The organism is Nitrospinota bacterium (assembly GCA_016208975.1).
Taxonomy (GTDB): domain Bacteria; phylum Nitrospinota_A; class UBA7883; order UBA7883; family JACRLM01; genus JACQXA01.
On record JACQXA010000004.1, the window covers coordinates 1,814,497 to 1,929,839 of the forward strand.

At 56.9% G+C, this 115,343-nt stretch carries 109 protein-coding genes and 1 tRNA gene (1 of these 110 running past the window's edge); 65 read left to right on the forward strand and 45 right to left on the reverse strand.

The genetic code is table 11. The annotated features are described in order from the left end of the window. Window positions 1-79: 79 nt before the first annotated feature. The 7 genes from purQ to HY751_12465 form a co-directional block, all read right to left on the reverse strand. Window positions 80-769 (reverse strand): phosphoribosylformylglycinamidine synthase subunit PurQ, encoded by a 690-nt coding sequence (gene purQ, locus HY751_12435; protein MBI4667202.1) that lies wholly within the window; start codon window positions 767-769, stop codon window positions 80-82. 10 nt (window positions 770-779) lie between these two features. Further along, complete coding sequence (locus HY751_12440) at window positions 780-1,244, reverse strand: cyclic nucleotide-binding domain-containing protein (protein MBI4667203.1); 465 nt, start codon at window positions 1,242-1,244, stop codon at window positions 780-782. A 10-nt stretch (window positions 1,245-1,254) separates the two neighbouring features. Beyond that, window positions 1,255-1,503 (reverse strand): phosphoribosylformylglycinamidine synthase subunit PurS, encoded by a 249-nt coding sequence (purS, locus tag HY751_12445; GenBank protein MBI4667204.1) that lies wholly within the window; start codon window positions 1,501-1,503, stop codon window positions 1,255-1,257. A gap of 8 nt (window positions 1,504-1,511) precedes the next feature. Further along, a complete protein-coding gene (locus tag HY751_12450; protein MBI4667205.1) occupies window positions 1,512-2,237 on the reverse strand; it encodes a phosphoribosylaminoimidazolesuccinocarboxamide synthase in 726 nt (241 codons plus the stop codon). A gap of 19 nt (window positions 2,238-2,256) precedes the next feature. Beyond that, complete coding sequence (locus HY751_12455; GenBank protein MBI4667206.1) at window positions 2,257-3,552, reverse strand: adenylosuccinate lyase; 1,296 nt, start codon at window positions 3,550-3,552, stop codon at window positions 2,257-2,259. A gap of 91 nt (window positions 3,553-3,643) precedes the next feature. Beyond that, window positions 3,644-4,399 (reverse strand): NAD-dependent deacylase, encoded by a 756-nt coding sequence (locus HY751_12460; GenBank protein MBI4667207.1) that lies wholly within the window; start codon window positions 4,397-4,399, stop codon window positions 3,644-3,646. A gap of 16 nt (window positions 4,400-4,415) precedes the next feature. Beyond that, complete coding sequence (locus HY751_12465) at window positions 4,416-4,874, reverse strand: PTS sugar transporter subunit IIA (protein MBI4667208.1); 459 nt, start codon at window positions 4,872-4,874, stop codon at window positions 4,416-4,418. Window positions 4,875-5,209: 335 nt separating this feature from the next. On the opposite strand from HY751_12465, the gene HY751_12470 reads away from it, so the two are divergent. Together HY751_12470 and HY751_12475 are read left to right on the forward strand one after the other, a co-directional pair. After that, on the forward strand, window positions 5,210-5,398 hold the full coding sequence (locus HY751_12470; GenBank protein ID MBI4667209.1) for a hypothetical protein: 189 nt from the start codon (window positions 5,210-5,212) through the stop codon (window positions 5,396-5,398). Next, window positions 5,391-7,739 carry an endonuclease MutS2 gene (locus HY751_12475; protein ID MBI4667210.1) on the forward strand — a complete coding sequence of 783 codons (2,349 nt, stop codon included), beginning with the start codon at window positions 5,391-5,393 and terminating at the stop codon, window positions 7,737-7,739. The genes HY751_12470 and HY751_12475 overlap by 8 nt, the downstream gene beginning before the upstream one ends. Before the next feature lie 133 nt (window positions 7,740-7,872). On the opposite strand, the gene HY751_12480 is transcribed toward HY751_12475, so the two are convergent. The 3 genes from HY751_12480 to HY751_12490 all read right to left on the reverse strand — a co-directional run bounded on the left by HY751_12480 (window position 7,873) and on the right by HY751_12490 (window position 8,538). Then, the gene (locus HY751_12480) at window positions 7,873-8,169 is read right to left on the reverse strand and encodes a type II toxin-antitoxin system RelE/ParE family toxin (protein ID MBI4667211.1); all 297 of its coding nucleotides are present in this window, start codon (window positions 8,167-8,169) and stop codon (window positions 7,873-7,875) included. A gap of 2 nt (window positions 8,170-8,171) precedes the next feature. After that, the gene (locus HY751_12485; protein MBI4667212.1) at window positions 8,172-8,387 is read right to left on the reverse strand and encodes an addiction module protein; all 216 of its coding nucleotides are present in this window, start codon (window positions 8,385-8,387) and stop codon (window positions 8,172-8,174) included. 57 nt (window positions 8,388-8,444) lie between these two features. Next, a tRNA-Sec gene (locus HY751_12490) sits at window positions 8,445-8,538 on the reverse strand. A gap of 332 nt (window positions 8,539-8,870) precedes the next feature. Here HY751_12490 and HY751_12495 point away from each other — a divergent pair. Then, entirely contained in the window at window positions 8,871-10,052 is a 1,182-nt protein-coding gene (locus HY751_12495; GenBank protein ID MBI4667213.1) for a response regulator, read from the forward strand. Window positions 10,053-10,127: 75 nt separating this feature from the next. Here HY751_12495 and HY751_12500 read toward each other — a convergent pair whose 3' ends face one another. Beyond that, window positions 10,128-10,601, reverse strand: a complete 474-nt coding sequence (locus tag HY751_12500) for a hypothetical protein (GenBank protein ID MBI4667214.1) — start codon at window positions 10,599-10,601, stop codon at window positions 10,128-10,130. Between the two features lie 519 nt (window positions 10,602-11,120). On the opposite strand from HY751_12500, the gene HY751_12505 reads away from it, so the two are divergent. The 5 genes from HY751_12505 to radC all read left to right on the forward strand — a co-directional run bounded on the left by HY751_12505 (window position 11,121) and on the right by radC (window position 16,677). Then, window positions 11,121-11,597 carry a PRC-barrel domain-containing protein gene (locus HY751_12505; GenBank protein MBI4667215.1) on the forward strand — a complete coding sequence of 159 codons (477 nt, stop codon included), beginning with the start codon at window positions 11,121-11,123 and terminating at the stop codon, window positions 11,595-11,597. A 66-nt stretch (window positions 11,598-11,663) separates the two neighbouring features. After that, window positions 11,664-12,707 carry a thioredoxin domain-containing protein gene (locus tag HY751_12510; protein MBI4667216.1) on the forward strand — a complete coding sequence of 348 codons (1,044 nt, stop codon included), beginning with the start codon at window positions 11,664-11,666 and terminating at the stop codon, window positions 12,705-12,707. Window positions 12,708-12,709: 2 nt separating this feature from the next. Further along, entirely contained in the window at window positions 12,710-15,058 is a 2,349-nt protein-coding gene (locus tag HY751_12515) for a UvrD-helicase domain-containing protein (protein ID MBI4667217.1), read from the forward strand. Between the two features lie 76 nt (window positions 15,059-15,134). After that, window positions 15,135-15,926 carry a UbiA family prenyltransferase gene (locus HY751_12520; GenBank protein MBI4667218.1) on the forward strand — a complete coding sequence of 264 codons (792 nt, stop codon included), beginning with the start codon at window positions 15,135-15,137 and terminating at the stop codon, window positions 15,924-15,926. 7 nt (window positions 15,927-15,933) lie between these two features. Next, a complete protein-coding gene (radC, locus tag HY751_12525) occupies window positions 15,934-16,677 on the forward strand; it encodes a DNA repair protein RadC (GenBank protein ID MBI4667219.1) in 744 nt (247 codons plus the stop codon). A gap of 12 nt (window positions 16,678-16,689) precedes the next feature. Here the strand turns inward: radC and HY751_12530 are convergent, their stop codons facing one another. From HY751_12530 to HY751_12545, 4 genes are all read right to left on the reverse strand, one after another. After that, window positions 16,690-18,660, reverse strand: coding sequence for a glycosyltransferase (locus tag HY751_12530; GenBank protein MBI4667220.1), 1,971 nt, complete (start codon window positions 18,658-18,660; stop codon window positions 16,690-16,692). Continuing rightward, window positions 18,657-20,954: a methyltransferase domain-containing protein gene (locus tag HY751_12535; GenBank protein ID MBI4667221.1), complete on the reverse strand. Its 2,298-nt coding sequence runs from the start codon at window positions 20,952-20,954 to the stop codon at window positions 18,657-18,659. The genes HY751_12530 and HY751_12535 overlap by 4 nt, the downstream gene beginning before the upstream one ends. Further along, a complete protein-coding gene (locus HY751_12540) occupies window positions 20,955-22,010 on the reverse strand; it encodes a class I SAM-dependent methyltransferase (GenBank protein ID MBI4667222.1) in 1,056 nt (351 codons plus the stop codon). A 287-nt stretch (window positions 22,011-22,297) separates the two neighbouring features. Then, complete coding sequence (locus HY751_12545) at window positions 22,298-22,684, reverse strand: hypothetical protein (GenBank protein MBI4667223.1); 387 nt, start codon at window positions 22,682-22,684, stop codon at window positions 22,298-22,300. Between the two features lie 390 nt (window positions 22,685-23,074). Here HY751_12545 and HY751_12550 point away from each other — a divergent pair, with 390 nt between their 5' ends. From HY751_12550 to HY751_12580, 7 genes are all read left to right on the forward strand, one after another. Beyond that, a complete protein-coding gene (locus HY751_12550) occupies window positions 23,075-23,455 on the forward strand; it encodes a hypothetical protein (GenBank protein MBI4667224.1) in 381 nt (126 codons plus the stop codon). A 789-nt stretch (window positions 23,456-24,244) separates the two neighbouring features. Then, the gene (locus tag HY751_12555) at window positions 24,245-25,597 is read left to right on the forward strand and encodes an NCS2 family permease (GenBank protein MBI4667225.1); all 1,353 of its coding nucleotides are present in this window, start codon (window positions 24,245-24,247) and stop codon (window positions 25,595-25,597) included. A gap of 3 nt (window positions 25,598-25,600) precedes the next feature. After that, window positions 25,601-26,335 carry an SDR family oxidoreductase gene (locus tag HY751_12560; GenBank protein MBI4667226.1) on the forward strand — a complete coding sequence of 245 codons (735 nt, stop codon included), beginning with the start codon at window positions 25,601-25,603 and terminating at the stop codon, window positions 26,333-26,335. Window positions 26,336-27,423: 1,088 nt separating this feature from the next. Next, entirely contained in the window at window positions 27,424-28,266 is an 843-nt protein-coding gene (locus tag HY751_12565; GenBank protein ID MBI4667227.1) for a sulfide/dihydroorotate dehydrogenase-like FAD/NAD-binding protein, read from the forward strand. A gap of 17 nt (window positions 28,267-28,283) precedes the next feature. Continuing rightward, window positions 28,284-29,786 (forward strand): NADPH-dependent glutamate synthase, encoded by a 1,503-nt coding sequence (gene gltA, locus HY751_12570; GenBank protein ID MBI4667228.1) that lies wholly within the window; start codon window positions 28,284-28,286, stop codon window positions 29,784-29,786. 35 nt (window positions 29,787-29,821) lie between these two features. Beyond that, window positions 29,822-30,412, forward strand: coding sequence for a hypothetical protein (locus tag HY751_12575; protein ID MBI4667229.1), 591 nt, complete (start codon window positions 29,822-29,824; stop codon window positions 30,410-30,412). A 245-nt stretch (window positions 30,413-30,657) separates the two neighbouring features. Then, window positions 30,658-33,363, forward strand: coding sequence for an EAL domain-containing protein (locus tag HY751_12580; GenBank protein ID MBI4667230.1), 2,706 nt, complete (start codon window positions 30,658-30,660; stop codon window positions 33,361-33,363). A 74-nt stretch (window positions 33,364-33,437) separates the two neighbouring features. Here the strand turns inward: HY751_12580 and HY751_12585 are convergent, their stop codons facing one another. The 4 genes from HY751_12585 to ispH all read right to left on the reverse strand — a co-directional run bounded on the left by HY751_12585 (window position 33,438) and on the right by ispH (window position 36,220). After that, the gene (locus tag HY751_12585; GenBank protein ID MBI4667231.1) at window positions 33,438-33,599 is read right to left on the reverse strand and encodes a hypothetical protein; all 162 of its coding nucleotides are present in this window, start codon (window positions 33,597-33,599) and stop codon (window positions 33,438-33,440) included. Window positions 33,600-33,916: 317 nt separating this feature from the next. Then, window positions 33,917-34,078, reverse strand: coding sequence for a SelT/SelW/SelH family protein (locus HY751_12590; protein ID MBI4667232.1), 162 nt, complete (start codon window positions 34,076-34,078; stop codon window positions 33,917-33,919). 80 nt (window positions 34,079-34,158) lie between these two features. Beyond that, the gene (locus tag HY751_12595) at window positions 34,159-34,428 is read right to left on the reverse strand and encodes a TMEM165/GDT1 family protein (GenBank protein ID MBI4667233.1); all 270 of its coding nucleotides are present in this window, start codon (window positions 34,426-34,428) and stop codon (window positions 34,159-34,161) included. Window positions 34,429-34,459: 31 nt separating this feature from the next. Continuing rightward, window positions 34,460-36,220: a 4-hydroxy-3-methylbut-2-enyl diphosphate reductase gene (ispH, locus tag HY751_12600; protein MBI4667234.1), complete on the reverse strand. Its 1,761-nt coding sequence runs from the start codon at window positions 36,218-36,220 to the stop codon at window positions 34,460-34,462. 257 nt (window positions 36,221-36,477) lie between these two features. Here ispH and HY751_12605 point away from each other — a divergent pair, with 257 nt between their 5' ends. Then, window positions 36,478-38,607: a diguanylate cyclase gene (locus tag HY751_12605; GenBank protein ID MBI4667235.1), complete on the forward strand. Its 2,130-nt coding sequence runs from the start codon at window positions 36,478-36,480 to the stop codon at window positions 38,605-38,607. 13 nt (window positions 38,608-38,620) lie between these two features. Continuing rightward, window positions 38,621-39,478 carry a pantoate--beta-alanine ligase gene (locus HY751_12610; protein ID MBI4667236.1) on the forward strand — a complete coding sequence of 286 codons (858 nt, stop codon included), beginning with the start codon at window positions 38,621-38,623 and terminating at the stop codon, window positions 39,476-39,478. A 4-nt stretch (window positions 39,479-39,482) separates the two neighbouring features. Here the strand turns inward: HY751_12610 and HY751_12615 are convergent, their stop codons facing one another. From HY751_12615 to HY751_12625, 3 genes are read right to left on the reverse strand one after another with little or no spacing between them, the layout of a single operon-like run. Continuing rightward, window positions 39,483-40,508: a phosphotransferase gene (locus HY751_12615; GenBank protein ID MBI4667237.1), complete on the reverse strand. Its 1,026-nt coding sequence runs from the start codon at window positions 40,506-40,508 to the stop codon at window positions 39,483-39,485. Next, window positions 40,505-41,779, reverse strand: a complete 1,275-nt coding sequence (locus HY751_12620; protein ID MBI4667238.1) for a 3-deoxy-D-manno-octulosonic acid transferase — start codon at window positions 41,777-41,779, stop codon at window positions 40,505-40,507. Before HY751_12620 ends, HY751_12615 begins: the two co-directional genes overlap by 4 nt. Further along, the gene (locus HY751_12625) at window positions 41,776-42,441 is read right to left on the reverse strand and encodes a lysophospholipid acyltransferase family protein (protein ID MBI4667239.1); all 666 of its coding nucleotides are present in this window, start codon (window positions 42,439-42,441) and stop codon (window positions 41,776-41,778) included. The genes HY751_12620 and HY751_12625 overlap by 4 nt, the downstream gene beginning before the upstream one ends. Window positions 42,442-42,569: 128 nt before the next feature. Here HY751_12625 and HY751_12630 point away from each other — a divergent pair, with 128 nt between their 5' ends. From HY751_12630 to HY751_12640, 3 genes are read left to right on the forward strand one after another with little or no spacing between them, the layout of a single operon-like run. Continuing rightward, window positions 42,570-43,883, forward strand: a complete 1,314-nt coding sequence (locus HY751_12630) for an HPr family phosphocarrier protein (protein MBI4667240.1) — start codon at window positions 42,570-42,572, stop codon at window positions 43,881-43,883. Window positions 43,884-43,898: 15 nt separating this feature from the next. Further along, on the forward strand, window positions 43,899-45,095 hold the full coding sequence (locus HY751_12635; GenBank protein MBI4667241.1) for a M20 family metallopeptidase: 1,197 nt from the start codon (window positions 43,899-43,901) through the stop codon (window positions 45,093-45,095). 4 nt (window positions 45,096-45,099) lie between these two features. After that, the gene (locus HY751_12640) at window positions 45,100-46,245 is read left to right on the forward strand and encodes an anhydro-N-acetylmuramic acid kinase (protein ID MBI4667242.1); all 1,146 of its coding nucleotides are present in this window, start codon (window positions 45,100-45,102) and stop codon (window positions 46,243-46,245) included. Here HY751_12640 and HY751_12645 read toward each other — a convergent pair. Then, window positions 46,235-47,164, reverse strand: a complete 930-nt coding sequence (locus HY751_12645) for a fibronectin type III domain-containing protein (GenBank protein MBI4667243.1) — start codon at window positions 47,162-47,164, stop codon at window positions 46,235-46,237. The genes HY751_12640 and HY751_12645 overlap by 11 nt on opposite strands. Before the next feature lie 232 nt (window positions 47,165-47,396). Next, window positions 47,397-47,831 carry an Hsp20/alpha crystallin family protein gene (locus HY751_12650; protein MBI4667244.1) on the reverse strand — a complete coding sequence of 145 codons (435 nt, stop codon included), beginning with the start codon at window positions 47,829-47,831 and terminating at the stop codon, window positions 47,397-47,399. 224 nt (window positions 47,832-48,055) lie between these two features. Between HY751_12650 and HY751_12655 the strand changes: the two genes are divergently transcribed. From HY751_12655 to HY751_12705, 11 genes are all read left to right on the forward strand, one after another. Beyond that, window positions 48,056-48,973, forward strand: a complete 918-nt coding sequence (locus HY751_12655) for a tetratricopeptide repeat protein (protein ID MBI4667245.1) — start codon at window positions 48,056-48,058, stop codon at window positions 48,971-48,973. Further along, entirely contained in the window at window positions 48,966-49,397 is a 432-nt protein-coding gene (aroQ, locus tag HY751_12660) for a type II 3-dehydroquinate dehydratase (protein MBI4667246.1), read from the forward strand. Before HY751_12655 ends, aroQ begins: the two co-directional genes overlap by 8 nt. A gap of 18 nt (window positions 49,398-49,415) precedes the next feature. Further along, window positions 49,416-50,519: an aminopeptidase P family protein gene (locus HY751_12665; GenBank protein ID MBI4667247.1), complete on the forward strand. Its 1,104-nt coding sequence runs from the start codon at window positions 49,416-49,418 to the stop codon at window positions 50,517-50,519. A gap of 151 nt (window positions 50,520-50,670) precedes the next feature. Continuing rightward, a complete protein-coding gene (locus HY751_12670) occupies window positions 50,671-53,511 on the forward strand; it encodes a chemotaxis protein CheA (GenBank protein MBI4667248.1) in 2,841 nt (946 codons plus the stop codon). A 66-nt stretch (window positions 53,512-53,577) separates the two neighbouring features. Beyond that, window positions 53,578-54,003 carry a response regulator gene (locus tag HY751_12675; GenBank protein MBI4667249.1) on the forward strand — a complete coding sequence of 142 codons (426 nt, stop codon included), beginning with the start codon at window positions 53,578-53,580 and terminating at the stop codon, window positions 54,001-54,003. 82 nt (window positions 54,004-54,085) lie between these two features. Beyond that, entirely contained in the window at window positions 54,086-54,958 is an 873-nt protein-coding gene (locus HY751_12680) for a protein-glutamate O-methyltransferase CheR (GenBank protein MBI4667250.1), read from the forward strand. Between the two features lie 5 nt (window positions 54,959-54,963). Then, window positions 54,964-55,377 (forward strand): response regulator, encoded by a 414-nt coding sequence (locus tag HY751_12685; protein ID MBI4667251.1) that lies wholly within the window; start codon window positions 54,964-54,966, stop codon window positions 55,375-55,377. Beyond that, window positions 55,362-57,377, forward strand: a complete 2,016-nt coding sequence (locus HY751_12690; GenBank protein MBI4667252.1) for a chemotaxis protein CheA — start codon at window positions 55,362-55,364, stop codon at window positions 57,375-57,377. Before HY751_12685 ends, HY751_12690 begins: the two co-directional genes overlap by 16 nt. Window positions 57,378-57,389: 12 nt before the next feature. Continuing rightward, complete coding sequence (locus HY751_12695; protein MBI4667253.1) at window positions 57,390-58,337, forward strand: chemotaxis protein CheW; 948 nt, start codon at window positions 57,390-57,392, stop codon at window positions 58,335-58,337. Window positions 58,338-58,382: 45 nt separating this feature from the next. Next, on the forward strand, window positions 58,383-59,408 hold the full coding sequence (locus HY751_12700) for a chemotaxis response regulator protein-glutamate methylesterase (protein ID MBI4667254.1): 1,026 nt from the start codon (window positions 58,383-58,385) through the stop codon (window positions 59,406-59,408). 7 nt (window positions 59,409-59,415) lie between these two features. Next, window positions 59,416-59,790, forward strand: a complete 375-nt coding sequence (locus tag HY751_12705) for a PilZ domain-containing protein (protein ID MBI4667255.1) — start codon at window positions 59,416-59,418, stop codon at window positions 59,788-59,790. A 70-nt stretch (window positions 59,791-59,860) separates the two neighbouring features. Here HY751_12705 and HY751_12710 read toward each other — a convergent pair whose 3' ends face one another. After that, the gene (locus HY751_12710; protein ID MBI4667256.1) at window positions 59,861-61,861 is read right to left on the reverse strand and encodes an MCP four helix bundle domain-containing protein; all 2,001 of its coding nucleotides are present in this window, start codon (window positions 61,859-61,861) and stop codon (window positions 59,861-59,863) included. Between the two features lie 236 nt (window positions 61,862-62,097). Between HY751_12710 and HY751_12715 the strand changes: the two genes are divergently transcribed. Further along, a complete protein-coding gene (locus tag HY751_12715; GenBank protein MBI4667257.1) occupies window positions 62,098-62,268 on the forward strand; it encodes a flagellar biosynthesis anti-sigma factor FlgM in 171 nt (56 codons plus the stop codon). 84 nt (window positions 62,269-62,352) lie between these two features. On the opposite strand, the gene HY751_12720 is transcribed toward HY751_12715, so the two are convergent. Continuing rightward, window positions 62,353-62,934, reverse strand: coding sequence for a hypothetical protein (locus tag HY751_12720; protein MBI4667258.1), 582 nt, complete (start codon window positions 62,932-62,934; stop codon window positions 62,353-62,355). Continuing rightward, on the reverse strand, window positions 62,934-64,460 hold the full coding sequence (locus tag HY751_12725; protein MBI4667259.1) for a hypothetical protein: 1,527 nt from the start codon (window positions 64,458-64,460) through the stop codon (window positions 62,934-62,936). The genes HY751_12720 and HY751_12725 overlap by 1 nt, the downstream gene beginning before the upstream one ends. A gap of 237 nt (window positions 64,461-64,697) precedes the next feature. Here HY751_12725 and HY751_12730 point away from each other — a divergent pair, with 237 nt between their 5' ends. The 9 genes from HY751_12730 to HY751_12770 all read left to right on the forward strand — a co-directional run bounded on the left by HY751_12730 (window position 64,698) and on the right by HY751_12770 (window position 72,877). Next, window positions 64,698-65,213: a thermonuclease family protein gene (locus tag HY751_12730; GenBank protein MBI4667260.1), complete on the forward strand. Its 516-nt coding sequence runs from the start codon at window positions 64,698-64,700 to the stop codon at window positions 65,211-65,213. Between the two features lie 222 nt (window positions 65,214-65,435). Continuing rightward, window positions 65,436-65,819: a hypothetical protein gene (locus tag HY751_12735; GenBank protein MBI4667261.1), complete on the forward strand. Its 384-nt coding sequence runs from the start codon at window positions 65,436-65,438 to the stop codon at window positions 65,817-65,819. A gap of 154 nt (window positions 65,820-65,973) precedes the next feature. Next, window positions 65,974-67,263 carry a radical SAM protein gene (locus HY751_12740; GenBank protein ID MBI4667262.1) on the forward strand — a complete coding sequence of 430 codons (1,290 nt, stop codon included), beginning with the start codon at window positions 65,974-65,976 and terminating at the stop codon, window positions 67,261-67,263. Between the two features lie 145 nt (window positions 67,264-67,408). Then, on the forward strand, window positions 67,409-68,512 hold the full coding sequence (locus HY751_12745; protein ID MBI4667263.1) for a radical SAM protein: 1,104 nt from the start codon (window positions 67,409-67,411) through the stop codon (window positions 68,510-68,512). Between the two features lie 271 nt (window positions 68,513-68,783). Beyond that, window positions 68,784-69,323 (forward strand): hypothetical protein, encoded by a 540-nt coding sequence (locus HY751_12750; GenBank protein MBI4667264.1) that lies wholly within the window; start codon window positions 68,784-68,786, stop codon window positions 69,321-69,323. 174 nt (window positions 69,324-69,497) lie between these two features. Beyond that, window positions 69,498-70,001, forward strand: coding sequence for a hypothetical protein (locus tag HY751_12755; GenBank protein MBI4667265.1), 504 nt, complete (start codon window positions 69,498-69,500; stop codon window positions 69,999-70,001). Window positions 70,002-70,168: 167 nt separating this feature from the next. Continuing rightward, window positions 70,169-70,558 (forward strand): RidA family protein, encoded by a 390-nt coding sequence (locus HY751_12760; GenBank protein MBI4667266.1) that lies wholly within the window; start codon window positions 70,169-70,171, stop codon window positions 70,556-70,558. Between the two features lie 9 nt (window positions 70,559-70,567). Beyond that, window positions 70,568-72,070, forward strand: coding sequence for an anthranilate synthase component I (trpE, locus tag HY751_12765; protein ID MBI4667267.1), 1,503 nt, complete (start codon window positions 70,568-70,570; stop codon window positions 72,068-72,070). A gap of 6 nt (window positions 72,071-72,076) precedes the next feature. Then, complete coding sequence (locus HY751_12770) at window positions 72,077-72,877, forward strand: symmetrical bis(5'-nucleosyl)-tetraphosphatase (GenBank protein MBI4667268.1); 801 nt, start codon at window positions 72,077-72,079, stop codon at window positions 72,875-72,877. A gap of 50 nt (window positions 72,878-72,927) precedes the next feature. Here the strand turns inward: HY751_12770 and HY751_12775 are convergent, their stop codons facing one another. Next, window positions 72,928-73,761, reverse strand: coding sequence for a response regulator (locus HY751_12775; GenBank protein ID MBI4667269.1), 834 nt, complete (start codon window positions 73,759-73,761; stop codon window positions 72,928-72,930). Between the two features lie 226 nt (window positions 73,762-73,987). On the opposite strand from HY751_12775, the gene HY751_12780 reads away from it, so the two are divergent. Further along, entirely contained in the window at window positions 73,988-74,752 is a 765-nt protein-coding gene (locus tag HY751_12780) for a glycosyltransferase family protein (protein MBI4667270.1), read from the forward strand. 9 nt (window positions 74,753-74,761) lie between these two features. On the opposite strand, the gene HY751_12785 is transcribed toward HY751_12780, so the two are convergent. Further along, window positions 74,762-75,580, reverse strand: coding sequence for a hypothetical protein (locus HY751_12785; GenBank protein ID MBI4667271.1), 819 nt, complete (start codon window positions 75,578-75,580; stop codon window positions 74,762-74,764). After that, a complete protein-coding gene (locus HY751_12790) occupies window positions 75,577-76,254 on the reverse strand; it encodes a hypothetical protein (GenBank protein ID MBI4667272.1) in 678 nt (225 codons plus the stop codon). Before HY751_12790 ends, HY751_12785 begins: the two co-directional genes overlap by 4 nt. 192 nt (window positions 76,255-76,446) lie before the next feature. On the opposite strand from HY751_12790, the gene HY751_12795 reads away from it, so the two are divergent. After that, complete coding sequence (locus tag HY751_12795) at window positions 76,447-77,748, forward strand: bifunctional folylpolyglutamate synthase/dihydrofolate synthase (protein ID MBI4667273.1); 1,302 nt, start codon at window positions 76,447-76,449, stop codon at window positions 77,746-77,748. Window positions 77,749-77,769: 21 nt separating this feature from the next. Here the strand turns inward: HY751_12795 and mtnA are convergent, their stop codons facing one another. From mtnA to HY751_12815, 4 genes are all read right to left on the reverse strand, one after another. Then, window positions 77,770-78,819, reverse strand: a complete 1,050-nt coding sequence (gene mtnA / locus HY751_12800; protein MBI4667274.1) for an S-methyl-5-thioribose-1-phosphate isomerase — start codon at window positions 78,817-78,819, stop codon at window positions 77,770-77,772. Window positions 78,820-78,853: 34 nt separating this feature from the next. Further along, a complete protein-coding gene (locus HY751_12805) occupies window positions 78,854-79,663 on the reverse strand; it encodes a CvpA family protein (protein MBI4667275.1) in 810 nt (269 codons plus the stop codon). Window positions 79,664-79,672: 9 nt separating this feature from the next. Further along, window positions 79,673-80,404, reverse strand: a complete 732-nt coding sequence (locus HY751_12810) for a tetratricopeptide repeat protein (GenBank protein ID MBI4667276.1) — start codon at window positions 80,402-80,404, stop codon at window positions 79,673-79,675. Between the two features lie 115 nt (window positions 80,405-80,519). Beyond that, window positions 80,520-81,026 carry a gamma carbonic anhydrase family protein gene (locus HY751_12815; GenBank protein ID MBI4667277.1) on the reverse strand — a complete coding sequence of 169 codons (507 nt, stop codon included), beginning with the start codon at window positions 81,024-81,026 and terminating at the stop codon, window positions 80,520-80,522. An 80-nt stretch (window positions 81,027-81,106) separates the two neighbouring features. Between HY751_12815 and lpdA the strand changes: the two genes are divergently transcribed. From lpdA to amrB, 7 genes are all read left to right on the forward strand, one after another. After that, window positions 81,107-82,471 carry a dihydrolipoyl dehydrogenase gene (lpdA, locus tag HY751_12820; GenBank protein MBI4667278.1) on the forward strand — a complete coding sequence of 455 codons (1,365 nt, stop codon included), beginning with the start codon at window positions 81,107-81,109 and terminating at the stop codon, window positions 82,469-82,471. A gap of 10 nt (window positions 82,472-82,481) precedes the next feature. Further along, complete coding sequence (locus tag HY751_12825; protein ID MBI4667279.1) at window positions 82,482-83,252, forward strand: ParA family protein; 771 nt, start codon at window positions 82,482-82,484, stop codon at window positions 83,250-83,252. A 27-nt stretch (window positions 83,253-83,279) separates the two neighbouring features. Continuing rightward, on the forward strand, window positions 83,280-83,819 hold the full coding sequence (locus HY751_12830) for a hypothetical protein (GenBank protein ID MBI4667280.1): 540 nt from the start codon (window positions 83,280-83,282) through the stop codon (window positions 83,817-83,819). Between the two features lie 84 nt (window positions 83,820-83,903). Beyond that, window positions 83,904-85,178, forward strand: a complete 1,275-nt coding sequence (locus HY751_12835; protein MBI4667281.1) for a hybrid sensor histidine kinase/response regulator — start codon at window positions 83,904-83,906, stop codon at window positions 85,176-85,178. A gap of 55 nt (window positions 85,179-85,233) precedes the next feature. After that, window positions 85,234-86,544 (forward strand): diguanylate cyclase, encoded by a 1,311-nt coding sequence (locus HY751_12840; protein MBI4667282.1) that lies wholly within the window; start codon window positions 85,234-85,236, stop codon window positions 86,542-86,544. A 110-nt stretch (window positions 86,545-86,654) separates the two neighbouring features. Next, window positions 86,655-88,703 carry a sodium-translocating pyrophosphatase gene (locus HY751_12845; GenBank protein ID MBI4667283.1) on the forward strand — a complete coding sequence of 683 codons (2,049 nt, stop codon included), beginning with the start codon at window positions 86,655-86,657 and terminating at the stop codon, window positions 88,701-88,703. A 164-nt stretch (window positions 88,704-88,867) separates the two neighbouring features. Then, window positions 88,868-89,686, forward strand: coding sequence for an AmmeMemoRadiSam system protein B (gene amrB / locus HY751_12850; GenBank protein MBI4667284.1), 819 nt, complete (start codon window positions 88,868-88,870; stop codon window positions 89,684-89,686). Window positions 89,687-89,701: 15 nt separating this feature from the next. On the opposite strand, the gene HY751_12855 is transcribed toward amrB, so the two are convergent. From HY751_12855 to HY751_12900, 10 genes are all read right to left on the reverse strand, one after another. Continuing rightward, window positions 89,702-90,103, reverse strand: a complete 402-nt coding sequence (locus HY751_12855; GenBank protein ID MBI4667285.1) for a zinc ribbon domain-containing protein — start codon at window positions 90,101-90,103, stop codon at window positions 89,702-89,704. After that, on the reverse strand, window positions 90,103-90,840 hold the full coding sequence (locus HY751_12860) for an ATP-binding protein (GenBank protein MBI4667286.1): 738 nt from the start codon (window positions 90,838-90,840) through the stop codon (window positions 90,103-90,105). Before HY751_12860 ends, HY751_12855 begins: the two co-directional genes overlap by 1 nt. A 464-nt stretch (window positions 90,841-91,304) precedes the next feature. Next, on the reverse strand, window positions 91,305-92,279 hold the full coding sequence (locus tag HY751_12865) for a hypothetical protein (GenBank protein MBI4667287.1): 975 nt from the start codon (window positions 92,277-92,279) through the stop codon (window positions 91,305-91,307). A 66-nt stretch (window positions 92,280-92,345) separates the two neighbouring features. Next, entirely contained in the window at window positions 92,346-93,614 is a 1,269-nt protein-coding gene (aroA, locus tag HY751_12870) for a 3-phosphoshikimate 1-carboxyvinyltransferase (GenBank protein ID MBI4667288.1), read from the reverse strand. Window positions 93,615-93,633: 19 nt separating this feature from the next. Continuing rightward, complete coding sequence (surE, locus tag HY751_12875) at window positions 93,634-94,386, reverse strand: 5'/3'-nucleotidase SurE (protein ID MBI4667289.1); 753 nt, start codon at window positions 94,384-94,386, stop codon at window positions 93,634-93,636. A gap of 40 nt (window positions 94,387-94,426) precedes the next feature. After that, complete coding sequence (locus HY751_12880; GenBank protein ID MBI4667290.1) at window positions 94,427-95,218, reverse strand: hypothetical protein; 792 nt, start codon at window positions 95,216-95,218, stop codon at window positions 94,427-94,429. 51 nt (window positions 95,219-95,269) lie between these two features. After that, window positions 95,270-97,174 (reverse strand): ATP-dependent metallopeptidase FtsH/Yme1/Tma family protein, encoded by a 1,905-nt coding sequence (locus HY751_12885; GenBank protein ID MBI4667291.1) that lies wholly within the window; start codon window positions 97,172-97,174, stop codon window positions 95,270-95,272. A 135-nt stretch (window positions 97,175-97,309) separates the two neighbouring features. After that, window positions 97,310-97,663 carry a LapA family protein gene (locus tag HY751_12890; protein ID MBI4667292.1) on the reverse strand — a complete coding sequence of 118 codons (354 nt, stop codon included), beginning with the start codon at window positions 97,661-97,663 and terminating at the stop codon, window positions 97,310-97,312. Between the two features lie 61 nt (window positions 97,664-97,724). After that, a complete protein-coding gene (locus HY751_12895) occupies window positions 97,725-98,105 on the reverse strand; it encodes a hypothetical protein (GenBank protein ID MBI4667293.1) in 381 nt (126 codons plus the stop codon). A 20-nt stretch (window positions 98,106-98,125) separates the two neighbouring features. Beyond that, on the reverse strand, window positions 98,126-98,827 hold the full coding sequence (locus tag HY751_12900) for a hypothetical protein (protein MBI4667294.1): 702 nt from the start codon (window positions 98,825-98,827) through the stop codon (window positions 98,126-98,128). 229 nt (window positions 98,828-99,056) lie between these two features. On the opposite strand from HY751_12900, the gene folD reads away from it, so the two are divergent. Further along, entirely contained in the window at window positions 99,057-99,914 is an 858-nt protein-coding gene (folD, locus tag HY751_12905; GenBank protein ID MBI4667295.1) for a bifunctional methylenetetrahydrofolate dehydrogenase/methenyltetrahydrofolate cyclohydrolase FolD, read from the forward strand. Between the two features lie 8 nt (window positions 99,915-99,922). Next, entirely contained in the window at window positions 99,923-101,368 is a 1,446-nt protein-coding gene (locus HY751_12910; protein ID MBI4667296.1) for an exodeoxyribonuclease VII large subunit, read from the forward strand. A gap of 37 nt (window positions 101,369-101,405) precedes the next feature. On the opposite strand, the gene HY751_12915 is transcribed toward HY751_12910, so the two are convergent. Further along, window positions 101,406-102,731, reverse strand: a complete 1,326-nt coding sequence (locus tag HY751_12915) for a hypothetical protein (protein MBI4667297.1) — start codon at window positions 102,729-102,731, stop codon at window positions 101,406-101,408. 169 nt (window positions 102,732-102,900) lie between these two features. On the opposite strand from HY751_12915, the gene HY751_12920 reads away from it, so the two are divergent. The 13 genes from HY751_12920 to dnaE all read left to right on the forward strand — a co-directional run. Next, window positions 102,901-104,241, forward strand: coding sequence for a potassium transporter (locus HY751_12920; protein MBI4667298.1), 1,341 nt, complete (start codon window positions 102,901-102,903; stop codon window positions 104,239-104,241). Then, window positions 104,238-104,894 (forward strand): TrkA family potassium uptake protein, encoded by a 657-nt coding sequence (locus HY751_12925; protein ID MBI4667299.1) that lies wholly within the window; start codon window positions 104,238-104,240, stop codon window positions 104,892-104,894. The genes HY751_12920 and HY751_12925 overlap by 4 nt, the downstream gene beginning before the upstream one ends. Window positions 104,895-105,142: 248 nt before the next feature. Further along, window positions 105,143-106,036, forward strand: coding sequence for a 4-hydroxy-tetrahydrodipicolinate synthase (locus tag HY751_12930; protein MBI4667300.1), 894 nt, complete (start codon window positions 105,143-105,145; stop codon window positions 106,034-106,036). A 19-nt stretch (window positions 106,037-106,055) separates the two neighbouring features. Then, window positions 106,056-106,862 (forward strand): 4-hydroxy-tetrahydrodipicolinate reductase, encoded by an 807-nt coding sequence (locus HY751_12935; GenBank protein ID MBI4667301.1) that lies wholly within the window; start codon window positions 106,056-106,058, stop codon window positions 106,860-106,862. A 27-nt stretch (window positions 106,863-106,889) separates the two neighbouring features. After that, complete coding sequence (guaB, locus tag HY751_12940) at window positions 106,890-108,365, forward strand: IMP dehydrogenase (GenBank protein ID MBI4667302.1); 1,476 nt, start codon at window positions 106,890-106,892, stop codon at window positions 108,363-108,365. A 155-nt stretch (window positions 108,366-108,520) separates the two neighbouring features. Further along, complete coding sequence (locus HY751_12945; GenBank protein ID MBI4667303.1) at window positions 108,521-109,315, forward strand: prohibitin family protein; 795 nt, start codon at window positions 108,521-108,523, stop codon at window positions 109,313-109,315. 199 nt (window positions 109,316-109,514) lie between these two features. Continuing rightward, a complete protein-coding gene (locus HY751_12950) occupies window positions 109,515-110,105 on the forward strand; it encodes a zeta toxin family protein (protein MBI4667304.1) in 591 nt (196 codons plus the stop codon). 4 nt (window positions 110,106-110,109) lie between these two features. Further along, the gene (locus tag HY751_12955; GenBank protein ID MBI4667305.1) at window positions 110,110-110,283 is read left to right on the forward strand and encodes a hypothetical protein; all 174 of its coding nucleotides are present in this window, start codon (window positions 110,110-110,112) and stop codon (window positions 110,281-110,283) included. 77 nt (window positions 110,284-110,360) lie between these two features. Beyond that, window positions 110,361-111,899 carry a glutamine-hydrolyzing GMP synthase gene (guaA, locus tag HY751_12960; protein MBI4667306.1) on the forward strand — a complete coding sequence of 513 codons (1,539 nt, stop codon included), beginning with the start codon at window positions 110,361-110,363 and terminating at the stop codon, window positions 111,897-111,899. 31 nt (window positions 111,900-111,930) lie between these two features. After that, window positions 111,931-113,049 carry a radical SAM protein gene (locus tag HY751_12965; protein MBI4667307.1) on the forward strand — a complete coding sequence of 373 codons (1,119 nt, stop codon included), beginning with the start codon at window positions 111,931-111,933 and terminating at the stop codon, window positions 113,047-113,049. A gap of 141 nt (window positions 113,050-113,190) precedes the next feature. Further along, window positions 113,191-113,493 (forward strand): FYDLN acid domain-containing protein, encoded by a 303-nt coding sequence (locus tag HY751_12970; protein MBI4667308.1) that lies wholly within the window; start codon window positions 113,191-113,193, stop codon window positions 113,491-113,493. Between the two features lie 55 nt (window positions 113,494-113,548). Further along, window positions 113,549-114,742, forward strand: coding sequence for a hypothetical protein (locus tag HY751_12975; GenBank protein MBI4667309.1), 1,194 nt, complete (start codon window positions 113,549-113,551; stop codon window positions 114,740-114,742). 82 nt (window positions 114,743-114,824) lie between these two features. Further along, window positions 114,825-115,343, forward strand: the 5' end (the start) of a protein-coding gene (dnaE, locus tag HY751_12980) for a DNA polymerase III subunit alpha (protein MBI4667310.1). 2,958 nt of this gene lie beyond the right edge of the window; the window shows 519 of its 3,477 coding nt (coding positions 1-519); it begins with the start codon at window positions 114,825-114,827; the stop codon falls past the right edge of the window.

The following is a 115,343-nucleotide window of genomic DNA, read 5'->3' on the forward strand; positions in this document are numbered from 1 at the left end:
CCCCAGCGCCAGGGTTACACTGCTTTTTACAGCCGGTCCGGCGCACCCCGTATTGGCTGGAGTTACGCGCCGGAAAGCTTTACATCAAGGCGTTGAGGGCGGACGTGAAAAGCGCAAGCCCGTCCTGGCCGCCCAGCGGGTTTTCCATCACCCGTTCAGGATGGGGCATCATTCCGGCCACGTTCCGTTTTTCCGAAAGCACCCCGGCGATGTTCCGGGCCGCCCCGTTGGGGTTGGACTCCCTGGTAACGTTCCCGCTGGCGTCGCAATACCTGAAAAGCACCCGGTCTTCATCATCCAGGGCTTTCAAGGTGTCTTCCCCGGCTATGTAGCATCCCTCCATATGGGCTATCGGCAGGCGCAGGACATCACCCCTGGCGCTACCGGATGTGAGGAACGAATTGGAAGTCTCCACCCGCAGGTTCACGGTTTCGCAAATGAATTTCAGCGTGTCGTTCCTTACCAGCGCGCCAGGCAAAAGCCGCGCCTCGGTTAATATCTGGAACCCGTTGCATATACCCATAACGTATCCGCCCCGGGAGGCGAAATCGTCCAGCGCCGCCATCACCGGCGAGAACCTGGCTATGGCCCCAGGCCTAAGATAGTCGCCGTAGGAAAAGCCACCGGGCACTATAACAAGGCCGTAACCCTTAAGGGAGCGCTCCTGGTGCCATATGAAATCAGCCTCGCGCCCCATTACGTGTTTTACGGCGTGGTAACAGTCGTGATCGCAATTGGAGCCGGGAAAAACAAGGACGGCCGTTTTCATCCAGCGGGCCTCACCTGAACACGTCGGCGAACCGGCCTGAAGTGAACCGGAGCCGCTTGGAGAGCGATTTTGCTATGTTGCGTAATATCTTTATGCCTATCTGCGGGGAAGTTTGCAGAAGTTTCTCGAAGTTCTCCCGGGTGAGTATGAGAAGCTCGGCGTCGTCCAAAGCCATGGCCGTGGCCGACCTTGGCGAATCCTCCACAAGGCTCATCTCCCCCACCGAAGCGCCCTTGCCGAACCGGGCCAGCACAGCCTGCCGCCCGTCCATGGACTCTTTTCTGATCTCTATCTTCCCGTTGACGATGTAATACAGCGAGTCGCCCACAGTGCCTTCCCTGCATAGCACAGTTCCAGCGGGAGCCCGGCGCAGGAAAATGCTCTTGCTGAGCATCTCAAGCTCATCCGGCTCAAGCTGGTCAAACTCCGGCACCTCGCACATGAGGGCTTTTATCTGTTCGCTCTGGTTATCCATCGAAACAAATTCAGGCTTTCTCGATGTCTATCTTGTAGTTTTCCATCACAGGGTTGGCCAGCAGGGCCTCGCACATTTTTTTAATGGCGGCCCTGGCGGTGTCCGGGCTTTTCTCTTCCATCTCAAGCTCGATGATTTTGCCGACCCGGACGTTTCGCAGGCTCTTTACGTTCATGGTCTCCAGCGCCCCCTGGATCGCCCTTCCCTGTGGGTCCAGCACCCCGGGTTTCAACGTAACGGTCACCCTGGCTTTTAACATATATCTCCCTACACCGTGGCCAGCGCCCGCCTGGCCATCTCCTCGTAAACCTCGGTGAGCATTCCCAGGTCGCGCCGGAACCGGTCTTTGTCCATCTTCTCGCCGGTGGCCTTGTCCCACAAACGGCATCCGTCGGGGCTTATCTCGTCGGCCAGCAGAACCCCTTCCGGGCTCCGCCCGAACTCCAGCTTGTAGTCCACCAGCCGGATCCCCATCCTGTCGAAATAACCCAACAGCCACTTGTTCACCCGGAAGGCCAGCTGTTCAACGGTGGCCATTTCCTCATCGGTGGCCAGGCGGAACGCCCGGATGTGGGATTTGTTTATCATCGGGTCGCCAAGCTCGTCGTTCTTGTAATAAAACTCCAGCACAGGCTCGGGCAACTGCTCCCCTTCGGGAACGCCCATGCGGGTGGATAGCGAACCGGCCGTTACGTTGCGCATCACCACCTCCACGGGGATGATGCCCACCTTCTTCACAAGCATCTCCCGGTCGGACAGCTTTTCAACGAAATGGGTTTTCACCCCCTCCTTTTCCAGCAGGGAAAAGATGTGGGACGAAATGGTGTTGTTGCAAACACCCTTGTTGGAGATTATCCCCTTCTTCTTCCCGTTGAAAGCCGTGGCGTCGTCCTTGAAATACTGGATTACCAGGGATGGATCGCTGGTGGCGTAAATCTGCTTGGCCTTGCCTTCGTAGAGCTTTTCGCCTTTTGTAACGACACTTTGGGTCATCAAGGGCCGCCTTCCTGAATTATTCCTTGAAAACGCGCTTGTAGATAAAGTCTATATTCTTCAAATGATAGGTTATATCAAAGGATTCTTCAACCTGTTCCTTCGTGAGCTTCTCCCGCACTTTGGGCTCTTCCCACAAAAGCTCCTTGAACGCCACCTTCTCTTTCCAACACCGCATGGCGGCCCGCTGGGTTACGGCGTAGGCGTCCTCCCGGGAGACCCCGGCGTTCACAAGGTCCAGCAATATCTTCTGGGAGAAAATCAAACCCTTGGTCTTGTCCAGGTTCTCCAGCATGTTCTCCGGATAGGCCACCAGCCCGTTAATCAACTGGGTGGCCTTGTGGAGCATGTAGTCCATAAGGATGGTGGCGTCGGGCATTATCACCCGCTCCACCGACGAATGGGATATGTCCCGCTCGTGCCACAGGGCCACGTTGTCCAGCGCCGGGAAAACATGGCTTTTCACCATCCGCGCAAGCCCCGTCAGGTTCTCGGCGGTGATGGGGTTTCTTTTGTGGGGCATGGCCGAGGAGCCTTTCTGCCCCTCGTGGAATTTCTCCTCCGCCTCCAGCACCTCCGTCCTCTGAAGATGCCTAAGCTCCACCGCTATCTTTTCTATAGTGGCGGCGGTGATGGCCAGGGCGCACATGTATTCGGCGTGCCTGTCGCGCTGGACCACCTGGGTGGAAAGTGGCGCGGGCGCCAATCCCAGCTTCCCGCAGACGTATTCCTCCACGAAAGGGTCTATGTTGGCGAAGGTTCCCACCGCCCCGGACAGCTTGCCCGTAGCCGCCGATTCCCGCGCCGCCACTAACCGTTTCCGGTTGCGCTCCATCTCCGCGTGCCAAAGGGCGAACTTGAGCCCGAAGGTTACGGGTTCGGCGTGGATGCCGTGGGAGCGGCCGATGCACAAAGTGGTTTTAAATTCATACGCCCTGCGCTTTAAAGCCGCCAGAAGGCCGTCCACACCCACAAGTATCATATCCATGGCCTCGGTCATCAGGCAGGCCAGGCCCGTGTCCACAACGTCCGACGAAGTAAGCCCCATGTGGATGAAGCGGGAATTCGGCCCCACAAATTCCGACACGGAGGTAAGGAAGGCGATAACGTCGTGCCGCACCTCGGCCTCTATCTGTTCTATCCGCGTCATGTCGAAAGCGGCTTTTTCTTTTATCTCGCTCAATGCGGCGGCTGGTATCTTGCCTTTCCCGGCCCAAGCCTCGCAGGCCAACAGCTCTATTTTCAGCCATGTGGCGTATTTGTTCTCCAGCGACCAGACTTTCTCCATCGCCGGACGTGTGTATCTGGGTATCACTAGTAACCGTCCTCCAAAAAGGGATAGCGCCCAAGGGGTGGAATTGTAATAAAATCCGCCTCCGGGCGCAAATGGAAGGATACCACGGTTTTTAGCCGCCGGAAGCGGTTTGGGCCAGTTTGGCCAATAGGGGGAGGGCCTCGCCCGACGGGGCCCGGATGGTGGCGTGGGCCATGGCGGTCACAGGGGTGCGTTCCGTGTTCACCTCTATCACGAAGGCCCCGGCGCTCCGGGCCATTCCGGCGAATGACGCCGCAGGCTGGACCACTCCGGATGTGCCCGCCACGATGAGCGCGTTGCAGTTCTCCAGCGCCTCCAGCGCCAGGCCGAGTTTATCCTGATCCAGTTGTTCGCCGAACCAGACGATATGGGGCCGCTCCATTCCCCCGCAATTGGGGCATACGGGAGGTATAACCTGGAGGGGCGTTTCCCTGTTTTCCCGCACGGTTCCTTCCTGGACGCATCTTGCAAACCAGATGTTCCCGTGAATCTCAATGGGCGCGGCGCTTCCGGCTTTGGAATGGAGCCCATCCACGTTCTGGGTTATCAGGGTGAATTGTTTGAACTTTTTTTCCATCCGGGCCAGGGCGTAATGGCCGGGGTTGGGCGAAAGGGGGGCTATCAATCCACGGCGCCAGTCATACCACCGCCACACCAGGGCCGGGTCGCGCATGAACGCCTCCGGGGTGGCCAGGTCCTCGGCGCGATGGTTCTCCCAAAGCCCCCCGGCCCCCCGAAAGGTGGGGACGCCCGATTCCGCCGATACGCCCGCCCCGGTGAGCGCCACCACATGGTTGGCGTTTAGCAGGGCCTCCTTCACCTCTTGCGGCAGGGTTGGCTCATCCATATCGCCTGTTTAACGGTCATTCTACGCTGGCCAGCAGTTGGTAAGCCTCTTCCGGCGACCGCGCCGACGTCAGCCTGTCCACAAGCTCCCGGTTCTTAAGCAGTCGCACTATCATGGCCAGTATCTGCAAATGGGCCTTGGGCGCCCGTTCCGAGCCGACTATTAGAAAAATCAGTTTTACCGGAGCCCCGTCCAGCGATTCAAACTCCACCCCGTCTGGAATCTGGGCGAACACTATCACCGCCTGCGCCAGATCCTCGCCAAAAGTATGCGGGATGGCCACCCCGCCCCCCATACCGGTGGAGGAAAGTTTTTCACGTTCGATAATTTTTTCGTAAAGGGGGTCGCGCCGCTCCGTCGCCACAATGCCGCTGGCCACTAACAGGTCCACCAGCTGGGCGCAGGCCTCTTCTTTGGTGTCGGGGGCCAGCCCGGTGGCCACAAGGTCTCCGGTAAGGTAATCGGTTATCCGCAAAACAAGGCCTCCCGGCTTATCAGGTTTAATCGGCGCCGCCATTTTTGGCGTTGTTATCCATACCGGACTTGGCGTCTTTCACATCTTTTCTAAGATACCAGCCGTTTATGATGAAGAACATTACCAGACCGAACAGAATAAGCCACATTAAAAACCGGACCACCGCGCCACTCCCCCCGGATATGAAATAAAGAAATTTTTCCGCCCGCCGGGCGCCCTCCGGCGGTTCGGGTTGAATCTACCACAACCCTCCCTTCGGGAAAACAGGGCTTGCCACAGCGGCCAGGATTTCCGACAATTCCCAATTTGACGCAATACAGCTCTGGTGGAGTGAAATGGAGCGGATAATAATACCTGCGGTCCTTATCCTTGGCTTGATATTGGCGGCCCTTCTCACAAAATGGGCCAACTGGTACGCCTGGGGCCAGAACCGGGAGAAACGGGAACAGATGGAGAAAAGAATGAAGGAACGGGCCGCAATGCGCAAGGAAGGCCAGCCCGGGGAAAAGAAAAAGGATGGATAATTTCCTTCGTTGCGCCTCCCTGCTGGGGGTGGACATGGCGCTGGACCGGTTAAAATCCCTGGCCGCCACCGAAGGGGGGAAAGCCCTGGCGGACAACCTCCGTCCATCCCCAAACCGCCAGGAGGCCGAAAAACTGCTGGACGAGACCGCCGCCATGGTGGAGATAATCACCACCAGCCCTGATTTCGACATTGAACCGGCTGGGGACATCCTCGCGTTTCTATCCAAAGCGGGCAAGGGGCATACCCTGGTCGGCCAGGAATTAAGGGCGTTCCTGCCACTGCTAAACGCCACCCGCAGGGTGAAACATATTTTCGACCGGGAGCGGGTTGTGGAGGGGCATCCCCTTTATTGCGACCTGCCGCTGATCCATGGGGTGGCCGAGCTTATCGAGGAGTCCATAGACGAGGATGGAATGGTCCGGCCAGACGCCACGCCGGAGATAGAAAGGCTTTACGATTCGGCCAACGGGCTAAAGCAGACCATCCGTAACCGCGCGGAAACCATGCTCCGGGACATTAAGCTGGCTCCCATGTTGCAAGAGGATTACGTTACCCTCCGGGAGAACCGTTTTGTCCTCCCCGTGCGGGCCGAGCATAAAAACCACGTGGAAGGGATAATCCACGACTCTTCCAACACCGGGCAGACTTTTTATATCGAGCCCAAGGCGCTGGTGGAAATGAACAACCGGCTCAAGGAGGCGGAGATGGCGCTGGCCGCCGAAATCGCCCGTCTGCTTATGGAGCTTACCTCCATGCTGGCGGCCGAAGCCGAGCCCATTAAAGCCGCCCATGCCTCCATCACGCGGCTGGACCTTATATTCGCCAAAGCGCGGCTGGCCAAAACGCTGGCCTGTTCCCGGCCGCTCCTGCAAGGCCCGGTAAACCTGCGCAACGCGGCCAATCCCGTAATGCTTCTTGAAAGCCGCGACGTTGTGCGCAACGACATTGGCATGCCCGAAGGCGCCAGGACGCTGATGATATCCGGCCCCAACACTGGCGGCAAAACAGTAATACTCAAGACCATCGGCGCCATTGGCCTTATGGCCAGGATGGGGCTTTTCATAACCGCCGAAGAGGGGTCTTCCATACCCTTCTACAACGAGATATTCGTGGATATCGGCGACGCCCAGTCCATCCACGACAGCCTCTCCACCTTCTCGGCCCATCTTGTGACCCTGAAGGATGTGCTGGCCGGGGCGGGGGAGGGTTCGCTGGTCCTGCTGGACGAATTGATGGTAAGCACCGACCCCAAAGAAGGTTCCGCCCTGGCGCTGGCGGCGCTGGACAACCTGGCGAAAAGCGGGGCCGATGTGGTGGTGACCACCCATTTCGGCGAGCTTAAGATGCTGGCCCAGTCCCAGCCGGGCTACCACAACGCGTCCATGGAGTTCGACACGCTTCTGCTAAAGCCCACATACCGGCTGGTGAGCGGGGTGCCCGGCGCCAGTTCCGCCATAGCCGTGGCCGAACGGCTAGGGTTGCCGTCTTCCATAGTGGCCCAGGCCAAGACTTATCTTGAGGGTGGCGACGAACGGCTTGAAAAGGCCATGGAGGCTTTGCGGGAAGAGAAAATCCTCATGGAACGCGCCCGGCGGGAGGCGGAAAAGGCCCGGGACGAGGCGGGACGCGCATTAAGAGATGCCGAGCGGATAAAACAGGAATTGGCGGAGGCTCGGCAGGAGCTGGCCAAGACCGCCAAACGAAAAGTGTCGGCAGACGTGGCCGCGGCCAAAAGCGAGATATGGAAAATGGTGGAGGAAGTGAAGACCAAATCCGCCGAGAAAGAAACCGCCCGCCGGGCTCTGGTCAAGCTGGATGATTTGGCCGCCCAGGCCAAAGCCGCCGCCGCGCCCGAGGAAACGATAGAGCGCGCCCGGCTGAAAACCGGCGACATGGTTTACGTCGTCCCGCTGGAGCGCAAGGGGGAGATAGTGGCGGGGCCGGAGGATGGCAAACTGGAGGTGCAGTTCGGCGGGGTGCGCGTTACCGCCCGGCTTGAGGACGTGGTGGGGATAGACAAAGACGGAAAACCCAAAACACAGGAAGCAGGGCTGGCCGAAGTGTACGCCAAAAAACGCCCGCCACATGCCGGTGAGCTTGTGGAGGTGGACTTGCGCGGCATGCGTGTGGAGGAAGGGCTGGACGAACTGGGGCGGCAGTTGGATGACGCCGTTAAAAACCGGGCCAGGGCCGTGCGCATTATCCACGGCAAGGGGAGCGGGGCCATGCGCAATGCTGTTAGGGAATACCTTTCAACCTCCAGGTATGTGGAAAGCTTCCGGCCCGGCGGCGTGGAAGAAGGGGGCGACGGGGTTACGGTTATCGAATTTAAAGGGTGAGCGTGATATGTCCACTGCGGGTATCGTTATCCTGTCCATTATCGCCATCTGCTGTATCGGCGCGCCGCTGGCGTTTTATTTCATCATGAAACGCGGGAATGGCGGAAGATGAAGGGAAAATGATACGGGTTTCTTACGTTCGGTTACGCCAGAGGATCGGGGCCCGGTGGCAGTGGAATACAGCGACGATTGTTATCGTGGCGCCGCTTGCTACATAAAAGATTGAGTATGGAAAGCGCCGTGTTAATATCCGCCGCGCATTTTTATGAATAGCAGGAAAACTGAGAGGGCTCTCTTTTATAGCGTTAATGGCCGCTTCGATACATAAAAGGAAATCTTCCCCTAATCCTTTTCTTTGCTCTTCATACCATCGGTAGGCCTGCCGGACATCTTCCTCCGCTGATGGGTGAAAAACAACGGAGCCGCTCATTCTTATCCACGCGCCCGGATTTTAACTTCGTCCCAAGGTGAGCCCGTCAATGGATTCTTATGGTAGTACTCCAGGCGTTTATCCAGTTCCGTCCGTTGCGCATCGGTAAGCTGAACCGTTTCAGGAGTGGCGGCTATGCTGTCCCACACATCCTCCACAAAAAGAATCCGCTCGGAAACAGGCATGGAAAGAACATCAGCGACAGTTATTTTTTTCATGCGCCGACCCTATTCGATTAAAAGACAATTAAGATAATAACATGGCGGCGTTAAAATTGGCGGAAGATGAAGGGAGTCGAACCCTCCGGGGGCTTTTACGCCCCCGCCTGGATTTGAAGTCCAGCCGCATCACCGGACACGCGCATCTTCCACATTGATTTCTAACCCGGCTGGCCATGTTTATCAATGGGATTTTCGGTGGTGTCTCAGTTTGAATCTCAAATAATAGACAGATCGTTCACTTCGCTGGCGCTTCGCTCAGGATGACAATGTTATCAACGGCTTTTATATTGTCATTCTGAGCGTAAGTGAAGAATCTCCCCTGTACTTTCAAACTGAGACACTACCGGATTTTCGCCATGGGCCTTTAGCGCGGGCCTGTTTGACACCACCGGAATAACTGTGTAAGCTTTGCCTGAAACAAAGGTTTATTAAGGTGGGATAAACTCGGCTCCGCGCTAAGTGGAGCCGCTTCATATAAAAATGGGTCAAAACAAAGTCCTGGTGGCCGACGACAGCGTCACCATACAAAAAGTTTTCGAGCTGGCCTTCGAAAGCGAAGGGGTGGAAATCCTCCTGGCTTCCGACGGGCGCGCCGCGCTGGACATGGCCCGCAAACACATGCCCTCCATCATCATCGCCGATGTGAACATGCCGGAGATGGACGGGTTCGACCTGTGCCGTTTTATTAAAAAAGAGAGCGAACTTACGCATATCCCCGTTTATCTGCTTTCCTCCGCTCTGGACGATTTCGACGACGCCCGGGCGGCCCAGGCGGGCGCGGCGGGCCGGTTTGAAAAACCATTCCGCTCCGAGGAGATGGTCAAAAAGGTGATGGCCGCCGTGAAGGAGGCCGAAGCGAAAACCCACGCCATGGCCGCCTCCGCGAATACCGAAGACACCTTTGAGGATATAGACGTATCCCTCGAAAATATCCTCGAATCCGTGAGCAAGCACGGCCCGGCTGAGACGGGGTATGAAGAGGATGCCGACAGTGGCATGGATGAGGAGCGCGGCCCGGAGCCGGTGGTGAAGATACTGGAGCTGTCGGCGGAGGCGATTTCGCCGGAAGACGGGGAACTGGAAGACGAATTGGCGGTGGAGACTGTCTCCGGCGACGAGGAGGAGACCGTAGCCGGTTCCGCCGGATCTTTTGCGCGCGACCCCTCGGCCACGGAGCCGGACCTTTCGGACATCCTGGAGTTAAAACGGCCCGAAGGGGCGGTGTCCCCCCTGGAGGCGGAGCTTCCGGCGGATGATGAAAACCTTTCGGAAGAGGCTTTGCGGATGCTGGCGGCCATAGACGAGGCCGTGAAGGGTGGCGGCGCTATGGAGCCACAGGTTAAGCCGGAACGCGCGGTGGAAGGCGTAAGCGACGAGCGGCTGGAAGGAGCCGTGGGCCGGGCGGTGGCCAAGGTGCTGGAGGACTGGACAAAGTCCGGCCACTTAAAAGAGATAATGCTTCAGCATATACACTCCACTATGTCCCACGCGCTCAGCGGGGAGCAGTTTGAGCGGATGGTGGACGCTTCCGTGCGCCGGGCCGTGGACGCCATGGAGCCCCGGTTGCTGGAGACGTTCCGCAAAGTGGCCGAGGAGAGCACGTTGAGCGTGGCCGAAAACCTTGTCCGCCAGACCATAGAGCAAATAAAGTCTGGAGACTAAAAAAAACGGGGAGGCTTATTAAGCTCCTCCCCGTTCCATTCAAAATCCACCTGCGCGTTATTTGACGCGCCTCATTTACGCCTGCGTGGCGGCTCCGGTCGCTTCCTGTTTGGAAAGCTTCCCCCGGCGTTTCTTGCCTTTTTTCCCGGCGGGGCGGCCTGGCTTTTTAGGGGCGGCGCCCGCAACCGCCGAATAGGCCACCCCGTCCGGCGTTTTGGCCTTTTTCAATGTCCCGCGCTTGGCCATCTGCAACAACAGCGCGTAAACCGAAGATGATTTCGGATCCGCCAACCCCTGTTTCACCATGGCCTGCTTTATTTCCCCGGAAGTCAACGGCCTGTTGGAATTCTCCACCAGCGTGATGATGGCCGCTGAAAGAGACCCGCGCCTGGCTCCGGCTTTCCTGCCACGGCCTCTGGCGGAGCCTTTTTCCTCCGCGCGGCCGCCCGAAAGCAATACGCCTATCTGAAGCAGTTCGCGCAGAACGTTCAGCTGGGCCTCCAGGTCGGCTATTTTGGCGTTGACCTCTTTTACGTTAATGAACGACATTACTAAATCTCCGGATTGATAATTAATGTAGAGTGTTACGGCTTATATTAGATAAAAGTATAAGTCGCTGGAAATGGAAAGTAAAATTTATTTTGCTCCGCGCGAACGTCCAAACGCACGCCTATCAAGCCTTTTGGGCAGTCTTTACGCCTTATGGCGAAAGCCTAACTTAGATTATGGAATTTCCAATGTTAGATTTATAGCCCCGCCGGAACGCTTATGGACAAGAGGATTTCACAAACGGATCCACCGGCGGGCCAGCTGGCCTTCCGGTGGTGTCCCAGTTTGAATCTCAAATAACAGACAGATCCTTCACTTCGCTTGCGCTTCGCCCAGGATGACAATGTTATCAACGGCCTTTATATTGTCATTCTGAGCGTAAGTGAAGAATCTTCCCTGTACTTCCAAACTGGGGCGCCACCGGCCTTGCCGATGATTTGATTTGAGCCCTCCGTTAAACTAGAATTGATGTTGGCCGCGGGAGCGGCTCTTGATAATCCTGGCGTAAATGGTGTGAGCATGGGCCTTGTAACGGCTTCCTCAATAAATTTCGACATGGCCCCAGCCTATCGGGTCATGGGCTATTACGTCTATGACGACATGGACAAGGACATCACCAGCATCCGTGAGCTGTTGGTGGACGAGGCCACGCACAGGCCCCGGTACGTCATTATCGAGGTGGGCGGGTTCCTGTCCATCATGGGGAAGAAGATACTCATCCCGTGGTCGGCCCTGGCCAAGGGGGGCATGTCCCGGCTGAACGTGAACTGCTCCATGGAGCAGGTTCTGGCGGCCCCGTCCCCCCATACGCCCTTGAGCCCCACCCAGGTGGAGGAAGAGGGCATCCACCGCCATTTCAATGTGGAGCCTTACTGGTTCGAGGAGTCGCCGGACGAAAAGCCCATATCCGGTTCAGCTGGAGAGGTGGAAAAACCGGAGGCCCCCGGAGGGGACAGCGCCATAAGCGGCCTTTCCCTGGAGAAAGACGCCAAGTGAACTTCAGCCCCCCGCCAGCTTGCGCAAAAACGGCGGGCGCAATGAACCTTTTTATGAAAAGAATCCATGGGTAAAAAAAGTAAACCGTCAATTAGCGCCCCGGCGCCGGAGGCCGCGGGCGGCCTGTTGAAATCCATTATTTATATCGTGGCCTGCCTGGGGGCGGGGATAACCGCGCTTACGGAGCTTTCACACCATTTCCCCGTGATCATGGCGATATGCGGCGGCGGGTCAAGCGGATGCGCGGACGTGGCCAACACCCCGTATTCGAAGGTATTCGGCGTTTCCGTGGCGTACTGGGGCCTATTATCGTACATCGTCTTTATCGGGTTGGCCCGGTACGCTGAAAAGCTGGCCCTGCCCATGGCTTCGTTCCTTGTGGGGGCGGAGCTTTATTTCCTGTGGGTAATGGCGTCGGTCATCCAGATATACTGCGCCTTCTGTCTGGTGCAGTTCGTGAACGTGCTGTTGCTGTTCGCGCTTACGCTGGCGTGGCGGCTGAAAAGCGGGGACACGTTCGCCGCGCCGTCCATGTGGGCGGCGCCGGTAATTATCCTCGTGTCCTTCGCCGGGTTCGCCGCGCCGGTGAAATTCGCCGCAAGGCCGGTGGCGGTATCCACTGGCGAATATTTAACTTACGAGGGGGACAAAAACTCCCCTGTCCGGGTGGAGTTATTTTCGGATTACCAGTGCGGGTACTGCAAGAAGCTGGAGCCGGAGATAGACAAGATGCGAAAAGAGCATCCGGGCATACTTATTGTGTACCGGGATTTCATAATAAACTCCCACCAGTTGTCGGCGGTGGCGGTGTCTTACGCCAACGGGGTGGCTTTAACCAGCGGGCCGGAAGTGTTTCTGGCGGCGCGCAAGGCGCTGTTCGATAATCAGGACAAGCTGTACGACCATCTTAAGGCGCGCCTGCCGGATATAAATTTCACCGATGAGCTGAAGGGCAGGATAAACGCCAAGGTGGAGGCGGACAGGAAACTGGCCGAGTCGCTGGGGGTCTATCAAACTCCCACCATGCTCATCTACCATAAAGGCGAGTTGGCGCAAAAGGTGAGCGGATACGCCCCTTATGATCAATTCTCCCGGTTCCTGCCCCGGTAATCATGAGTATCCCCGTGTCACAGGACAATTTCACCGACATCTCGCACACCTTCACCAGCATGGCCGAGCGGTTTAGCCGGGAGCGCTTGGAGGAAGAGCTTAACCCGCCCCAGCTGGAGGCGGTGGATCACGGCAACGGCCCCCTTCTTATCCTGGCCGGGGCAGGATCCGGGAAGACCAGGGCCATAACCTATCGCATCGCCAGGCTCATAGCCGGGGGGTTAAGCCCGTACAGGCTCATCGCCCTCACTTTCACAAACAAGGCCGCCGCCGAGATGAAAGAGCGCGCCCAGAGCCTGTTGGGCGGCAAGCGGATGGATATATGGATATCCACCTTCCACTCGGCATGCCTGCGTCTGCTCCGGCGCGATGCGGAGCGTATCGGCTATCCGGCGGACTTTGTGGTGTACGACGCGCAGGACCAGGAACGGCTTATGCGGCTGTGCCTGGCGGATATCGGCCTTGATGAAAAGAAGTTCCCGGCCCGGCAGATGGGCGCCATGATATCCGGATTCAAGAACCGGCTGAAAGGCGCCAAAGAGGCCGAGGCGGAGCTGAACCCCCGCAGGTTCGAAGAGTTCCTGAAAATATTCTACATGTATGAAAAACGGCTGGCCGACAGCCGCTCCATGGATTTTGACGACCTGCTGGGCAAGGCCGTTTATCTATTGAAGAGCCAGCCGGATGTAAGGGAACGGTACGTCTCAAGGTTCTCCCACATTCTGGTGGACGAGTTCCAGGACACAAACGTGGCCCAATACGAGCTTATCCGGCTTTTAATAGGCCCGGAGCGGAACATCTGCGTGGTGGGGGATGACGACCAGTCCATCTACCAGTGGCGCGGCGCCAACATCGCCAACATCCTGAACTTCGAGAAAGATTTCCCGGAAGCCAAGGTTGTGAAGCTGGAGCAGAACTACCGCTCCACCCGCACCATACTCGAATGCGCCAACGCCGTGGTGTCACGCAATCCCAACCGGAAGAAGAAAAGTTTGTGGACCAACAACTCCGCCGGGGAGAAGGTCACCGTTTACATGGCGGCCGACGAGGTGGACGAGGGCTGGTTCGTTGCCCGCTCCGTCCGCAGGCTGATGGCTGAAAAAGGGCATGGGCTCAGCGATTTCGCGGTGTTCTACCGCACCAACTCCCAGTCGCGCGCCATAGAAGACGCGCTAAGGCGTGAAGGGCTTGCATACCAGGTTTACGGCGGCCTGAAGTTCTACGAGCGCAAGGAAGTAAAAGACATCCTGGCCTATTTCCGCGCCGCGCTGAATCCTTACGACGAGGTTTCGTTCAACCGGGTGGTGAACACGCCGCCCCGGGGCATCGGCGCCACAACTCTTGAGCGGCTGGAGGCTTATGCCCGGGAAGCGGGTATGCCGCTGGCGCTGGCGCTGGATGAAATAGACCACATGCCGGAGATGGGGCGCGGCGCCAAGCCCAGGCTCGCCGGGTTCCGCGAGACCCTGGCGCGCATCCGGAGCCTTGCGGCCACAAAAACGGCCCCCGACGCTTTTGCCGAGGCCCTGCAGGTGTCAGGCTATATGGACTGGCTGGCCAAAGAGGAAACCAGCGAGGCCGCCTCCCGCATGGAAAACCTTAACGAGCTTGTGAACGCCGCCGAGGATTTCGCCGAACGGACGGAAGACGGCTCCATCACAGCGTTTCTTGACCAGGCGGCGCTGGTGGCCGACGCCGACACGGCGGACCAAAGCGGGGCCGTGCGGCTTATGACCGTGCATATCAGCAAGGGGCTGGAGTTCCCCGTGGTGTTCATCACCGGGCTGGAGGAAGACATTTTCCCCCACGCCAGAAGCAAAGACGACCCTTCCCAGATGGAGGAGGAGCGGCGCCTGATGTACGTCGCCATGACCCGGGCGCGGCAAAAACTGTTTATCACCTACGCGGACACCCGGCGGGTGTTCGGCGTGTCGCAGATGAACCGGCCGTCGCGGTTTGTGGCCGATCTGCCCCAGGAGATGACCGCCGGGGAGCGTCCTTCGTTCGCTTTCGGGGCTTCGCGCCGCCCGGCTTTCGATGGGGGATACAGGCCGTCCGCCGCGCCGGAGCGTCGTTTCCCTGTGGAGTCTGTAAGGCCCTCCCGCGAATCGTGGCCCAAACCCCCGGCTCAAGGAGGGCTGGATTTTGAGAGCCGCCCCACGCCGCCTGCGGCGTCCACCGTTCCGCCGGGAGAGTTTGCGCCGGGAATGAAAGTGCGGCACAAGTCCTTCCAGGTGGGGTTCGTGCGCAACGTTGAGGGGAAAGGGGAGAACAGCAAGATAACCGTTTATTTCCCCAGGTTCGGCGAGAAGAAGCTGGTGTTAAAGTACGCCAACCTGGAAGCGGTGTGAGAGAAAGGGGCTCCAATTGCTCAAGTCCCTGCTGGCGATAATTGACGACATAAAGGTGGCGCACACCATATTCGCCATGCCTTTCGCCGTCATGAGCGCTTTTATGGCGGCCGGGGGTTTCCCCTCATGGGCGCTGTTGGGCTGGATTGGGCTTGCCATGGTGTTCGCCCGGTCGGCGGCCATGGCGTTCAACCGGCTGGTGGACGAGCCTTTCGACCGGGAAAACCCCCGGACGCAAAACCGGGCCCTGCCCGCCGGAAAAGCGGACAAACTGCATTATGTGGCTTTCATCCTCGTTTCGGGCATGGCTTTCATCATGGTGTGCGGGGAGATAAACATGCTGGCCTTGAAACTGTCCCCGGCGGCGCTGTTTATCGTGTTCTTCTACTCTTACACCAAACGGCTCACGGCATACTCCCATTTCTTCCTGGGCGCGGCCCTGTCGCTGGCGCCAATCGGCGCGTGGGTGGCCGTGCGGGAGGAGATTGTTACGCCGCCCATACTGTTGGGGCTGGCGGTGATTTTCTGGCTGGCGGGGCTGGACACCATTTATTCGTTGCAGGACATGGAGTTCGATAAGGGCCGGGGCCTCAAATCCATCCCACAGCGGTTCGGGGTTGGCCGGGCGTTGTCCATGGCGGCGGTGTTCCACGGGATTATGGTGGCCCTGCTTCTGACCCTGGCGGCGGTGACGGACCTTTCGTGGATTTACGTCACCGGCGTGGCGCTCACCGCCGGGCTGTTAATGTACGAGCATTCGCTTGTGAAACCGGAGGACCTGACAAAGGTGAACGTGGCCTTCTTCAACGTCAACGGCATAATAAGCGTGGGGCTGATGATATTCACCATCGCCGACGTTCTGGCGTAAGGCGGCCATGGAAGAGACTCAGGCCGGGCACAGGCAAAGGTTGCGGGACAAGTTCTTGAAATTCGGGCTGGACAAGTTCACCGACGACGAGATTGTGGAGCTTCTGCTTACCCTGGCCACCCCGAGGAAGGACTGCAAACAGGCAGCCCGCGCCGCTTTGAAACAGTTCGGAAGCCTGGCGGGGGTTCTGGAGGCTTCCATACAAGACCTGCAGAAAATAGAAGGCATCGGCCCCAACAACGCCCTGGGTTTAAGGCTGGTGCACGCCATCGCCCGCAAATTCCTCCGGGAGCGTATCCTGCGCGAGAATTATTTAAATTCTTTCGGCGAGGTGCTGGAATATTTCAGCCACGCCTTGCGGGGGGAGAAGCGGGAGTCTTTCCACGTGCTGTTCCTCAACTCCCAGAACGCCATCCTCCACGAGGAGCGCATTTCAGCGGGAGCGCCGGGGAGCGTAACCCTGGCGCCCAGGCAGGTGATGGAAAAAGCCATCGCCCACGCCGCAACAACTTTGGTGCTGGCCCATAACCATCCCGGCGGGATGGCGGAGCCATCGGCGGAAGACATCATCCTCACCCGCGAGATTTGTTTCACCGCCAGGCTGATGGATATTTGGGTGAGGGAGCATCTGATAATCTGCCCCAACGGTTATTACTCTTTTCTCAAGGAAGGGTTGATGGCCAAGTTCGAGGCGGAGTTCGAAAAATTCCACGAACGGCTTATGGACGCGGGCAGGAAAGAATATTTTTAAGCCGGGAGGCGTTTAAAGCCCGCCCATCACCTTCACTATCTCCGCCACCCGGTGGGCGTATGTGTGCTTCTCCAAAACCTCGCGCCTGCCGGCCTCGGCTATGGCGTCCCGCTCTGTGTCATGGGCCAGGTAATGCCCGGCCAGATCCACGATATCCCCATCCCCGTAGATCACAAGATGCGCCTTGTCCCTGAAAAAATCCGTCAGGCCGTCGGCGTTGTCTGTCAACAGCATGGCCCCCGCGCACATGGACTCGAACACGCGCATGTTCAGGTCGTTCTTTATTGCGTTGTTGAACACGATCTTCGAGCCGCAGAAAAAATCCGCCATCTCCCGCAGGAACAGCCTGCCGTACTGTACGTCCATTTTTTCCGCCAGACGCATAAGGAGCTTTACCCGCCGTTCATCGGTTAATGAGCCCACGAACCCCACGTCGCGGGTTTTTTCCATGGGCCGTTTGCCGTGGATTTCAGGGTCGCACGCCAGCGGAAGCCAATGGACGTTCTTTACGCCCGCCGCCTGGAACAGGGGAATGTAAGCCCGCTGGGCCACGAACACAACGTCGAACCCCCTGGAGTTTTCAATATCCCGCTCCGGATGCACATGGGTGTCTATAAGGTAAGCGGCTTTGGGGATGTCCAGCTTGTGAAGGTTCACAGGCGCCCTTCCCAGCCCGGTTTCAACCCACAAAAGAAAATCCGGCTTAAACCCCTGGGGCAGGCGGGGCAAAATAAAATCCATATCCCCCGTAAGGTCTGGCGTGGGGATGTCGTGGGTTTTTATTTCCCCCCTCATGTTGTGGAGGTTCCACATGTTCACGATGCGGTCGTTGATTCTGCCCCCGGCGGTGACCACGTCATGGCCCGTCCGGAAAGCCCGTTCAATGTATGCCGCCGCCGTGATGGGATAAGAGGTGTATGAGAGCAAAACGTTCTTTCCCGCCGGGTGTTTTTTGGCAAACCGCCTGCGGGGCGTTTCCGTGCCCGCGGCGGGGAATATCACCCCCGGCGGTTTCGGGCTCCAGTCCATGGCGCGTCCGATGGCGGCGGCCCATTTTTCATGGAACGCCGAAATGGGGAACAGCCGCTCCACGGTTTTTCTTCCCTCGGCGCCGATGGATTTCGCCTGTGGCAGGTCTTCCAGCAGGCGTTGCGCCCTGGCCCGCAGATCGGCGGCGGTGGCGCCCACGAACCCGTCCACCCCGTCCGTGAGCGGGCAAGTGGGGTTTTCCAGCGTCAGCACTGGCATCCCCGTGGCCATGGACTCCAGCATGGCAAGGTTGTAGCCATCCTCCCACGGGGCCATGGTGGTGTTTATGAACAACCGGTTTCTGCGATAAGCTTCTTTCAGCTCATCCCATCCAGAGGACAGCCTGCTGGCGGGAATGTCGGCGTTCATGCCGAATATGACATTGGCCAGATCGGCCAGCGCTTCCTCCTGCACGGAGTAGCCGGTCATCAGGTCCCGCACCTTCAAATTGTTGCCGATGCGTAACACAACGGGGTTCTCCCCGGTGTAGCCGCCGTACAGGGATGTATCTATGCCCGGCATGATTATCTCGCCGGGGATCCCCCAATCGTGCCTTTTCGTCTCCGATATGAAAACGCAATATACGCCGGACACCAGCTGGCGCACCCATTCGCGGTAATCTTTCACTATCTCCGGTTTTTTCCCAAGCTCCGCTTCGGTGGAAAGCCGGTTGTGGAACACCAGTATCTTGGGCAGGGCGAAATCCTTTGCCATGACGATGTCTTTAACGTTGTGGGCTATCATCAGGTCGTAATAACCGGGGTTTGAAAGCCTTTCACGCGCCTCTTCTTTTGTGATGGCCGAGACGTTCTCCGGCATGGGGCGCATGGCCTCATCCCACGGTTTAAGGAAAGACGCTTCCAGGTTGGCGGGGGCTATCTCGAAAGTATGCTGGCGCAAGCCTGCCAGTAATGAAAGATAGGGCGTGTGCCAGTTGAACGACAATATCTTCATGGCCGCGCTCCTTTCATGGCGCGCCAGGCTTCGGCCAACATGGCGCTCCACGCTTCACTGGCGGAAAGGCTTTCCCCTTGCGCCTTGGTTGTGGCGCTGGCGGTTATCCTTTCCATTGCGTCCCCGTCCGCCAGATATTTTTCGGCCAGGCCCACCGCCTCATCGCCGTTTTTGCAAGTTATAAAATCCACGCCCGGTTTAAAAAACGCCTCCAGCCCCGGCGCGGTGTTTGTTACGAGAAGCGCGCCTTCGCTCACGGCCTCCAGCGCCACGGGGGGGAGGCTTTGGGCGGTGAAGGCTGGAATTTTCGAAAGGCATATCTTTGCTTCCATAAGCCCGCCGCCAACAGCCACATCAATTCCCTTTTCCCGGAGAGTTGCGGCAATGGAGTCAAGCGCCCGCGCAGAGGCTTCATCGGCCAGCGCGAACAGAAGCGCGTCAGTTTCCAGTCCGAACCGTTCCACCCTCAGGCTTTCCACAATTTCCTTGGCGGCGCCCCATGGGATGGGAGTATCGGAGCCCAGCGATTCGATTATCTTTCCGATCCGGCGCAAGGCGGCGAAAATCCCGTTTTTATCTTTTTCCGTTCCGGTGTTGTCCATCAATTTGGAGCGCAGGGTATCCAGCGCACCATCGTATGTGGCGCGAACCGTCCGTGGAGGGACAACCAGGACGTCAACCGTTTTCCGGGCCTGTGGTTTGCCGGTAACGCCCGCGCAAGGGGGTAGATACTTTATTCCCAGCGCCCCGGCATCCTTCAGCCGCTCCACATCTTCTCTAATCGGTGTGAACACCAGAGTGGCGCCGTATTCGTTGTCCCGCCGCAGGGCTTCGGCGGCGGTAACCGGCCATGTGGGCCGGGCCAGATACAATATGCCCATATCCGCCGCCATCTCCGCCAGTTGCGGATTCAGCCTGTCGGACACTATCACCTGCGCGTAAAACTCCCGGACCGGCTTTTCCACCTGCCAGTCCGGGGCGGAATCTCCCGGCGCCACCACCCGCTCCACGGCGTGACCCAGTGTCTCGATAATACCGGCTGTATGCCCGGCGCCGGGGCCCACGCCAACCACCACCACGCGCAACCCGTTTGCCGTTTGGAGCGCATGCTCCTGAAAAGGAACCGGCCACAAAGAATCCGGGTCGGCTGGAAGCGGGGCGGAAGGGTCCAGCTCTCTCAGCTTCCTTAACGCAGACGCGGCAACCCCTGCCATGCCCGCCGCCAGCGCGCTTTGCGCCCGCCCGGCCGCCTGTTTAGACAACCACAGGTTGAGCTTGCGCCCGTAATCAAAATCCGCCTGTTCCCCTTTGGGCTTCTTCTGGATGATGGCGTAGAAGGACCATTTGTTCATGCACGTCCCGACGCTGGCTATTTTTAACCCATCAACCAGGGAGACGAGGTTTTTTATGGAGCGTTTGGTGAAAACGTGCAGATGGGTGGAATCCGCATGGATGGTGTCGAACTGGTCGTCGTCGGGCAGGACAAGGGCTATAACGCCGCCGGGCTTTAATACCCGCCGCCATTCCATGAGGGTCTTCAGCGGATCAACGTAATGCTCCAGGTTGTGCCGGGCGATGATGTAATCCAGAGAGCCGTCTTCAAACATCGGCATGTCGTCTCCGGATGCCTCCACGTCGGCCTGGGATACCCGCCCTTTCTGGCTGGCATCCTGCCCCCGCTCACCGGGCGGGATGATGTCCACCCCAATGGCGGCGGGATGGGTTTTTGCGCCGCCGCACCCCACGTCTATCCCTTTCCCTTCCGCTACGGGGATGGCGAATTCCGCCTCGGGGTTTAAATGGGTGTGGGTGTTTTTCATCATTGAAACGCCAAGGTTCAGCAACAGCCTGGCGTCCTGATGGTTGGCGTTCACGCGGCAGGCTTCCTGCCAGTCCATGAACGCTTCGGAATAAAGCCCCATCTGGTAGTTGGCGATGCCGTAAAGGAACCAAAGCTCGCCATATCCCGCGAACCGGGTTACCGCCCGGCCAAAAAGCCGGGCCGCCTCGTGATAGCACTGGAGGGAGAACATTATCTTCCCCCGCAGGTAGTCGAACTCCCAGGACACAAATGGCCCCGACGTGGTTTGATACGCCCTCGCCAGGTTGCCGGAAGTGGCGTACCCCGCCGCGAGGTTTAGCGTTTCAAGCTCGGCGGGGCTGGTGGATTCCGGCAATAGCGGGACGTCCGAGAAATCTATGGGCATGCCGCACATCCGCCCTACAAGTCGCTCCAGCGTCTGGGGCGCTTCCCCTATGGAAACGGTTATGCCCTCGTCTATTTTATCCATCATTTAATCACCGGCCCCCGTCAGCCGTTTCTCCTCCACGGCGCATTCCGCGCAGAGCCATTCCCGCCCATTCATTTTTTGCCGCAGCGCGCTTTGCCTTAACCGTTCGATGTCTCTTGCAATGCCCGATTCGATATAGTTGAACGGTTCCGGTTCCGGCGTCTTCACCGCCACGGCCATGATGGACCATCGCGGCACAAGCCCGCCCGCATAGGCCACGCGCATGGAGGGTAATAAACCAAACAGCCGCTGGAGGCTGTCTAAAGTGAAGGCGTGGTAATGGGTAGGGTCCAGCCTTATGGTGTCCACCCATCCATGGTCCGGCACGGCCACGCCCAAAAGCCCACCGGGTTTTAACACCCTTACCCATTCCTTGAGCGCCTTTACATGGTCTTTGTAATGCTCCAGGTTGTGCCGGGCGATGACGTAGTCCAACTCCCCGCCGCCGAACATTGGCAGATAATCGCCGGAAGCCACTACATCCGCCGAGGATGTCACGCTTTTCTGGCCGCCATGGGCGCCTTTCGCGCCGCCAGGGGTAAGGTCCACCCCTATGGCTTCGGGGCAGGTTTTGTTTCCGCCACAACCCACGTCTATCCCCTTGCCACGGCATAACAATGTAAAAGCGTCCGCCTCGGGGTGCCAGGAGGGGTTTTGTTTTATCATCCCCCGCCCCAGATTTATGAGGGAGAGGTACAAAGATTGTGGCGCTTCTTTGGGGAGCATATAAGCCAGCGACTCCCAATAGAATACCGCTTTTTGATAAAGCCCCAACCCCGCCATCACAAGCCCCGTCAACGCCGCTGAATGGGGATGGTTCACCGCCACAGGCTCCAGCAGGCCAACGGCGTCGCTCAACCGCCCATTTTGGAGCGCTTTTTGACCTTCGGCGATAGGGGCGATAAGCTCGGCGGGGCCGTCTTCCACAGATTGGGCCAGCGCTTCGGCGGAGAGCAAAGGCGGATTCCTTAAAAAATCCTCCACCACGCCCGAAAGCCACCCGGCCACGTCTCCCGCTTCATCGGGAAAGGCCAGGGGCGGTGGAGGCCATCCGCTCATCAAGAATCCCCCCAGGGTTTATAGAATGTGGCGAAAGCCCGCCATGAACCCGGCGGGCGAGACTATTTTAACCGAAATGGAGGGATTTTATCGTCAACTTAAGATGGAAAATGCGTTTTCGATGGCCCGGGGCTTCTTTGTGAGGAGGGAGGGTATCCACGAGACTCACGAAACCCTGGGCCAAGGAAACGTTAACCGTTTTGTGGGAATGCAATTACCCCGCGGCCGCCAGGCGGCGCCTGGGCGGCCGCGACAGGTTTCAATCGGACATCCTCGTCGCGTTGTGGTCAGAATATGAGCCGGGCCTTTTTCAACCAAGCCCTTTCATCGAACCTTTCAGCCACCCATTCCCGGAAGGAGACTTCGTTCTTGCTCTGCTCCCGTCCGTCCACCAGTTCTTTGCGGCGGGCCAATACGAGTTCCTGTTTTTCTTCCCCCGTTTCAGCCATGGGCGTTTCGGTCATTTCCTCTATTTCGTCCTGCCGGTACATCATGCCGGATACTTCGATGATCTCGCCGATCCTCAAAGCCAGCCCCAGTAAAGTGGAAGAATCCACCACCTGCCGCTTCTTGAGGTCCTGCAAGAGGGCCATCACATCTTCGTTTCGAGTAATGGCTTCCATGATCGCCTGCGAAAGAGCTTTCAGTTCTTTCTCGTTGCCGTTCCCGTCCATGGCCACGCCTCCCTGTGTGGTTCCTTGTTCTTAGCTTCTTATCGGAACCATCGTCTCGTTTAATAAATTTATGTTACATAGCTTTGCATAAGCGATACCAACTTGAGGCGATAACGGCGTCTTCCCGCATCGCATTGTATTCAAAAAGTTTTTGCGGTAACGAAGTGTTTTTGAGGCTGGCGCGGCGCGCGGAATTGTCTGTTTTTCAGCCAGAAGTTGTCGCCACATGCGGAAAAAACGTCACTTTTTTGATAAACAAAACGTGGCCCGGGATAAAATATGGCCACGGTGAAACACTATCATCCATTCTAAAAGCCAATGAAACAGGCCATAATTCCTTTAGTCATTCTCTTTCTGGCGGCGGCAGGTGGCGGGGCGTACTTCTTTATAATGAGGAACCATGCGCCGCAGTCCGCCGGGAATCAGCCAGTGGAGGAGGGCGGGGAACATAAAGCCGCCCCGGAAGAAGCCAAAGCCCCGGAGCATGAGGCGGCCGAGCCGGAAAAACCCGCCGCCACACCGAACAGCATTCAAAGAGTTTCCGACGATACCGACTGGAAGCTGGATAAGCCCATCGAGATGATGAAGATGGAGGATCCCAAAGACCTGGACAAGGCCCGCCGAAGGGTATTGAGGGACATGCGCATGACGCGCAAAGAAGCGGTGAAAGATTTAAAAGACGCCGATAAAGAGGAACAGGCCAAAAAAGAGCGGGCGGCGGCCATCGCCGTATGGCTGGAGAAGGATGACCACCAGGACGTCGTGAAGTAAATTCCTTCCGGGTGGTTTTTTCATTTTTCGCTTCCCCGTGACCGCCACATGGCCGCTTCCCCGTAGTCGCCCTTTAACCGCTTCCCCGTGGTCGCCTGACCACGGATTCCTGTCGCTTCTGTCGTTGACTAAAGAAGACCGGGGTCAGCAACTGTGAGGCGCAACATTTTATTGCGGCTCGTTCCATGTCACCCTTCGATAAACTCGCGGTGCGCCATTTGTCATCCCGGCCAAGCGTAGCGCGAGCCGGGATCAGGGCCTCAACGGGGAATGGACGAAGCCCCGATGCCGGGTCAAGCCCGTTGACCGGGGTCAGCAACTGTGAGGCGCAACATTTTATTGCGGCTCGTTCCATGTCACCCTTCGATAAACTCGCGGTGCGCCATTTGTCATCCCGGCCAAGCGACAGCGCGAGCCGGGATCAGGGCCTCAACGAGGAATGGACGAAGCCCCGATGCCGGGTCAAGCCCGGCATGACAATGTTCCCACTATTAGGGATATTCTCACCGCTTCACCGTGGTCGCCCGACCACGGACTCCTTCCCTACATTTGTCATGGCGAACCTGTCGAGCCACGAACCATGCCCCCCAGCGTTTTTCATGTTTTTCAACTCCCTCAGGTTTATCAAATCCTCCAGAATCTCCTTTTCCTCCACCTCCGATTTAACACCAACTGTCTTTTAGATAGACTGCGCTTTGTGGCTGGCGAAGGCCGTCAGCGCTTGTCCCGGATGTGGAGTCAATCTATAATGACTCGGTGGGCGAAACGCCTTGATAGGCGGGAGGGGTTATGGCCGGTCTTGTCGAAAAGCTTTTCGAGGTTGATAAACGCGGCAGTTCCATAAGCCGCGAGGTTACCGCCGGAATCACCACTTATCTCACCGCCAGTTATATAATTTTTGTACAACCCGCCGTGCTTTCCCTGGCGGGGATGGATTTTGGCGCGGTGATGACCGCCACCTGCCTTTCCACCGCGCTGGCCACCATCTTCATGGCTTTTTTAGCCAATTACCCCATAGTGGTGGCCCCGGCCATGGGGCACAACTTTTTCTTCGCCCTTACCGTATGCGGCGCCGTGGCCGCCGGAGGGATGGGGTTCCACTGGAGCCAGGCGCTGGCGGCGGTGTTCATCTCCGGGTCGCTATTCCTTTTCCTGTCCCTCTTCGGGTTCCGGGAAAAGATAATCAGCGCCATTCCGGCCTCCCTCCGGCTGGGGATAGCCGTGGGCATCGGCCTTCTGATAGCCCTGCTGGGGCTGGAATGGGGCGGCGTTATAGTGGCCAAACCGGGGGTGCTGGTGGGGTTGGGTAGTATAAAATCCCCCCCGGTCATGTTAACCCTGTTCGGGACGTTCCTGATATTGACCCTGATGATACGGAACGTGAAAGGCTCCATACTGTGGGGCATATTGGGCTCGGCGCTGGTGGCGCTGCCATTTGGCCTTACGGAGTTCCATGGTGTGGTCTCGGCCCCTCCTTCGCTGGCGCCAACGTTACTGCAACTGGATTTTCCAGGCCTTTTCGGGAATAAACATTTCTGGCTGGTGATAGCGGTGTTCTTCATGCTGGCTCTGTTTGACACGGTGGGCACCCTGGTGGGCGTGGCCACCACCGCCGGGCTTATGGACGCGTCGGGGAAAATACCCAAAGCCGAAAAAGCCATGGCCGCGGACGCGGCGGGCACCGTGGCGGGCGCAATGCTGGGCACTTCCACCGTCACCGCATATATAGAGAGCGCCGCGGGCATAGCCGTGGGCGGGCGCACGGGCCTGGCGGCAATCGTTACCGCGGGGCTCTTTCTGTTATCCACTTTCTTAAGCCCCCTGGCGCAAATGGTGGGGGGCGGGTACAAGGTGGCCGAAGGGGTTTATCTCTACCCCATCATCGCCCCTGCGCTTATAGTTGTCGGGTCGCTGATGCTGGCCCTGGTAAAAGAGATCAAGTGGGAAGACCCTGCGGACGGGTTTTCCGCCTATCTGGCGATAATTATAACGCCTCTTTCGGTCAGTATCACCGAAGGGGTGAGCGCGGGTTTTATCGCCTATTCCCTGCTGAAAACCGCGCAAGGCAAATTTCTGGAAGTCCACTGGCTCACGCATGTAATAGCCCTGGCGCTAGCGGCCCGCTACACCTTTTTGGTTTAAAAAATCATGAAAAGCAGAAAAGTTGCGGTGGTTACCGGCGGCAACCGGGGCATCGGGTTCGAGGTTTGCCGCAGGCTTGCCCTGGAGAAAATGACCGTGGTGCTAACCAGCCGGGACGAATCCAAGGGAAGGCTGGCCGCCGGCGAACTGGAGCGCAAAGGCCTTACGGTGATATACCACCAGCTGGATGTGACCGACATCCACAGCATCAACCTTTTTGTCCAATGGCTGGACGAGGAGTTCGGCAAGGCGGACGTGCTGGTGAACAACGCCGGGGTGATGCTGGATAAAGACTCCCCGGAGGAGGGGGTCTGCCAACTGGACGAAAAACTGGCCATATGGGTGGACATCCTCCGCAACACGCTGGACACCAACGTGATGGGCCCATTGCTTCTTACCCTGTCCCTGCTTCCCCTCATGCGAAAACATTCTTACGGGCGGATCGTGAATGTCTCCTCCAGCCTGGGCCAGCTTACGGAAATGGGCGGCGGCTGGAAGGCGTACCGCATATCCAAAACCGCCATCAACGCCATGACCCGCATATTGGCCCACGAAACCGCCGGTGCGGACATACTGGTAAACTCCTGTTGCCCGGGCTGGGTGAGAACCGACATGGGCGGGCCGCAGGCCCCCCTCTCCGTGGAAAACGGCGCCGAGACCATCATTTGGCTGGCCACGCTTCCCCCTCACGGGCCCACCGGGGCCTTTTTCAGGGAAAAACAGAAGATAAATTGGTAAAGCTTTTAAAAATCAAAAGGCTTGGCTCCGTCCACGCCAGTTCGCCGCTAAGCGGATACAAGTTGATGATGGTGGCATTCGTTTTTTATTGCCTCAAAACATGTACCGCGGTGAATCTTTTTTGCCGCAGTTCTCATCAACAGCTTGTAGCGGCCCCGGTTAAAAGCTTAAACTGGAATTGTTAGGCTTACCGTTTTCCGTGTATCATTTTCACTTTCCACCGGAAAGAGGTTTTGAAAAGGAATAGAACAGGCTTGCCTGTTTATTGATATTTTGGGGGACTTTAACAGATGAATGACAAAATTGCGGAAATAGCCGCCGGGTTTGCGTCTCATTCAAACGAAAAACTCGACGAAGCGCTTTCCAGTGTGGCCTCCCTGCAAAACCTGGCCGTTAACGAAAAACAGCGGCTGGCCGAGGCCATCTCCACGGTGTTTTACCGTGACCATTCCACAGACAGCGCCCTGGCGGCGGTGATAGAGAAGGCCGAAAAAGCCATGGCCTCTTTGGGTGGCGACGTGGCCGAATGGGTTATAGAGCAGTTGGCCGAGGCCGACTCCGAATCGGCGGAGCATTTCGCCCGGGCGCTGGGGCTGATGGGCGCCCCAGCCGTGGACAAGACCATTCTGGCCCTGGGCCGCAAGAAGGGGGATACTTACGCGCTGATAAACCTCCTGCTGGCCGTGGGCAATTTCACCGACCCGGCCATCACGAAAACCTCTGCGGCGTTATTGGCCTGCGCCGATTCCCAGGACAAACAGCTGAAATCCTCCGCCTGTTATTGTCTGGGGCGGATATTCAACCGCATCCCCCATGGCTCTTTTGGCGAGCGGGAGCGGATGGTGATGTTCGACAAGCTGTTCGCCAGCCTGTCAGACAATTCCGCGCTGGTCCGCCGCCACGCCGTGCGGGCGTTGGGGAAGGGGACGCGGCAATCCTATTTCACCCCGGAGCAGGTGGACAAGACCCATAAGGCGTTCCGCGCCATTCTGGGGATGGACAATTTTGACTGGGACAGCGCCTTCATCGTGCGCAACGAGGCGGAGAGCCAGTTGCATTACTGCCGGGGAGGCAAGGAAAGCGGGAAAATGACCAAGAGCAGGTATAAGCAGGAATTCAAGATCCTGGAGAAACGGGAGCTTTGCCCCAACACCTATTATTTTAAATTCAGCGCTCCGTTTCTGGCGCGCAAAATTGAGGCGGGGCAGTTCATCATAGTCCGCCCCAACGAGAATTCGGAGCGTATGCCCCTTTCCATCGCCGGATGGGACAGGGAGCAGGGTTATATAGAGATAATCATCATGGCCGCCGGCCGCACCTCCACCGAGGCCGTAAGAAAAGAGGTTGGGGACTGTTTCACCGACGTGGTTGGCCCGCTGGGCCAGCGTTCCCACGTGGCCAAATACGAGGGCGCCTGCGTGGTGCTCGGAGGCGGATATGGCACGGGAGCGGTAATCCCTACCGCCCGGGAGTTGAAAAAACTGGGCAACCGCGTGTACGGCGTGGTGGGCGCCCGCTCAAAAGACCTTTTGATAATGGTGGACGAGCTTAGGGCCGCCTGCGACGAGGTGTTTGTAACAACCAACGACGGTTCCGCGGGCATACAGGGTTTTGTGACGCACGCCATGGAAAAGATCATGGAGAAGGAAAAAGTGTCCATGGCCCTGGCTGTGGGCCCGGTTCCCATGATGCAGGCGGTCACCAAAATGACCGAAGGCAAAGACGTGGAGACCTGGGTGAGCCTCAACGCCATCATGGTGGACGGCACCGGGATGTGCGGCGCCTGCCGGGTAACGGTTGGCGGGAAAACCAGGTTCGCCTGTTATCACGGGCCGGATTTCCTGGGGCATCAGGTGGACTTCAACGAGTTGACCAAACGGCAGAAAATGTTCGTTGAAAAGGAAAAGGCCGCCCTTGAGGCGATGAAATAAAAGGAGACCATAGGAAGATGGCCGAAGAGAAAAAAGGGCTTTCCCAGAAAGAGCGGATGAAAAAACCGCGCAACCACATGCCTTTGAACAAGGCGGAAGAGCGCGTTCACAACTGGGACGAAGTGCCCATGGGCTTTGCGCTTGAACAGGCGATGGACGAGGCTGGCCGGTGCATCCAGTGCAAGAAACCCGAGTGCGTGGAGGGATGCCCCGTGGGTATAGACATACCCGCCTTCATTAAACTGGTGGAAGAAGGGGATGTGGCCGCCGCCGCGAAAAAGATCCGCGAGAAAAACTTCCTGCCAGCCGCCTGCGGCCGGGTTTGCCCCCAGGACAAACAGTGCGAGGCGGTGTGCGTTGTGGGCAAGAAAAACAGCCCCGTAGGCATCGGCAACCTGGAGCGGTTCGTGGCCGATTACGAGCGCCAGCATCATCTGGACCGGATGCCGGCCATCCCCCCCTCCACCGGCAAAAGGGTGGCGGTGGTTGGTTCGGGCCCGTCGGGGCTCACCTGCGCTTATGAGCTTCGCGTTCGCGGGCACGAGGTGACTGTGTTCGAGGCGTTCCACAGGGGCGGCGGCGTTATGGTTTACGGCATACCCAGGTTCCGCCTGCCGCTGGAGATAATAGACGAAGACCTGAAGCTTTTGGAAGAGATGGGGGTGGAGTTCGTCTATAACATGATCATAGGCAAGATCCTCACCATAGACGACCTCATGGAAAAAGAGGGGTTCGACGCGGTGTTCATAGGCACCGGAGCCGGTTTGCCGAAAATGCTGGGCATCAAGGGGGAAAACCTCAACGGCATTTATTCCGCCAACGAGTACCTCACCCGCATATACCTTATGCACGCCAACCAGTTCCCGGAGTATCCCACACCCATATTCCAGGGAAATAAAATGGCGGTGATAGGGGCGGGAAACACTGCTATGGACGTGCTTCGCACCGGCAAACGGCTGGGGGCGGATGTGACCTGTTTCTACCGGCGCTCCCGGGACGAGGCCCCGGCCCGCACCGAGGAGCTGGAGCACGCCGAACAGGAGTTCATTAACTTCAAATGGCTCTCCAGCCCGGTGGAGTTCATAGGCGACGAGAACAACTTCGTGAAAGCCATCAAGTGCGAGAAGATGGTCCTCTCCGAACCGGACGAGTCTGGCCGCAGGAAACCCGTGGCCACCGGCGAGTATTTTGTGGACGAGATAGATACGGTGGTCTTTTCCCTGGGTTGTGACGTGAACCCCATTATCCCGTCGGTCACGCCGGACCTGCGCGTCAACAAGTGGGGCATCATCATGGTGGACCAGCAGACCTGCCACACATCCAAAAAAGGCGTGTTCGCCGGGGGCGACGCCATCACCGGCGGCTCCACTGTGATACTGGCCATGGGGCAGGCCAAGAACGCCGCCGCCCATATCCACGAGTATCTTACGGACAGTTTCAACTATGAGCTGAACATCCCCACAGACCCCAACGCCTCCGGCGTACAGTGGGAGGGGCGGTTCTCCAAAGGGAAACGGTAACCGGTTTTCCCCAGGATTTTACGGCGGGCGTCTTGATGGCGCCCGCTTTTTCCGGCTTTTTCCACCGGTGGTTCCCAAAGGCGAAAGGCGTTACAGTGGCTGGATTCCTGAACATCTTCGGTATTCTTTGCGCCATAGCCCTCACCGCATCGCTGGTGATGGGTTATATGGCGCATTTGGGTATTGTTTCCATTTCAACCCATGTGGTCATAGGAGTGGTCACTCCGCTGGCGGCGATCCTCGGGCTTTCCATACTCATGTTTTACTTTATCGCCACCGGCTCGGCGGTCAAAGACGTCGCAAAGCGGGGCCTTGTAAACCGCGACTCGTATTATGAAACCAGAAGCTTCAAGAAACAGCTGTTTCCATTGATAATCGCCGCAATAGCGCTGTTGATGGCAACGCCTGTCCTTGGCGCGGCGTTCGACGCCCGAAAAGCCCCGCTTATCATCCACTCCCTTTCCGGATGGGCGGCGCTGGCGGTTTACTGGTTCACCGCGATCCGGGGGATGGATTATTTAAAGCGGAACATGGAAATCCTCAACGAAGCGTCCGTAGCGTCGGATAAGCCGGAGGCGGAAGCTGGCGTTACAAAGGGAGTTGAGAGCGAAGGTTCAAAGAGTTAGCCTCCCCGCATACCCCCATGCCTCCAGCGCGCAAATGGGGTGGGGGTTCTCCAAAGGGAAATGGCAATGTTTTACTGGGTCGCAGGGTGTAGTAAAATGTATTTTAATGACAACTTTAGAGAAGGCAGATCCTTTGCCATATTGCGACGGCGCTTTCGGCAATTGGAGAAGGGGCCTTTTTTCTGAAGCCTTAACCCTTGTCAGCCCTTTGAAAACACATACTGGAAATTAACCGGCGGCGTAGCATGTCAGAAAAGAAAAACCATGCGGTGAGAATGGAGCTGATTCTTACCGGGGCTGTGGTTACCGCCATGCTGTTCCTTGCCTTGCTGGCATTCCACCATTTCTCGTGGCGCGCGGCCATGCAGGAAAACGGGCCGTTGCTCAATGGGCTTACCCTGGCCAGGGCGGACATCTACAAAGGAGCACTGCTTGTTGAAGAGGCGGCGCCTGCGGGTTCGGCGGAAACGCTGAAAAACGCTTTCACAAACTTCACCGACGCCAAAAGACACTTGCGCCTTTCCGTGAAAAGCGTGGACAGCCCTGATGGGGCGGAAGTCCACGATCCGGCCATAAAAAGAAGGCTTGCCGAGCTGGATGGGAAAATCGAGGAACTCAGCGGAGCCGCGCTTGGATGGTGGGCTGTTCGAGGCTCGGCGGATGAGAAGGGAGCATCCTTAAAATTCGCGGAGCTTTTAAATTCGGCGCAAAACGACGCCGCCGGGCTTGAAAGCGCCTTGTACGAGCTGACCAGGGTGGAGTTGGAGTGGAAAAACCAGCAGTTCGGCCTTGTGGTGGGCATATGGTTTATTACTCTCGTGGTTGGGCTGGGGATACTCTACCGCATAATCAGGCGGCAGGCCCTGGCGGAAGACGCTCTTTTGAAAAGTGAAAGCAGGCTTTCAAGGGCTCAGAAAATGGCGCGGCTTGGGGCGTGGGAACTGGATTTGGGCTCGGGGGTCTATTCAGTGTCAGAGGAGACCCTGGATATTTTCGGCCTTGGCGCCGGGAACGGCCCTCTTACCCGTGAAATAATGATGGCCAGAGTGCATCCCGACGACAAGGAAGCGGTGGAGAAAGCCCGGGCGCAGGCGGAGCAAAACCGTTCCATCAGCATGGAGTACAAGATAGTCCGCCCCGATGGCTCCACCGGGGTTGTGTATGAATACGGGGAGTTGGAGGCCGCCCGGCCCGGCCAGGCCGCGCGCCTTATTGGAGCGGTGCAGGATGTCACCTATTTGCGGCAAGCAGAAGACCTTTTGCTCCTGGCCACCAACGTGTTCGCCAATGCGATAGAAGGGGTTTTGGTGACCGATCCCAGAGGGGTAATAGAATTCGCCAACCCGGCGGCCACAGAAATCACAGGGTATAGCCAGGAAGAACTGGTGGGCAAGACTCCTCGAATACTCAAGTCGGACCGTCACGACAACCAATTCTACAAAGAGTTGTGGGGGGCTCTCTTAAAAGACGGCGCGTGGCAGGGGGAAATCTGGAACCGGAGGAAAAACCGGGAGGCGTATCCTGAAAAGCTCACCATAACCGCAATCAAGGACATGAATGGCCGGATAACCAAGTTTGTTTCGGTCTTCCACGACATAAGCCAGATAAAGAAGAGCGAAGAAAAGATTGAATACCAGGCTTATCACGATGCCCTTACGGCCTTGCCCAACAAAGTGTTATTCAGCGACAGGCTTACCCAGTCCATAGGATACGCCCACAGGACAGAAAAGAAACTGGCTGTCCTCTTTTTTGGTTTGGACCGGCTCAAGAACATAAACGAGACCTTGGGGCATAACAAAGGGGACATCCTCTTGCAAAGAGCCGCCCAGCGTTTACTCAACATCGTCAGGGAGGGAGACACCCTGGCCCGTTTCGGCGGGGACGAGTTCGCTCTTATCCAGGAGGACATCCAGACCGAGCAGGACGCGGTAAAGATGATATTGAAAATCCTTCGCGCGGTTTCAGAACCATTCGACCTGGAGGGACACGAGCTATATATAACCACCAGCGCGGGCGGCGCCATTTATCCCGCCGACGGATCCGACTCGCCGACTCTCATAAAAAACGCCGAGATAGCCATGCGCCGGGCCAAGGATTCTGGCAGGAACACCTATCAGCTCTATACATCCTCCATGAACGTCAAAAGCTTCGAGAAACTTTCTCTGGAGGCCGACCTTCGAAAGGCAATAGAACGGGGCGGTTTCCTTGTGCATTACCAGCCCAAGGTGTCTCTGGCCACGGGGGAAATTACCGGCATGGAGGCGCTGGCGCGCTGGAACCACCCGATGAGGGGGCTTATACCGCCAGCGGAGTTCATACCCCTGGCGGAAGAGACCGGCCTAATCGCCCCCATAGGCGAATGGGTGATGGAAACCGCCTGCGAACAGAACCGAAGGTGGAGGGAGGCGGGGTATAAGGACCTGACCATAGCGGTAAACCTTTCGGCAGTCCAGTTCAGGAAGAAGGATTTGAACCGCACAATAGAGACCATTCTGTCCCGCGCGGGGCTGGAGCCTGCCTATCTGAACATAGAGCTTACCGAGAGCGTGGTGATGGGGGAGGTGGACTCGGCAATATCCATCCTGCGAAAACTCAAGGACATGGGGGTGAAAATATCCATAGACGATTTCGGTACCGGATATTCATCGTTAAGCTACCTGAAAAAATTCCCCATAGACTACCTAAAGATAGACAGGAGTTTTATTAAGGATGTCATAAACGATCCGGACGACGCCGCCATAGTGTCGGCCATAATCCACATGGCCAAGCGGCTGGAGTTACAGGTGGTGGCCGAAGGGGTTGAAACTGAAGAACAGTTGGAGTTTGTAAGGCGGAATGGATGTGAAGAGGTTCAAGGCTACCTTTACAGCCCACCCAAGACCGCCATGGAACTTACCAGGATTTTAGCCGCTGGCGGTTTGTTGCGGCCAACAAAGCTTGGCGCGGTTTAAGCTTTAAGGTTTGCGCGCGGGAAAGGGGGGGCGGCCCAGGAAAAGGGGTGTTTTCCGGGCCGCTTGCGTGGGGGTCACTCTTCAGCGAACAGATGGCTGTAAATGCTCTTTTCATATAGCCGGGCGGTGAGTATGGCCGTTCTCTTGCGCAAAACCCAGGAGAGCGAACAATAGACATGAAGCGGATTGAACACATGCCGCATCCTGTCTTTCAGTGTCAGCTCCGTGGTTCTCATGGCCTTCATCTCCTTAGCTAACAAACTTATCGGCGAACCGGGAAATTTATATAACTGAAAAAATATTTTGCATAAGCGGCGCCATTACATAAATTGCCGGTTTTACAATGGGTTGATACTTTGCCGCTGGTTTTAGAAGTAAGAGCCTCCAAAAAAGGTGGACTAAATTAAGACAAAAGGCGACGTAATTTGTCAACAGTGGTGAAGGTGATTTAAAGGCTTTTTGCGCCCGGGTACAGCAATCATGGGTGATAGGGGTTGAAAACCCAATAACCGGCTTAAAAGTGTTAAAAACCTGGCGCCGCGGCGCCAGGTTTTTAACTTTTCCCCAAGGCGGAAAGTTTTTCCACTATTTCGGCATTATCCGGGAACCTGCCTGCCTCATATTTGGAGAAAACAAGCTCCCCATCGGCATGAACGTCAAAAATCCCGCCAGATCCGGCGGTCATTTCCGGAATAATACCCAGTTTCGCCTTCAATTCGTCCGCCAGACTGGCGGCGCGTGGAAGGTAGTTTCACTGGCGGCAATATGTTATGGACACTTTCATATTCACCTCTCCTACGGTTTTATTAGATACATGACGCCGAATACTATGAAAAGGATCCCAGCCCCCCGGTGCAAGAACGCCGGTGGCAAGTATTGCGAAAGGACGCTTCCAAACACTGTGGCGATGGCGGAGGTTGCTATAAGGGCTGTGGCAGAGCCAATAAACACGCTCCACCTGGAACTCTCGCCCGATGAGAACGCCAGCGTGGCCAGCTGGGTTTTGTCTCCCAGTTCCGCCAGGAAAATCGTAATGAATACGGATGATATGACCTTTAAATCCACCAAAACCCCTTTCAAAACTTCATGTTAACGATCAGGATATCAAAAGCCACGTGATGGCCAGCAATCCGGTGAAATGAAATACGCCATCCACCACCAGGTCAAAAGCCAGCCCGCGGTCTATAGTCCGGCGGTGGTATAGCCACAAGTACATGGCAGTGTAGCCTATGGATAGCAATAGCGCGTAGGCAAATGGGCCCACCAGCCCCGAGTATGCCGCCGAAACCAACATGCATGCAAGCCCCGTGGTTACCATCGCCAGGAATGTTTTTGAGCCAGTGATACCTATGAGTATGGGGATTGTTTCTCTTCCAACTACTCTGTCGCCCCGAATGTCCCTGATGTCTGACAATACGGACCGGATGTAAACCATGGTAAAAGCGAACACGAAGGCCACTGCGGCGGCCGGAAAACTTACATCCCCCGGCGCCGACATGGCGGGCATGGCCACAGTCACAGCGGCCCAGCCCAATCCCGCGAAAATGTCCTTTGAGGCTGGTATATCCTTAAGCCTGTGGATGCGGATGATTCTGGTTTTCGGGAACCATTTTACGGTGTACGCAAGTCCCATGAAGGTCGCCATGGTGTATATTAGCGCCGCGCTTGCATCCAAGTACGCCGCCAAAGCCAGCCCCATCACCGCCGAAAGGCCCGCCAGAACACCCATCAACCGGCCCCAGCGTTGATAGAACCGGGTTTTTTCCGGCTCATTGTGCTTGAAGGTCTGCAAGTCGTTCAACTGGTTTAACACGTGCATGGAGAATATATACATGGCCGCCACCGCCGCCGGGCGCCATCCGGGCTCGTAACCTGCCAGCATGGCGTTGGCCAGCGTTAAAAGGCCCGCGCCCGCGCCAAGGTGCAGGTTGCTTACCACCCACGCCTCCGCCAGCCGGGCCAACAGCCCCCGCGCCGGCCCTTTCCTGCCTTCGCGGATTCCGGCCACTCGGTCGCGGACCCGTTCTATCATCCAGGTCGGCGTGGAGGCTCCTGCGGTGATGCCTATCCTTTGGTATTTAAGGATTTCGGCCGGATCCAGCTCCGTTTCGGTTTCCACCAGTGATACGCCCACGCCCGTTTCCCGGGCAATGGCCGCAAGCCTTGCGGTGTTGGCGGAGCTTTTTCCGCCTACCACAATTAAAAGGTCCACCTCCCCGGCAAGCCTTAAAACCTCGTTCTGCCGCTCATCTGTAGCGTCGCAGATGGTGTTAGTGATGTCGGCGTTGGGGAACCGTGCCTGTATGGCCTCCACAATGGCTTTATATTTGGTTATATCGCAGGTGGTTTGCGCCACCACGCATACGCTGTCCATTTGAGGCAAACCGGCAACTTCCTCCACCCTTGCGACGACGTGCCCCTTCCCATCGGCGAATCCCAACAGCCCCACAACCTCCGCATGGCCCAGGTCGCCGATGATAATGGTGGAGAAACCTTTAGCCGCGTGCTTTTTGATTATGCCTTGCACCTTTGCCACCAGCGGGCAGGTGGCGTCGTTAATGGTCAGTCCTTTTTCTTTCAGTCTCCGGCGCACCTGGGGGGTAACGCCGTGGGTGCGGATGATTACCGTGCCGTGATCCAGCGTGGTGGCGTCTTCCAGCGCGAAGATGTCCTTACCCTCCAGGGTCTCTATCACCTGGGGGTTATGGATAAGCGGGCCGTGGGTGTACACGGGCCCATCGGCATTATTGGCGGTGTCCATGGCGATATCCATGGCCCTCTTGACACCCCAGCAAAAACCCGCCGTGCGGGCGATTTTTATTTCTTCTTTTCCGGACATCTTTCTATTGTGCCACATGGCCCGCCCCGGCCCAAGAGTACCGGCGTTTTGGTGGTGTCTCAGTTTGAATCTCAAATAACAGACAGATCCTTCACTTCGCTTGCGCTTCGCTCAGGATGACAATGTTATCAACGGCTTTTATATTGTCATTCTGAGCGTAAGTGAAGAATCTCCCCTGTATTTTCAAACTGAGACACTACCGGCGTTTTACGGCCATCATGGTGGAAAGCGCGCATAATCTGTTTCACTCCCCGTTTTGCGGGTTATAATTGCAAATGTTTGAAAACCCACGAATAAACGACCATAAGCGTATTAACGAGATGTTGCTTTGGCATGAACGGTTATCCGCGAAGATTGTTGGCATAGGCCTGGTATTCTTCGCCGTCATGGCGCTATCCATTTACGCCTATTATGACGCGCTCCGGGACGAGCTTGTGAGCGCCAGCAGGAAAGACGCGGCTCGTTTGGCGCAAAGCCTTGTGGCCAGTTTCAATACCTTCATCCTCAACACACCCCAGGGCGGAGCCATTATCGGGGAATACGTGGACAACGTAAACACCGGGTTGCAGGGCGCCCGCGCCCGGATGGTGCGCGGCGATTCGATAAACAGACAATACGGCATCCATCCAGATGGGAGCCCCATGAGTCCCGAGGAGGAGGCGTCGCTGAAAGACGGAGCGCGGCGAACCTGGGAGTCGGCGGAATATTTCCATCAGGTAAACCCGGTGAAGTCCGAAAAGGGTTGCGGATCATGCCATGCCATGGCGGACGGTTCCGGCCGGCCGGTTCCGGACGGGGCCACGCTGGGGCTCATAGTTGTAAGCGTCTCCAACGCCGGGATGAAAGCAAGCCTGGCCAACCTTAAAGAGGAGTCGTTCAAGATCCTGGCGCTTATGGCCCTGCTGATCTTCATGATAGCCGCCTATATCAACTTCAGGGTGGCGCGGCCATTGGAAAAGGTGCTTTCGGCCATGAGGGAGGTGACCCTCGGAAAGCTGGAGGAACGGGTGGACATCCGCCAGAAAGACGAGATAGGCAAGCTGGCCGAAAACTTCAACCACATGGCCGGGCAGATGGAGCGTTCTTTCCGCAGGATAGAGAACTGGAACGTGGAGCTTGGCGCCGAGGTGGAGCGTAAAACTGACGAGATCAGGAAAATGCGGGACTACTATCACGCGGTGATAGACTCCACCCAGCGCATAATCCTCACCACCGGGCTGGATTTCCTTGTGGATTCTGTGAACGCCGAGTGGGACAAGCAGGCGGAGAAACTGGGCGTATCCCTGAGGCGGGATGATCTGACAGGCAGGGACATCATCTCTTTACTGCCAGAGGGAGACCGGGAGATGATGCGGGAGGTTTGCCGCGGGATAGCGGGCCGGGGGAGCGAGGCCACCGACGGGCTTTACAAACGGGAATACGAATTAACCATCGGCGGGGCCAGGAAGTATTTCAGCCTCTCCATATCCCCACTGCTGGATTCGGCATGGGCGGTGGTGGGCCTGGTGTTCGTGGTGGTGGACATCACCGACAGGAAAGAAGCCGAAGAGCTATTAAAAGTCGAGCGCAACAAGCTGAACGCCATTATGAACGGGATGGGGGCCTCGGTTTGCATCGTGGATTCAAGCCACCGCATCACCTTCATGAACCGCGTCATGCGGGACACCTTCGGCGAAGCCGCTTACGGCGCGCCTTGTTACAGCGTGGTATCCACCTTTAAAGAGCCTTGCGCCGGTTGCGAAACCGGCAAAATGGAGGGGGTGGTGAACATGGAGGTGAAAGGCCCCAACGGCAGGAGTTATCTGCTCACCCACTCGCCCATTACAGACATGGATGGAAAACGCTCCATTGTGGAGGTGATAGAGGACATCACCTATCTTAAGGACATGGAGGAGCGCCTGAGGGAGCTTACCATTACAGACAACCTTACACAGCTTTACAACAAACGGCATTTCATCGACAGGCTGGCCGACGAGATGACCCGCGCCCAAAGGGTGGGAGCCCCGCTTTCTCTGCTGTTCGCCGATATCGACAAGTTCAAAAGCTTTAACGATACATACGGCCACGTGGAGGGGGACCAGTTGCTGGCCGCACTTGGCGGGATAATACGCGGCTCCATCCGCTCCCATGTGGACATGGGGTTCCGTTACGGAGGCGAGGAGTTTACCGTTATCCTGCCGGGGGCCGGGACCAGGCAGGCGGTCATCGTGGCCGACAGGATACGTCAGGGATTCTCACAAAAAAGGTTCAAGGTTGGGGCCGGTGGCCGGGAGGATTACAGGACCATAAGCCTTGGTGTGGCCATCTTCAATCCCGGCGAGGATATGGACTCTTTTCTGGAGCGGGCCGACGCGGCCATGTACCGCGCTAAAAAGGCCGGTGGCGACCGGGTGGAAACGGCCTGAGTCAAACACCGCAATGAAGACATTCCACCACATCTCCAAAATGAGGGATGCCGTCCGGGCCGAGCGGGCCAAAGGCGGAAGGATAGGTTTCGTGCCAACGCTTGGCTTCCTGCACGAGGGGCATGAGGCGCTGATTGCCGCCGCCATGCGCGATAACGACGTGGTGGTGGTCTCCCGGTTTGTAAATCCGCTCCAGTTCCGGAAAAAAGCTTTCGGCCGGTATCCCCGGGACGAAGCCCGCGATGCGGCCATTTGCGACAAGAACGGGGTTGACTATCTATTTTCCCCCGGCGTGGAGGAAATGTATCCAGAAGGGTTTGACACCCGGGCGGAGGTGATGGACCTCACCGGCAGGCTTGAAGGGGGCGCTATCCGCTGGCACTATCGTGGCGTGGTCACGGTGGTGGTGAAATTGTTGAATATCGTCCAGCCCGACACGGCGTATTTCGGCAAGAAGGACGCGCATCAGCTGGCCATAATAAAAAGGTTCGTCAAGGACCTGAACATCCCCGTGGAGATAAGGGCCGTGGCCACCCGCAGGGCCAAAGACGGGCTCGCTTTATCCTCCCGCAACAGCCTGCTGACACCAGAGGAGCGCAAAGCGGCTGTGGTGATACCAGACGCCATAAAGGCTATTGGGAAAAAACTGAAATCCGGTTATGCCGATTACCGCGCTTTGGGGATGGAGCTTGAGAAGCTAATAGAAAAAGAGCCGAAGGCCAGGGTGGATTTCACCGCGGTGGTGGATGCGGAAACGTTGAGGGAAGAGGTTTCGGGGCCTTCGGCCATGATATACGCGGCGGTGTTCATCGGTGGCAAAAGGCTGACAGACAACCTGGTGGTGAAACTTGGCCCGCTGAATAAAAAGTGACCGGCTAAACAGCGCCGCGCGACTCTTTGGCGGCGGAAAAAATTTCCTTGAGCATTCCCGCAATCTTTCCGGCCCTTAAACTCCCCCGCGAAACTTCCAGAAGCGTTTTCATGGAGGGCGCTATGTATGGAACATAAGTTGACACGCCCCGGACTGATGTTTGATAACCATAAGTGCCCAGCGCTTTGTAAATCCTTTGAAGCGTTGAAAACTCCAGAAGTTCCATAAATCTGTCTTTGGGCCACAGAGCCGCCCCGGAGGTTTTAAGAGCGTCGTAATAAATATCCCCAAGCCTGTTAACAAGATTAGGCGACAGCCCGGCGTATGGGTCGTACAGAAGCGAAGCCAGGTCGTACAGCATCCGGCCCATGCGGGCGTCCTGGTAATCTATCCACACCCGGCGTTTTTCCACGGCCATTATGTTCCGGCAATGCAGGTCCCGGTGGGCAAGGGTTTCCATCCGCCCGGCCAGGTCTTCTATAACCATCTTCCATTCGGCCATGAAATCATTACGCATGGAAACGGACATCTCAAACCCCAGATGCCCGCCAACAAAATGGGTGTTGGCGAACTCCACCTCCCAGGTAAGTTTCTCCACATCGAAGGCAAGTATGTAAGGCGGCAGGTTTTTATTGTCCAGGCGGTTGGCGTTAAGCTGGAACCTCACAAGGTCATGCAGGATGCGGCTGTACTCAGCTTCCAGTTCATCTTCCGCCATTGCGGAAATATGGTTTTGAAGAAGGTTGTCCCCAAGGTCTTCCAGTACAAGGAACGGCCCATCGCCGCCGAGGATTTTTGGAGTGTCCACCGCCAGTTCGTTCATAAGGGAAGTCATGGCCATAAAATGCGCCGTCTGCCCTTTTTCCGGCGTCTGCATTATCACCACCGAACCGTTGGGATGGACGACCCGGTAGTATCTTCTGGTGGAAGCGTCCCCGGCCAGGGGGATTATCTCAAGCTGGCTTTCGGGAAATCCAGCCAGTGAGACAAGCCGCGCGGCCTGGCCCAATGTCAATGAAGGTTGGGTCATTTTACAAGCTCCAAAATGGCGTCAACCGCTTTTCCCACCGCGCCCCGGTTGGCTTCTACCGCCTTTTGGGCGTTCCGTCCGGCTTCGGCTCTGGCCGCCTCATCGGCTAAAAGGTTCACAAATTTTGCGATGATTTCATCTTCCGTGGCCGCCACATGGGCGCCACCGGAGTTTAGAAGGATAGCGGCGGCGTCCCTGAAATTGCCCATATTCGGGCCGAACACCACAGGTACGCCATGGGCGGCGGGCTCCAGCGGGTTTTGCCCGCCGCGGGAGATAAAGCTCCCGCCCACGAACGCCACATCGGCAACGGCGTACAGGCGGGAGAGTTCGCCGAACGTGTCTATCACCGGCACATTTATCACCCCTGGGGATTCAGCAGGCTTCCCCTGTGACCGGCGGGCCAACCTGTATTCCGCCGGAATGGAGCGCTCAATCCATCCCAAATCGTCCACCCGCCTGGGGGCGATGACAACCCGTGCGCCTCCCGCCCGTTCCGCCGCAGAAAAAGCGGCGCGGATTGCGGCCTCCTCCCCCTGGTGGATACTGCCGAGGAAGATAACCTTCTCCATACGGTTTAGGCCTAAAGACATTTTCAGCTCATCCCGCCCGCGCCCGTCCAACGGCTGGTGGGGCTTGTCGAATTTTAAATTACCGGCCACGGAAACCTTTGCGTCACCGGCGCCCAGATCTTTTAAACGCCTGGCGTCCTCTTCGCCTTGCATGAGGAACAAATCCATCCGGGCCAAGGCAGATTTTAACAACCATCGGGCCTTCTTGTACCGTGGATACGACCGGTCTGAAATGCGGCCGTTCACCAGCGCCACCTTGCCCCCATGGGCTTTCACCTCTTTGATCACGTTGGGCCAGATTTCCGTGTCGATCATCACCAGCGCCGAAGGATTTATGGCGGAAACTGCGCGCCGGGCCGAACCGGGAAAATCGTAGGGGAACCATAGTATCCGCGCCATGCTGGCCAGCTTTTCCTCCGCCACTTTCCGCCCCGTGGGGGTGCTTACCGTAAGGGTTATGGGTATGTGGGGCGCCTTTTCCGAAAGCAGGCGTATCAAAGGCTCCGCCGCCAGAGTCTCCCCCACCGAGACCGCGTGGATCCATATGCATCTTTTCCCGCTAACCGGCGTCCTGAAACCTAACCGCTGAAAGAAATCCTGCCGGTACTCCGGCCTGGTGAGAAGCCTCCAGCCAATATAGGGCGCCGCCAGGGGAAGCGACGCCAAGAGGCCGATGTTGTAAATTGTGTAAGCGGTCATGTTCTAGGTTCTTTAAAATAGCCGTCGGCCCGTTGGGTGATGGCTGTCATGTCGGCCTCCATGTCAAGCCGGGCTTTCTCCAGGGCATCTTCGCCACAGTCCCGTGAGAGCGTCACCGGTGTTCCGTAGATCACCACCACCTTGGAGAAAGGTTTTGGGATCATCAATTTGTCCCATGTGGGCAGGGTCCAGTAACTTGAGAAAGAGACCGTGACCGGCAAAGCGGGAGCGCCGGAAAGTTTTGAGATCAACAATGCGCCCGGTTGAAGATTGTAAATGGGGCCTCGGGAGCCGTCGGCTATCAGCACTGGGCAATATCCGTCCGACGCGCTCCGGGCCAAGGCCAGCAAGGCTTTCGCCGCGCCTTTGAATGAAGAGCCCCGCACCACGCCGAACCCGAACAGCTTCAGCGTCCGGGCTATAATCTCGCCGTCCACGCTGGGGCTGGCTAAAATACGGAACCGTCCGGCGGTTTTCCTGTAATAATATGGAAGGTAGAACAGCCTGCCGTGCCAGAATACCAGTGAATAGTTCTTTCCCTGGCCCAGCAAGGCGGATTCCCGCTCCCCTCCCTCGACAAAAAGCCGGAGGGTGACGCTTATCAGCCAGATAAGCAGGAAAGCCACTGGCGGGGCCACGTAGGAGTTTAAGAAATTTTTCATCGGCGGTTTATTATGTCAGATGGCCGGGGCCGGTTCAACCGCGGTTGACTGGACCCGAGCTTTTGGATATTATCCACAATCTTAGCGCGAAACCAGCCATTACACGTGGTTTAAACCCCAGTTGCGGAATGGAAACAAGCAGATCCCTAACGCCCATCATCAATGAGGAAGAGTTCCTTCCCCTGGTGCAGGAGAAATGCCAGAATTTCATGGCGATTCTTTCCGTGCACCAGGATGAGACCATGAGCGTCAACAAGCTCTATTATTTCACCCTGCTTCAGGAGGCTGAGCGGCTGGAGGGTTTCCTGGACGATCATGGCGCCCGCTCCAACAAACGCTGGTTCGGGTTCGCGGAGCTGGTGGCTTGTGTGCGGAACTTCGCCATGGCCGGGTTCCACCTTTATCACGTGCTGGACAGGTATTCAGACTACCTGGCCGGAGAAAGCACCCAGTTAAGCCGGGAGTTCCAGGACAGCGCCTACAAGACGCTGGAGAGGTTCTCGGCGGTGTTCAACAGGTTTTACCAGACGCTGGTGGAAGAGGCCGCGTCCCAGGGTGTGAGCATTTTCACAAAACCCATGGCCACCGGGCAGTGGGACCTGAAAGTGACCCCGCAACTGCCATACACCCTTACCGACGGGGAAGACACCCTGGAGGAGGACGAACGACTCATCTCCATAGCCCAGTCTTACAGGAAAGCGGTTCGCGCGTTCCGCGAAAGCAGGCTGGACCGGAAAGTGAAAGCCGCCTCCCTGGGCGAGATAATACCGTCCAGGCTGAACGAAACCCTGTTCGCGGAGTTTGAGACCCGCCTGCACAGCATCCAGAGCGAGTATGACACGTACATCAAGGGTGGCAAGGTATGGAAGCACGACGAGCGGGCCAACCGCCTTCGGGGGCTCACCGCCATCCCCATGCACCTTTTCGATTTTTTAAGGTGGCTGGCCCATTTTTACGAGCGGCACGAGAGCGACAACCGCAAGAGCCAGTTGAAAGAGCGCATAGCCTCCATCGCTCCCGACGAGGAGTTATTAAACATCATCCTCAACTTCGGCCTGCGGTTCTCCGGGAAATACCTGGGGGAAGGGGTAAAGGTTGCGGAGCGCATACTTACCTCCTTCGTCAAACCCATATCATATGAATTGCCCATTCCGAAACCCCAGGGGTTCCACGCCCGCCCGGCAACATACGTTTCGCTGGTGGTGCAGGAGCACGGCACCGACGTATTCATGCTGGTGAATGGGGAAAAATACGATTGCCGGTCGGTGCTGGACCTGCTTCAGGCCGGAGGCGCCGTGGCCGACCATTCACTCAACACGGTGGTGTTCGAGGGGGACAGGCGCGCGCTGGACGACCTTAAGATACTGGCGGAGAACAATTACTGCGAAGACCGGGACATACCCCAGGAGCTAAGCTACCTGCGGATACTTCGAAACCTTTAATCTAAGGGCTGAAACATGGCCAATCCAATTCCGGAGAAAAAGAAAGCCATCGCCTCGGCGGTGGCGGCCCTGGCGAAGGACGCGCACTCCATCAACAAGGAAATATTCGACAATCCGGAGCTTTGCTACGAGGAAAAACGCGCCTGCAAGCTTGTTAGCGGGTATCTTGCCGCCAGGGGCTTTAAAGTTACAACCCCGGCCGGGGGGATGGAAACGGCTTTTGTGGCCACCCACAAGGGCAAGGGTCCAGGGCCGAGGATAGCCATCCTGGCGGAGTATGACGCCCTGCCGGAGCTGGGCCACGCCTGCGGACACAGCATGATAGCCGCTTCCGCCTGCGCCGCCGCCACAGGGATAATCCAGGCCGCGCCGGACCATCCTGGCGAGCTCATGGTCATAGGGACGCCCGCCGAGGAGGGTGGCGGAGGGAAGATACGCCTGATAGAAAAAGGCGTTTTTAAAAATGTGGACGCGGCCATCATGACCCATCCAAGCAACAAGACCCGGGTGGTGGCCCGCATGTACGCCATAGCGGACCTGGGTTTCTCCTTCCGCGGCAAGGCGGCCCACGCGGCGGCGTTTCCGCATGACGGGGTGAACGCACTGGACGCGGGGGTGGTTTTTTACAACGCCGTCTCGGCGCTCCGCCAGCAGATTAAAGACGAGGCCCGGGTACACGGGATATTCACCCATGGCGGCGACGCGCCGAACATAATACCCGAGAAGGTTGAGATGCGGTTCTATGTGCGCGCGCTGGACAAAGAGTATTTCGCGGCGCTTAAGCGGAAGGTTGTGGAGTGCGCCAGGGGCGCGGCGAAAGCCGCCGGTTGCACGGTATCGGTGAAAGAGCGGGCTTTCGCCTACGATCCGTTCTATCCCAGCTACCCCATGGGGGATGCGTTCAGGAAGAACATGGCCGCATTGGGTGTCGCCGAGGACGGGTTCTCGGAGACCGACGAAATAGGTTCCTCGGACATAGGCAACCTCAGCCAGGTGGTTCCAACTCTCCACCCCGAATACGCCATTGGCGGACGGGACGATATTAACCATTCCAGGAATTTCCTTGCGGCGGTCATGTCCGGCCATGGCGCCAAGGCGATGATGGGCATGGCCGGAGCCATGGCCATGACGGTGTATGACCTGCTGGCGGATCCCGGCCTTATGACGCGGGTGGCGACAGAGTTTAAGGGCCTCTCGAAGAAGAGGGGCTGAATAAATGCCCCATTATATCGGGCTTATGTCTGGCACCTCCATGGATGGGGTGGACGCCGTGGCCTGCGAAATTGCCGCAGGGAAGAATGCCCCGCTCCGGATAAAACTACTGGCCCACGCCGCATGCGGTTATCCGGAAAAACTTAAAGAACGGCTGTTCAAAGTCGCGGGGCCCGATGGTTCCGCCGGGGAAGTTTGCGCTTTGAACGCCGAATTGGGCGAGTTGTTCGCCAAAGCGGCGCTTAAACTTATGAAACATCCGGCGCTCGCTGGCATAAAGCTCGCCGCCATCGGCTCCCATGGGCAGACAATACGCCACATGCCCCAGTTGGGCGCAACGCTTCAGATAAGCTCTTCCGCCCTGATAGCCGCCCGCGCAAAACTTCCTGTGTGGAGTGATTTCCGCTCCGCGGACATGGCCCGGGGCGGGCAGGGGGCGCCACTGGCTCCGGTTATCCATCTGCCGCTGTTCGGATCGGCCCGGGAGAACGTGAGCGTGGTGAACCTCGGCGGCGTCGCCAACATCACCCATATCCCCGCCGGGGCCAAAAGCGTGAAGAAGCTCATAGCGTACGACACCGGGCCGGGCAACATGCTTATGGATTACGCCGTGGGAAGGATGGGCGCCGGAGGGTTCGACAAAAACGGGCGCATCGCCGCCCGGGGCGAAGTGGACGAAGCGCTTTTACAGCGATGGCTCCGGTTCCCCTACTTCCGGCGGAAAGCGCCCAAGTCCACGGGAAGGGAGATGTTCGGGGGCGATGTTTTTTTCGCTACCGCCGGAGCCCCCCTCCGGTGGGACAGTAACGCGGTGGCCACCATCACAGAATTGACGGCCCGGTCCATAGCTGGGGAAATAATCAAGCTCGGCCGCCTGGGCAGGCCAACGGACATGCTGGTATTATGCGGCGGCGGCGCCAAAAACAGGTATCTGGCCGGAAGGATTTCAGCGCTGTTGAAGGGCATAAAGGTGAGAACGTCCGATGACCTGGGCGCCCCGGCCCAATGGATTGAAGGGGCGCTAATGGCCCTGCTGGCCCATTACGCCGCCGTGGGGGAGCCGTTGGACATGTCCTCCATCACCGGCGCCCATGAAGGGCCCGCGCTGTTGGGCGCGCTGGCCCCCAGGCCCGAATCCGCTAAGGATTGAGGCTTATCCCCACCTGTATGGTAGGATCGCTCTCCGCTCCGGTGTTAAAGGCTGTCACCATGAAGAAATAGGGCAGTGTGGCGTTGAGGCCCGACAGGCTGTATGTCAGCGCCGAGTTCATAACTATCCTGCTGTCCTGGATGGTGACGTTGCCGGAGTTGTTGTAGTAAAGGTTGTAAGACTGGGCGGTGGACACCGCGCTCCACACCAGGGTAAGTTGACCCGTGTTGTCGTATTCCATGGAAATGCCCGCCGGGGCCGAGATGGACGGATCCCGCATGATTACCGAAAACTCGGCGGAAAGGGGGCCCTCGCCGGAATCGTTGGAAGCGGCGACCCTGTAAAAATAGGGCGTGCCCGTAGTCAACCCGGTGTGGGTGGTGGAGGTGGAAGTGAGGGACGAAATGCGGTTGTCCAAAGCGGTCACCCCGCCGGTGTTGTTCCAGTAAATGTTGTATGTCGTGGCCCTGTCAACGGAGTCCCAACTCAACGTGACCTGCCCAGCGATGGAGGAAAGGCTTAACCGGGAAAGGGCGTCCGGAACCGGAACCCTGGGCGTGGCGGACACTATGGCTGAGACCTCGCTTTCCCCTTCCGGGTACATGGCGGTGACCGCGAAATAGTAAACCGTGTTATTGGCAAGGCCCGTGATGGAATACGAATTCCCGGCTATCCCCGCCAGCCTGCTGGAGGATTTTGTCACGTCTGAAGCCAGGCTCCAGTAAACGTTGTATGAAGTGGCTCCTGTCATGGTGTCCCAATTAAGGGTTATCTGGCTGTCCCCTTCGGCGACTGTGACAGTTGTTGGGACTGGAAGGGAAGGGCCAGCGCTGTCCGACCCGGAAGAACCAGAGCCGCTACACCCGGACAATAAGGCCACAACGCCCAAAACCGTGATAAACCCCAACGCTCTTTTCATCTTTACCCTTCTATATTTGTTAACAGGCTAAAGCCCTGGATGGAGCCGGAAAACTCCCGATTAGCAGGCATTGTAAAGGAAATAGCCATGGTATGCGCAAAAAAAATGCTTCTTTTGACCAAAGCCTTAATCCACGGGAACGGGAATAAAAAACAGGCCCGGGTGGGCTTCCGGGCCTGTTTTAAGCTAACGCCGAGGCAAGGGGAGAAACCTGGCGCAACGTCCTTTACGTCTATTCGATGCTTATCTTTTTGGGAAGGGCTTTACCGGTTTTCGGCACAGTTACCGACAGCACCCCGTCCTTGCAGGTGGCGGAGATCTTCTCCTGATCCACATCGGAGAACCGGAGCGACCGGGTGAAAGCGCCGTACCGCCGTTCAACCCTGTGGGTTTTCTCTGTCCTCTCCTCTTCCTCCTGTTTCTTTTCGCCGGAGATGGTGAGGATGGAGTTTTCGAACTCCACCTTGATGTCCTCCTTGCTCATGCCCGGCGCCTCCAGCCGTACCTTGTATTCCTTGTCTGTCTCTGCCACGTCCATGGCGGGCATATAGATAGCTTCGGACTGGATCAGCGAAGAAGGCCACAACTCGTTAAAAAGGGACAGGGAAGCAAATGGGTCGAAATCGGCCAAAGGATGTTCGCTTCTGTTCATTCTGGTCAGCAACATGGCGGATAACCTCCTTTCAACAACGTTGACTTTCCTGTTGTCCAGATAAAACCGCATCGCCGGTTAGTCAAGCCGGGCGGTTTTCGTCTTCGTGGTGGGATATAAAACCGCGATTACCGGGTGTCAAGGCGGCGATAGTTTAAAAGAGGCCAGCGGCCAATAATGAATAAAAAGCCGCTTTTGGTTGACCGTCCGCTGAAGGGTGGCAATAATTAAGGGGATAGGTGGAATTTCACGGGGAGAGCATGGCCGAAACCGGGGCGGGGCGCTGGAAAGGGAGCCTTGAGTATTGGGAGAAACTTGCGGGTGTTTATGCCTCGCGGTACAAAAAGAACCCGTATTCATATATGTATGTACCCCTGGCGGACGCTCTGGTGAACGCTGGCCGGTCCTCGGAGGCTGTGGACACGCTGGAGTCCGGGCTTGCGGCATTGCCCAACAGCCGGGCGGGGAAGATAATGCTGGCCGGTCTCAAGTACGCGTCGGGCGAACATGGGCAGGCGAGAGCCATTCTTGAGGACGTGGTGGAACAATGGCCGGACTCCTCCGCCGCCGTAAAACTGCTATGCTCCATTTACGAAGATGAAGGGAGGCTTGAGCAGGCCGCCCGCATATCTTCAGCGTTGTCGAATTATTACCCGGACGTTCCTGCGGTACAGCGGTTAGCGGGGAAATACGAGGCCATCGCAAAGCTTGATCGTCCGGCGGCTATTGAGGACTATTTTATAGAGACGCCTGTTGTGGCTTCCTCGCAAGCCCCGGTCAAGCAGGACAAGCTTCCGGAGCCGGAACCGGCGCCCATGATTGAGCCGGAGACGGATATCCCAGGCGATGTAATAGTCGAGCCGGAAGCGGTTGAAGAAAAGGTGGATTCCATTCCGGTTTCCGTCCTGGCGGATGAGTTTGAGGATATAGACGCGGACGAAGTATTCGCGGAACTGGAAGCGTTGGAACAAGGGGACGCGGAAGTGGACGGCCCTCCGCTGGAAGTTTTGGATAATCAGCCTCCGCAGGCTCCGGTGGAAGCGGCCTTGGAACAAGGGCCGGGAAACCAGATGGCCCTTTTTAGACTGGAGAATATCTTGACCAGCATATCGAAAAAGAAAACCGCCGGAACAGGCAAGGGGAAAACCAATGGCTAAAAGAGCGCTGATAATTCACGGCCCAAACCTGAACATGCTGGGCAAAAGGGAACCATCAATTTACGGAGACATGGATTTTGACGGGCTCAACAAGCTTATCGGGGAAGAGGCCGGGCGGCTCGGGCTTGCTGTGGTAATCCGGCAATCCAACCATGAGGGGGAAATTGTGGACATGATCCAGAAAGCCCCCGCCGAGGCCGATTGCATAATAATAAATCCAGGAGCTTACACCCACACATCGGTGGCCATCCGGGACGCTCTTCTGGCCGCTGGCCTGCCGGTTATTGAGACGCATCTTTCCAACATCTTCAAACGGGAGCCTTTTCGCCATCACTCCTATGTGACGGATGTGGCCGTAGGGGCGGTGCTGGGGTTCGGCCCGCAAAGTTATGTGTTAGCCCTGCGCGCCGCGGCGGGCTTGTAAGTATCAGGGGCTTGGAAAATGATAATAGAAGACCGGGATAAGTTCGCCCCTTACCTGGAGGCGCGCCGGGAAAAACTTCTGGCTCTTATGGAGAAAGAGGATGTCCCCGCGCTGGTGGTCACCCATTTGCCCAACGTGCGCTACCTCTCAGGTTTCTCCGGCACCGCGGGGACCTTGCTGGCGATGGATGGGCAATTTTATTTCTTTACCGATTTCCGGTACATGTCCCAGGCCAGGGAGCAGGTAAGCCCTCTGCCAATCATTGAAAGCAAGGACCTTAACGCCGACCTGGCCCGAACACTTTCTTCAGGGAAAGCGCCCACTCTCCATTTCGAGGCGGACCATCTGGCATGGTCCAAAGCGGAGGAGATGAAAAGCTCTTTTAAGGATGCGGCGTTAAAACCGTCAAAAGGGCTTGTGGAGCGTCTCAGGCTAATAAAAGACGAAGCGGAAGTGGAGGCTTTGCAGGCCATTGTGGACATGCAGGCCAGGGTGTTCCCCCATGCCCTCCGGCTCATCAGGCCCGGCGCCAAAGAGCGGGATATCGCCGTGGAGCTGGAGCATTTGTTAAGACAGGAGGGCGCCGAGGGGCCCGCGTTCGATTTTATCGTGGCTTCTGGCTGGCGCGGCGCCATGCCGCACGGTGTGGCTTCTGAAAAGACACTGTCGGCCGGAGAGCTTGTAACGGTGGACTGGGGCGCCAAAGCCTGGGGCTATCATTCGGACAATACCCGCACCATGGCTCTCGGCAAGGTGGACAAGGAGCTGGAGGAGATTTACCGGATAACGCTGGAGGCCAACCAGGCGGCGCTGGATTCCATCCGGCCCGGCGTGAGCGTAAAAGCGGTGGACGCTGTAGCCCGGGATATCATAACCAAAGCAGGGTACGGCCCGAACTTCGGCCATGGCACGGGGCATGGGGTGGGGCTTGCAATCCATGAGCGTCCCCCGGTTTCCTGGCGGGAGGACATTCCGGTGGAAACCGGCATGGTATTCACGGTGGAGCCCGGCATTTACATCCCCGGCAAAGGAGGGGTAAGAATCGAGGATATGGCGTTGGCCACACCGGAAGGAGCCCGGGTTTTAAGCCAATCCATCCCGAAACATTTTATTTCCATTTAAAATTGCCACTACACCAGCAAACATAAGGATTTAGATGCGGAATGATGGTAAAATCATCCGTGCTTAAAAAGCTTCACCGCTGTATCGCCACGGCGTTCCGGCTTGGGCGGGCGGAGTATGGTTCTGGCTTTAATTCAGAGGATGATAAGCGTTGACATCCAACGGAATGCGGGAACTTCTGGAGACACTGCTGGAGATTTCCTCCGCGGTGACATCCCTCAACCCCGATTTGACCGATAAAAAAACCATCTCCGATGTAATGCTTGCCCTGGAGAAAATCGCGCCGGATATCCGTTCGTCCGCTTCTCCCAAAGTAGCCCGTCTTGCGGACGCCCTTACGGTGTTATACGAAAAGTTCCTAATGGAAACCATCCCCGACGGAGGGCCGGGCATTGAATGTACCAAAAACGGGGTTATCACCATTCAGGCGGCGCTAAAAGGGGAAAAACAACCCCAACAGGCAGACGCCGAATCGGACCAGATAGTAAACGTTTTGTCTGAATTTTACGGAATCAACCCGCCACCCGCCGCGCCTTCCAAGCCAGCAGGCCACGCTGAAAAGGAGGAGGAGCTTTCCGCTTCCGAAGGGGGTGAGGGGTCCGGGGAAGAAGACCTTTTCGCAGGCTTTGACATGGAGCCCAAGGAACTCCCTGAGGAAGCCCCATCGGCCCCGGCGGACCCTATCCGCCAAAGGCTGGATAAAGTAGCCTCCGGCGTTACCATGCTGGAGCCGGACCTTGGGGACAAGAAGGCCGTTGCGGACATCCTGGTGGAGATGGAATCGCTGACGACGGAGCTCAAGGGCGGCGGATATGACGAAGCGGTGTGCGGCCTGGCGGCCTCCGTGGGGAGAATATACGAGAAAGCCCTGCTGGAAGGGCTTGACGAAGGGCAGAAGGCCATAAACCTTTCAACCAGCGGCATCAAAGCCCTTCTTGCCGCGCTGGAAAAAATAGAGACCAGCGGCGAAGTTGCCAGGGAAGCCTTGCGCATTTCCGGGGACATTGCCGGTTTTCTTGGCGGCCCGCAAGCCGCTCCAACGGCGCAACCTGCTCCTGCGGCGCCAGAACCGCCCAAGACCGCGCCCCCGCCTCCTCAGCCATCCCCAGCGGCCAAACCCGTTGAGAAAATCGGCCCGGTGACACCGGCCGGGGTGGACACGGTGAAAGTGGCCAGTGACGACGACCTCCTGCTTTACACCGAGTTTGTGGCCGAGGCGCAGGAGACGGTGGCCAATGTGGAGAACGACCTGCTGGAGCTTGAGGCAAGCCCCGAGAGCGATGAAATAGTAAACAACCTTTTCCGCGCCATCCACAGTTTGAAAGGCGCGGCCGGGTTCCTTGGGATAAACACCATAAACGTGCTGTGCCATGAGGCCGAATCGCTCATGGACAGGCTTCGCAAGAAGACAGCCTATTGCACACAGGAAATGATAGACGCGTTCCTTAAAACCGCCGATGTCATAAAGTTGGTGAATGAGGGGCTTTCTTCCAGTTGCCAGAAAGCCAAGGGCTCCATGCCCGACGCGTCGCTGGATATCCCCCGATATGAGATAAGCGGTTTGTTGAGAGTGCTTTCGGCCCTTACCCAGCGCAAGCAGGAGGCCGCGCCGCCGCCCCCCTCGCCGGAAGAGGGAATGACTGGGGAACAGGTTGAGGCCGAAAAGCTTGGCGACATACTGGTCCATAAACACGCCATATCACCGGAGCAGTTGGAAGAGGCCCTCCACAGCCAGAAACCCCTGGGCGAAATTCTCGTGCACATGGGCGCCGTGGACGAAAAAGCCCTGGGCGAAGCGTTGCACGAGCAGGAGGAGAAACGCAAGAAGGCCGTTGTCACCGCCTTAAAAGTGGATACCGAAAAGCTCGACAGCCTGCTGGAGCTGGTGGGGGAACTGGTGATCTCCCAGTCCATCGTGGCGCAAGACCGGGTTCTGCAGGAGGAAGCAAACCGGGCGTTCCAGAAGAACGTGCTGAACCTGGGGAAGATAACCAAGAACATCCAGGACCACGTGATGGGCCTGCGCATGGTACAGCTAAAGCAGACGTTCCAGAAGATGAGCAGGCTTATCCGTGACCTTTCCAAAAAGATGGGCAAGCAGGTGGCTTTCCATCTTTCCGGGGAGGAGACGGAAATAGACAAGACCATCATAGAGGAACTCAACGATCCTCTGGTCCATCTTCTCCGCAACTCCATGGACCATGGGGTGGAGGCCCCGGAGGACCGGCGGGCCGCGGGCAAAAGCGGGGTTGGGAACGTTTGGCTGTCTGCTTACCACCGGGGCGGAAACGTTTACATCGAGGTGAAGGACGACGGCAAAGGGCTGGACAAGGACAGGATACTTAAAAAAGCCGCGGAGAAAGGGCTTGTCAAGGATGGCATGGAGCTTTCGGAGCCGGAAATTTTCAACCTGGTTTTCCTTCCCGGTTTCTCCACCGCCGCAAAGGTGACCGACGTATCCGGCCGGGGCGTGGGGATGGACGTGGTGCGCTCCAACATAGACAAGATGGGCGGCAAGGTGGAGATTACGAGCAAGCCCGGCTCCGGCTCCACATTCACAATAAAGCTCCCGCTTACCATGGCCATTGTGGACGGGATGATCGTAAGGATCGGGGGGGAGCGGTTCATCATCCCCACCGTGTCCATCCGGGAATCCATCCGGCCCAGGCTGGAGGAGATATCCACCGTGAGGCGGGAGGGGGAGATGATAAACATCCGGGGCAGGCTGTTGCCCCTAATACGGCTCCACAACATTCTGAAGGTGAAAGACGCCCAGTGCATGAACCCGTGGGAGGGGCTGGTGATCATAGTGGAAAGCGACGAGAAGGAATACGGCCTGATGGTGGACGACCTTTTGGGCCAGCAACAGGTGGTTATTAAAAGCCTTGGCAGAAGGTTCAAAGGGCTTCCGGGCATATCCGGGGGGACAATTTTGGGCGATGGGCGCGTGGGGCTGATACTGGACGTTTCCGGCGTCATCGGGATGAACTGACATCGCGGCGCAGGATTGCCTGAAGTTGCTATAATTTGAAAACCAAATTAATAGGTTTTGAAGATAATGTCCATTAATGTACTCATAGTGGATGACGAAGAGGGGATACGCAAATCCCTTACAGCCTACCTTAAAATGGAAGGCTACTCGGTGGACTCCGCCGAAAACGGCAAGGACGCCCTTGAAAAGCTGAAAAGCTCCAAATACAACATAGTCCTGCTGGACATAAACATGCCTGAGATGGACGGGCTGGAGACGCTTCAGAGGGCCAAGGCGGTGGATTTTTCGATCCAGGTGATCATGATGACCGCCTACTCGACGTTTGAGAAAACAATGAAGTCGCTGGAGTTCGGCGCGTCGGATTATATTTTAAAGCCGTTCGACGACCTTACGGAGATTCTGCGTCTGGTGAGGCTGTCCGAGGAGAAGCTGGAGCGGTGGCGCAAGAACATGAGCGCAACCATCATAAAACAGAGGAAAGAGAGCATTTAGTTCCGGTGAGAGGGGCTGACGTTTTATTTCGCCAGAAATGTGACTTGGGTTATGAGCGCCCGTTACGCGCTACGAGAGGGAAATGCCGGTAAACGCTGACACTTTGGCCTACGGGCCCCTGGACCTGTCGGACAGGGAGTTTGAGATGTTCCGTGCGCTCATCTTCGAGAAGAGCGGCATAAATCTCAACGAGGGGAAGAAAGAGCTGGTGCGCACAAGGCTTGGCGGCCGCCTGCGCAAGGGAGGGTTCCGCTCCTTCATGGAGTATTATAAATACGTCACCCAGGACGTAAGCGAGAGCGAGCTTGTCACCCTGCTGGACGCGATTTCCACAAACCTCACAAGCTTTTTCCGGGAGGCCAACCATTTCAACTATCTTAAAAAGAATGTCCTGCCGGATGTCCTGCTAAGAAAGAAAACAGACCCGTTAAAAGAGATCCGCGCCTGGAGCGCAGGCTGTTCGACGGGGGAGGAGCCTTACTCCATCTCGTTTATCCTGCTGGAGACGCTGGAGAGCATGCCTTCCATGGACGTAAAGCTCCTGGCCACGGACCTTTCCACCAAAGTGCTAGCCAAAGCCGCCCGGGGTATATACACCGCCGAACAGGTCAAGTCGGTGCCTAAAGAGCTTCTACCCCGGTATTTCGATATCGAACACATCAACGATGAGAAGTTCTACAGGGTGGGGCAGAAAGCGCGGGGTATCGTGCAGTTCAAGCGTTTCAACCTGATGACGCCCACTTTCCCGTTCAAGCGCAAGTTCGACTTCATATTCTGCCGGAACGTGATGATCTATTTCGACAAGCCGACCCAGCAGACGCTGATAAACAAGTTTTACAACGCGCTGGCTCCGGGCGGCCATCTTTTAATCGGCCATTCGGAAAGCCTGACGGGCGTGCAACACCGGTTCAAGTACGTCCAGCCCACCATATACAGAAAACAAGAACAGCAGTGACAGTGATGGAAACAAAAATTCTGATAGTTGACGATGAAGAGGGGATAACAAACTCCCTCACCCGTTACTTCAAGATGAACGAATACCATGTGGACAGCGTAAACTCCCCCAGGGAAGCCCTGCGCATGATCCAGAACGAGAATTACATGGTTATAGTCTCCGACATCATGATGCCGGAGATGAACGGCATAGAGCTTCTCAGGAAGATAAAAGAGTTCAACGGCATGATCCAGGTGATTATGATGACCGGGGTGGTGTCCATCGAGAACGTGCTTACCTGCCTGCGCTACGGCGCCAACGACTGTTTCCTGAAACCGTTGGACGACCTTTCGATTATGCGGAAGGCCGTGGATGAGGCCGTCGCCAAGCTGGCCAAATGGGAAGCCCTCATCAAACAGATGGTATGCAGGAAACACTGAACATGATGATGGACGGGATTGACAAGGAGATCCTTGACGAGTTCATCAAGGAGACCATGGAGGAACTGGACGGCCTGGACGCCCAGTTCATATCCCTGGAGAAAAATCCAAAGGACTCCGATGTCATAAACTCCATATTCAGGACCGTCCATTCCATCAAGGGCTCGGCCTCTTTTTTCAACCTGAACCATATCCGCAACTTCGCCCACAAGTTCGAGAACCTGCTAGACGAGCTTCGCAAAGGAAAACGGACGGTAACCTCCGAGATTGTGGACTTGCTCCTGAAAGGCAAAGACTGTCTGGACGGCATGTTCAAAAGGCTGGCCGCCGGTGACCTGAGCGGAGACCTCAAGGATGAGGAGAGCCACGCCCTGGCGGTTGTGGAGCGCATACTCGCCTCCGCCGACGAGGCAGAAAAACCCACTCCGCAAGTGCTGTTCCAGCGCATCCTTGATATGCGGCGGGTGCTAGCCGAAGACGGCCTCCTGCAACGGCCATCAGTCACCGCGCTTTTTGCGCTGGTGGAGGAGTTGAAACTTGCCGTGCTGGGGGACGAGGCGAAGGAAGAGGGGGTTGTCCCCAAACTGGGGGAGATCCTGGTGGAGCAGGGGGTGATAAGCCACAAAGACGTGGCCGAGGCCCTTTCGTCGCAGAAACGGCTTGGGGACATCCTGGTGGAGCAGGGGAAGGTCACGCCGGAGGCCATTCAGCAGGCGGCGGAGCTCCAGCGCAAGAAAACCGAGGATACCGTGGCCGAGAAGGTATCCAAAGAGGCGGAAAAGGTCACCGAAAAAAAAGCCGGCATCAGGAAAACCATGCGCATAGAAGAGGAGAAGATAGACGGCTTCATGGCGCTGGTGGGGGAACTTATAATCAACGCCGAGGTTTTCAATTACCTGCAGAAGAAAATAGAACTGGGTGTTGATCCGGGCAAGATCGCCTCGGAGTTCAAGAACGCAAACCTCGAGTTCAACGAGTTGACCTTCAAACTCCAGCGGGGGCTGGCGGAAGTCCGCAAGGTGTCCATAAACGGCATTTTCCAGAAACTCCCCCGCATGGTACGCGACCTGGCCAACTCCACCGGCAAACAGGTGGATTTCTCCATGGCCGGGGAAGACCTGCTCATAGATAAAAGCCTCTTCGAGCAGTTGGAGGCGCCCATGAACCACATCATAAGAAACGCCGTGGACCATGGCCTGGAACCGCCCACGGAGAGGGTAGCGGTTGATAAAGATCCCATAGGCAAAGTTTTCGTGAAGGCCGAGGAGGATGGCGGCGACCTTGTGATAACCGTTAAGGACGACGGGCGGGGATTGGACGCCAACCGGTTGAGGGCCAAGGCTGTGGAAAAAGGCATAATCAGCCAGGCTGCGGCGGAACTGATGCCCGACAGGGAGGCCTACCGGCTTATATTCGCCGCCGGGTTCTCCACCGCCCAGAAAATCACCGACGTTTCGGGCCGCGGGGTGGGAATGGACGTGGTGATCACCGCCGTCAAGGAGGCCAAGGGGAAGGTGGACATTGATACCGACCTGGGTAATGGAACCACCTTCCTTATAACCATGCCCATGTCCAACACGCTCATTACCATTTCCGGCCTGTTGGTGGCCGTGGGCAAGGAAAGCTACATAATACCCATGGAGTGGGTGAGGGAGTCGTTGAAGCCCGCAAGGGGGCAGATATCCTCCGTCAAACGGGCCGGTGAGGTGGTGGAGATAAGGAACACCCTTTACCCCCTTTTAAGGCTTCACAACGTGTTCGGCGTAAAGCCGAAGTTCACCGACCCGTGGGACGGGGTTGTGATGGTGCTGGACAAGGACGGCCAGCGGTGTTGCCTCATGGTGGACGAGATCGTGGAGGAGACCCAGGTTGTGTTAAAAGACCTGGGCAAAACTTTCAGGAACATAAAAGGCATCCTGGGCGGGGCCATACTCGGCGACGGGCGCGTGGGGCTTGTGCTCAACGTGGAAGGGCTCATGCAGGAAGGCATGGTTGTTTAGGGTGGCGGGAAAATGAACGACGATCTGATGGCGGAATTTTTCACCGATACCCAGTCGCACCTGGAGGCTATCGAGGAGCTTATCCTGATTATAGAAAAAGAGGGGTTCGCTTCCGGGGCCATAGACGACATGTTCCGCCGCGTCCATTCCATCAAGGGGAACGCCGGGGTGCTCGGGCTAGGGCCAATCCATACCGAGGGAATGAAATTCGAGACATTCCTGGATGGGATAAGGGAGCGGAAAGCCGCCACGGCCGATGAGATGGACCAGATGTTTTCAGGGCTCGACGCGCTAAGGGAGATAGTGGGGCGCGTGCGGGAGGAAAAAGGGATGGGGCACGCGCCCAAACGGGAGGAACCGAAACGCCAGGCCCCGCAGGCCCCGGCGGCTACCTCAGCTTCCCCTGTCCCGCCACAGTCCCAACCCGTAAGCGACACGCGAGTGGAAGTTCCCGAAAAACCTTCCTCTCCCATCCCCCAACCTGCCCATGAAGAGCGGGAAAGGGTTTCCAGGGTTATTCATGACGAAGACCTTGTCACTTTCCTTTCCTTCGAGCTGGACAGTGAGTTGTTCGGCGTTGAGATACTCAAGGTACGGGAGATAATACTGCGCGAGATAGTGACTCCAGTGCCTAACACCAAATCCTTCGTCCAGGGTGTGATGAACCTGCGTGACCAGATAATCCCGGTGTTCGACCTGCGGCGCCGGCTGGGGATGGGCTCCGGCGGTAATGACGAGAAAAACGTGGTGATAATAGAGATCGGCAAAGTCACCACCGGCCTTCTGGTGGACGATGTAAAGGGTATTGTGACCATAGCGGGGAAGGATATCGCCCCGCCGCAACAGTTTCACGGTAGCGTTCCCACGGATTTTTTATACGGCATCGGCAGGACCGGCGAAGGCACCATTGTGCTTTTGGACGCTCTGGATCTTTGCGATCCGGAAGAGCTTTTATACTAAACCTCCACGGCGGGGTTTTGCGCATTATGACGGCTAGAGGTTGACATGGCCAAGATACGGGTATTGGTGGTGGACGATTCCTCCATCGCAAGGCAGGTTATATCCAACGCCCTGTCGTCCGACAGGGACATAGAGGTGGTGGGCACCGCGCCTGACCCTTTCGTGGCCAGGGACAAGGTGGTGGAACTGAGGCCCGATGTTATCACCCTGGACGTGGAGATGCCCAGGATGGACGGGGTGACCTTCCTGCGAAAACTGATGAAGCACTTTCCCATTCCCGTGGTCATGGTCTCGTCGCTGACTCAAAAAGGGGCGGAAACCACACTGGCGGCGCTGGAAGCGGGCGCTGTGGACGTGGTGGCCAAACCGGTGATGGAAAAGCACAACCTCAGTGAGATAACCGTGGAGCTTCTGGATAAGGTGAAGGCGGCCTCCAGGGCGCGGGTCCGCAAGGTGGACAGCCATCCGGCGGCGGTGAAAGCCCCGCTGACAGCCATGGTAGCCACCACCAACAAGGTTGTGGCTATCGGCGCCTCCACGGGCGGCACCGAGGCGTTAAAAGAGGTGTTGTCGCGCATGCCCGCCAACGCGCCGGGAATCGTTGTTGTCCAACACATGCCGGAGACCTTCACCCGGGCATTCGCCGAGAGGCTGAATTCCCTTTCCACAATCCGGATAAAAGAGGCCAGCGATGGCGATTCGGTCACTCCGGGGAACTGTCTTATAGCGCCGGGCAACAAACACATGCTTCTTCGCCGGTCCGGCTCCAGATATTACGTGGAGGTGAAGGATGGCCCGCTGGTATGCCGCCACCGGCCATCGGTGGAGGTGCTTTTCAACTCGGTCGCCAAGACCGCCGGCAAAAACGCCATAGGGGTTATCATGACCGGGATGGGCGCCGATGGGGCCACAGGGATGCTGGCCATGAAACAGTCCGGGGCTATCAATATCGCCCAGGACGAGGACAGTTGCGTGGTGTTCGGAATGCCCAAGGAGGCCATAAAGGTTGGGGCCGTGGATAAGATAGTTTCGTTGGACAAGATACCGGAAACCATATTGGCTCAGGCGTGAGGGTTGAATGACTCCCGATATCAACGATCCCAAGGGCAGAAGGAAAAGGAAAAGGATCCACTTCATCACCGAGATCGTGATAAACCACGGGGGGCAGATAACCGTTTACAAACGCACCCACGATATCAGCATGAACGGGGTCTTCGTGTCCACCGCCAAGCCGTTGCCCTTGGGGAGCGAGGGGGATTTTTCGTTGATCTTGAGCGTCGGCATGCGGCGGGAACAGATAAACGGCCGGTTCATAGTGGCCCGGGTGATATCCATGGACGAGGGGCTTTCCGAGCCGGAGCAAGGGCCGGGGATGGGGCTTAAGTTTACCGGGATAGACCCGGACGCAAGCGAGCTTCTCTACAACCTGGTGCTCTACAACCAGCCTGATTAGCGCAACCATAAAAAAAAGGGCCGGGAGCTTTTACAAGCCTCCAGCCCTGTTAAGCCTGTATCGGACCGCCCTAAAAATCCTTGAAATCATCGTCATCCAGAGGGATCAAATGATCCCCCTTGGAGGCGCCTCCGGAACTCTTGGCGGGTTTGTCTTCGGCAGGCTTCTTGGGAGCCCTTCCACCCACAAGACCCTTCACCGGCCTGGTGGCCTTGCCGCCGGGGCGAGCAGTGGACGCCCCTCCCGCGGCGCGGCCCCTGGAGCCGCCATGAGTGCCCTCGACGAGGCCCGTAAGCCTATCCACGACACCTTTCATGGACTCCGCCTGGGCCGACAGCTCTTCGGCGGCGGCGGCGGTCTCCTCGGCGTTGGAGGCGGTCTGCTGGGTCACCGAGTCCATCTGGGTGATGGCCTTGTTCACCTGGTCCACCCCTTGCGCCTGTTCGTTGGACGCGGCGGCAATCTCGCCCACAAGGTCGGTCATTTTCTTCACGCTCTCCACGATGCCGGACAGCATCTGGCCAGCCTTGTCGGCTATCTCTCCGCCGCTGGCGGCTTTTTTCACCGCGTCTTCGATAAGCGCCGCGGTGTCCTTGGCGGCCGTGGCGGACCTTTGGGCCAGGTTCCTCACCTCTTCGGCCACTACGGCGAAACCCTTGCCATGCTCCCCGGCCCGGGCCGCTTCCACCGCGGCGTTGAGGGCCAGAAGGTTGGTCTGGAAGGCTATCTCCTCGATGACCTTGATGATCTTGTTGATCTCCTGCGATGACTGGTTTATGGCCCGCATGGACGATATCATCTCGTGCATGGCCTCGGCGCCCTTCTCGGCTTCCGTGCGGGTATCCCTGGCCAGCGAGTTGGCGTGATTGGCGTTGTCGGCGTTCTGCTGGGTCATGGAGGTTATCTCCTCCAGCGCCGATGATGTCTCCTCCAGCGAGGAGGCCTGTTCCGTGGCGCCCTCAGCCAGCGACTGGCTGGCCCCAGAAATCTGCCCCGCCGCCGAAGTCACCTGGCCGGATCCTTCGCTAAGCTCATCCACGATGACCATTATCGGTTTTGATATGGAACGGGCCAGCCAAATGCCAAGCCCCATGGCCAGGATGGCGGCCACTATCACCACCACCACCATAACTACCTGGGTGATGCTGGAGTCGGATTCGGAGGTTTTCACGGCCTCCTCGGCTATGTCCACGTTGAGTTTCACCAGGTCGTCCAGCAGTTTGTTGGATTTGGCGAAATTCTCGGCCACGGGCCCAAGCACATGGTCCTGCATGGCCTCCACCTTTTCATCGGCCTCGTTGGCCACATCGTGGATGGTGGCCATCTGCTGGCGGACCACCATGGCGGTGGCCTCGGCTTCCTGTAGCACCTTTATCGCTTCAGCCTGCCTGCCTACCGCAATAAGGTCTTTCACCCTTTTCCCGGCTTCATGCAGATGACGGTGGGGTTCCTCTATGGCCTTTAGGGCTTCCTGCAGTTTGGGGCTCTCGGTTTTATAGGCGTAATACCATTTACCGAAATTACACTGGGTTGGGTCTATTTGGCCGGTGAATTCGCTTTTATGGATTACAGCGTCGTTGAGTTTCTCAATCCATTCCACGTGCTCCAGCAGACGGGACTTGATGTTCCATTTAAGCTCCATCGGGGTGTCGATTTTCGTTTCATCCACCTCGCGGGACATGGCCAGGGCTTTGTCCAGCTCCTCCCTCCATTTTTTCCACACGGGCACGAATTCCTGCCACATCCTGGCTTCTTCAGTGGTTTGGGGAAGGGGCTCGTAAATCTTCCAGCCTCTTTCCGCCTTGTCCAGGTATTTGGCCATACGCTCGTACTGGGGTTTCTTCTTTTCCAGCTCCAGTTCGGCAATGGTGAGGGTGCGCATGGCCATGCCCGCTGATGCCTGCCCTTCGGCCATCATTAGCAGACCCTGTACCGAAGGCAACCGGACAACGCCAACTTCATTGAGGTGCCCGCTCATGCGGATGACGCCGAAAAGCCCTATTACACCTGTAAGGGTGGTAAGAATGGCAACCGCAATGAATCCTGCGATCAGCTTGGTGGATAGTTTCATGGAAATCGCTAAGCCCCTCTATATATTTTGGATTGCGATATTTGCGCTATTTATAATTAGTGTAATTTATATCACAACTTGGCTGAATTTGACTGTTTTATTTGCTAAAAGAAGGTTATCCATGCGCTAGTTTATCAACAATAATGGGGCAACGAAAAAAAAGGTCTAATGTCTTTTCCCGGTCCAGCCGATATTAAAGATGCCGTATAAGGTGAGAAGAGTCTATGGAGGGTGTTATGGCTGAAATAACCGGTGTCCGGTCGGAACTGGTGGCGCGGTTCAAACGGGAGATTAAGGAAAAGACCTACAAGGTCAAATCCGAAGAGATCGCCGACAAAATCGCCCAGCGGTTGAAGGAAGACGCCGCCATTACAGAGTCTGTCAAACAGGGGCGATGGACTGGGTAATAAGAAACTTCTGCGCCCTTAAACCGCTTTTACAATCAATCAGTTCCAGTCAATACCGCGCATTCCCCCGTTTCCCTGAAATGCCTATCCAATTCCGGTTTCCAACGGCGCTGTTTCCTCATTGGGGCAGGGGATTTTCTGTATGACTGTCCACAGGCCCACCAATAAGCCGGCCAATGCCACCGGAGCCAAGTTCGCAAAAGGGATCCCCAATGATATGTAACCCAGGAACCCCAAGATCCAGCCAACAACAAACCCATTGTTTTCCATGAAGAAAAGGGTTGAAGATCTGTTGAATATTTTTGAATGGGCCGCAAAAAAGTGCCCTGCCTGGGCCCCTGATACTCCGATCAAAATGCCATGGATCCACAACATTTCAATTCGGAAAGGTACGTAACCGCACAATCCCTCGGATAGATAGAAAGCTAAAACACTGGCGGCTAGCCATAGGGTGAGGTTTAATGGGGTGAGGCCATGACCTGAATGTTTATTCGCCAGCCAAAGCCCCAAGCCGGATCCTGCCAGCCAGGCTACTGTGATGGTGAGAAAGCCTGGATAAGCGGCGGTCACCCAAATCTCCAATTGGAAGAAATAGCAGGTTTGTAGCACGGCGAAGAAAACCCCCATGGACAGGGCGTATGAATGTTTCAGGATATTAGAGATCATCAGAAATCCATGCCGAATAAACTGTCCAGGTCTTTTCCATGCACCTTGTAATAAATGTTGTTGAGACTCCGTTTAACAGGATATCCGACAGATGTCATCCGTATGGGCGGCTGGCCATCTATTATGTTAACCGCGACCGGTTTTAGATAAACATCCACTTCCTCGGCTCCCAGCGATTGGCTGGCCTCCACCAGGTCATTGGAGTTGAAAGTGAGACGCCTTCCGCCGATGGCGAAGCTCCTGCCCGCCTTGTCGGGTGTATAAACCACAAAGTCCTCGAACGCCTCCGCCACCGCGGAAGCCACCGTTTGGGGCGTGGGGTTGTCCCGCCGGAAGGTGCCGCCCAGCGCTACGGAGATTACGCCGTTTTCCGTGAGCCGTTCCCTGGCCATGCGATAAAAATCAACGGAATGCAAAAGCCCAACCTGTATTGTAAGAGGCACAGGCACATCCACGATTATTACATCGTATTTCTTGCTACCGCTTCCCAGGAACCTTTTGGCGTCTTCTATGACCAGTGTCCAGTTGTTCACCTGGTCAAGCCTGTTAATGTCCCACAGGAACTTGCGGGAGCCGTTTATTACAGATTCGTCTATTTCAACGGTTGTGACGAAATCCGAATGCTTGGACGCGTACCGGACTGATTCCATGGAGCCCGAGCCGATTATGAGCGTCTCTTTCGGATGCGTCAGGATTATTGGCACACGGGTGAGAAATGTGTTGAACAGGCTAAGCTTGCTGGAGCCATAGTTATGTCTCCCGTTCAAGAAAATATGCCGATTGGTGTGGCCGGTCCTTAAAAAGTCCACTTTCTGGTATGGCGAGTTGACGCTTTGAATCGTCTCGGCGTCTTCCAATATACCGGCGGAATGATAATAATAGCTGATACTTTGACGCTGGATATCGTCAAAGACGGCGCCATATGCGGCGACGCCCATTAAAAGCGCGGGCCACGCCGCCACCCGTTTCAGCATGAGTCCCACGATAAGGGCCAAAGCCGTTTGGTAAACCAGGGGGAGCGCCCATTGTTCCATTGCGCCGCCAGACACAATCGCCCCAACACCCGCCACCGCCCCGGCCAGTTCCGCCCCGTATAGCCGGGCCAGGCTTTTTTCACCATTGTGGGTGTCAATGAACCTTGGCAGAAGCAGGCTGAAAAATGAAGACAGGGCGAAGGCGGTGAAGAACAAAATGAAGAAGAAAGCCGCGCCATACCCCCGATTTTCCACCAACGCTCCGCCAATATATCTGAGCGAGAATGGAAGGGTTATGTGCAATAGCCAGGTGACCACGGCGGCGGCCTTTATCATCCTTTCGGTAAAGAAGCCCGCGGCGCCGTAACCTATGGAGTAACCGGCGAAATAAGCCACGGTTACCAGGAGGATCACAAGCTCTGTCCCCATGAGCATGGCGGATATTTCCCGGATCATGAAGAACTGGAGGATGATCAGGCAAAACCCCGCCAGAAACAATATCCCTTCCGGAGGGGGACTGGATTTTATTATTTGATTACTTCGGTCTGCCATACATTGCCAATTATACGACAACCGGCGCGCGCGTGTCCCGGCTCATGCCATCAGGTTTAAAATGTTGCAATTTGTACAAAGCCTAATTTAAGATATTCAACTAGTTACATTTAAACTATGATGCATGCATGGATGCGAGGAGCGCCATGCCCTTTGGAAATACAGACGGATCGGAATTAAATTCGGGAGAGTAGCATTTTGTTCGCGCGAATTTATTTGTCTTACGCCGTTTTCTTAATGCTTCTTGTCTATTCCCCCAATACATCCCATGCTCAACCGGAAACGGAGCAAAACCTTATCTGGGGCAAGGTTATCCGTGTGTACGATGGGGATACCGTTGCCATAAAGGATGACAAGGGCCAAACCATTCGTGTGCAATTGGCTTATATCGACGCTCCCGACATGGACTATGTGACCAACGAAAGGCAACCGCTATTCAAGGATTCCATGGACGCGCTGTCACGGCTTGTGATGAACCAGGAGGTTATCATTGAGGCGTTGGGCAAAGACAGCACAGGCAAGACAGAAGGAATGATTTTCCTCGATAAACTGAACGTGAACGTGGAAATGGTCCGCCGGGGGCTGGCGGAGATTTACGAGCCTGTGCGCTCCAGGCCCGCGGCGTACAACAGGGAATATGTGGACCAGCTCAAGGAAGCCGAAGAAACGGCCAAGGCCGACAAGGCGGGTGTATGGGGCCGGAGCGATTATATCTCTCCTTACAAATACAGGCGTCGCCACGGCGGCCAGTAACCAACTCTCCTGCGGGGTTCCGCAGTTCATGGGCATGCCAACGTGTCATTCGAAAAGATGATCTCGAATACCTGGGGGCGCTTCTTTGACTGGGGCGTAACGCCAGCAGAGAAACTTCTTCAATATCCCTGCGATAAAGTTCCAGATCCTCCTGGCGCCATTTTCTTCCGTGGCGTTACTGTAAAAACCAAAGCGGAAAAACTTTTTCCATGGTTGTGCCAAATGAGGGTGGCGCCATACAGTTATGACTGGCTGGATAACTTCGGCCGGACAAGCCCCCGTAGCCTTTCCGATGGGATAACGGATTTGCGGATCGGGCAGGTTTTCATGACGGGTTTTGAACTGGTGGAGTTCGAGCGAGACCGGCATGTCACCATCAGGAGCAGGGATTGGCCCGCATGGCGATTCATGTTCGGCGACATTGTCATCAGTTATTTGATAGAGCCATTGCCGGACAACCAATGCCGCCTTCTTGTGAAAATGCGCGCCGGGTACCCCAAAGGGTTGTTGATGGGGCCGTTAATGCGGATGCTGTTGCCGCCGGGAGATTCATTTATGATGCGCAAACAGCTGTTAACCTTTAAAACGCTTGCGGAAGGCGGGTAGGTTTATGTTTCAATACGGGCGCCCAAACCGGTTGCGTAAAACCTGACCAAAATGATAAGCTTTATCAATGGTCAGTGTGGCGAGCCGCCAGCGATAAACGCATGTTGGAATTGCCGGGCGCCATCACTTTGCTAACACGAAGGAGTAAAAATCAATGATAGGCATTTCAGCCTTATATTGCCAGGAAGAGAACGAAGGGGACGCCATCCGTTACGGGAAGCAGTCCCATCACATGAAATCGCGCCCCAACGCCCACGCGGTACCCAAATCCTCTTCGGAACGGCGCCCGGTGACGGCGTGGAACATCACCCGCACCTGCAACCTGAAGTGCATACATTGTTATAGCGATTCCGAGGAGAAAGCCTACGAAGGGGAGCTTTCCACACAGGAAGGCAAAAACCTCATCACCGATTTAAAAGAGTTCGGCATTCCCGCCCTGCTTCTTTCCGGCGGCGAGCCGCTGGTGCGTAAAGACATTTGGGAACTGGCCGGTCACGCCAGGGAAGTTGGCCTGCGGCTGACCCTCTCCACCAACGGGGTGCTTATAGACGACACCACCGCCCAGCGGATTAAAGACCTGGGTTTCACCTATGTGGGTATAAGCCTGGACGGCATCGGCGAGATAAACGACCATTTCCGGGGCAAGAAGGGCGCGTTCGACAAGGCCATGCGCGGATTCAAAAACTGCGTGGCCATCGGCCAGAGGGTGGGCCTGCGGCTGACCCTCACCCGGCACAATTACGAAAACCTCCACGCCATATTCGATTTCATCGAACGGGAGGGGATACAGCGGGCCTGTTTCTATCACCTTGTTTATTCCGGCAGGGCGCAGGGGATTTCCGGGGAAGACCTGACCCATGAGGAGACCCGTCACGCCATGGACATCATCCTGGACCGCACCGAGGATTTCCACAAACGCGGTCTCCAGAAAGACATCCTTACCGTGGACAACCACGTGGACGGGCCTTACATGTACCTTAAGCTGTTAAAGAAAGATCCGGAGCGGGCCGGGCAGGTCAGGAAATCGCTGGAATGGAACGGCGGCGGCAGGTATTCCTCCGGCGTATCTTTCGCCGACATAGATTTCCTTGGCAATGTGCATGCGGACCAGTTCTGGATGCATTACACCTTCGGCAATGTGAGGGACCGGCGCTTCTCCGAGATATGGCTGGACGAGAGCGACAAGCTGATGAACGTGCTCAAACACCGGCTGGACAACCTGAAGGGCAAGTGCACGAAGTGCAAGTTCCTCATGATGTGCGGCGGCGCCTTGAGGGTGCGGGCGGACCTGGTTTACGGCGACCCCACGGCGCCAGACCCGGCCTGTTACCTTACAGACGAGGAATGCGGCATAACCCCGGAGATGAGGGCGGAGCTTAAGGCCAAGGGGGAGGATTTTCCCGTGCCGGAGCATCTGTTGTCCAAATCCGGCGTTTCGGCGTAAAGGGGAGGAAATCGAGATGTCCCATCCCCATGGCAAAGGGCATCCTGGCGGCCACCCTGGCGGACATCCGCGCGAGGCGGTCATAAAGGATGTTTACAAGGATATAAAGGAAACAGACTCCGCCGGTGACATGGCCAGGAAGTTCATGATGAACTCGGCCAATCAGCTCCGTCTGGTGTTCTGGGAGACCACCGCCGGTTGCAACCTGGAGTGCGTCCACTGCAGAAGGCTGGACGTGGCCCACCAGATGATGAAAGATGACCTGGACACTGAACAGTCCAAACAGTTGATAGACGCCATCGCCGCCACCTCCCCATGCATACTGGTGCTTTCCGGCGGCGAGCCGTTGTTTCGCCCGGACATCTACGAGTTGGCGGAATACGCCGATTCGAAGGGGCTCACGGTGGCGCTGGCCACCAATGGCACCATGGTAACCCCAGAGGTGGCCAGGAAGATTGTGGATGCGAAGATCCAGCGCGTATCCATCTCGCTGGACGGCGCTTCGGCGGAGACTCACGACAAGTTCCGGCAGTTGCCCGGCTCTTACGAGCGGGCCATAAAAGGCATGAAGTACCTGCAGGAGCTTGGGATGAGCACGCAGATAAACTGTACCATCGCCAAGCACAACGCCCATGAAGTCCAGAAGATATACCAGAACGCCATAGACCTTGGCGCCGAGGCTTTGCACATTTTCATGCTGGTGCCGGTGGGTTGCGGCGTGCAGATAGAGAAAGACCAGTCGCTGGATCCGGAGGCTTACGAGCGGATCCTAAGCTGGTTCTACGAGGTTTCCAAAGAGGGCAAGATACAGACCAAGGCCACCTGCGCCCCCCACTATTTCCGCATCATGCGGCAGAAGGCGGCGGCGGAGGGGATAACCGTTACGCCGAAAACCCACGGCATGGCCGCCATGACCAAGGGGTGTCTTGCGGGGCAGAGCATTTGTTTTGTCTCCCACAAGGGGCAGGTGTTCCCCTGTGGTTATTTCCCGCTGGAGGCCGGTAACGTGCTGTCCACGCCCTTCAAAGACATCTGGGACAACGCTGAGGTGTTCAGGACCCTGCGCGACGTGGAGAAGCTGGAAGGCAAATGCGGCATGTGCGACTACAAGGCCGTTTGCGAAGGGTGCCGCGCCCGGGCGTTCTTCTACACCGGTGGCGATTACATGGCCGAAGAGCCTTTCTGCATCTACGAACCGCCCCAGTACCAGGTAATGAAAGCCGCCGAGGAGATGCAAGCGGGGAAATAATTCATAGGCGGGGGGAGCGTTTATTGCGCCCCCGCCATTCATTTTGTAAAGTTTTTACCGTAGTTTTTTTATCGCCAGACCCCGGATTGCGACCCGCCTTTTTGTGTTAATCTTTTAATCACCTTTTCCCTGATTTTATTATCGACTTCGCTGAAAACTTGATTTAGAATCTTTCTAAACTTTTGGTTCCCGAAGGGTCGCTTTTTGAAAAACAATCCCTTTCGTAACGAGCTAAGGGGTTTTTATCTTAAAACCAAGTGGAGAACTTGACATGAAAAAATGGAAATGCCTTGTTTGCGGTTATATCCACACCGGAGAAACCGCCCCCGACACCTGCCCCGTGTGCTACGCCCCCAAAGCCAAGTTTGAAGAGGCCACCGGCGCCGCGGCCGCCATGGACCTCCCGGCTTATGTGGACGCCAACATAAAAGGGGAAACCTGGGAAGTTACCCATTACATGGGCATGGCGCTAAAAGCGCAAACCCTGGGACTGGGCGAAGTCGCCGAGGCCCTCTATCGCATCGCCGCCGAGGAGGCCTATCACGGCGCCAACTTCATCCATCGCGGCCACCGGGACGCCGGGGTGAAGGGAAAGCTGGACACATCAAGCCAGCTGGCCGACGACCTGAAAAAAGACATGGAGATGATGCTTTCTGGTGAGCGCAACGCCCACAAAGGGAAGAACGAAGCGTCTTCACTGGCCTCCGCCGAGGGAAAACACGACCTGGCCGGTTTTTTCAAGATCGCCGCGGAAGACGAAGCCCGCCACGCGAAAATATTGGAAGGCCTGCTAAAAAGGCATTTCGCTTAAATCCATTTATCATTGGTACGCCGGGGAGTTTTCTCCCCGGTTTTTTTTCGTCCCGGTTGCGAGGTTTGATACATAACCAAAAGGGGGATGGAAATTGCAATCCTGGGGGCGTATAGTAGAATTCCGCTGGCAATGTAACATAATGTACATTTACCTGGGGGACGCGAAGGAGATATGGAAAAGATAACCGTTTATGTTCTTGTCTTGTTCGCTTTAACCCTTGGCGCTTGCGGCGCGGGCTCTTCTTCCAGCAGTTCATCAGACAGTTCCACATATTCTGGAACCTTGGACCAGACCGTGTACCGTGAAGGGGCAAGCCGCTTGGAACGCCTGGCCGAATGCGCTTTAAGCAGTCCCATCACCATTACGATAAACACCGATGGAACCGCCAGTGGAACCACCACCAGCGTGGACACATATGGCGCGGCTGAGACAGCTTCATGCCGGTATGTTGGGGACGAGGCCTGGGCCAACTGGACGGGCACGTTCGATAACGGCGCGTTCACCATGAGTTCTTCGGGGTCGGGGCCGCACGTGTCATTTTCCGGCTCTTCCTCCGGCGTTTATACCGACACAACCATCACCGGCGCGGGATCCGGCACGGTTACGGTGACCACGTCCACCGGCGCTCAGGAGACGCTGACGGTGGAGTACACATTGTCCCTCACCAAGGTGTAACGTTCGAATCCCTCCGGGGCTGGTTTGAAACCCTGCCCCGGGGAAGCAGGTCAATCGAATCCTCCTCGCTACACCGCTCAATTCCCCGCCAATTCCACGGCGGGTTGGGGTATCATATCGAGACTGGAAACAGAGTTTTTCGACGAGTTTTGGAGGGGTAGAGTTACATGGCAAGACAGAACATATCCACCGGCTCCAAGTGGGAGCCTATAATTGGCTATTCCCGCGCCGTGCGGGTTGGGAACGTAATATCAGTCTCCGGCACCACCGCCACCGACGAGACCGGAAAGATAGTCGGCGAGGGAGACGTTTACGCCCAAACCGCCCAGGCGCTCAAAAATATCGGCGCCGCGCTGAATAAGGCCGGAGCGGGGCTCCATCACGTGGTACGCACACGCATGTACATGGTGAACATCGGCGAGTGGGAGAAGGCCGGCAGGGCCCACGGCGAGGTTTTCGGCGACATCCGCCCCGCCACCGCAATGGTGGAGGTGAGCAGGCTGATAGACCCGAAGATGCTTGTGGAAATCGAGGCGGACGCCATCATTACGGAGTGACTGCGGCGAATGTATTCCCTATCCTGCTCCAAACCCTCCATAAGCCGGGAGAGGTTCGCCGAACTGGCGAAAGAGGGCAATTTAATCCCTGTTTACCGGGAGATTTTCGCGGACCTGGAGACTCCGGTGTCGGCGTTTCTCAAGCTGGGGGACAACCCTTTTTCCTACCTGCTGGAATCCGTGCAAGGGGGGGAGAAATGGGGCAGGTACACCTTCCTCGGTCAAGCGCCCTCCATAATCCTCAAGTATCACGGGGAAACCGTTACCGTTACTGAAAACGGGCAGGAGACGACGCGCAAGGCCGAGGGGGACCCTCTGGATGAATTGAGGCGGCTGATGGCCCGTTACAAGCCTGTGCGGGTTCCCGGCCTGCCAAGGTTTTATGGCGGGGCTGTGGGGTTTCTTACCTACGACGTGGTGCGGTTCTTCGAAAAAATGCCGCAGACGGCGGTGGACGACCTTGGCACGCCCGACGCGCTGTTCGCCGTTACGGACACTATACTGATATTCGACAACATATCGAACACCATCAAGGTGGTGTCCAACGCCTATGTGGGCGGGGAAGCGCCGGAAAAGGCCTACGAAAAAGCGCTTTCAAAAATTGATTCCATCATAGCCCTTCTTAAAAAACCATTGCCCGACATCGAGCCGGTAGTTGGCGACCCCAATGTGGCTTTTGAGAGCGCCATGGGAAAAGATGTGTTCGAGGGGAACGTTGACCGGTGCAAGGCGTACATAAAAGAAGGTGACATTTTCCAGGTTGTGCTGGCGCGCAGGCTTAAAGCGAAAATATCGGCCCCGGCCTTTCAGGTTTACCGGGCGTTGCGCGCATTGAACCCGTCGCCGTACATGTACTATCTCAATTACGGCGGGGTGAAAGTTGTGGGCGCCTCGCCGGAGTCTTTGGCCCGGGTGGAGGATGGGGTGGTTGAGACTCGCCCCATCGCCGGCACACGGCCCCGGGGAAAGGACGCGGAGGAGGACAGGTTCCTGGCCGAAGACCTGTTGGCCGACGAGAAGGAACGGGCGGAGCATATTATGCTTGTGGACCTGGGGCGCAACGACGTGGGCCGGGTGTCCATCGGCGGCACGGTGAAAGTGGACGAGTTCATGAACATCGAAAAATACTCCCACGTCATCCACATAGTCTCAAACGTGAAAGGGGCGCTCCGCCACGACAAGGACGCGTACGACGCCCTGAGGGCCATTTTCCCGGCCGGCACCCTGTCGGGGGCGCCAAAGATTCGCGCCATGGAGATAATCGAGGAGCTGGAGGGGACGCGCCGGGGCATCTACGGTGGCGCGGTGGGTTATTTCTCCTTCTCCGGCAACATGGACATGGCCATTTCCATCCGCACGCTCCAAATCCAGGATGGGGTGGCCTACCTGGGAGTGGGAGCTGGCATAGTGGCGGATTCCGTCCCCGAGCGGGAGCACCAGGAAACCGACAACAAGGGAAAAGCCCTCATCCAGGCCGTGCGCATCGCGGAAAACGGCCTGGCCCCGTTATAACGCCCTGTGGCCATTTACGCCATTGGCGATATCCAAGGTTGTTTTGAGCCGCTCCAGCGCCTTCTGGCCGCGATGGAATTCAACCCCGCCAGCGACAAGCTTTGGCTCACCGGAGACATGGTTAACCGTGGCGAAGACTCTTTAAAAGTTCTGCGGCTGGCCATGAGCCTGGGAACTTCCTGCGTGGCAGTGCTGGGCAACCATGAAATCCACATGCTGGCGGTGTACGCAGGGGCGCGCCACATCCGCCACAAGGACACATTCCAGGATATTCTTTCCGCTCCAGACGCAGGCCAGATAATTGACTGGCTCAGGAGACGCCCGTTACTGTATGCAGAAGGGGAATACTTTCTGGTTCACGCTGGGCTCATGCCACAGTGGTCCGCCCAGGATGCTCTAAAACATGCCGCCGAAGCGGAGTCTGTTCTACGCTCGCACGGATGGAAAGAGGCCATGGCCGGATTTTTTGGAGACGGGCCGGACCATTGGGACGAAAATTTACCAGGGATGGAGAGGATTCGCTCCATAGTCAACGCCATGGTGAGAATGCGGGTAATCACCATGCATGGCAAGATGGATCTCTCGTTCACGGGGCCGCCGGCGGAAGCGCCGCCAGGTTATATCCCATGGAGCCTTCATCCCGGCAGGATGACCAAGGATAAAGTGGTGGTCTGCGGCCATTGGGCGGCCCAAGGGGCGGTAATCCGTGAAGATATGATAGCTCTGGACAGCGGATGCGGATGGAAACACGGCCTCACCGGCGCGAGGCTGGACGACAGGAAAATGTTTTTTGTGATGTGCCAGTAAGCCTTAACCCTCGCTGGCAATTGGACAGACCAAACAGCGTTGGCGGGATTTTAAAGGTCCATATCCAGCCGCTTCTTCTTCGGCGGCTCGGCTGGCTTCTCCTCCTTGGCGAGAAGGGGGGAAACCGCGGCGGCGGGAGTGTCGATATTAAGAAGCCCCGAGATGATGGTTTTCAGCTTCTTGGCCTCCCCCTCCTCCAGTTCGCAGAACTGGAAAGCGATGAGCATAACGTTTCTATCGTTCGGGTTGTCCCGGTCCGCCTCCATACGCACAATCTCGCCCCGGGCCTTTATCTGTACCCCTGAGGCGTGAATGTCCAGTTCCAGCTCGTCATATATGGATACTGAACCATGATGGAAAAGGGGCGTTTTGGCCAACAGCCCCGTTTGCGAAACGTTCACCAGGGAGGCGTTGTACCGGGTTTGCTCGTTAAAGATAAGCTCTACCTTGTCTTCGCTTAAAGACTTGAACCGGTTCATGGCGCGCCGTTCCAGCAGGCCCATAACCCTGGTGATCTTCTGGATAAGCACAGCCGCGGAGAAGGGTTTGACTAAATACTCGGAAACCCCCGCTTGGGCCGCCATGATTATGGAGTCCCGGTCGTTCCGGGCCGTGACCATTATAAAAGGGATGTCGGCGGTGTCCTGATCCTCCCGGATGGTCAGCAGGAACTCGTCCCCGGTCATTCCCGGCATTTCCCAGTCGCTGAGAATCAGGCTTATGGGTGAGCGTCGGCTTTTGGCCTTTATTATGTCGATAGCCTCGTTGGCGCTGGATACTTGCACGATGCTGGGACAGTTTAGCTGGTTCTTCAGCACCGAGGAGATGAAACGGCGCACCGTAACATTGTCTTCGGCCACCAGAACGGTCTTATTCTTGAGCATCTGAAGTCAAATTTGAATTTTGCAGGGAAACTAGAAAATGCATGAGCCCATGATACCCCAACTCATGGTAAGCGCTAATGATAAATTGAATTTATGCAAAAAGCCATATAAAGAATTTTGAAATGAATGGTTACAAATAAAAAGACCTCGGGTGATTCCAGGTTCCCAGGTAGCCAAGGTTTGTAAGATAATGCCCTGTCGGTCAAATGAAGGGGATTAATGTTTAATGGGCGGGGTGACAGCCATTGTGCAGGCCAGGGTGGCATCCACCAGGTTACGAAGGAAGATTTTAGAGCCCGTAGGCGATAAGCCGCTTATCCTCTGGGTGACAAGCCGCCTGCGCGCCGCCGCGCTGGTGGACGATGTGGTCATCGCCACCAGCCTGTCTCCGGCCGACGACGAGGTTTTTGAGCTGGCCCGGCGCGAGGGTATCCTTTGCCACAGGGGTTCGGAGGATGATGTGCTGGACAGGTTCATAGGAGCCGCCAAATTGTGCCCGGCGGACACCATAATACGCGCCACGGGGGACAATCCCCTGCTGGACTCTGTTACCCTTGACCTGATGATAAAGTCCCATCTGGATTCCGGGTCCGATTACACCGGGGCCAACGGAGTGGTTCCCTTGGGCTCCACCGCCGAGGTTGTGGCGTTGCATGCGTTGAAGTCCGCTTGGGAGGAGGCGCGGGAAACCCCATACCGGGAACATGTCACCCCATTCATACACAGCCAGCCTGGACGGTTTAAAGTCCGCGCCGCCAATCCCGCGGAATATCTGGCCGGTAAAAATTACAGGCTTACCGTGGACACGAACGAAGACCTGGCCCTGATGCGGGTTCTTTGCGCCGAGCTAGGTAAGGCGGGAAAACCGTTCGATGCGCACGGGGCTGTGGAGCTTTTGGATAGGCGCCCGGAGCTGGTTTCCATCAACATGGAAGTCCTCCAGAAAGACTGGCGCCGGGAGCTTTCCGGGGGGGGCACAAGCGGCGGTTGAGGATGGCGGTTACATCTGCGTGCGATAAAAACTGCCGGAATAAAAACCGAACGCCTGGATGAGCCGCATATAGATTGAATAGAACATCCACAGCGGATTGCCATTCTGGTACATCCGCCAAAAATCCCGCCATATGCCCCGGAAGAAAATGTCCACGCTCCGGAACAGCGGGAACCTTACCCGCCCGCGCAAGGCCCGCGCCAGCCGCTGGTACAGGAGCATGTAGCCGTCCGCGGTGAAGTGGATGAGCGGATGTATGACCGCGTCCTTGCAATAGGTCACTTTGCCACTGTTCTCTATGGCCCATCCAAGTATGAAATCTTCTATGTACAGGGCCGGGAACGGATTGTCCAGGAAGAACCGCCTTGAGCCCGCCAGGTTTGAGAACATGAAATGGAAAAACGGCAGACGGCCTGTTTCCTCGGCCTTTTTCAGATCCACCGCAAAATCGTTCTGGATGAAAAAATTCGTGTAAAGGTCCTGGGCCATCCGCCCTGCCACGGCGTCCACGTCGCCCCAAATAATCGGGTGGGTCAGCCTTTCCATCCACACCTGGTTTGAGGGGACCAGCGACGAGTCCAGAAATACGATGACATCGTCATCCCGCTCAGCGATGGCCCGGTTGACGGCGGAGCCGTACAGAAGGTCCGGCACGACAATGATGGCGCTGGACCGTTTCTCGATCCTCTTCATGCTGGCGTCCGAAAGGTCGTAAGGAATGAACGATACTATCTCCATGGGCGGCTCGCTTTGTCTGGGCAAAACGCTCATAAGCTCCCCCACGGCGTAAGGGTCGTCGTGTATCAACGCGTAAACGGTGACTTTCATATGGCCTGTTGGCTCTCCAAAAGAACTCCATCATGCAGGGCCGTGGAGACCAGCGCCCCGCCATACCCGGCTTTTTCCAGCGACATTATATCGCCGCAGGAAGTCACGCCGCCTCCATAAAGCCATTCCTCCCCGGAAAAGGGGCTCAACGCGGCGGCAGGGTTGAATCCCCTTCCGCCAACGGCTTCCAGCCGGAGATGGATGTATTTTCGATGACCCGCCCTCCTGAGGATTTCCAGCGCCATGGCTATTGTCATCCCCTTTTTAGCGGAGACCAGTTCGCCGTTCTTCGTGTCCAGTGAAAAAAAGGCGTTGGGCGATTCCTTTACAGCCTCCCACCGCGTAAATGTCTCCACGCCGATAACCGGGGTTATGGCTGGGCTCTCCAGGATGTCTTCCTGTGAGGTATAGCCGCCGTCCACAAGAAACCGGGCGCCGCTCCGCTCCGCCAGCTCTTTTATCACCGCCTGGTTGTCACCCTGTTTCATTATCGCGTTCAAATCAGCTATATAGAATAGCTCAAAGTTGAAAGATTCCATCAACCGCTCCACGAAATGAAACGGGCCCGCGTTTTTTAGCAATGGTGACACCAATGGCTTGTACTGGCTACGCAACCCTCCGGCGGCCCGCACTACCTGGCCGTTCAAAATGTCCATTACCGGGATGATTTTCATGGGCGGTTTAATTTGCGCTAATGGCCTTTGGTTCAACTGACCGTCTATGGACGTTAAGAATACCCGCCCGCGACCCCTGTTGAAAATAAAAAAGGCCGCAGTTCCTGCCGGTCTTGATAACTTGCGCCGGTGTCTGCCAAAATGGCTTCATCATGATGCAGTCTAAATCACCTGTCGAGGGCCGTAAACCCCATGGATTATAAAAAGGCCCAGGCTTATCTGGATTCGCTGAGTTTCCGGGGAATGAAGCTGGGGCTGGCCAACACTTCAGCCCTGCTTTCGGCGCTGGGCGACCCCCATCTGGCCGTGAAAACGGTTCACGTGGGAGGCACCAACGGCAAAGGCTCCACATCCGCCATGGTCGCCTCTATCGTCTCGCTCGCCGGAATAAAATGCGGGCTATATGTCTCCCCCCATTTGCAGACATTCCGGGAGCGCATAAGCGTGGACGGGGAGATGATAACAAAACCGCAAGCCGCGCGGCTGGTTGGCAGGGTCAAAGAAGCCGCTGAAAAAATGGCCGACCCGGTGACTTACTTTGAGTTTATGACCGCCATGGCGTTCCTGCATTTCGCCGAGGAGAAAGTGGGGCTTGCGGTGATGGAAGTGGGGATGGGCGGCAGGTTCGACTCCACCAACGTAACCACTCCCGAAGTGACGGTGATAACCAGCGTTGCCATGGATCACCGCCAACATCTGGGGGGCTCGCTGGAAAAGATCGCCGCGGAAAAATGCGGCATCATAAAGCCCGGCGCGCCGGTGGTTACCGCCGTCCGCCAGCCTCATGTGGTTGGAGTGGCGCTGGCGGCGGCCGAAGGGCGGCGGGCGCCAGTCAGCCTGTTAGGACGGGATTTTCATTGCAGGCGCACGGGCTTTTTCGAGGGTGGCGAGAGGTTTTATTTCAGATCCGGAGCCACCGTATTTAAAGAAGCCACCGTGTCTTTAGTGGGCCGCCAACAGATTCTCAACGCATCCATGGCCATCCAGGTGGCGCTATTGTTGCGTGAGAGGGGCTATCGTATCGATGACCGGTCCATTATCGCCGCCCTCGGTTCCATCTCCTGCCCCGGAAGGTTCGAGATGGTTTCGGAAAAGCCAGCGATAATCCTGGATGGGGCGCACAATCCAAGGGCCTGCTCGGTACTGCGGGAAACATTGTTGGAGCGGTTCGGGGCGGGCCGGGTGGATTTTGTGTTCGGGGCCATGGCCGACAAGGAGTTCAAGCGGATGATCCGCAACCTTCTGCCTGTGGCCGCAAGCTTCACTTTTTTCAGCCCCTCCGTGCCCAGGGCCGCCGACCCCCAAATCTTCCAGCGGGCGCTGAAAAACAGCGGGGCCAAAGTACCTTCCCGGGTAATAGGGCCGGTGGACGAATTGATGGGATGGATAGGCTCACGGAAACCTGAACGAGTGATTCTCGTCACCGGCTCGTTTTACACAGTAGGGGAGATCCGCGCGAAGCTATCAGGCGGGAAGGTGGAAGACCGGGCGTAATAAAACCCCCGGCCTATGCCGTCAGTCCTTCAATTCCCGCAGGCGCCCCAGTGACTCGTTGAATGGAGGATAGGCAACCCCACGCTCGGTAATAATCGCCGTGATAAGCTCCGCAGGCGTCACATCGAAAGCAGGGTTGAACACGCCCACCCCTTCCGGCGCGATGGAGTATGCTCCCATCACATGGGTCACCTCTTTTGGGTCGCGCTCCTCTATGGGTATCTGGCTACCGTCATGTTTGCCGAAATCTATGGTGGACATGGGCGCCGCCACATAAAACGGCACGTTGTGGCGCCTGGCCAGCACAGCCACCGAATAGGTGCCTATCTTGTTGGCGGTGTCGCCGTTGGCGGCTATCCTGTCGGCCCCCACTATCACCTTGTTCACCCGGCCCAGCTTCATAAGATGGCCCGACATGTTGTCGGAAATAAGGGTGACGGGGATTTTTTCCTTCATAAGCTCCCAAGTGGTCAGCCTTGCCCCCTGGAGCCACGGCCTGGTCTCGTCGGCGAACACGGTAACCTGTTTGCCCTGCAGATGCGCCGCTTTAATCACCCCAAGGGCCGTGCCATATTCCCCGGCGGTGGCCAGGGCCCCGGCGTTGCAATGGGTGAGGATGGCGTCGCCTTTGGCGAAAAGGGCCGCGCCGTTTTCGGCCATCCTGCGGTTGATGGCCAGGTCTTCCTTGTAGATTCTAACGGCCTCTTCCTCAAGCCGTTTTTTAAGGCCGTCGATTCCTTCGCTTATGGAGCCCGAGGCCACGGCGCGCATCCTGTCTATCGCCCAGAAAAGGTTCACCGCCGTGGGGCGGGAGGCCGCCAGGGTGGATAGCGCCTTGTCGAATTCCACCATGAACGTTGAATGGTCACGCGCCTCTATGGCCTTAGCCCCCAGCGCCGCGCCCATGGCCGCCGCCACGCCTATGGCTGGCGCGCCGCGAACCACCATGTCTTTTATGGCCTGGGCCACGCCGGCGTAGGTGGTGTACTCCAGGTAAGTCTCCTCGCTGGGGAGCTTGCGTTGATCCAGAAGCCTTGCGCGGCCATTTCTCCATTCAACGGTCTTGAACATTTTCCACCTTATTTAAAAGGGGCGAATAGGGCTTTTAGCGCCCCCGCCCGGGTTTTTCCGCCCGCTCCAACAGCTTTTCCATCTCGCGCCGGTCGTAGTCGGTTATGTCGTCCTTCTCAGGCTTTTTACCTATGTCTTTGGGTTTGGCGGGAGCTTTCTTGCTTCCGGAATCCTTAGGCTTGACGTTCTCGCGCGGTTCTTTAGGCGCTTCATCCGCAGGAGCCTTTTTGGCCTGGGATTTCTTTTCCTCCCCATTGTTCAACAGCCCTTCGGCGGCCTTGATGCTGTCGGTGATCTTTTTGGCCCTATCTTTGGCCTCCCGGGTCTTCTCCACGGTTACCTTGGCCGCGCCCTCCAGGTCTGAAGCCAGGTTGGGCGCCAGTTTGGCCATTCCCAGCCTGCCCAGGTTTATCAGGACAGGAGCCGCCACAGAGCCTTCGGCCATTTCCTCTTTCAAAGCCGGTACCAGCGCCAGCGGGTAAACGATGATAGCCAGGATAAGGCAACCTTTCACAAGGCCCAAGCCTGCCCCGGCGGTTTTGTCCACCACCGAAAGCGCCGATGAAATATGAAGGACGCGGCGGACGAATATGCCAGTTACCACCACCAATGTAACCGTCAGGAAAAAGAGCGCCGCGAAAGCGGCTATGTCCGCCAGGGTCCCCTCGCCGAAGAACTTGGCGAATAGAGGGGTGGCGCCGGGATAATAGCGCGAGGCCATGAAATAACCGGCAACCACGGAAAAAAGGGAAAACGCCTCCCGCGCAAAACCCCTGAAGAATGACCAAACCATCGAGGCCGTAAGAAATACGGCCACGAATATGTCGAACCAGTGGATGGACAAGAGGCGCCCTTACATCCCGCCGGTAGCCGGGGCGGCGGCTGGGGCGGCCTTGGCGCCCGACTCTATCCGCCGCGCCGTGTCGTTCAGGAAATCGGCGGTCAGATAGTCCGGAAATTCGGTTTTCAGCCGGTTGATGGCCTTTACGGCTTCATCTTTCTTTCCGGCGGAGGCCAGGCTTAAGGCCATGCTCAATAGCGCGTCCTGTTTGGGGTAATAACTGGAATTATCCACAAGCTCCTTGAACCTGGCCGATGCTTCATCCGGTTTTCCCGAAAGCTCCAGCGCGTTTCCCTCCCCGGCGGTGGCAAGTTCATATATGAGCGACCCCTTCCCGGCGTCACCCTTGGCGGCCCTGTAGGCTTCCAGCGCCCCCTGGAAATCGTTTTTCCTCATGTGCAACGCCGCCAGCTCCAGCCTGCCCTGGGCCAGCGTCTGGCTGGATCCGCCTTTTTCCAGCATGGCTTTCAGGGCGGTTATCCCCTTGTCGGCCTGGGCCATGGAGGCCCCCTCCAGCGGAACGGTTTTAACGGCGTTATAGAGCCTCGCCTGGGCGTCCATAGACTGGGAGCCAAGATATGTCCATACCCCGTAAACCGCCGCCATGGCCACAGCCAGCCCGCCTAGCCCGATGGCCGCTTTCTCCCAGTTTTCCTTTAAGTAGTCTAATAAAGAGGCTGGCTGGCCGATAATATCCGCCGCGCCTTCTTCTTTTTTCCTTACTATCTTGTTATAGCGTGCCATTGCGTCTCCGATTCTTTATTGCTCCAGCGGCCCATTAGCGCGCCAGCGCCCGTGGAATCCCCCGTTTTTTAGTGGGGGTTATTATACACGAAACCCATTTCCTGAGGAGGAGCGGCTACATGTAGTCCAGCCGGTATTTCACATAATTACTCGAGGATATTTTCAGGAAGGCCACTTCCTCTTCGGTGAGTTTGCGTTTGGGCCTGGCCGGGGCGCCCATCATAAGCGTGCCTTCCTCCACCACCGTGCGTTCCGTCACAATGGCGCCCGCCGCAATGATAACGTTGGGTTTTAATACCGCCCCGTCCATCACTATGGCGCCCATGCCTATCAGGGCCGGGCCTTCGATTACGCACCCGTGCAAGGTCACCGAATGCCCAACGGTGATGTCGTCTCCCAGAATGAGCGGATAAGAAGGTTGCCGGGTGACGTGGAGTACGGAGTTGTCCTGCACGTTGGTCCTGGCGCCTATCATGATATGGTTCACGTCGCCCCGGATAACCACGTTGGGCCACACGGAGGATTCGGGCCCCATGGCCACATCGCCTATCACCTGGGCCGTCTCGTCGATGTATGCGGACCCGTCAATCTTGGGTAGAATTCCTTTAAACGGCCTGATCAAGGGGCAAACTCCTTATAGGTTCATGTTATAAAATCCAATCTATCTTATAATAAGTCGCAAAAAAGAGCGCGGGGAGCTATATGGAACGGTTCGATGTGGTGGTGATAGGCGGTGGGGCCGGAGGTTATTCAACGGCTGTCACCGCGGCCGGGCTGGGTCTTTCAACGGCGCTCATCGAAATCGGGGACATAGGTGGCGCCTGCCTGAACCGGGGATGTGTCCCGGCCAAGGCATGGATATCCTCCGCGGAAACGGTGGACATGGCCGCGCATATGGCCACGCTCACCCGGGAGCCGCTGGCCTTCTCGCCGGATTTCGGGCTGGCCGCCGAAAAGCAAAGGGCCATAGTGGCCCAGTTCAAAAAATCGCTGGAAACACTTATCGTCAAAAAAGGGGTGCAAATCATTTTGGGCCGGGCGCGGTTCCAGGCTCCGGGCGAAATTTCCGTGGAGACCGCCGAGGGGCCACGCGCTTTAGGGTATAGATACGCGGTAATAGCCACCGGCTCGGCGCCTGCCCGTCTTTTCAACCTGAGCGAAAATGCGGCCCTCACCAGCGACACCATATTCAACCTGAGCGCCCCGCCCAAGTCGCTTCTCATCGTGGGGGGTGGCGCCATCGGTTGCGAGTTCGCCGGGGCCATGAGCCGGTTCGGCGTGGAGGTTACGGTGGTGGAGCTTCTGCCAAGGCTTCTGCCTACGGAGGATTTCGAGGTTTCGGCCACGCTGGAGCGGGAGTTCAAGAAAAGGAAAATAAAGGTTGTGACCGGAACCCGCATAGAGGAGATAGCCGAGGCCGATGGCGGCGTAACAGCCACGCTGGCGGGCGGGGTCAGGCTTTCGGCGGAGAAGGTTTTAATTTCGGTGGGGCGCCGGTTTGTGACCGAAGGATTGGGGCTGGAGAACGTGGGAGTGACCCTGGGGGCCCGGGGGGAGATAGACACCGATGGCCAGATGCGCACATCCGCGCGGAACATCTTCGCCGTCGGCGACGTGGCCGGTAAACACCTGCTGGCATATACCGCCTACGCCGAGGGAAGGCGGGTGGCGGAAATCATCGGCGGGGTGGATAGCCCGGCCAGTAACACGCCTGTTCCCAACACCATTTTTACTATTCCTGAAATCGGCTCCGTTGGTGTGACTGAGGGCTCAGCGCCTGAGGGCTACGTTAAAGGGACATTCATGTTCCGCGCCTTGGCCCGCGCCCATGCCGCCGGGGAGATAGCAGGATTCGTAAAAGTGGTTTCTGACGGGGCCAGCGGCAGGATACTGGGGGTTCACATTATCGGCCCCCGGGCCACGGACCTGATACACATCGCCGCCGTGGCCATGGCCGCTCAAATGACCGTAAAACAATTGGGGGAGGTGATATTCTCCCACCCCACATTCTCCGAAGCCCTGCTGGAGGCTGTCCACGACACCCACGGCGCTTCCATCCACAAGTGAACCATAAGGCATGCCGCGCGGAACACGAAAACTGGCTATAGTAAACCGCAAGGGCGGATCAGGCAAGACCACCACGGCGGTTAGCCTGTCGGCGGGGCTTGCCATGCGCGGGGAGCGGACGCTTCTTGTGGATATGGACCCGCAGGCCAACGCCTCCATATCCCTTGGAGTGGACGGGGCCGTGGCCCCTCTAACCATATACGAGCTACTTTTGGGGGTGGAGACCGACGCGCGCAAGGGGGTTATCCGCTCCGCAGTGGACAGGCTTCATTTGATTCCTTCGGCCCCCCGGCTTTGCGGCGCCGAGATAGAGCTTGCAGATCTGCCCGGGCGGGAACTGAGGCTTAGGGATGTCCTGGCGCCATTCTCCGGCGAATATGATTATATTGTGGTGGACTGCCCTGTGGCTTTCGGCATACTGACATTAAACGCCCTGGTAGCCTGCGATGAGGCCCTGGCCCCGGTGCAGACACATCATCTTTCGCTGGTGGCCATCCGGCAGTTGAGGGACATTGTGAGGAAGGTAAACCAAAAGCTCAACCCGGCTCTGAAGATCGTGGGGCTTGTGCCCACGATGATAGACCGGCGGATGAAGATAAGCCAGGAGCTTGTGGAGGAGATGGAGAAAGAGTACGGCCGAAACCTTCTGCGCCCCAGCATAAGGCTGGACGCCAAGCTGGCCGAAGCCCCGGCCCGCGGGAAGCCAATCCAGGTTTACGCCCCCAAATCCAACGGCGCTTACGATTACACGGTGCTCACCGATGACATACGCCTCATGTGACAATAGCGTCCCGCATAAGGGGGCGCTGTGAAAAGCCTGCCTATCCGCGGGATGGGGCTGGACGCGGTGATAAAAGACACCCTGGCGGATCCGCCAGCGCCCCAGCCCGACCCGGAAGTAACGGCGCGGCTCAAAGCGGCGCTGGAGAAAGAAAGTTCCGCCCTGGCGGAGACGCAGGAACTTCTCCGGCTCCGGAACGCGGCGCTGTTGGAGATGGATGGAGAAAAGGCCCGGCTGGCCTCGGAGCGGGACCGATTGGAAAAGGAACTGGCGGAATGGGTTCCGGGCGGCGCCGGGCGGGAGCTTCTTCTTGCGGCTTTGAAGGAGCGGGCGGAAACTTTCGGCCGCGCCGGGAACCTGCTGGACGCCTTTCACCTTTACAGGCGCGCCCTGCGCCTGAACCCGTTGGACACCGGCCTGCTATACGAGATAGCCACCATTTACTACAGCGCGGGGTTATATCATCCGTCAGCCGAATGTTTGAGGGCCATCGTGGAGCTTGCGCCGGGGCATGAGCGGGCCGCCGAAAACCTGAAGGCTCTTGAGGAAGAACTTCGTGAATCTTGAAAAGGGCTGGTAGAATAAGATATTTTAATGCGATATTCATCCGGGGGGAAAACAGGTGGTTACCCCGCCTGCTAGGAGAATCCTTTGCTAGTTGAAAACGTTTCCAGCGCCTTTTCCGGCCAGCCTCCGCCAGCCACCCGTACAATTTTGATAGTGGACGATGAACGCGAGATCTCGGCCCTCCTCGTGCGCGTTCTAGACAAACAGGGGCACAAGGCTATTTCCAGCGCCGATGGAAGCGAGGCGTTTGAGCTGGTGAAAAAGGGGGGGGTGGACCTGCTTATCACCGACCTGAAGATGCCCGGCATGAGCGGGATAGAGCTTATCCGCGCAGTCCGCCAGATAAACAAGGAGCTGGAGATAATCGTCATCACCGGTTTCGGCTCCATGGAGATATTCATAGACGCCATCCGGGAAGGGGCTTCCGATTTCATCGTAAAGCCCATAGACAGGGACCAGTTCCTCCATGCTGTAAACAGGGCGCTGGAGAAGAAATCGCTGTCCGAAAGCCTCCTGACCCGCACCCAGCAGTTGCTCCAGGCCGAAAAAATGGCCACGGTGGGCGTGCTGTCCACCGGCATAGCCCATGAAATAAACAACCCCACCACTTTTATCCGCACCAACCTCCAGTTGATGCGCGAATATATAAAGCGCCTCGCCCCCAGGATGGAAAACCTGAACGACCCCAAGAACCAGGACTCGCTGAGGAACATCCTCCTCAAGGAGTTCCCGGAGATGATAGACGAGGCGCTGAAGGGCACCGACCGCGTGCAGAAGATCGTGGCCGGGATAAAACATTACGCCCACATGAGCGACGAGGGGGGTGGGGAGAATGTGGACATCCGGGAGGTGATAACCCAGGCGGTGAACCTGGTGCGCGCCAAGCTCCGCAAGAACATCACCATCACCGAAAATTACCTGAACATAAAAGAGATCAAGGGGCATTTCTCCAAGCTGGAGCAGGTGTTCGTGAACCTGCTGGTAAACGCCGGTGACGCAATAAACGACAAGATCATGCAACGCCGGAGCATTGGCGACAACGATTTTATGGGGATAATAGACGTTTCGGCCACCATTATAGATGGGGATGAGGCGGATGGCGTCAAGTCGCCCGAGTACCTGATACTTACTTTCTACGACAACGGGAAAGGCATTTCCGACGAGAAGCTTTCAAGGGTGTTCGATCCGTTCTTCACCACCAAGCCGGTGGGTGTTGGCACCGGTCTCGGCCTGTACATCTGTTACGAGATAATAAAACAGCATGGCGGGGAGATAACGGTGCAAAGTGAAGAGGGTGAGGGCACCGCGTTCATAATAAAATTGCCTGTGGAAGGCGCCGCGCCCAAAGGCCGTGGATAAAAAATAGACGGCTATCGGCCGGCCCCGATGTTTTTTTCAATGATTGTGTGGTCTTGTGAAATCAAAACGTATTCTTCTTGCCATCGAGAATCCCCATGCGCTCAGCGCGTCGGCGGAGGCTATCCGCAAGGCGGGGCACACGGTTACCCTTTCCAGGAGCGCCCGGGAGGCGTTAAGCCACGCCGGTAAAGGCCAGTTCGACCTTGCGGTGATAGATTGCGCCCTGCCGGAGATGGACGGGGTTTCATTCACCCACATCCTCAAGGCCGCCGAGAACACCAGAAACCTTCCGGTGGCGCTAATCTGCCTGGCCGGTGACGAAAGCACCCGCAAGGAGGGGCTGGAAGCGGGCGTTTCGGCCTTTCTGGAGAAACCGGTGGATGAGCGGGAATTGCTGAAAGTGGTGGGCGCGCCCCCCTCGGAACTAATGGCGGCGGAGCCGCCTCCAGGCAAGATCATGGTGGTGGAGGACAGCCCCATAATATGCAAGGCGTATAAGATTATTCTCGAAAAGTACGGGTACGATTATCACATCCAGCAGGACTCCAATGCCGCCATCGAGGCCATAAGGAGTTACATGCCCGACCTTATTTTGATGGACGCCAACATGCCGGGGCTGGACGGGTATGACCTGACCAAGATGATAAAGGCCGAACCCGCCCTGGAGAGCATCCGCATCATCATGGTCACGGCGGACACGAAGAAGCAAAGCATTCTTAAGGCGCTGGAAGCCGGGGTTGTGGATTTCCTCACCAAACCTTTCGACGAAGAGGTCCTGCTGGCGCGCATGCGGACACATCTCAACAATAAGCGGCTTTTCGACGACCTGGCCGCCGCGTACCACGAGCTTAAGACACTCAAGGACAAGCTGGAACTGCTCTCCATCACCGATGGGCTCACAGGCCTGTTCAACCACCGGCATTTTCATGAGAGGCTGGTGGCGGAGTTGGGCATATGCTCCACAGGCGGCGCGCCGGTATCCCTGATCTTGTTCGACATCGACCATTTCAAGAAGTTCAACGACACTTACGGCCACAAAGCGGGGGACGCTGTCCTTCGCGCCGTCGCCGATGTTATCCGGGATGTGGCCGGGGAGAAAGGAATAGCCGCAAGGTATGGCGGTGAGGAGTTCGCCATCATCCTTCCGGGGGCCACCGTGGAGAAAGCCGCTCCAGTGGCCGAAACCCTTAGGGAGAAAACCCAGGCGCGCCAGGTGGAGTTCAACGGCGCCACACTGACAGTCACCATAAGCCTTGGCGTGGCCATGTGGGATGGCAAAATGGCGGATAACCGGTTTATCGAGCTTGCGGACAAGGCGCTGTATAAAAGCAAGGAAGAGGGCAGAAACCGGGTGACCATTGCCTGAAGCCTCCGGCGTTTTGTTTTTCCCCCGTGACAAACCCGATTTTTCTTTGTTAAACTTGCCGAGCCGTAACTGTCCCTATTTATAACCTCATAACTTTTGGTCTATAGTATATGGAAAAACAAGCTGTAAGCGCTGTCCCGTCGTACGATCCCGACCAGGTTGTTTATGCCGCCCTGGGCGCCGGGGTCCTGGCCGTGTTGTATGCGGTATTCCTGACCATACGCATATTGCGGAGGCCGGAGGGTTCGGAGAAGATGGTCTCCATCTCCACCGCCATCCGCCAGGGAGCCGAGGCGTACCTAAACCGCCAGTCGAAAGTGATTGCCATATTCGCCGTGCTTATCTTCGGCCTGCTGGTTACCAAGTCCAGCGCCGCCCACGGTTTCGGGTTCATGGCCGGGGCCATCCTTTCAGGCCTGGCCGGTTACATAGGGATGATGGTTTCGGTGCGCTCAAACGTGCGCACAGCCGAGGCGGCCCGCAACGGGCTGGAGGACGCGCTGGACGTGGCGTTCAAAGGCGGCTCGGTGACGGGCCTTATGGTGGTGGGCCTTTCGCTCATCGGCGTGTCGCTTACATACTATTTCACCCGGGACCCGATGGCCACAATCGGCTTTGGTTTTGGGGCAAGCTTAATCTCCCTCTTCGCCCGCGTGGGTGGAGGCATTTTCACCAAAGCCGCCGACGTGGGGGCCGACCTGGTGGGAAAAGTTGAGGCGGGCATCCCGGAGGATGATCCAAGAAACCCCGCCGTGATAGCCGACAACGTGGGTGACAACGTGGGCGACTGCGCCGGCATGGGCGCCGACCTGTTCGAGACCTACGCGGTCACCCTCATCGCCGCCATGATACTGGCTGGGGCTTCCGCCGCGGTGCAGGAGGTTTACGGGCTGAACGCCGTCCTCTATCCGCTGGCCCTGGGCTCGGCGGCTATCGTGGCCACCATACTGGGCACGTTTTTCATTAAACTTGGGCCGGACAAGTCCATAACCATGGCCCTTTACAAAGGCCAGATAGCCACGGGGCTTATATCCGCGGCGGCTTTTTATGTAATCACCAACCACATGATGCACGGGGACATTAACCTGTTCATCACCTCGATTATCGGGCTTTTTGTGACACTGGCCATCACCGTGTCCACGGAGTACTACACCTCCACCAAGTTCCATCCGGTCAAGGCGGTATCCAAATCCTGCGAGACCGGCGCGGCCACCAACATCATCATGGGCGTGGCCATGGGGCTGGAATCCTCCACGCCGGTGATCCTTATAATCATAACCTCCATGGCGGGATCTTACGCGCTGGCCGGGATATACGGCATAGCCATAGCGGCGGTGTCCATGCTCTCCACCACGGGCATGGTTATAGCCATGGACAGCTACGGGCCAATCACCGACAACGCCGGTGGCATAGCCGAAATGAGCGGCCTGCCCAAAGAGGTTCGCAACATTACCGACGAGCTGGACGCGGTGGGCAACACCACCAAGGCGGTAACCAAGGGATACGCCATCGGCTCCGCGGCGCTGGCGGCGGTGGTGCTGTTCCAGGCTTATTCCGACGAGATAAGCCGCGCCGCCCAGAAAACCATTCCTTTCGCCATTACGGACGTTTCGCTGATGATAGGCCTTTTCATCGGCGCGGCCCTGCCGTACTTCTTCTCGGCTCACTGCATGGAAGCCGTGGGGCGCGCCGCTTTCGCGGTGGTGACGGAGGTGAGGTTCCAGTTCCAGGAGATCAAGGGGATCATGTCCGGCGAAGCCCAGCCGGACTACGCCGAGTGCGTGGACATCGTGACCCAGGCGGCGTTGAAGGAGATGATAATCCCGGGCCTGACGGCCGTGCTATCCCCCATAATTGTGGGATATGTTTTCGGGCCTGTGGCCTTGGCCGGATTATTGGCTGGCGTCATTGTGTCCGGCCTGTTGATGGCCTTATTCATGTGCAACGGCGGCGCCACCTGGGACAACGCCAAGAAGCACATCGAAATGGGGCATCACGGCGGTAAAGGCTCCGACGCCCACAAGGCGGCGGTGGTGGGCGATACCGTGGGTGACCCGTTCAAGGACACCGCCGGTCCGGCGCTCAACGCGCTCATCAAGGTTATAAACACCATAGCCCTTATCATCGCGCCGCATATAGCTACAATAACCCTTCTTTAACAAAAGAAGCGCTATTAGCCTTTAATGATGGGGCGCGGACTGCGGTTCGCGCCCCTTTTCATTTGGCCGGGCCCGCGCTTGACAGCAGGGCATTCCGAGACGATTCTAAGCTTATGAAGTAGTTGGGGCGGCCTTACGCGTTTACAAAACCTATGAGAACCGAAATGCGCAGGAAAGCGGCGGTGGCCGGGCATTTCTATCCGGCCCACGCGACGGCCATAAAACGGCAGATAGAGTCATTGATCACAGAAACAACGCCGCAACGCGAGGTTATGGGCGCGGTGGCGCCCCATGCCGGATATGTCTATTCCGGACCGGTGGCGGTAAAAGTTTACCAAAGGATAAAAGCCGCCCAAACCATTCTCCTGCTAGGCCCAAACCATGGCGCCGGGATGGACATGGCCGCGCCTCCAAAGGCGGCGATTATGGCCCAGGGGACGTGGGACATGCCAAACGGAGAGGCTGATATCAACCTGGCGTTGTCCAGCCTGCTTATGAATGAGACCGATCTGCTTGAAGACGCCCCCTGGGCCCACGAATGGGAGCATTCGCTGGAAGTGCAGGTGCCTTTCCTGCAATATTTCAACGGCGACATCCAGATTGTGCCCATAATCATCTGGAACCTCGCCGATGAGGAAATCACCTCCCTGGCGGCGGCTCTGGCGAGGGGGCTGAAGAAATACGGGAGGCCGGTTACGGTAATCGCCAGCACCGATTTTTCCCACTACATCCCGCACGAACTGGCCAAGCTCAAAGACGCAATGGCCATTGAGAAAATTATTGCGCTGGATGGAATGGGCCTTGTGGAAGTTGTCCGCCGCGAGCGCATATCCATGTGCGGCTACCTGGCTACGGCGGTTGTAATCGAGACATTAAAGGCCCTTGGCGCCACCAAGGCCGAGCTTGTTGATTACAAAACCTCCGGCGACGTGAGCGGCGATTACGCCAGCGTGGTGGGGTATGGCGGGCTTGTCATTAGCTGACGGCAAGGATAAAGATCAGCGTGGATTTGCCTTGCCGGCCCGGAATGTGTTTGCGGTGATGTAACCTCCGTATATCGCCAGGATGGCGCCGATAAGAAAATCCATGAACTCCTGCCCCGTTATAGCCCTGTACAGGAAAAAAACGGCACCGCCCAAAAGTCCGGCTCCAATCAGCAAGGCTGTGATTTTCCCGGACACGGATTTCACGGAGGGGCGCCGCGCCTTCAGCTTGTAACGCCATCGCGCCCGCTCAACTATCCGCTTTAGCTTTTCGGTGAGGGAAACCTTCTGCGGGAGCTTTTCGCCGCAATATGCGCAAACCGTATCGCTGAGCTTGTGCGGCAGGCCGCACTTGGGGCACGTCTGGTATTCCGAAGTCTCCCCGGCGGCGGCGTCTTCCACTTTTCTCAGGCTCATCAGTTTATTTCCAGCGCCTCTCTTGCCAGTTGTATACTCACTTTTTTACCACGAATCAAGGAATATTGGTCTATCTTGCCCAATGCTTCCATCTGGCTGGCAGGATCTCGCGGCAAACGGGACATAAGCCACAGCGCCACTTTCTCGGGAAGGGCCAAGCCCATACCCTCGGCCATGCGCCCTAGCACCTTTGCCCGGGCGTCGTCCCCCACGGGGTTTAACTCCACCGTAAGCCCCCACAGGAGCCTGGTGGAAAGCCATTCCTGAAAACCCCACCGGGATGGAGGCGCGTTCACAGCGGCGGCGAAAAGCCCCCCAGCCTCCACCACGGCGTTGTAAAGATGAAACACCTGATCCTCCACCACGGCGTTGCCCGCCACTTTCTCAAGATGGTCCACGGCCAGAAAGGAGGAGTTTTCGTATTGGTGGAGGGATGTTTTTATCTCCTCGTAGGCGGAGGATGTGCTGACAACCTCCAAAAGCCTAGGGGCATCAAGGTAAAGAGCCGTGCCGTAGTTAGACCAAGTTTTAAAATTGTTCCCCATGGCAATGAGCAGGTGGGTTTTCCCAGCCCCATCTGGGCCGTGTAGGGTCAGGCTTTTGGCCTTTCCTGGCAAGTTTCCTCCCGAGAACCCCTGACAAAGCTTTACGGTGGTTTCGTTCCGGCTATCCACCAAAAAGTCGTCAAAACAGTCCTCCTCCCGCGTGGCGGGGAAGGGGAATTTAAGCTGTGTCACGTATTAAAAAATGAAAAATCCCGAATATGTGTTGAAAAATTCTACGGCCTTTTGCTCCCCTTTGACAAACAAATATGAGCTTTCCGTTGCAATATATTCAATGCCAGTAAAAACAATAGGATACAACGTTGCGCCATTTTTAGGCAATCTGTTGTAACTCGTTTAAATTTAACCTTTTTTTAGCGTTGCCCCCATCTTTATCCACAGGTTTTTCCACAGGCTTTGTGGATGAAATATTCTCTCGTGTGGACATGTTTTGGAATGCATTTTGAGGCACTGCGCATTTTGCGAAGCGGAGCATCGGAATTCTTAACAAGCCACTTTAAGGTTCATGTGTGAAGGCTAAAAAACATTAAGTAATACTTCGTAGAACTTGCTTGTCAGCTACCCATTTCAACAAAAGATGCAAATTAGAGGCGGTTTAAAGCGGTGGATAGAATAAGAGCGATTTGAAGAGCCTAAAATTATTGGCCGGGATGATCCCAGTTGAAAACCACCCGGTCGGACTCGTGCCATACCCCCGGCTCTTCCGGTTCCGGATTGCGCCGGGCCATCTCCGTGGTCAGAAGCTCCACCGGCACCCGGGCCATTTGCAGGTAAAGGTCCACCTGTTCCTCCCGGCCGGCCAGGTATTCATCCACAAGCTCGGTAACATGCTTGCGGGACTCGGCGTTTACATAAAGGGTGGAGTAGAAACCCTGACCAAGTTTATCTTTATCCCCATGGATGAACCCGCGGATTTCTACCTTCCAGCAGGTGATACCCAAAGGAGTCCCATCCGTATCGGTTTCTTCTTCTTCCTCGTCCAGGTACAGGTCATAAAGGTCCGCCAGGTCTTCGAAGGCCGTTAAATAATCGTCCCCGGCTTCTTCATCTAATGGCAAAGGTTCATGGTAATGGGGTTCGTCCCAGAAGAAGCGCATATCCATCACGAAGGGAATCCCCAGTTTCTCCAGGGTGGACTCCATAAGGTCCGGATCCTTGTGATAAACATGGATGGTTTTATGGTCGTCCAGGAAAACTTCCAGCCCCGACCCTTCGGTGAAGATGCCCACACCGAAGAAACCGTCGTCCAAAGCCACGTCTTTCCAGTCTTGTATCCACCAGAGCACCTCTGTTTTGTCGAGTATCTCCTCGCTTATATAGGTGTCATGATCCCTGTAATAGTCGCTGGAGTGGATTTTCACCACAAGGCAGACTTTATCGGGTAGAAGGTTCGTTAGCGCCAGGAAAGTGGGTAGAATCCTCTCGTGGGAGACCATTATCTCGTAATAAAAACAGCCTTCGGTCTCCAGGTAACGCGAGTCGTAACCTTCCCCTTGGGCGAATTCCTCCTCCGGGTAGACCCCGAAAGGAAACGTAAATCCACCCGTTTTAAATCTTTGGGTCATGTCCCTTGTGGCAAGGGGCCGCCCGAAAGCTTTTTCTTTGTCGTCCATAATCTAATTATCAGGATTGCGCGTTATTTTGACAAGAATTAAAACAATGGACGCTACCGGAGACGGTTATTCCTCAGCAAGGTTTCCACCAACCGCATTGTATAATCTGGCGAAATTGGGGAAGGTAATGTCCGCCGCCTCGGCCCTATCGACAGTTGTTATTCCAGTAGCCCGGCTGGCTAAAAAAGCGAGGCTCATCACCACCCGGTGGTCTCCATGGCTTGTAACATTGGCCCCTCTGGGCGCGCCCCCGTGGACGATCAAAGAATCATGGGTTTCTTCGCACTTAATGCCCATTTTCCCCAGCTCCTGGGCCATCACCGCTATCCGGTCGGTCTCCTTTATCCGCGCCTGGGGCACGTTGCCCAGGATGGTGACCCCATCCGCCACCGCCGCCAGCGCGGCCATTGCGGGCAAAGCGTCCGGCGTGGAATTTAGATCAAGCTTGGCGCCATTAAGCTTGGCCCCGCGAACGGTAATCCTGCCGTCTATATGAAAAACCACTTCGGCGCCCATCTGTTTTATATAATCGAAGACAGCCTTATCCCCCTGCGAGTCGGCCATGTCCAGCCCCAGCAGGGTTATCTCGTTGCCGGGCATGGCGCCCATGCAGGCGAAAAAAGTGGCGGAAGAAAAATCCCCCGGGATCTGTTCGTCAAAAGCGGTGTAACGCTGGCCTCCTTTAATCTCGAACCGCTCGTAGCCTTGGCGGGTGTACTTTATCCCGAACCGGTCCAGCCAGCGGAGGGTCATGTCCACATAGGGTTTTTCGTTCAAGTGGGACAATGAAATAACCGTGTCCTGCGGAGCAAGAGGCGCGTGGACAAGCAGGCTGGACAGGTATTGCGATGTGGTCCCGTCCACGGTGGTGAATCCTCCGGCCAACGGGCCCCGTACTGTGGCTGGAAGCTTCCCGTTGGAGCCGGAAGTCTCCGCCCCCAGGTTCTTTAAAGCATCAAGAAGCGACCCCATGGGGCGCGACCGGGTCTGCTCGTCTCCGGTGATGGTTATACGTTCAGTCCCCAGCGAGGCCATGGAAAGGGCGAACCGCGCAGTGGTGCCGGAGTTGCCCACATCCACCGGCTCTTTAGGGGCGTTTATCTTCCCCCCCAGCCCCTGGACAAGCCAGGAATCCTCTCTCTCCTCAACCCGGGCTCCTAAAACCCTTACAGCCTCCCGGGCCGAGCGCCCATCAGCCGAATCCAGCGGGTTTTTTATGATGGATACACCATCCGCCAGCGCCGCGAAGAACAACGCCCGGATGGTGTGCGATTTGGACGCGGGTATCAACACTTCCCCAGCCAGCCGCGCCGAGGGCCCTACTAAAAACTTCATTTATCCTTGCCCCAAATCCCTAAAATTCCCAGCGGATTATTTTATCCATGAACTGATGGTTCGTAAGGTCGAAATGGATGGGGGTGACCGTTACGTACCCATCGTTTAGATAAGTGATATCCGCGTCATCGTCGGCCTTGTCCAGCCCCATGGCTCCGCCTTGCCAGTAATAGTCGTTCTGCCGGGGATCCACCCTCCGCTCGAAAACCTCGCTGAACTTGGAAGACCCCATCCTGCAAACTTTGACCCCCCTGATCTTATCCATATCCGATGGGGGGACGTTTACATTCAGAAGTGTGCCTTCCGGTAGCCCCTCTCTGGCCACACGCTCAACAATTCTAAGCCCGTAATGCTTGGCTCCGGAGAAATCCCGTGAGGTGAATGACGCCAGCGACACGGCTACGGAAGGGATTCCCAGTATCATCCCCTCGGTGGCGGCGGATACGGTGCCGGAATAAATGATATTGGTGGCCACGTTGGCGCCCTGGTTAATGCCGGACACCACGATGTCCGGCCGTTTTGGCAGTATGGCGCGCACGGCTATCTTCACGCAGTCGGCGGGGGTGCCGTTTACCGCTATTCCGAAAAACTCCCCGTCCCGCTGGACGTGTCGCACCCGTAACGGGTCCACCAGGGTAATGGCGTGCCCCACGGCGCTCATCTCAGTCTCCGGGGCCACCACAGTCACTTTCCCCAGCGCCGAAAGGGCTTCGCGCATGGCCTCGATCCCTTTGGCGTTTATGCCGTCGTCATTGGTCAGAAGTATTTCCACTTTTTAAGCCTTGTGTCCCTGGAAAATCAGGATGGTTGTTTTAGAAAAGGCCGAAAGAGTCCACCCATACCGAGCCGGAGCTTTTATTAAGCTGGCCGCCTTTCAGGTATATGCGGATGTTTTCTATTTTTTCCGGCATCTTGCCGGCTTTCAGCTTGATGTAAGTCTTGTCCGCCTTGTTGAAGAGCCATAGGTTGGATTCGTCAAACCAAACAACGATTCTGCCCCATTCTTCATTCACGGGCACATCGGGCCAGTCCCACCGCATGAACGAACTGCCGCTCCGGGTCATAACCGCAACCCCGATGGATTGGGCTCCACGGGATTTGGCGTAAAACTCCAGCCCGCTGGCTCCAGCCGCGTCCACCGGTTTTTTCAGCGTGATGGAACCTGAAACAAAAGTCCCTCTCCCGGTGGTGTCACCCTTTTTCCTGAAAGAGAGGAGCAGGGAAATGGGAGTGGGGCCCTTCTCCGTTTCGTCCAGCGAAAGAGTGGCGCTCATGTCCCGTGACATCTGGGTTCTAAGCGAGAAGTCCAGCTTGGAAGAGCCTATCTCCAGGAACACTTTTCCGGGTGGCGGTATTTGGCGGCTGGCCCGTTTGGGGCTTTTGGCGGATTCCTGGGCGGATTGTTCGCCGGTCAGTACACGCTCCGCCTCGGCCATGATCTCGCGCTTGAGTTTTTCGATATCCGGCGCGAAATCCGGAATGGAAGGGAGCGCGCCCAATCCGCCGCTTACCAGCCCGGCCCCTGCCCAGACAACGGCTCCCACAAGGCAAAGAAGCAACACGGGGGCGAATTTAAGCCAACCCGGAGGGGACTGTTCAGTCATAGGTTAGCGCTCTAAATAAAACCGGGCGGAAGGCCGCCCGGATGTAAAACCCTACGCTGGTGGAGCCGCCGGAGCCACGTCCGCCGGGGCCGTGGCCACCACATGCCTGGGCCTGCCGTCTCCGCCGGATGGCTGTTGCGGGGCTGGCATCTCTATGCCTTTGGCCGCCAGCCCTTTGCGCACCATCTCCGCTATCTCCGCTCCATCCACCACTTCCACCTCCAACAGCGCGTCGGTGATGGTGTTGAGGATGTCCCGGTGCTCGATCAACAATCCTTTCGCTATCTCATAAGCGTGGGTAACGAAACCCCGCACCTCGTCGTCTATCTCAATGGCGGTGTGTTCGCTGAAATCCCGGTGTTGGGCTATTTCCCGGCCCAGGAAAATCTGCTCCTCCCGCTGTCCGAAGGCCACAGGCCCCAGCTTTTCGCTCATGCCCCATTCGCACACCATCTTGCGGGCAAGGTTCGTGGCCTGCTCGATATCGTTGGAGGCTCCCGTGGTGAACTGGTCTAAAACCGTCTCCTCGGCGGCCCTTCCGCCCATGAGTATCGCCAGCCTGCTGGTCAGGTAATTCCTGGGGTGGGTGTGTTTCTCGTCCACCGGCAACTGCTGGGTGACGCCCAGGGCTCGGCCCCTGGGTATGATGCTTACCTTATGGATGGGGTCGGTGCCGGGCAGCATCAAGGCCACCAGGGCATGACCGGCCTCATGCACGGCGGTGTTCTTCTTCTCTTTTTCGCTGATGATCATGGAGCGCCGTTCGGCCCCCATCATCACCTTGTCTTTGGCGGTCTCAAAATGGCGCATGCTCACCTTGTCGGCGTCCACCCGCGCGGCCAACAGCGCCGCCTCGTTACAGAGGTTCTGCAGGTCCGCCCCTGTGAAACCAGGCGTGCCCCTGGCCAGGACCTTTACATCCACATCGTTGTCCATGGGTATCTTGGACACATGGACTTTTAAAATGGCTTCCCGTCCGCCAACATCGGGCCGGGGCACCACCACCTGCCGGTCGAACCGGCCGGGGCGGAGCAGGGCGGGATCCAAAACGTCGGGCCGGTTGGTTGCCGCTATCACTATGGCCCCCTCGTTGCCCTCAAAGCCGTCCATCTCCACCAGGAGCTGGTTTAATGTCTGTTCACGTTCATCGTGCCCGCCACCCAGGCCCGCGCCGCGATGACGGCCCACCGCGTCTATCTCGTCCACGAAAATTATGCAGGGGGCGCTTTTCTTGGCCTGCTCGAACAAGTCCCTCACCCGGGAGGCTCCCACGCCCACGAACATCTCCACGAAATCCGAGCCGGATATGGAGAAGAACGGCACATTGGCCTCGCCAGCGATGGCCCGGGCCAACAGGGTCTTGCCGGTGCCCGGGGGCCCCATCAGCAGGACGCCCTTGGGGATTTTCCCGCCCAGCTTCTGGAACTTGCGAGGGTCTTTCAGGAAGTCGATTATCTCCTGCAGGTCTTCCTTGGCTTCCTCTATGCCAGCCACGTCTTTAAACGTGGCCTTCTTGGAGCTGTCTGTTATCATCCGGGCCTTGCTTTTCCCGAAGGAGAGCGCCCTGGAGCCGCCGTTTTGCATCTGCCGCATGAAGAATATCCATATGGCGATAAGCAAAACCATCGGGAACCACGATATGAGCACGCTCATGTACCACGGAGTGGACTCGGCCGGCCTGGCCGTAACCTTCACGTTGGCGGCGCGAAGCTCCTTGAACAGCTCCGGATAGTTCATCAGATAAACCTGGAACAGTTTCCCGTCGGAAAACTTGCCCCGGCCCATGTCGCCCTGGATTGTTATGTCCGCCACCTGGCCGTGATCCACCGAATCCATGAACTCGGTGAATGAAAGTTCTTTTATCGTGGTGTGTGGCTGATTAAAAATGTTGTACAAGGCCAGCATCACAAGCCCCACCACCAGCCAGAGGGCAAGATTTTTATAGAACTGGTTCAAACGTCTATCTCCTCAGAGTTTTTAACCCGCGAGGGGCGGGGTTTAAGACACATCTTAAAATTATAATAGCCGCAACGGCCCTTAACAATCAATTTCGGGACGGGGTTCCTGAGGGAGGGGATCCAGAGGCGCTTGTCAATACCGGTTGTCAAAAGAGGAATTGGCCGGCCGGGAGGGTTTGCCGCCGCCCATGTAAAGCGCCGGGTCGTCGCTTATAGGTCTGCTTTTCAAGCCGGAAAGCTCTTCCTCCAGCTTGGCCACCCGCCGGGACAAACGGAAATTCCTGCTTTTCTCACTTATGATGGCCACCGCCCCGGCCACCACCGAAATAGCCGCGCCCAGGCCGAAACACAACGCGGCCATCAGCCACATGGGGGCCGTGTACTGGTAACCGAAAAAGAAGGTCACCCCAACGCTTTGCTGGTTCTGGGCGGCGAAAAGCACAAAAAGGAAAATCACCATCAACCCAAGCACAAGCTTTACGGCCATATATCCCTCCCGCGCCCCGCGCAAGCGGAGCGGCTCCGGAAACTGCCGCGCAAAAAAGCGGTCACGCTCCATTAGACTCTCCACCACCGGAGTTCCCATCGTTTTTCCCGGAACCATCGCTTCCGCCCCGGAGGCGCTCTTTGAATATGCCTCTATCTTCCGAGAGTTCGGTTTTCTTTACGTTGATAGCTTCTTCCGCCCCGGATATTTCCAGTTCCGCCCGGCGGATTTCCTCCACCATGGAGATGATGCCCTCGTCGGCGGCCACCAGCCGGTTGTCCTGAATGGCCCGGAAAGTCATCTCCCCCAGCCTGGTAAGGATGCCGCTACGTTTATTGGAAAAACCGATGATGCGGATTTTCAGTTTTAAAATGGCCCATATCCCGCCAGCCTGGCGGATAAAGAACCCGGCTATTTCAGAAAGCTCGTCCGCTACGCTCATGGCCGCGCCATCCCGCGCCTTCAGTTCTGCTCAGCAGGGGAAGGAGCCGCGGATTGCTCTGGAGAGACAGGCGCTGGTTGGGCATCTTGAGGCGCCGCCTCGCCCGCGGACTCCGCTGGAGCCGCGGGTTTGTACGGCTTGGCCGCCGGAGCTTTCGCCGGAGCGGCGTAAGGTGATACCGCTATGGAGCCCGCCGCGGGCTGGCGCTCCTGGACGCCGCCCAAAGTGACCAGCATGTCTTTCACCTCGTCCCTTAATTTTAAGGCGCGGGGGGTTACCACCGGGTCACCCATGGCGATGGCGCTGTCCAGCGCCACCAGGGTCTTTCTAAGCTCGGAGCGCACCAGCGCTTTCTCCGCCGCCTTGTAGGCTTCCCGTTCAGAGTTGAGCCGGCCGGTAAGTTCGGTCACGTTCTGGTTCATGGCGTCTATCTTGCCGGTAACCCCGGAAACAAGCTTCCATCCCAGAAACACCACCATGGCCACCAGCAGGAAAGCGGCGGCTCCGATTATGGAGCCTGTGGAGAATCCGGAGCCCGAAGAGAATCCGCCGGGTTTTTTCCGGCGCGTTTTCATCTCTCCGGAAAAATCGTAAGGGGTCCTTCCATGCTCCATCTCGTCGGCCATCCGGAACTTGGCGTTCTCTACCATGGGGTCGATAGAAGAGCGGGCCCCTCCGCTGGAGGGCAGGGGCGATTCCGCGGATAAAGGCACATCGGGCATCGGGTGAACCCATTCATCCCGCGTTGGCGGTTTTTTCTTTCGTAACCACATATTCACACCGGTTCTCCCTCAACCCAAAGGCGGATTGTGTTTGACCTCGCCGCCCCGCCCACGGATAATCTTTAAAAAAAACGGATGGATTGGCCTGGGCCTTTCCTCCGGCGACAAAGAAATTATATCTTCGCCTTTGGGGCGGGGTCAATTGAAGACTAGGGAGTTTTAACGAAAAATGGCGGTAATTATAGACGGCAAGGCGGTGGCCGCCTCTATCAGGGTGGAGATCAGGAAAGAAGCGGAGCGGATAAAGGCGGACCGGGGCGAGGAACTGGGCCTGGCCGTGGTGCTGGTGGGGGACAATCCCGCTTCCCACGTTTATGTCCGCCTCAAGGAAAAAGCCTGCCAGGAGGCGGGTATCGTATCGTACAAGCATGAGCCGCATAAAGACATCGCCATGGACGATCTGCTGGGTCTCATAGACAGGCTCAACGCCGACCCGAAAGTGAACGGTATTTTAGTGCAGTTGCCTCTTCCGTCCCATCTGGACGAGAGCCGCGTGCTGGACAGGATACATCCGGACAAGGACGTGGACGGGTTCCATCCCATGAACGTGGGGCTTCTTTCGCAAAAGCTGGCCAAGCTTATGCCCTGCACGCCCGCCGGGTGCGTTGAGCTTCTGGACCGCTACCAGATACCCATAGAAGGCGCCCACTGCGTGGTTGTGGGCCGCTCCAACATAGTGGGTAAGCCGCTGGCCATGATGCTTCTGCACCGCAACGCCACTGTAACCGTGTGCCATTCGCGCACGAAAGACCTGGCCGCAGTCACCTCCCAGGCCGACATTCTGCTGGCCGCCATAGGCAAACCGAAAATGATAACCGCCAACATGGTGAAAGAGGGCGCGGTGGTGATAGACGTGGGCACCAACAAGGTGGACAACCAGATTGTCGGCGATGTGGATTTTGCTGGCGTCTCCGGGAAGGCGAGCCACATAACCCCCGTCCCCGGCGGCGTGGGGCCCATGACCATAGCCATGTTGCTGGAAAACACCCTCACCGCGTACAAGATCCAGCGCGGCCTGCTGGTTTAACTTCCATTATGCCCCTCCTGGACGATGAAGAGGGCGGCAGGCAGGTTTATACTGTCGCCGAGCTGACATCTGAACTGAAAGATGTCATTGAGGGTGGGTTCTCCAGCGTCTGGGTGGAGGGTGAAATATCCAACTTCAAGTTATACCCGTCCGGCCACGCCTATTTCACCCTCAAGGACGAAGAGGCCCAGGTGCGGGCCGTCATGTGGAAAGGCCTGCGTAACCTACTCAAGTTCGAACCGCAGGATGGCGACCATGTGGTGTGCCGGGGCCGCCTTACGGTTTACGAGAAACGGGGAGAGTACCAGCTTTCCGTGGAGGCCATGGAGCCCAAAGGGATCGGGGCGCTCCAGGCCGCTTTCGAGAAGCTGAAGGAGAAGCTGGCCGCTGAAGGGTTGTTCGACCTTGCCCGCAAAAAACCCCTGCCATACATCCCGTGGACCGTGGGGATTGTCACATCCCCCTCCGGCGCCGTCTTGCGCGACATGGTGCGGACCATCAACCGCCGGTTTCCGGGGTTGCGGATAGTGTTCAAGCCTGTGGCGGTGCAGGGGGAAGGCGCGGCCCAGCAGATAGCCGCCGGGATAGCCGAGATGAACGAATACGCGAAGGTGGACGTTATCATCGCGGGGCGCGGGGGCGGCTCGCTGGAAGACCTCTGGGCGTTCAACGAAGAGGTGGTGGCCCGGGCCATAGCGGCGTCCCGCATTCCGGTGGTTTCCGCCGTGGGGCATGAAACCGATTTCACCATAGCCGATTTCGTGGCGGACGTGCGCGCCTCCACCCCCACGGCGGCGGCGGAGATAATCGCCCCGGCCCGGGTTGACGTGGAAGAGGGGGTGGAAGAGTATGTCCGGCGAATGAGTATGGAGCTACGTGACAGGATGGAACGGGGCGCCATGACGGTGGACGACATGGGCGCAAGACTCGCCCGGGCCGGAAGGCAAACGGCCGGAAAGCTCAAAGACAACCTGACGGCGGCTTTGCGGCATCTTCGGGCGTTAAGCCCCAGCGCCCAGCTTGCCCACCGGCGTGAAAGGGTTTTCAATCTGGACCGGCGGCTGGTTTACGGCCTTACCAGGGTTAAAGAGAAAAAGAGCGCCGAAAACGAGAGTTTCATGGTCCGTCTGGCTTCCGCCAGCCCCAGGATGAGGGTTGAAAGCCTTCGGGAAACCCTGGGCAGGCAGGAGGACAGGCTGGACGAAAAACTGGGCGCGTTCATGAAATCGGCCCGCAACAGGTTCTCGATGGCCGCCGGGAAGCTGGACGCGGTGAGCCCCCTAAAGGTGCTGGGCAGGGGGTACAGCATTGTCACCTCGCCCGACGGACGGAAGATAATAAAAAGCGCCGCCTCGGTGAAACCCGGCGATGGCGTGAAAATCCGCTTCGCCGATGGCGAAACCCAGGCGGTAATCAAGAGGGGGGGGGCGCCGAAACAGGAGAATTTGTTTTAAAGCGCCGCGCCATTTCCCTTATGACGCGGCTATGCGCTTATGGGCATTGCACCCACGAATTTGCCACCGGAACATTTGCGGGATTAAACGTTCCTTGAACAAGGCAGGAGTTGCCCGCGCTGGCGTGGAACGAGTAGAAGTTGGGGTTTACGCAGTTATAGGTGATCGTTTGAACCTGCCCCGAAGCTACAATGCCGTATTTATAGTCGTTGCCCAACAGGTTGGCCGGCAAGGCGGTGTCTCCATATTCAGCCCACAGGTTGTACACGGAAATCCCATCCAATCCCAGCGCGACAGGATAGCTTACATCCACGAAAATCTGCCCGGAACCTACGCCCCCGGCCACCACATTTGAGACCGTTACAGTCTGCGGAGTGTTAAAAGAGCATAACGCGCTGAAAGAGGTGGACGCGCGGACCACGTTGTTCTGCAAGTCCCGGATTATGAGGGTGGCGGTATAGGTTCCCGTAAACCTGGGGGAGAAATTGACCGATTGCCCCTGGAAACGGAACATCTTCCCGTTGGGGGAGAGTATCTGCCACCGGTAAGCCAGCGTGTCGCCCGGGTCGGGGTCGTAAGCGTCGCTCGTCAGCGAAACGATGTTGTTTATATACACCGTGGATGGGGAAGCCGACACGTAGTTTATCACCGGCGCGTTCCCCGTGGCGCTGAACTGGTATTCGGCGTAGTCGGTCCCCCCATTGCCGTCGTCCACGGTCAAAGATATGGAATAACTGCCTCCCCTCGTCGAGATGCTTTCGGTAAAAGACGGGTCGTAATAGTATTTGGTGATTCTGCCGTTATAGACCGACCAGAAATAGCTTACCGTGTCTTCCGGGTCGGATTCCTCCACGGTGGCGCTGAAGGTGACCGAATCACCGGGAGAGGGGTTCGAATTGGAAGCGTCTATGCTGATTATCTGTGGCGGGCCGTTCACTTCCAGTTCTATTTCCACCTGGTTGGTTGCGTCCGGCGACAGGTTTACAAATTGTGTGCCGGTGAAAGTGTCGCCATAGATGCTTTGGGCCATCACGTAGAACTGCCTCTCGCCGGGGGTGAGGACCAGGTCCGCCGACAGTGTGTCCAGCGGCAGTTCCATATATACAGGCTCCATGTCCGCGCCGGTAATGTAAAGGCTCACAAGGGTTATGTATGACGGGGCGGAGAATCGGGATGTGGAAGGCGAATTTGCGGCGATACGGCTATATGGGTAGCTTTCCATTCCCTCCGGCCAGGAAACGCCAACCTTTGCTTGGGAGGAGGCGCCTTCCTTGCTCTGGTCGAGGGACACGTTGCATCCGGTGGAAAGAACCATGGCGCCAGCGGCTAACACGGCCATGGCAAAATTATTCAAAACTTTCATAGCTACCCGCCTTCCCATAACTTACAATGCCAATTATACATTTTTTTAAGATGTTCAAAAACCGGTAAAAATGGGCGTAGGCGCGGTAGTGGCCCGTCCTGCCCATCTTTTACAACAACTCCCCGTCTGGTAGAATCCGCCAATCTGTACACTTCGTGAAACTTTGCCGATGAACAGGTTCTTTGACCTTTCGCCCCAGCGGGTGGCTTTGTTCAGCTATTTCTTCCTGATAGCCGCCGGTACGGCCTTGCTGAGCCTGCCCGCTTGCGTCACCAGGCCTATCACCCTGATGGACGCCTTTTTCACCTCCACTTCCGCGGTGGCCGTTACGGGGCTTATAGTTCTGGACACACCAAAGGATTTCACTCCTTTCGGCCAGGGGGTGATTCTTGCCCTTATCCAGATGGGCGGGCTGGGTTACATGACCATCTCAACTTTTCTACTTATCACGCTCCGGCGGAAAATGGGGCATAAGGACAGGCTTGTGCTGGCGGAGTCGCTGAACTATCCGGGCCTTCATGGGCTCACCCGTTTCCTTATAAAAGTGGTGGCGTTCGTGGCGCTGGCCGAAATTCTGGGCGCGGTGGCCCTCACCCTGGCCTTCGCCACAAGGCAAAGACTGCCGGAGGCCATTCTAAGCGGGGTGTTCCATTCCATTTCGGCGTTCAACAACGCCGGATTCTCCACTTATTCCGACAACCTCATGTCGTTCCGGGGTGACCCCGCCATAAACATCATCATCAGCCTGCTTATCATCCTGGGTGGTATCGGTTATTACGTGGTGGACGATATCCACATGGTTTCCACCGGAGCCGCCACCCGGCTGGCGGCGCATACGAAGATAGCCCTGGCCTCCACCCTCTTTTTGATAGTCGCCGGGGCGCTGGGGGTATTAATTCTGGAATACGGACATGTGAAAGGATTATGGGGCTTGCCGCTGTGGGAGAGGGCCTGGGCTTCCTTTTTCACCAGTGTAAGCGCCAGGACGGCGGGGTTTAACACCATTGATTTCAGCGCGCTATCGGAATCCACCCTCTTTTTCGTGATGATCCTCATGTTCATCGGCGCTTCCCCCGGCGGCACCGGCGGCGGCATAAAGACCGTCACCGCCGCCGTTATCGCGTTGCATGTATATAACTTCGTTCGGGGTCGCAGGGAAGTGGTGGTTTTCAAGCGTTCCGTGCGTGAAGAGGCCATGCGGCGCGCCATGGTAATTCTCACCCTGTCTTTCGGGATAACCACCGCTTTCGCCCTGGTGTTGAGCAGGCTGGAGAGCGTACCGGTAGGTGTGGCGCTGTTCGAAGTCATCTCCGCGTTCTCCACGGTGGGTTTGTCGGTGGGGGACGGGGGCGTGTTAAGCCTTTCCGCCAAATTCTCGGATATCGGAAAGCTTATGATAATACTCAGCATGATAATCGGCAGGGTGGGGGTGCTTTCCTTCGCCATTGCCATGCTGGGCAAGAGCCGGGAGAGCAATTTAAAACATCCGGAGGCTACGCTTCTATTATGAAAAACAGGACATTCGGCGTCATCGGGTTGGGAAGGTTCGGGTACCACATGGCTAAAACGCTGGCCGAAGGGGGCGCCGAGGTGATAGCGGTGGACAACGACGAGGGCGTGGTCCGCGAAGTGGGGGAGTTTGTGACCGAGGCCTACGCCCTGGACGCCACCGATGAAAAGGCGCTCAAAGAGAGCGGCATAATAGAGGCGGACACGGTGATAGTGAGCATCGGCGAGAAGGTGGACGCCAGTTTCCTTGTGGTGGCCCTTCTTTTAGGCCTGGGCGTCAAAGACATCATAGCCAAGGGGATAAACCCGCTCCACGGCAAGGCTCTTCTGAAAATGGGGGTGCGGAAGGTGGTTTTCCCGGAGATGGACTCCGCCGTGCGCGCCGCCCACTCGCTTCTGGTGACCGGCCTTTCCAACGAGATTATTTTCGCCCCCGGACACAGTATTTACGAGATAGAGGCCCCCGCCGCCATGAAAGGGCGCACGCTTGCGGATCTGGACCTGCGGGCAAGGTTCAACCTGAACGTACTGCTGATAAAACACAAGGACGGGGGCGTAAAAAGCCCAGGCCCCGGCGACATGATCCAGGATGGCGACAGCCTGCTGGCCATGGGGGATCCAAAGAGCCTGTTAAAGATGGAGGATGATCTTTAACCGCAAGCTGGCCGGAGACCAGGTAGTGTCTTTAGTTTGAAAGCACAGGGGGAGATTCTTCACTTACGCTCAGAATGACAATATAAATGCCGTTGATAACATTGTCATCCTGGGCGAAGCGCAAGCGAAGTGAAGGATCTGTCTGTTATTTGAGATTCAAACTGGGACACCACCGGAGACCAACAAAAATTTTAATAGCGCCCCTTAGTTGATATAATCACCCTCTATTGTGAGATAGGGAGAACGACATGTTATCGGGTTCTTATGTGGCCATAGTCACCCCGTTCAATAACGGCGCTGTGGACGAGGCCACCCTCAAGGCGCTGGTGGGCTGGCATGTGGAGCAGGGAACCAGCGGGATAGTGGCGGTGGGCACCACCGGCGAATCCCCCACCTTGTCCCATGAGGAACACCACAGGGTGGTGGAAATCTGCGTGGAAGCCGCTGGCGGGAGAATACCGGTGATGGCTGGAACCGGCTCCAATTCCACCACCGAGGCGATAGACCTTACCCGGCACGCCAAAAAGTCGGGCGCAAATTCCGTGTTGATCGTGAACCCCTATTACAACAAGCCGACCCAGGAGGGGATATACCGCCACTACATGGCCATAGCCGATGCGGTGGAAATCCCCCAAGTGATATACAACATACCCGGCAGGACCGGCGGCAAGGTGGATGTGTCCACCATGGCCAGGCTGGCGCCGCACAAGAACATCGTGGGCATAAAGGACGCGGTGGGGGATTTGAACTACACTTCAGACCTGATAGCCCGGCTGGGGCCGGAGTTTGCGGTATTCTCCGGCGATGACGCGCTGACGATTCCCATGATGTCTGTGGGGGCCAGGGGTGTGATATCCGTAGCGGCCAACGTGGCTCCGGCCAGGGTGGCGCAGATGGTGGCCGCCATGCTGGAAGGGGATATGGAGAGGGCCCGGGCGGCGCATTTTGAGATGTGGGACTTGATGAACGCCATGTTCTACGAGACAAACCCCATACCCGTTAAAACGGCGCTGGCCATGATGGGCAGGATAAAAGACGAGTTCCGCCTGCCCTTGTGCCAGATGGGCCAGGCCAACCGGGAGCGGTTAAAGGCCGCCCTGATAAAAGCCGGGCTTGTGGCCGAGGACGCGGGCCGGGCCTGAGATTTATTTAGAGGATCAAATGATTAAAGCAATAGTTATCGGATGCGCGGGCCGGATGGGCCGCCGCATTGTGAACGTGATAGAGGAAGCCGGGGGGATTACCGTGTACGGCGGCACGGAGCAGAAGAACAGCCCCTTTGCCGGGCATGATATTGGCGCCGTGGCGGGGCTTTCGGACAAGGGTATAAAAATATCCGCGGACCTCTCCTCCATAATAGGCGGGTGCGACGTGATAATAGACTTTTCGGTTCCCGCCGCCTCGCTGGATCATTTCCTTATGGCGCAGGAAGCGGGCAAGGCCATTGTTATAGGCACCACCGGATTCACCGAGGAGCATTGGAAAACCTTCGACTCCATGGCCAAAAGCGTAAGGGCCGTCATAGCCCCCAACATGAGCGTTGGCGTGAACGTGCTGTTCAAACTGGTGCGCGACGCCGCCCGCATCATGGGGCAAACCTACGACATGGAGATAGTGGAGATGCACCATAACCAGAAGATGGACTCTCCTTCCGGCACCGCCGCCAAACTGGCGGAGATAGCCGCCGAGGCCGTGGGGCGCGACATAAAAAAGGTGGGCGTTTACGGCCGCGAGGGGATAGTGGGCAAGCGCAAGCCCGAGGAGATAGGCGTTATGGCCCTGCGGGGCGGAGACGTGGTGGGGGAACACACAGTGATGTTCGCCGGGACCGGCGAACGGGTGGAGCTTACCCACATGGCCTGGAGCCGGGACAATTTCGCCATGGGCGCCACGCGCGCGGCCAAATGGATTGTTGGCCAGCCCAACGGTATTTACGACATGCAGGCGGTGCTGGGCCTTAACAGGTAATCCCGCCGCCACACCAGAGGTATTCAAATGCTCGACAAGTTCAGGAATATACGCAAGGCGCTCACTTTCGACGATGTCTTGCTCGCGCCCAATTACTCGCAGGTGCTTCCCAACCAGGTGGAGACGAAAACCAGGCTTACCGGCAAGATAACCCTGAACATCCCCATGGTCTCCGCCCCGATGGACACGGTGACCGAGGCTCGGCTGGCCATATCCCTGGCGCTGGAGGGGGGTATCGGCATCATTCACAAGAACCTCCCCATCGAACGCCAGCGCAAAGACGTGGACAAGGTTAAGCGCCACGTGACCGGCATGATTACCGACCCCATCACGTTGGACTCCGCCCAGAAAGTGGGAGACGCTTTCCGGCTGGCGGACAAATACGGCTTCTCCGGATTCCCGGTGACTTCCGGCGGGAAACTTGTGGGCATCCTGTCAAACCGTGACATGCGGTTTGAAACCAGCATGGAAAAGCCTGTGGGCGAGCTTATGACCAAGGAGCGCCTTATTACAGCCCCGGTGGGAACAACGCTGTCGGAGGCTAAAAAGATCCTTCACGCCAACCGGATAGAAAAACTTCTGGTGGTGGATGATAAGGGGGCGCTGGCGGGCCTTATAACCATAAAAGACATCGAGAAAAGCCAGCAGTACCCCAACGCCGCCAAAGACGACCATGGCAGGCTTCGGGTGGGCGGGGCCGTGGGGGTTGGGGCCGACCGGGACGAACGCGCCGCTGAGCTTATCCGCGTGGGGTGCGACCTTGTGGTGATAGACACGGCCCACGGCCACAGCCAGTCGGTACTGGACGCGGTGAAAGCCATCCGCAAAAGGTGGCCGGATATCCAGATAATCGCGGGCAACGTGGCCACCGCCGAGGCGGTACGCGACCTGGCGGAGGCTGGGGCGGACGCGGTGAAAGTGGGTATCGGGCCAGGCTCCATCTGCACCACCCGCATTGTGGCTGGCGTGGGTGTCCCGCAGATAACGGCTGTGAACGACTGCGCCATGGAAGCGGCCAAATATGGCATTCCGGTAATAGCCGATGGCGGAATAAAACATTCCGGCGATATAGTGAAAGCCATCGCCGCCGGGGCCGATTGCGTGATGATTGGCTCCCTTTTCGCCGGGGTGGAAGAGTCTCCGGGGGAGAAGATACTGTACCAGGGCCGGGCGTACAAGGAGTATCGCGGCATGGGTAGCATAGGCGCCATGACCGAGGGTAGCGCGGACAGGTATTTTCAGGACAAAAAGCTTTCCGCCGGGGGCAAACTGGTGCCCGAAGGGGTGGAAGGGCGCGTGCCGTACAAGGGCGACCTGGCTTATGTGGTCCATCAGCTCATCGGCGGGTTGCGCTCCGGCATGGGCTATTGCGGCGCCGGGAGCATCAAGGACTTGAGGGAAAAAGGAAGGTTCATCCAGATAACCGCCTCGGGCCTGCGGGAGAGCCACGTGCACGACGTGCAGATCACCAAGGAGTCGCCTAACTATTCGGTGGAGAAGTGAATCACTGATAATGGGACTCAGGCAAGATAGCCAAAACCATCGAAACGCCTTTGCAACTAATGGAAATGATGCGGGGCTAGCCGGGAAAATGTTCAACCCTGGTAGCCGGATGCGCAGGAATCAGCCCCATCGGGACTAAAAAAGGAGACCGGAAAATGAAGTATGTAGCCATTCCCGTAGTGGCAGGGGTTTTATTGGTGTTCGGCTTGATGTTTTCACCCATCACCACGATCAGCTCGGGGCATCATGGCGTGGTCACCGTTTTTGGAGAGGTGAAAGATGAGGTTCTTACGGAGGGTTTGCACCTGGTGAATCCCCTGGCCAGGGTGATAGAGATCGAAACGCGCACAAGAAAACTGGAAGTGCCGGGTGAAGGGGCCAGCAAAGACCTGCAAACGGTTGGAACGCACGTCGCCGTGAATTACCGGCTCAACGCGGCCTCTTTGTCCACGTTTTACAAGAATATCGGCATGGAGTACGAGGAGCGGATAATGGTTCCTGTAATCCAGGAGTCGTTCAAGGCCATAACGGCCAAGTACACCGCCGAGGAGCTTATCACCCGGCGCGATGAGGTGAAGGACCAGATAACCGCCAATCTGGCCGGGAAGCTGACCCATTCGTCCGGAGGCGGAATAGGGGTTGACGCCATATCCATAACCAATTTCAAATTCTCCAGCGCGTTCAACGCGGCCATCGAGGCCAAGCAGGTGGCCGAACAGGACGCCCTGAAGGCCAAACGGGAGTTGGATAAGGTGAAGATAGAGGCCGAGCAGAAAATAGCCAACGCCAAGGCCGAAGCGGAATCCTTGCGGCTCCAGAAGCAGGAGATAACTCCGGACCTCATCAAACTCCGGGAGATAGAGGTTCAGCGGGCCGCGGTGGAAAAGTGGAACGGCGTTCTGCCCGTATATACGGGTAGCGCCATGCCGTTCATAAATTTAAAGCAGTGAGGCGGCGCGTCAAACCGCCATGCCACGCTTTGCTGAATGCGTGAACGTGTAATATTGTTGAAACAACTCACAGGCGCCAACGGTCTATTAGGTTTTTAAGGAATGAAACAGAGCGGTCACGAAAAAATACTTATCCTCGATTTCGGCTCACAGTACACCCAGCTTATCGCAAGGCTCGCTTGAGGCGCCAGGTTAGCTAATGGAAACGGCGCCAAGGATATTCGTCATCGCCGGGCCGAACGGGTCGGGCAAATCAACATCGGCGCCATTTTTCCTTCGAGAACTGTTCGGGATACTAACCTATGTTAACGCCGATGCCATTGCGTCAGGGCTTTCCGCCTTCGCTCCGGAGCGTGAGGCGATTGAAGCGGGAAGGATAATGTTGCGGCAAATACATCGCCTACGGGGTGAAAAAACCGATTTTGCTTTCGAAACAACCTTGGCTTCAAGAAGTTACGCGCCATGGCTCAAGTCCGCCAGAGCCGAAGGGTATGAAATTTACATTTTATTTTTATCGCTACAATCGCCGGAAGCGGCATTGTCCAGAGTGGCCGAACGTGTCAGGCTTGGCGGGCATGACATCCCGCGCGATGTTGTGATCCGGCGGTTTCACCGAGGACTGGGCAATTTTTTCAATCTGTACCTTCCCGTGTGCGACCGGTGGTTTCTTTTGGACAACTCTAATTCGACTGGCCCGGTTATAATAGCCAATGGTGGGAAACAAATTCCCTTGAAGGTGGAGGAACCGGAAACCTTCGATTATTTGAAAGGCAAATATGGAGCCGGATAATTCCGTGGAAACAACGGAGCCGCGTAAGGAAGTCACAGCCGAGGAAGTGTTATCCGCCGCGCGTGAAGCGGTGCGTCATGCGTTAATATTGCATAAAAAGCTGGGCAACCCCATTTGCGAATGGCGCGAGGGAAAAGTGGTGTGGATTCAACCCGAGGATATAAAGATACCCGGATGAGTAAATGTATAGTAATGAGCGCCTGCGAAATGTTCGAATGACGCTACATTTTTTGTTAAAGGCTTGAACTAAAAAATATGACGCAACACGAAAAAATACTTATCCTCGATTTCGGCTCGCAGTACACACAGCTTATCGCCCGCAGGGTGAGGGAGGCGCGAGTTTATTGCGAGATACATCCATACAATATCCCGTTTTCGAAAATAAGGGAGTTCGGCGCGCGGGGGATAATCCTCTCCGGGTCGCCAAGCTATGTCACCGCCGAGGACGCGCCCCTGGTTGAAAAGGAGATTTTCGGTCTGGGCGTCCCGGTGCTGGGGATATGTTACGGGATGCAGTTGATGACCCATCTTCTGGGCGGCGCCGTGGCAAAGTCCGCCTATCGCGAGTACGGCCCGGCCAGGCTGGTTTGCGGGGTGGACACCGGCTTGTTCGACGGCATGGCCGCCGAGCAGGACGTGTGGATGAGCCATGGGGACCGCATCGAGCGGGCGCCCGAAGGCTTCATTGTAATAGGTTATACGCAAAATTCCCCCATCGCGGCCATGAGGCACAAGGAAAAACCGTGGTACGGCATCCAGTTCCATCCCGAGGTGGCCCATACCCCCAACGGGATGGAGATGCTGGAGAATTTCGTTTACAGGATATGCGCCTGTTCCGGGGACTGGACCATGCGCTCTTTCGTAAAAGACCAGGTGGCCCATTTGAAAGAGCGCGTGGGCGACAGCCACGTGATATGCGCCCTTTCGGGCGGGGTGGACTCGTCGGTGACGGCGGTTCTCCTGCACGAAGCCATTGGCGACAAGCTCACCTGCATATTCGTGGATAACGGCCTTCTGCGGGAAGGGGAAGCCGAGAAAGTGATGTCCACTTACGCGGGTCATTTTAAGATCAAAGTGATCAAGGTGGACGCCTCGAACCTGTTCCTGTCTAAACTTGCTGGCATTACAGACCCGCAGGAGAAACGCAAAATCATCGGCCCGGCCTTTGTGGACATTTTTGTGGATGAGGCCGCCAAACTTACAGACGTGAAATTCCTGGCCCAGGGAACGCTCTACCCTGACGTGATAGAGTCCATAAGCTTCAAGGGCCCGTCCGCGGTGATAAAAACCCATCACAACCTGGCGCTGGGCGACAGGCTCAACCTGGGGCTTATCGAGCCACTGCGGGAGCTTTTCAAGGACGAGGTGCGGGCGCTGGGTGAAGAGCTGGGCCTGCCCCGCGAAATGGTATGGCGCCACCCGTTCCCCGGCCCGGGGCTGGCCATCCGCGTAATCGGGGAAATAACCAGGGAGCGGCTGGCCATCCTGCGGAGGGCCGACGTGATTATACTCGACGAGCTGAAAAAGGCAGGATTGTACGACTCGGTTTGGCAGGCCTTCGGCGTCCTTCTGCCGGTGAAATCCGTGGGGGTGATGGGGGACGAGCGCACATACGAAAACGTCATAGCCATCCGGGCGGTCACCAGCCGCGACGCCATGACGGCGGACTGGGCCCAACTGCCGTACGATGTGATGGGCAAAATGTCCAACCGCATCATCGGCGAGGTGCGGGGGGTGAACCGGGTGGTTTACGACATAACCACAAAACCGCCCGGAACCATCGAGTGGGAGTAAACCCCGCCGCGCCATCTTCCGATATGTCTATATGACCCCAAAAGACGAACTGGCCAAACGGGGAGTGGAAGATGGCTCCCACGCCTTCACGGGCCCCTATGGCATCCAGGTGGGCCTGACGGGCTACTGTAATTACCAGTGCGAGTTCTGCTTTTCTTTCAGCCACAGGCGGCCCGAAAACCTTCCGCCCGCCGAAAACCACCCTCAACTATCCCCGGAGAGTTTTAATTCACTGGTCCGGGAAGCGGCTGAAATGGGGGTGGAGCAGATTTCCATCGTAGGTGTGGGGGAGCCTTTCCTGCATCCGTCCATCATGGATTTCATCTGCCTGGTGAAAAGCCTGGGTATGCGGTGCATGGTGACCACCAACGGGTCGTTGCTTAAGCCCCAGGTGGTGGAGCGGATAATTGAAACCGGGGTGGACATAATAAACGTATCCTTCAACGCAAGCTCTGAAAAAACATATGGATTCATACACGGTTCCGGGTCGGCCCGGTTCTTCAACCCCATAGTTGATAACCTGGCCTACATGAAAACGCTTAAGGAAAAATTGGGGGCCGGCGCACCGAAACTCTCCATCCGGTTCGTGTTATCCAAAACCAACCTGGGCGAGATGGGCGACTGGATGGACCTGGCGTTGAGCCTTGGGGCCCAGGAACTGGTCGTCCAGAAGATAGCCCCCCCGTTCTTCGCTCCGGATTTGGCGCTGGGGGAAGAAGACGAAAAAACGGCGCTGTCGGCCATCGGAAAAAGGGAGGAGCCTCTCCGGAAGGTTGTTTTAAAATCCAACATAGGATTTATAGTAAAGGCCTTCCCCTGGGTTGCGGGGGGAAATGATCTCACGAAATACCGGGATTTGCTATCGGGCGGCTTCTACAAGCGATATCCATGCCTGGTGGGCTGGACATACGTTATGATTTTAGAGGATGGCTCGGTACGGCCATGCTGTTATTGTGGAACCAACATGGGGAATATTAACAGCGCCAGGTTCTCGGAAATCTGGAACGGCGAAATATATCATAGGTTTCGGGAGAAATCCATCCGGTTGCCGCAGGAGCCGGATGGGATAACCGGGTGTGTGTGCCACTCCGGTTGTGGCTCGGTAATGGAGAATATCAGGGCAATGGAGAAGCTGGATTTGAAATTCTGAACGAAACCACAATGTCGTATTTTGCAACATGCAAAAGCGCACTTGAGTTGAAGGCAAAATTTAGTTGCCTTTTTGATTCACATTAGGTATCACTAACACGGTGTTTCCAAACGTCTTGGACGGTTAATTAACGGAAGGCATATGTCTCATCCCAAGTACGGTGACAAATTCACCTGTTATAGTTGCGGCACGAAGTTTTACACTATGAAAAAACCGGAGCCGCTATGCCCGAAGTGCGGGGCGGACCAGCGCAAGGCCCCGAAAAAACCTTCCGCCAAATCGGCTCCCAAGCCTTTGGTGCCGGATGAGTTTGAGGGTGAGGAAGAAGAGGCGCCGTTGCTGGACGAGGACGTGGAATCGTTCGGCTTCGATGAGGATGAGGAAGGTTTTGAGCCTGGCGGGGGGAACCTTATAGTGGATGACATGCCCGATGAAGATTACTAGCGTCCGGCTGGAGCGTGGCCATTTGTCCCGGTTTCCCGGGGCATAGGTCGGCAAGATGTCGGATTTCCTTGACTCCAGCGGGCTCAACATACCCCTTCCCCCCGAGATCACCATCCATCATTGCAAGAGCATAGCCGCCACAGCGATTAAAACTTTCGCCGCCAACCTGAACAAGGCCATGGACGACGCGCTGGCGGAGGCGGATCCCAAGCTCTCCCCGTTCCTGCGCAAATATACCCAGATAGCCATGCGCGACGCGCTGATCAAGACCATGGATTCCGTGGAGCGCGAAGCGGCCAAGAAGAACCGCGAATGCGCCAACGCGGTGGGTGAGGAAATCAAGAAGATAGTGGAGATGGTGGAGATCGAGAGGCTCCGGTCGGACCATTTCGGACGCATAATGATCCGCCAGATCGAGGACTATTTTCCGCTCCGTCACGACATTTACCTGAATATCCGAGTGCGGCAGGAGCATGTGAAGGGGGTTGTGCCCCGACAGATCATCGGCGGGTTCCTGCAGGTGATAAAAAACGTTTACGGGGCCGATTTTCTGACCGACAGGGAAGACGAGTCCCATTCAATTGTGAAAAAGTACCAGACCAAGATCCGCGTTACCAACTGGAACGGCGTGTTCAACGACGATGGCGCCAAGAGGATAATCCGCGAGATTTTCTCCGATACTCTGAAGATGCGCCTGGTGGGGCGCAACAGGGGCTGGTTTATGAGCATGATCAAGGACGGCAAGAGCTACCGGGAGATGCGGAGGGATTTCGACGACGAGGACTACACCATCCTCATGCGCGTCATGTTCCTCAACCAGGAAGACATGCGGGCCTCGGGCAGGCGGATAGCGGCCTTGTCGGACAAGTTTTACGCGGGGGATCCCGAAGGTTCCGCCGAGGCGTTCGAGACGCTAAACAACATAATAAACTCCATCGCCAAGGAGAAACGGGACCTGTTCGTGCTACAACTCATCCATCAGCGGATGCTGGAGCCTCATATAGTAGGGTTTGCCCTGAAGTTCCGTTACCAGGGGCAGAAAAGCCTCTGGGAGGGGCTCAAAGACGAGATGGAATGGGTGGCCCATGAGCTTCTGGAGAGGGCGAGATGGTTCAAGAACCTGCCGGACACCAAGGACCCGGACGCGCAAACGGCCTATTTCAAGAATAAAGACGAGGCCAACCGGCAGTATGTGCAGACCCGGCAGGCCCTCACAGCGCTAGAATACCCGGAGATCCGCGATGTGTGAGCGGAACCTGCGCGCCATGCCTTGCCTGCTTTAGGCCCCGGCCCCAGTTCTGCCATAAGGGATTGACCGTCCGGAGATGTCCATGAAACACAGCGAATTCGTCCATCTGCATCTGCACAGCCAATACAGCCTTCTGGATGGCGCCATCCAGTTCGACAGCCTGCTGGATAAAGTCACCCAATGCGCCATGCCCGCCGTGGCGGTTACCGACCATGGGGTGATGTTCGGCGCGGTGGAGTTTTTCAACGCCGCCATAAAAAAAGGGGTGAAACCCATCATAGGGTGCGAGGTTTACATCGCCCCCGGTTCCCGGTTTGAAAAGGGGCCCGGCTCCGCGGATCCTTACGCCGAGAGATATTATCACCTGGTTCTGCTGGCCCAGAACAAGAAGGGCTACCAGAACCTTTGCAAGCTCGTCACCGCCGGATTCATGGAAGGGTTCTACCACAAACCCCGGGTGGACAAGGATCTTCTTGCGGCCAACTCCGACGGGCTCATAGCCCTTTCAGCCTGCCTGTATGGCGAAGTGGCGCGCAACCTTGCCGCAGGAGCGCACGAACAGGCAAGGCAGGCCGCGGGTTTTTACAAAGAGGTTTTCCCG

Bases quoted from the DNA above. Each gene is read 5' to 3' on its own strand.
- HY751_12685 (MBI4667251.1), top strand. From the start codon at position 54,964: ATGGAAACAAAAATTCTGATAGTTGACGATGAAGAGGGGATAACAAAC.
- folD (MBI4667295.1), top strand. From the start codon at position 99,057: ATGGCGGTAATTATAGACGGCAAGGCGGTGGCCGCCTCTATCAGGGTG.
- HY751_12740 (MBI4667262.1), top strand. From the start codon at position 65,974: ATGATAGGCATTTCAGCCTTATATTGCCAGGAAGAGAACGAAGGGGAC.
- HY751_12945 (MBI4667303.1), top strand. From the start codon at position 108,521: ATGAAGTATGTAGCCATTCCCGTAGTGGCAGGGGTTTTATTGGTGTTC.
- HY751_12720 (MBI4667258.1), bottom strand. From the start codon at position 62,934: ATGATCTCTAATATCCTGAAACATTCATACGCCCTGTCCATGGGGGTT.
- HY751_12810 (MBI4667276.1), bottom strand. From the start codon at position 80,404: ATGGCACGCTATAACAAGATAGTAAGGAAAAAAGAAGAAGGCGCGGCG.
- HY751_12610 (MBI4667236.1), top strand. From the start codon at position 38,621: ATGAAGACATTCCACCACATCTCCAAAATGAGGGATGCCGTCCGGGCC.
- HY751_12645 (MBI4667243.1), bottom strand. From the start codon at position 47,164: ATGAAAAGAGCGTTGGGGTTTATCACGGTTTTGGGCGTTGTGGCCTTA.
- HY751_12540 (MBI4667222.1), bottom strand. From the start codon at position 22,010: ATGAGCGGATGGCCTCCACCGCCCCTGGCCTTTCCCGATGAAGCGGGA.
- HY751_12880 (MBI4667290.1), bottom strand. From the start codon at position 95,218: ATGACTGAACAGTCCCCTCCGGGTTGGCTTAAATTCGCCCCCGTGTTG.
- ispH (MBI4667234.1), bottom strand. From the start codon at position 36,220: ATGTGGCACAATAGAAAGATGTCCGGAAAAGAAGAAATAAAAATCGCC.
- HY751_12440 (MBI4667203.1), bottom strand. From the start codon at position 1,244: ATGGATAACCAGAGCGAACAGATAAAAGCCCTCATGTGCGAGGTGCCG.
- purQ (MBI4667202.1), bottom strand. From the start codon at position 769: ATGAAAACGGCCGTCCTTGTTTTTCCCGGCTCCAATTGCGATCACGAC.
- HY751_12580 (MBI4667230.1), top strand. From the start codon at position 30,658: ATGTCAGAAAAGAAAAACCATGCGGTGAGAATGGAGCTGATTCTTACC.
- HY751_12545 (MBI4667223.1), bottom strand. From the start codon at position 22,684: ATGGACGGGAACGGCAACGAGAAAGAACTGAAAGCTCTTTCGCAGGCG.
- HY751_12695 (MBI4667253.1), top strand. From the start codon at position 57,390: ATGAACGACGATCTGATGGCGGAATTTTTCACCGATACCCAGTCGCAC.
- aroQ (MBI4667246.1), top strand. From the start codon at position 48,966: ATGGCTAAAAGAGCGCTGATAATTCACGGCCCAAACCTGAACATGCTG.
- HY751_12535 (MBI4667221.1), bottom strand. From the start codon at position 20,954: ATGATGGATAAAATAGACGAGGGCATAACCGTTTCCATAGGGGAAGCG.
- mtnA (MBI4667274.1), bottom strand. From the start codon at position 78,819: ATGTTCAAGACCGTTGAATGGAGAAATGGCCGCGCAAGGCTTCTGGAT.
- HY751_12515 (MBI4667217.1), top strand. From the start codon at position 12,710: ATGAGTATCCCCGTGTCACAGGACAATTTCACCGACATCTCGCACACC.
- radC (MBI4667219.1), top strand. From the start codon at position 15,934: ATGGAAGAGACTCAGGCCGGGCACAGGCAAAGGTTGCGGGACAAGTTC.
- HY751_12915 (MBI4667297.1), bottom strand. From the start codon at position 102,731: ATGAAAGTTTTGAATAATTTTGCCATGGCCGTGTTAGCCGCTGGCGCC.
- aroA (MBI4667288.1), bottom strand. From the start codon at position 93,614: ATGAAGTTTTTAGTAGGGCCCTCGGCGCGGCTGGCTGGGGAAGTGTTG.
- HY751_12690 (MBI4667252.1), top strand. From the start codon at position 55,362: ATGCAGGAAACACTGAACATGATGATGGACGGGATTGACAAGGAGATC.
- HY751_12605 (MBI4667235.1), top strand. From the start codon at position 36,478: ATGTTTGAAAACCCACGAATAAACGACCATAAGCGTATTAACGAGATG.
- HY751_12735 (MBI4667261.1), top strand. From the start codon at position 65,436: ATGAGGGTGGCGCCATACAGTTATGACTGGCTGGATAACTTCGGCCGG.
- HY751_12950 (MBI4667304.1), top strand. From the start codon at position 109,515: ATGGAAACGGCGCCAAGGATATTCGTCATCGCCGGGCCGAACGGGTCG.
- HY751_12775 (MBI4667269.1), bottom strand. From the start codon at position 73,761: ATGCTCAAGAATAAGACCGTTCTGGTGGCCGAAGACAATGTTACGGTG.
- HY751_12650 (MBI4667244.1), bottom strand. From the start codon at position 47,831: ATGTTGCTGACCAGAATGAACAGAAGCGAACATCCTTTGGCCGATTTC.
- gltA (MBI4667228.1), top strand. From the start codon at position 28,284: ATGGCCGAAGAGAAAAAAGGGCTTTCCCAGAAAGAGCGGATGAAAAAA.
- HY751_12495 (MBI4667213.1), top strand. From the start codon at position 8,871: ATGGGTCAAAACAAAGTCCTGGTGGCCGACGACAGCGTCACCATACAA.
- HY751_12750 (MBI4667264.1), top strand. From the start codon at position 68,784: ATGAAAAAATGGAAATGCCTTGTTTGCGGTTATATCCACACCGGAGAA.
- HY751_12680 (MBI4667250.1), top strand. From the start codon at position 54,086: ATGCCGGTAAACGCTGACACTTTGGCCTACGGGCCCCTGGACCTGTCG.
- HY751_12730 (MBI4667260.1), top strand. From the start codon at position 64,698: ATGCTTCTTGTCTATTCCCCCAATACATCCCATGCTCAACCGGAAACG.
- HY751_12550 (MBI4667224.1), top strand. From the start codon at position 23,075: ATGAGGAACCATGCGCCGCAGTCCGCCGGGAATCAGCCAGTGGAGGAG.
- HY751_12935 (MBI4667301.1), top strand. From the start codon at position 106,056: ATGATTAAAGCAATAGTTATCGGATGCGCGGGCCGGATGGGCCGCCGC.
- HY751_12620 (MBI4667238.1), bottom strand. From the start codon at position 41,779: ATGACCGCTTACACAATTTACAACATCGGCCTCTTGGCGTCGCTTCCC.
- HY751_12785 (MBI4667271.1), bottom strand. From the start codon at position 75,580: ATGAAAGTCACCGTTTACGCGTTGATACACGACGACCCTTACGCCGTG.
- guaB (MBI4667302.1), top strand. From the start codon at position 106,890: ATGCTCGACAAGTTCAGGAATATACGCAAGGCGCTCACTTTCGACGAT.
- HY751_12710 (MBI4667256.1), bottom strand. From the start codon at position 61,861: ATGAAACTATCCACCAAGCTGATCGCAGGATTCATTGCGGTTGCCATT.
- HY751_12910 (MBI4667296.1), top strand. From the start codon at position 99,923: ATGCCCCTCCTGGACGATGAAGAGGGCGGCAGGCAGGTTTATACTGTC.
- amrB (MBI4667284.1), top strand. From the start codon at position 88,868: ATGCGCAGGAAAGCGGCGGTGGCCGGGCATTTCTATCCGGCCCACGCG.
- lpdA (MBI4667278.1), top strand. From the start codon at position 81,107: ATGGAACGGTTCGATGTGGTGGTGATAGGCGGTGGGGCCGGAGGTTAT.
- HY751_12975 (MBI4667309.1), top strand. From the start codon at position 113,549: ATGTCGGATTTCCTTGACTCCAGCGGGCTCAACATACCCCTTCCCCCC.
- HY751_12615 (MBI4667237.1), bottom strand. From the start codon at position 40,508: ATGACCCAACCTTCATTGACATTGGGCCAGGCCGCGCGGCTTGTCTCA.
- HY751_12745 (MBI4667263.1), top strand. From the start codon at position 67,409: ATGATGAACTCGGCCAATCAGCTCCGTCTGGTGTTCTGGGAGACCACC.
- HY751_12845 (MBI4667283.1), top strand. From the start codon at position 86,655: ATGGAAAAACAAGCTGTAAGCGCTGTCCCGTCGTACGATCCCGACCAG.
- HY751_12700 (MBI4667254.1), top strand. From the start codon at position 58,383: ATGGCCAAGATACGGGTATTGGTGGTGGACGATTCCTCCATCGCAAGG.
- HY751_12575 (MBI4667229.1), top strand. From the start codon at position 29,822: ATGGCGCCCGCTTTTTCCGGCTTTTTCCACCGGTGGTTCCCAAAGGCG.
- guaA (MBI4667306.1), top strand. From the start codon at position 110,361: ATGACGCAACACGAAAAAATACTTATCCTCGATTTCGGCTCGCAGTAC.
- HY751_12530 (MBI4667220.1), bottom strand. From the start codon at position 18,660: ATGAAGATATTGTCGTTCAACTGGCACACGCCCTATCTTTCATTACTG.
- HY751_12565 (MBI4667227.1), top strand. From the start codon at position 27,424: ATGACCAAGAGCAGGTATAAGCAGGAATTCAAGATCCTGGAGAAACGG.
- HY751_12780 (MBI4667270.1), top strand. From the start codon at position 73,988: ATGGGCGGGGTGACAGCCATTGTGCAGGCCAGGGTGGCATCCACCAGG.
- HY751_12625 (MBI4667239.1), bottom strand. From the start codon at position 42,441: ATGAAAAATTTCTTAAACTCCTACGTGGCCCCGCCAGTGGCTTTCCTG.
- HY751_12665 (MBI4667247.1), top strand. From the start codon at position 49,416: ATGATAATAGAAGACCGGGATAAGTTCGCCCCTTACCTGGAGGCGCGC.
- HY751_12475 (MBI4667210.1), top strand. From the start codon at position 5,391: ATGGATAATTTCCTTCGTTGCGCCTCCCTGCTGGGGGTGGACATGGCG.
- HY751_12510 (MBI4667216.1), top strand. From the start codon at position 11,664: ATGGGTAAAAAAAGTAAACCGTCAATTAGCGCCCCGGCGCCGGAGGCC.
- HY751_12920 (MBI4667298.1), top strand. From the start codon at position 102,901: ATGAACAGGTTCTTTGACCTTTCGCCCCAGCGGGTGGCTTTGTTCAGC.
- HY751_12970 (MBI4667308.1), top strand. From the start codon at position 113,191: ATGTCTCATCCCAAGTACGGTGACAAATTCACCTGTTATAGTTGCGGC.
- HY751_12470 (MBI4667209.1), top strand. From the start codon at position 5,210: ATGGAGCGGATAATAATACCTGCGGTCCTTATCCTTGGCTTGATATTG.
- HY751_12675 (MBI4667249.1), top strand. From the start codon at position 53,578: ATGTCCATTAATGTACTCATAGTGGATGACGAAGAGGGGATACGCAAA.
- HY751_12930 (MBI4667300.1), top strand. From the start codon at position 105,143: ATGTTATCGGGTTCTTATGTGGCCATAGTCACCCCGTTCAATAACGGC.
- HY751_12890 (MBI4667292.1), bottom strand. From the start codon at position 97,663: ATGGCCGTAAAGCTTGTGCTTGGGTTGATGGTGATTTTCCTTTTTGTG.
- HY751_12855 (MBI4667285.1), bottom strand. From the start codon at position 90,103: ATGAGCCTGAGAAAAGTGGAAGACGCCGCCGCCGGGGAGACTTCGGAA.
- HY751_12705 (MBI4667255.1), top strand. From the start codon at position 59,416: ATGACTCCCGATATCAACGATCCCAAGGGCAGAAGGAAAAGGAAAAGG.
- HY751_12480 (MBI4667211.1), bottom strand. From the start codon at position 8,169: ATGAGCGGCTCCGTTGTTTTTCACCCATCAGCGGAGGAAGATGTCCGG.
- HY751_12635 (MBI4667241.1), top strand. From the start codon at position 43,899: ATGGCCAATCCAATTCCGGAGAAAAAGAAAGCCATCGCCTCGGCGGTG.
- HY751_12795 (MBI4667273.1), top strand. From the start codon at position 76,447: ATGGATTATAAAAAGGCCCAGGCTTATCTGGATTCGCTGAGTTTCCGG.
- HY751_12485 (MBI4667212.1), bottom strand. From the start codon at position 8,387: ATGAAAAAAATAACTGTCGCTGATGTTCTTTCCATGCCTGTTTCCGAG.
- HY751_12790 (MBI4667272.1), bottom strand. From the start codon at position 76,254: ATGAAAATCATCCCGGTAATGGACATTTTGAACGGCCAGGTAGTGCGG.
- HY751_12825 (MBI4667279.1), top strand. From the start codon at position 82,482: ATGCCGCGCGGAACACGAAAACTGGCTATAGTAAACCGCAAGGGCGGA.
- HY751_12500 (MBI4667214.1), bottom strand. From the start codon at position 10,601: ATGTCGTTCATTAACGTAAAAGAGGTCAACGCCAAAATAGCCGACCTG.
- HY751_12965 (MBI4667307.1), top strand. From the start codon at position 111,931: ATGACCCCAAAAGACGAACTGGCCAAACGGGGAGTGGAAGATGGCTCC.
- HY751_12505 (MBI4667215.1), top strand. From the start codon at position 11,121: ATGGGCCTTGTAACGGCTTCCTCAATAAATTTCGACATGGCCCCAGCC.
- HY751_12925 (MBI4667299.1), top strand. From the start codon at position 104,238: ATGAAAAACAGGACATTCGGCGTCATCGGGTTGGGAAGGTTCGGGTAC.
- HY751_12585 (MBI4667231.1), bottom strand. From the start codon at position 33,599: ATGAGAACCACGGAGCTGACACTGAAAGACAGGATGCGGCATGTGTTC.
- HY751_12640 (MBI4667242.1), top strand. From the start codon at position 45,100: ATGCCCCATTATATCGGGCTTATGTCTGGCACCTCCATGGATGGGGTG.
- HY751_12715 (MBI4667257.1), top strand. From the start codon at position 62,098: ATGGCTGAAATAACCGGTGTCCGGTCGGAACTGGTGGCGCGGTTCAAA.
- HY751_12450 (MBI4667205.1), bottom strand. From the start codon at position 2,237: ATGACCCAAAGTGTCGTTACAAAAGGCGAAAAGCTCTACGAAGGCAAG.
- purS (MBI4667204.1), bottom strand. From the start codon at position 1,503: ATGTTAAAAGCCAGGGTGACCGTTACGTTGAAACCCGGGGTGCTGGAC.
- HY751_12900 (MBI4667294.1), bottom strand. From the start codon at position 98,827: ATGCCCGATGTGCCTTTATCCGCGGAATCGCCCCTGCCCTCCAGCGGA.
- trpE (MBI4667267.1), top strand. From the start codon at position 70,568: ATGTATTCCCTATCCTGCTCCAAACCCTCCATAAGCCGGGAGAGGTTC.
- HY751_12865 (MBI4667287.1), bottom strand. From the start codon at position 92,279: ATGGACGACAAAGAAAAAGCTTTCGGGCGGCCCCTTGCCACAAGGGAC.
- HY751_12555 (MBI4667225.1), top strand. From the start codon at position 24,245: ATGGCCGGTCTTGTCGAAAAGCTTTTCGAGGTTGATAAACGCGGCAGT.
- HY751_12630 (MBI4667240.1), top strand. From the start codon at position 42,570: ATGGAAACAAGCAGATCCCTAACGCCCATCATCAATGAGGAAGAGTTC.
- HY751_12520 (MBI4667218.1), top strand. From the start codon at position 15,135: ATGCCTTTCGCCGTCATGAGCGCTTTTATGGCGGCCGGGGGTTTCCCC.
- HY751_12755 (MBI4667265.1), top strand. From the start codon at position 69,498: ATGGAAAAGATAACCGTTTATGTTCTTGTCTTGTTCGCTTTAACCCTT.
- HY751_12460 (MBI4667207.1), bottom strand. From the start codon at position 4,399: ATGGATGAGCCAACCCTGCCGCAAGAGGTGAAGGAGGCCCTGCTAAAC.
- HY751_12895 (MBI4667293.1), bottom strand. From the start codon at position 98,105: ATGAGCGTAGCGGACGAGCTTTCTGAAATAGCCGGGTTCTTTATCCGC.
- HY751_12760 (MBI4667266.1), top strand. From the start codon at position 70,169: ATGGCAAGACAGAACATATCCACCGGCTCCAAGTGGGAGCCTATAATT.
- HY751_12725 (MBI4667259.1), bottom strand. From the start codon at position 64,460: ATGGCAGACCGAAGTAATCAAATAATAAAATCCAGTCCCCCTCCGGAA.